General features: G+C 71.1%; 85 protein-coding genes (2 of these 85 cut by a window edge). 48 read left to right on the plus strand and 37 right to left on the minus strand.

Annotation, left to right across the window (positions count from 1 at the left end; all coding sequences use genetic code 11):
- A protein-coding gene (locus ACZ9QC_RS20050) for an alpha/beta fold hydrolase (RefSeq protein WP_472921377.1) crosses the window boundary here: on the plus strand, positions 1 to 279 show its end. It extends 711 nt beyond the left edge of the window; 279 of the gene's 990 nt are visible here — the last part of the coding sequence; its start codon lies off the left edge, out of view; the stop codon is at positions 277 to 279.
- 218 nt (positions 280 to 497) lie between these two features.
- Here ACZ9QC_RS20050 and ACZ9QC_RS20055 read toward each other — a convergent pair whose 3' ends face one another.
- A complete protein-coding gene (locus tag ACZ9QC_RS20055) occupies positions 498 to 1,376 on the minus strand; it encodes an alpha/beta fold hydrolase (RefSeq protein WP_472921378.1) in 879 nt (292 codons plus the stop codon).
- Positions 1,377 to 1,513: 137 nt separating this feature from the next.
- Here ACZ9QC_RS20055 and ACZ9QC_RS20060 point away from each other — a divergent pair, with 137 nt between their 5' ends.
- A complete protein-coding gene (locus tag ACZ9QC_RS20060; protein WP_472921379.1) occupies positions 1,514 to 3,451 on the plus strand; it encodes a BTAD domain-containing putative transcriptional regulator in 1,938 nt (645 codons plus the stop codon).
- 103 nt (positions 3,452 to 3,554) lie between these two features.
- Here ACZ9QC_RS20060 and ACZ9QC_RS20065 read toward each other — a convergent pair whose 3' ends face one another.
- The gene (locus ACZ9QC_RS20065; RefSeq protein WP_472921380.1) at positions 3,555 to 5,624 is read right to left on the minus strand and encodes an RICIN domain-containing protein; all 2,070 of its coding nucleotides are present in this window, start codon (positions 5,622 to 5,624) and stop codon (positions 3,555 to 3,557) included.
- 379 nt (positions 5,625 to 6,003) lie between these two features.
- Between ACZ9QC_RS20065 and ACZ9QC_RS20070 the strand changes: the two genes are divergently transcribed.
- Positions 6,004 to 7,038 (plus strand): LacI family DNA-binding transcriptional regulator, encoded by a 1,035-nt coding sequence (locus ACZ9QC_RS20070; protein ID WP_472921381.1) that lies wholly within the window; start codon positions 6,004 to 6,006, stop codon positions 7,036 to 7,038.
- 14 nt (positions 7,039 to 7,052) lie between these two features.
- Here the strand turns inward: ACZ9QC_RS20070 and ACZ9QC_RS20075 are convergent, their stop codons facing one another.
- Positions 7,053 to 7,289 (minus strand): hypothetical protein, encoded by a 237-nt coding sequence (locus ACZ9QC_RS20075; protein WP_472921382.1) that lies wholly within the window; start codon positions 7,287 to 7,289, stop codon positions 7,053 to 7,055.
- Positions 7,290 to 7,531: 242 nt separating this feature from the next.
- On the opposite strand from ACZ9QC_RS20075, the gene ACZ9QC_RS20080 reads away from it, so the two are divergent.
- The 6 genes from ACZ9QC_RS20080 (at position 7,532) to ACZ9QC_RS20105 (ending at position 15,291) form a co-directional block, all read left to right on the plus strand.
- Positions 7,532 to 8,701, plus strand: coding sequence for a sensor histidine kinase (locus ACZ9QC_RS20080; RefSeq protein ID WP_472921743.1), 1,170 nt, complete (start codon positions 7,532 to 7,534; stop codon positions 8,699 to 8,701).
- Positions 8,698 to 9,633, plus strand: coding sequence for a response regulator (locus ACZ9QC_RS20085; RefSeq protein ID WP_472921383.1), 936 nt, complete (start codon positions 8,698 to 8,700; stop codon positions 9,631 to 9,633). Before ACZ9QC_RS20080 ends, ACZ9QC_RS20085 begins: the two co-directional genes overlap by 4 nt.
- A gap of 99 nt (positions 9,634 to 9,732) precedes the next feature.
- Positions 9,733 to 10,953 carry a serine hydrolase domain-containing protein gene (locus ACZ9QC_RS20090; RefSeq protein WP_472921384.1) on the plus strand — a complete coding sequence of 407 codons (1,221 nt, stop codon included), beginning with the start codon at positions 9,733 to 9,735 and terminating at the stop codon, positions 10,951 to 10,953.
- Positions 10,954 to 11,038: 85 nt separating this feature from the next.
- The gene (locus tag ACZ9QC_RS20095) at positions 11,039 to 12,127 is read left to right on the plus strand and encodes a Rieske 2Fe-2S domain-containing protein (protein ID WP_472921385.1); all 1,089 of its coding nucleotides are present in this window, start codon (positions 11,039 to 11,041) and stop codon (positions 12,125 to 12,127) included.
- Between the two features lie 133 nt (positions 12,128 to 12,260).
- Positions 12,261 to 12,611 carry a hypothetical protein gene (locus tag ACZ9QC_RS20100; protein WP_472921386.1) on the plus strand — a complete coding sequence of 117 codons (351 nt, stop codon included), beginning with the start codon at positions 12,261 to 12,263 and terminating at the stop codon, positions 12,609 to 12,611.
- 244 nt (positions 12,612 to 12,855) lie between these two features.
- Positions 12,856 to 15,291 carry an endonuclease/exonuclease/phosphatase family protein gene (locus ACZ9QC_RS20105; protein WP_472921387.1) on the plus strand — a complete coding sequence of 812 codons (2,436 nt, stop codon included), beginning with the start codon at positions 12,856 to 12,858 and terminating at the stop codon, positions 15,289 to 15,291.
- Between the two features lie 66 nt (positions 15,292 to 15,357).
- Here the strand turns inward: ACZ9QC_RS20105 and ACZ9QC_RS20110 are convergent, their stop codons facing one another.
- From ACZ9QC_RS20110 to ACZ9QC_RS20125, 4 genes are all read right to left on the minus strand, one after another.
- Positions 15,358 to 15,831, minus strand: a complete 474-nt coding sequence (locus ACZ9QC_RS20110; RefSeq protein ID WP_467331026.1) for a carboxymuconolactone decarboxylase family protein — start codon at positions 15,829 to 15,831, stop codon at positions 15,358 to 15,360.
- 847 nt (positions 15,832 to 16,678) lie between these two features.
- Positions 16,679 to 18,265, minus strand: a complete 1,587-nt coding sequence (locus tag ACZ9QC_RS20115) for a serine/threonine-protein kinase (protein ID WP_472921388.1) — start codon at positions 18,263 to 18,265, stop codon at positions 16,679 to 16,681.
- Positions 18,266 to 18,385: 120 nt separating this feature from the next.
- On the minus strand, positions 18,386 to 19,237 hold the full coding sequence (locus ACZ9QC_RS20120; RefSeq protein WP_472921389.1) for a helix-turn-helix domain-containing protein: 852 nt from the start codon (positions 19,235 to 19,237) through the stop codon (positions 18,386 to 18,388).
- Between the two features lie 16 nt (positions 19,238 to 19,253).
- On the minus strand, positions 19,254 to 20,012 hold the full coding sequence (locus ACZ9QC_RS20125; RefSeq protein ID WP_472921390.1) for a DUF6879 family protein: 759 nt from the start codon (positions 20,010 to 20,012) through the stop codon (positions 19,254 to 19,256).
- A 376-nt stretch (positions 20,013 to 20,388) separates the two neighbouring features.
- On the opposite strand from ACZ9QC_RS20125, the gene ACZ9QC_RS20130 reads away from it, so the two are divergent.
- The 3 genes from ACZ9QC_RS20130 (at position 20,389) to ACZ9QC_RS20140 (ending at position 22,185) form a co-directional block, all read left to right on the plus strand.
- A complete protein-coding gene (locus tag ACZ9QC_RS20130; protein ID WP_472921391.1) occupies positions 20,389 to 20,604 on the plus strand; it encodes a hypothetical protein in 216 nt (71 codons plus the stop codon).
- A gap of 351 nt (positions 20,605 to 20,955) precedes the next feature.
- On the plus strand, positions 20,956 to 21,456 hold the full coding sequence (locus ACZ9QC_RS20135; RefSeq protein ID WP_472921392.1) for a hypothetical protein: 501 nt from the start codon (positions 20,956 to 20,958) through the stop codon (positions 21,454 to 21,456).
- A gap of 72 nt (positions 21,457 to 21,528) precedes the next feature.
- On the plus strand, positions 21,529 to 22,185 hold the full coding sequence (locus ACZ9QC_RS20140) for a class I SAM-dependent methyltransferase (protein WP_472921393.1): 657 nt from the start codon (positions 21,529 to 21,531) through the stop codon (positions 22,183 to 22,185).
- 183 nt (positions 22,186 to 22,368) lie between these two features.
- Here the strand turns inward: ACZ9QC_RS20140 and ACZ9QC_RS20145 are convergent, their stop codons facing one another.
- Together ACZ9QC_RS20145 and ACZ9QC_RS20150 are read right to left on the minus strand one after the other, a co-directional pair.
- The gene (locus ACZ9QC_RS20145; RefSeq protein ID WP_467291273.1) at positions 22,369 to 22,632 is read right to left on the minus strand and encodes a hypothetical protein; all 264 of its coding nucleotides are present in this window, start codon (positions 22,630 to 22,632) and stop codon (positions 22,369 to 22,371) included.
- Positions 22,629 to 22,946, minus strand: coding sequence for a hypothetical protein (locus ACZ9QC_RS20150; RefSeq protein WP_472921394.1), 318 nt, complete (start codon positions 22,944 to 22,946; stop codon positions 22,629 to 22,631). The genes ACZ9QC_RS20145 and ACZ9QC_RS20150 overlap by 4 nt, the downstream gene beginning before the upstream one ends.
- A 155-nt stretch (positions 22,947 to 23,101) precedes the next feature.
- Between ACZ9QC_RS20150 and ACZ9QC_RS20155 the strand changes: the two genes are divergently transcribed.
- Complete coding sequence (locus tag ACZ9QC_RS20155; protein ID WP_472921395.1) at positions 23,102 to 23,383, plus strand: GntR family transcriptional regulator; 282 nt, start codon at positions 23,102 to 23,104, stop codon at positions 23,381 to 23,383.
- 30 nt (positions 23,384 to 23,413) lie between these two features.
- Here ACZ9QC_RS20155 and ACZ9QC_RS20160 read toward each other — a convergent pair whose 3' ends face one another.
- The 5 genes from ACZ9QC_RS20160 to ACZ9QC_RS20180 all read right to left on the minus strand — a co-directional run bounded on the left by ACZ9QC_RS20160 (position 23,414) and on the right by ACZ9QC_RS20180 (position 32,993).
- Positions 23,414 to 24,082 carry a hypothetical protein gene (locus tag ACZ9QC_RS20160; protein WP_472921396.1) on the minus strand — a complete coding sequence of 223 codons (669 nt, stop codon included), beginning with the start codon at positions 24,080 to 24,082 and terminating at the stop codon, positions 23,414 to 23,416.
- Between the two features lie 111 nt (positions 24,083 to 24,193).
- On the minus strand, positions 24,194 to 27,391 hold the full coding sequence (locus tag ACZ9QC_RS20165) for a type I restriction endonuclease subunit R (RefSeq protein WP_472921397.1): 3,198 nt from the start codon (positions 27,389 to 27,391) through the stop codon (positions 24,194 to 24,196).
- 2 nt (positions 27,392 to 27,393) lie between these two features.
- On the minus strand, positions 27,394 to 28,614 hold the full coding sequence (locus ACZ9QC_RS20170; protein ID WP_472921398.1) for a restriction endonuclease subunit S: 1,221 nt from the start codon (positions 28,612 to 28,614) through the stop codon (positions 27,394 to 27,396).
- Positions 28,614 to 30,623: a type I restriction-modification system subunit M gene (locus ACZ9QC_RS20175; protein WP_472921399.1), complete on the minus strand. Its 2,010-nt coding sequence runs from the start codon at positions 30,621 to 30,623 to the stop codon at positions 28,614 to 28,616. The genes ACZ9QC_RS20170 and ACZ9QC_RS20175 overlap by 1 nt, the downstream gene beginning before the upstream one ends.
- Before the next feature lie 90 nt (positions 30,624 to 30,713).
- Positions 30,714 to 32,993 (minus strand): N-6 DNA methylase, encoded by a 2,280-nt coding sequence (locus ACZ9QC_RS20180; RefSeq protein ID WP_472921400.1) that lies wholly within the window; start codon positions 32,991 to 32,993, stop codon positions 30,714 to 30,716.
- 302 nt (positions 32,994 to 33,295) lie between these two features.
- Here ACZ9QC_RS20180 and ACZ9QC_RS20185 point away from each other — a divergent pair, with 302 nt between their 5' ends.
- The 3 genes from ACZ9QC_RS20185 to ACZ9QC_RS20195 all read left to right on the plus strand — a co-directional run bounded on the left by ACZ9QC_RS20185 (position 33,296) and on the right by ACZ9QC_RS20195 (position 39,618).
- Positions 33,296 to 35,764, plus strand: coding sequence for an AAA family ATPase (locus ACZ9QC_RS20185; protein WP_472921401.1), 2,469 nt, complete (start codon positions 33,296 to 33,298; stop codon positions 35,762 to 35,764).
- Positions 35,764 to 36,132: a hypothetical protein gene (locus ACZ9QC_RS20190; RefSeq protein WP_472921402.1), complete on the plus strand. Its 369-nt coding sequence runs from the start codon at positions 35,764 to 35,766 to the stop codon at positions 36,130 to 36,132. The genes ACZ9QC_RS20185 and ACZ9QC_RS20190 overlap by 1 nt, the downstream gene beginning before the upstream one ends.
- A gap of 99 nt (positions 36,133 to 36,231) precedes the next feature.
- Positions 36,232 to 39,618 (plus strand): HelD family protein, encoded by a 3,387-nt coding sequence (locus ACZ9QC_RS20195; RefSeq protein WP_472921403.1) that lies wholly within the window; start codon positions 36,232 to 36,234, stop codon positions 39,616 to 39,618.
- Between the two features lie 242 nt (positions 39,619 to 39,860).
- On the opposite strand, the gene ACZ9QC_RS20200 is transcribed toward ACZ9QC_RS20195, so the two are convergent.
- Positions 39,861 to 40,361 (minus strand): signal peptide protein, encoded by a 501-nt coding sequence (locus ACZ9QC_RS20200; protein ID WP_472921404.1) that lies wholly within the window; start codon positions 40,359 to 40,361, stop codon positions 39,861 to 39,863.
- A 252-nt stretch (positions 40,362 to 40,613) separates the two neighbouring features.
- On the opposite strand from ACZ9QC_RS20200, the gene ACZ9QC_RS20205 reads away from it, so the two are divergent.
- The 3 genes from ACZ9QC_RS20205 to ACZ9QC_RS20215 all read left to right on the plus strand — a co-directional run bounded on the left by ACZ9QC_RS20205 (position 40,614) and on the right by ACZ9QC_RS20215 (position 44,064).
- Positions 40,614 to 42,272, plus strand: a complete 1,659-nt coding sequence (locus ACZ9QC_RS20205) for an alpha/beta hydrolase (protein WP_472921405.1) — start codon at positions 40,614 to 40,616, stop codon at positions 42,270 to 42,272.
- A gap of 222 nt (positions 42,273 to 42,494) precedes the next feature.
- Positions 42,495 to 43,523, plus strand: a complete 1,029-nt coding sequence (locus tag ACZ9QC_RS20210) for an ArsR/SmtB family transcription factor (protein WP_472921406.1) — start codon at positions 42,495 to 42,497, stop codon at positions 43,521 to 43,523.
- 118 nt (positions 43,524 to 43,641) lie between these two features.
- Positions 43,642 to 44,064 carry a hypothetical protein gene (locus tag ACZ9QC_RS20215; protein WP_472921407.1) on the plus strand — a complete coding sequence of 141 codons (423 nt, stop codon included), beginning with the start codon at positions 43,642 to 43,644 and terminating at the stop codon, positions 44,062 to 44,064.
- A 41-nt stretch (positions 44,065 to 44,105) separates the two neighbouring features.
- Here the strand turns inward: ACZ9QC_RS20215 and ACZ9QC_RS20220 are convergent, their stop codons facing one another.
- Positions 44,106 to 47,114: a SpoIIE family protein phosphatase gene (locus tag ACZ9QC_RS20220; RefSeq protein ID WP_472921408.1), complete on the minus strand. Its 3,009-nt coding sequence runs from the start codon at positions 47,112 to 47,114 to the stop codon at positions 44,106 to 44,108.
- A 251-nt stretch (positions 47,115 to 47,365) separates the two neighbouring features.
- Between ACZ9QC_RS20220 and ACZ9QC_RS20225 the strand changes: the two genes are divergently transcribed.
- The 3 genes from ACZ9QC_RS20225 (at position 47,366) to ACZ9QC_RS20235 (ending at position 62,012) form a co-directional block, all read left to right on the plus strand.
- Positions 47,366 to 48,112, plus strand: a complete 747-nt coding sequence (locus tag ACZ9QC_RS20225; protein WP_472921409.1) for a hypothetical protein — start codon at positions 47,366 to 47,368, stop codon at positions 48,110 to 48,112.
- A gap of 172 nt (positions 48,113 to 48,284) precedes the next feature.
- Complete coding sequence (locus ACZ9QC_RS20230; RefSeq protein ID WP_472921410.1) at positions 48,285 to 48,857, plus strand: AMIN-like domain-containing (lipo)protein; 573 nt, start codon at positions 48,285 to 48,287, stop codon at positions 48,855 to 48,857.
- Between the two features lie 132 nt (positions 48,858 to 48,989).
- Positions 48,990 to 62,012: an amino acid adenylation domain-containing protein gene (locus tag ACZ9QC_RS20235; RefSeq protein ID WP_472921411.1), complete on the plus strand. Its 13,023-nt coding sequence runs from the start codon at positions 48,990 to 48,992 to the stop codon at positions 62,010 to 62,012.
- Here ACZ9QC_RS20235 and ACZ9QC_RS20240 read toward each other — a convergent pair.
- A complete protein-coding gene (locus ACZ9QC_RS20240) occupies positions 61,992 to 62,723 on the minus strand; it encodes an AAA family ATPase (protein ID WP_472921412.1) in 732 nt (243 codons plus the stop codon). The genes ACZ9QC_RS20235 and ACZ9QC_RS20240 overlap by 21 nt on opposite strands.
- 146 nt (positions 62,724 to 62,869) lie before the next feature.
- The gene (locus tag ACZ9QC_RS20245) at positions 62,870 to 64,693 is read right to left on the minus strand and encodes a lysyl oxidase family protein (protein ID WP_472921413.1); all 1,824 of its coding nucleotides are present in this window, start codon (positions 64,691 to 64,693) and stop codon (positions 62,870 to 62,872) included.
- A 420-nt stretch (positions 64,694 to 65,113) separates the two neighbouring features.
- On the opposite strand from ACZ9QC_RS20245, the gene ACZ9QC_RS20250 reads away from it, so the two are divergent.
- On the plus strand, positions 65,114 to 66,178 hold the full coding sequence (locus tag ACZ9QC_RS20250; RefSeq protein ID WP_472921414.1) for an SCO2400 family protein: 1,065 nt from the start codon (positions 65,114 to 65,116) through the stop codon (positions 66,176 to 66,178).
- 89 nt (positions 66,179 to 66,267) lie between these two features.
- On the opposite strand, the gene ACZ9QC_RS20255 is transcribed toward ACZ9QC_RS20250, so the two are convergent.
- The gene (locus ACZ9QC_RS20255) at positions 66,268 to 66,741 is read right to left on the minus strand and encodes a MarR family winged helix-turn-helix transcriptional regulator (protein ID WP_472921415.1); all 474 of its coding nucleotides are present in this window, start codon (positions 66,739 to 66,741) and stop codon (positions 66,268 to 66,270) included.
- Positions 66,742 to 66,910: 169 nt separating this feature from the next.
- On the opposite strand from ACZ9QC_RS20255, the gene ACZ9QC_RS20260 reads away from it, so the two are divergent.
- On the plus strand, positions 66,911 to 68,176 hold the full coding sequence (locus ACZ9QC_RS20260) for a cytochrome P450 (RefSeq protein WP_472921416.1): 1,266 nt from the start codon (positions 66,911 to 66,913) through the stop codon (positions 68,174 to 68,176).
- A 13-nt stretch (positions 68,177 to 68,189) separates the two neighbouring features.
- Positions 68,190 to 68,399 (plus strand): ferredoxin, encoded by a 210-nt coding sequence (locus ACZ9QC_RS20265; protein WP_472921417.1) that lies wholly within the window; start codon positions 68,190 to 68,192, stop codon positions 68,397 to 68,399.
- Between the two features lie 19 nt (positions 68,400 to 68,418).
- On the opposite strand, the gene ACZ9QC_RS20270 is transcribed toward ACZ9QC_RS20265, so the two are convergent.
- Positions 68,419 to 69,114: a TetR/AcrR family transcriptional regulator gene (locus ACZ9QC_RS20270; protein ID WP_472921418.1), complete on the minus strand. Its 696-nt coding sequence runs from the start codon at positions 69,112 to 69,114 to the stop codon at positions 68,419 to 68,421.
- A 385-nt stretch (positions 69,115 to 69,499) separates the two neighbouring features.
- A complete protein-coding gene (locus ACZ9QC_RS20275) occupies positions 69,500 to 70,111 on the minus strand; it encodes a hypothetical protein (RefSeq protein WP_472921419.1) in 612 nt (203 codons plus the stop codon).
- 258 nt (positions 70,112 to 70,369) lie between these two features.
- Between ACZ9QC_RS20275 and ACZ9QC_RS20280 the strand changes: the two genes are divergently transcribed.
- Positions 70,370 to 70,579, plus strand: a complete 210-nt coding sequence (locus ACZ9QC_RS20280; protein ID WP_472921420.1) for a hypothetical protein — start codon at positions 70,370 to 70,372, stop codon at positions 70,577 to 70,579.
- Between the two features lie 77 nt (positions 70,580 to 70,656).
- Positions 70,657 to 72,492 carry a HEAT repeat domain-containing protein gene (locus tag ACZ9QC_RS20285; RefSeq protein WP_472921421.1) on the plus strand — a complete coding sequence of 612 codons (1,836 nt, stop codon included), beginning with the start codon at positions 70,657 to 70,659 and terminating at the stop codon, positions 72,490 to 72,492.
- A 62-nt stretch (positions 72,493 to 72,554) separates the two neighbouring features.
- Here the strand turns inward: ACZ9QC_RS20285 and argG are convergent, their stop codons facing one another.
- From argG to ACZ9QC_RS20310, 5 genes are all read right to left on the minus strand, one after another.
- Positions 72,555 to 74,009 (minus strand): argininosuccinate synthase, encoded by a 1,455-nt coding sequence (gene argG, locus ACZ9QC_RS20290; RefSeq protein ID WP_472921422.1) that lies wholly within the window; start codon positions 74,007 to 74,009, stop codon positions 72,555 to 72,557.
- Between the two features lie 105 nt (positions 74,010 to 74,114).
- Positions 74,115 to 74,519: a VOC family protein gene (locus ACZ9QC_RS20295; protein WP_472921423.1), complete on the minus strand. Its 405-nt coding sequence runs from the start codon at positions 74,517 to 74,519 to the stop codon at positions 74,115 to 74,117.
- A 135-nt stretch (positions 74,520 to 74,654) separates the two neighbouring features.
- The gene (locus ACZ9QC_RS20300) at positions 74,655 to 75,281 is read right to left on the minus strand and encodes an exonuclease domain-containing protein (RefSeq protein WP_472921424.1); all 627 of its coding nucleotides are present in this window, start codon (positions 75,279 to 75,281) and stop codon (positions 74,655 to 74,657) included.
- A gap of 336 nt (positions 75,282 to 75,617) precedes the next feature.
- Positions 75,618 to 76,976 (minus strand): serine hydrolase domain-containing protein, encoded by a 1,359-nt coding sequence (locus tag ACZ9QC_RS20305; protein ID WP_472921425.1) that lies wholly within the window; start codon positions 76,974 to 76,976, stop codon positions 75,618 to 75,620.
- Between the two features lie 291 nt (positions 76,977 to 77,267).
- The gene (locus ACZ9QC_RS20310; protein ID WP_472921426.1) at positions 77,268 to 78,236 is read right to left on the minus strand and encodes a hypothetical protein; all 969 of its coding nucleotides are present in this window, start codon (positions 78,234 to 78,236) and stop codon (positions 77,268 to 77,270) included.
- Positions 78,237 to 78,450: 214 nt separating this feature from the next.
- On the opposite strand from ACZ9QC_RS20310, the gene ACZ9QC_RS20315 reads away from it, so the two are divergent.
- Positions 78,451 to 82,458 (plus strand): glycoside hydrolase family 2 TIM barrel-domain containing protein, encoded by a 4,008-nt coding sequence (locus ACZ9QC_RS20315; protein ID WP_472921427.1) that lies wholly within the window; start codon positions 78,451 to 78,453, stop codon positions 82,456 to 82,458.
- A 101-nt stretch (positions 82,459 to 82,559) separates the two neighbouring features.
- On the opposite strand, the gene ACZ9QC_RS20320 is transcribed toward ACZ9QC_RS20315, so the two are convergent.
- Positions 82,560 to 83,141, minus strand: coding sequence for an HD domain-containing protein (locus ACZ9QC_RS20320; protein ID WP_472921428.1), 582 nt, complete (start codon positions 83,139 to 83,141; stop codon positions 82,560 to 82,562).
- A 13-nt stretch (positions 83,142 to 83,154) separates the two neighbouring features.
- Positions 83,155 to 84,270 (minus strand): helix-turn-helix domain-containing protein, encoded by a 1,116-nt coding sequence (locus tag ACZ9QC_RS20325; protein WP_472921429.1) that lies wholly within the window; start codon positions 84,268 to 84,270, stop codon positions 83,155 to 83,157.
- A 558-nt stretch (positions 84,271 to 84,828) separates the two neighbouring features.
- On the opposite strand from ACZ9QC_RS20325, the gene ACZ9QC_RS20330 reads away from it, so the two are divergent.
- The 4 genes from ACZ9QC_RS20330 (at position 84,829) to ACZ9QC_RS20345 (ending at position 89,028) form a co-directional block, all read left to right on the plus strand.
- Positions 84,829 to 85,032 (plus strand): hypothetical protein, encoded by a 204-nt coding sequence (locus tag ACZ9QC_RS20330; protein ID WP_472921430.1) that lies wholly within the window; start codon positions 84,829 to 84,831, stop codon positions 85,030 to 85,032.
- On the plus strand, positions 85,029 to 85,289 hold the full coding sequence (locus ACZ9QC_RS20335; RefSeq protein WP_472921431.1) for a hypothetical protein: 261 nt from the start codon (positions 85,029 to 85,031) through the stop codon (positions 85,287 to 85,289). The genes ACZ9QC_RS20330 and ACZ9QC_RS20335 overlap by 4 nt, the downstream gene beginning before the upstream one ends.
- 314 nt (positions 85,290 to 85,603) lie before the next feature.
- A complete protein-coding gene (locus ACZ9QC_RS20340) occupies positions 85,604 to 87,625 on the plus strand; it encodes a ricin-type beta-trefoil lectin domain protein (RefSeq protein WP_472921432.1) in 2,022 nt (673 codons plus the stop codon).
- On the plus strand, positions 87,622 to 89,028 hold the full coding sequence (locus tag ACZ9QC_RS20345) for a glycoside hydrolase family 43 protein (RefSeq protein ID WP_472921433.1): 1,407 nt from the start codon (positions 87,622 to 87,624) through the stop codon (positions 89,026 to 89,028). Before ACZ9QC_RS20340 ends, ACZ9QC_RS20345 begins: the two co-directional genes overlap by 4 nt.
- 51 nt (positions 89,029 to 89,079) lie before the next feature.
- Here the strand turns inward: ACZ9QC_RS20345 and ACZ9QC_RS20350 are convergent, their stop codons facing one another.
- Entirely contained in the window at positions 89,080 to 89,637 is a 558-nt protein-coding gene (locus ACZ9QC_RS20350) for a DM13 domain-containing protein (RefSeq protein WP_472921434.1), read from the minus strand.
- A 174-nt stretch (positions 89,638 to 89,811) separates the two neighbouring features.
- Here ACZ9QC_RS20350 and ACZ9QC_RS20355 point away from each other — a divergent pair, with 174 nt between their 5' ends.
- The gene (locus ACZ9QC_RS20355; protein ID WP_472921435.1) at positions 89,812 to 90,477 is read left to right on the plus strand and encodes a hypothetical protein; all 666 of its coding nucleotides are present in this window, start codon (positions 89,812 to 89,814) and stop codon (positions 90,475 to 90,477) included.
- Positions 90,478 to 90,707: 230 nt separating this feature from the next.
- On the opposite strand, the gene ACZ9QC_RS20360 is transcribed toward ACZ9QC_RS20355, so the two are convergent.
- Positions 90,708 to 91,097 (minus strand): hypothetical protein, encoded by a 390-nt coding sequence (locus tag ACZ9QC_RS20360; RefSeq protein WP_472921436.1) that lies wholly within the window; start codon positions 91,095 to 91,097, stop codon positions 90,708 to 90,710.
- A gap of 184 nt (positions 91,098 to 91,281) precedes the next feature.
- Here ACZ9QC_RS20360 and ACZ9QC_RS20365 point away from each other — a divergent pair, with 184 nt between their 5' ends.
- Positions 91,282 to 91,749, plus strand: coding sequence for a DUF6174 domain-containing protein (locus tag ACZ9QC_RS20365; protein WP_472921437.1), 468 nt, complete (start codon positions 91,282 to 91,284; stop codon positions 91,747 to 91,749).
- On the opposite strand, the gene ACZ9QC_RS20370 is transcribed toward ACZ9QC_RS20365, so the two are convergent.
- Positions 91,731 to 92,168: a hypothetical protein gene (locus tag ACZ9QC_RS20370; RefSeq protein WP_472921438.1), complete on the minus strand. Its 438-nt coding sequence runs from the start codon at positions 92,166 to 92,168 to the stop codon at positions 91,731 to 91,733. The two genes, ACZ9QC_RS20365 and ACZ9QC_RS20370, sit on opposite strands and share 19 nt — an antisense overlap.
- Positions 92,169 to 92,399: 231 nt before the next feature.
- Between ACZ9QC_RS20370 and ACZ9QC_RS20375 the strand changes: the two genes are divergently transcribed.
- Positions 92,400 to 92,891: a hypothetical protein gene (locus ACZ9QC_RS20375; protein WP_472921439.1), complete on the plus strand. Its 492-nt coding sequence runs from the start codon at positions 92,400 to 92,402 to the stop codon at positions 92,889 to 92,891.
- 16 nt (positions 92,892 to 92,907) lie between these two features.
- Here ACZ9QC_RS20375 and ACZ9QC_RS20380 read toward each other — a convergent pair whose 3' ends face one another.
- Positions 92,908 to 93,180, minus strand: a complete 273-nt coding sequence (locus ACZ9QC_RS20380; RefSeq protein WP_472921440.1) for a GntR family transcriptional regulator — start codon at positions 93,178 to 93,180, stop codon at positions 92,908 to 92,910.
- Between the two features lie 167 nt (positions 93,181 to 93,347).
- Here ACZ9QC_RS20380 and ACZ9QC_RS20385 point away from each other — a divergent pair, with 167 nt between their 5' ends.
- Both ACZ9QC_RS20385 and ACZ9QC_RS20390 read left to right on the plus strand, forming a co-directional pair.
- Positions 93,348 to 93,662: a hypothetical protein gene (locus ACZ9QC_RS20385; RefSeq protein WP_472921441.1), complete on the plus strand. Its 315-nt coding sequence runs from the start codon at positions 93,348 to 93,350 to the stop codon at positions 93,660 to 93,662.
- Positions 93,659 to 93,928 carry a hypothetical protein gene (locus ACZ9QC_RS20390; protein ID WP_472921442.1) on the plus strand — a complete coding sequence of 90 codons (270 nt, stop codon included), beginning with the start codon at positions 93,659 to 93,661 and terminating at the stop codon, positions 93,926 to 93,928. Before ACZ9QC_RS20385 ends, ACZ9QC_RS20390 begins: the two co-directional genes overlap by 4 nt.
- A gap of 155 nt (positions 93,929 to 94,083) precedes the next feature.
- Here ACZ9QC_RS20390 and ACZ9QC_RS20395 read toward each other — a convergent pair whose 3' ends face one another.
- A complete protein-coding gene (locus ACZ9QC_RS20395; protein ID WP_472921443.1) occupies positions 94,084 to 96,282 on the minus strand; it encodes an MMPL family transporter in 2,199 nt (732 codons plus the stop codon).
- A gap of 375 nt (positions 96,283 to 96,657) precedes the next feature.
- Here ACZ9QC_RS20395 and ACZ9QC_RS20400 point away from each other — a divergent pair, with 375 nt between their 5' ends.
- The 3 genes from ACZ9QC_RS20400 (at position 96,658) to ACZ9QC_RS20410 (ending at position 99,322) form a co-directional block, all read left to right on the plus strand.
- A complete protein-coding gene (locus ACZ9QC_RS20400; protein WP_472921444.1) occupies positions 96,658 to 98,064 on the plus strand; it encodes a flavin monoamine oxidase family protein in 1,407 nt (468 codons plus the stop codon).
- A 42-nt stretch (positions 98,065 to 98,106) separates the two neighbouring features.
- Positions 98,107 to 98,592, plus strand: a complete 486-nt coding sequence (locus ACZ9QC_RS20405; protein ID WP_472921445.1) for an SRPBCC family protein — start codon at positions 98,107 to 98,109, stop codon at positions 98,590 to 98,592.
- 142 nt (positions 98,593 to 98,734) lie between these two features.
- Positions 98,735 to 99,322, plus strand: a complete 588-nt coding sequence (locus tag ACZ9QC_RS20410) for a TetR/AcrR family transcriptional regulator (protein ID WP_472921446.1) — start codon at positions 98,735 to 98,737, stop codon at positions 99,320 to 99,322.
- Between the two features lie 99 nt (positions 99,323 to 99,421).
- Here the strand turns inward: ACZ9QC_RS20410 and ACZ9QC_RS20415 are convergent, their stop codons facing one another.
- Complete coding sequence (locus ACZ9QC_RS20415; protein ID WP_472921447.1) at positions 99,422 to 99,775, minus strand: DUF4260 family protein; 354 nt, start codon at positions 99,773 to 99,775, stop codon at positions 99,422 to 99,424.
- A gap of 85 nt (positions 99,776 to 99,860) precedes the next feature.
- On the opposite strand from ACZ9QC_RS20415, the gene ACZ9QC_RS20420 reads away from it, so the two are divergent.
- On the plus strand, positions 99,861 to 100,172 hold the full coding sequence (locus tag ACZ9QC_RS20420; protein WP_472921448.1) for an NIPSNAP family protein: 312 nt from the start codon (positions 99,861 to 99,863) through the stop codon (positions 100,170 to 100,172).
- On the opposite strand, the gene ACZ9QC_RS20425 is transcribed toward ACZ9QC_RS20420, so the two are convergent.
- Positions 100,169 to 101,086, minus strand: coding sequence for a LysR substrate-binding domain-containing protein (locus ACZ9QC_RS20425; protein WP_472921449.1), 918 nt, complete (start codon positions 101,084 to 101,086; stop codon positions 100,169 to 100,171). The two genes, ACZ9QC_RS20420 and ACZ9QC_RS20425, sit on opposite strands and share 4 nt — an antisense overlap.
- Before the next feature lie 79 nt (positions 101,087 to 101,165).
- Here ACZ9QC_RS20425 and ACZ9QC_RS20430 point away from each other — a divergent pair, with 79 nt between their 5' ends.
- Together ACZ9QC_RS20430 and ACZ9QC_RS20435 are read left to right on the plus strand one after the other, a co-directional pair.
- Positions 101,166 to 101,912 carry an SCO6745 family protein gene (locus tag ACZ9QC_RS20430; protein WP_472921450.1) on the plus strand — a complete coding sequence of 249 codons (747 nt, stop codon included), beginning with the start codon at positions 101,166 to 101,168 and terminating at the stop codon, positions 101,910 to 101,912.
- 181 nt (positions 101,913 to 102,093) lie between these two features.
- On the plus strand, positions 102,094 to 103,914 hold the full coding sequence (locus tag ACZ9QC_RS20435) for an RICIN domain-containing protein (protein WP_472921451.1): 1,821 nt from the start codon (positions 102,094 to 102,096) through the stop codon (positions 103,912 to 103,914).
- A 121-nt stretch (positions 103,915 to 104,035) separates the two neighbouring features.
- Here ACZ9QC_RS20435 and ACZ9QC_RS20440 read toward each other — a convergent pair whose 3' ends face one another.
- Positions 104,036 to 105,124, minus strand: coding sequence for an SGNH/GDSL hydrolase family protein (locus ACZ9QC_RS20440; RefSeq protein ID WP_472921744.1), 1,089 nt, complete (start codon positions 105,122 to 105,124; stop codon positions 104,036 to 104,038).
- 1,445 nt (positions 105,125 to 106,569) lie between these two features.
- On the opposite strand from ACZ9QC_RS20440, the gene ACZ9QC_RS20445 reads away from it, so the two are divergent.
- Positions 106,570 to 107,136 carry a Uma2 family endonuclease gene (locus ACZ9QC_RS20445; protein ID WP_472921452.1) on the plus strand — a complete coding sequence of 189 codons (567 nt, stop codon included), beginning with the start codon at positions 106,570 to 106,572 and terminating at the stop codon, positions 107,134 to 107,136.
- 167 nt (positions 107,137 to 107,303) lie between these two features.
- Here ACZ9QC_RS20445 and ACZ9QC_RS20450 read toward each other — a convergent pair whose 3' ends face one another.
- Positions 107,304 to 108,257 (minus strand): LAETG motif-containing sortase-dependent surface protein, encoded by a 954-nt coding sequence (locus tag ACZ9QC_RS20450; protein ID WP_472921453.1) that lies wholly within the window; start codon positions 108,255 to 108,257, stop codon positions 107,304 to 107,306.
- Positions 108,258 to 108,782: 525 nt separating this feature from the next.
- On the opposite strand from ACZ9QC_RS20450, the gene ACZ9QC_RS20455 reads away from it, so the two are divergent.
- From ACZ9QC_RS20455 to ACZ9QC_RS20470, 4 genes are all read left to right on the plus strand, one after another.
- A complete protein-coding gene (locus ACZ9QC_RS20455; protein WP_472921454.1) occupies positions 108,783 to 109,766 on the plus strand; it encodes an ATP-binding protein in 984 nt (327 codons plus the stop codon).
- Positions 109,767 to 109,783: 17 nt separating this feature from the next.
- Positions 109,784 to 110,176 (plus strand): SCO5389 family protein, encoded by a 393-nt coding sequence (locus tag ACZ9QC_RS20460; protein ID WP_472921455.1) that lies wholly within the window; start codon positions 109,784 to 109,786, stop codon positions 110,174 to 110,176.
- A gap of 442 nt (positions 110,177 to 110,618) precedes the next feature.
- Complete coding sequence (locus tag ACZ9QC_RS20465; protein WP_472921456.1) at positions 110,619 to 113,663, plus strand: SpoIIE family protein phosphatase; 3,045 nt, start codon at positions 110,619 to 110,621, stop codon at positions 113,661 to 113,663.
- Positions 113,664 to 114,380: 717 nt separating this feature from the next.
- A protein-coding gene (locus ACZ9QC_RS20470; RefSeq protein WP_472921457.1) for an SdrD B-like domain-containing protein crosses the window boundary here: on the plus strand, positions 114,381 to 115,343 show its start. It continues 1,698 nt past the right edge of the window; the window shows 963 of its 2,661 coding nt (coding positions 1-963); its start codon is at positions 114,381 to 114,383; the stop codon falls past the right edge of the window.

Raw genomic sequence — 115,343 nt, forward strand, 5'->3', positions numbered from 1 at the left:
ATGACCGGCGCGCTCAACCGCTACCGCAACATGGACCGCGACTGGGAAGACCTCGCCCCGCACCGTGGAGCCCCGATCAAGCAGCCGTCCCTGTTCGTCGGCGGCGCGCTGGACGCCTCCACCACCTGGATGTCCGACGCCATCGACGCCTACCCCACCACCCTCCCCGGTCTGTCGGCCTCCCACCTCCTGGAGGGCTGCGGCCACTGGATCCAGCAGGAGCGTCCCGACGAGGTCAACCGCCTGCTGAGCGACTGGCTCGCCACCCTTCGCGGCTGAACCAGGCAATCCAGGCACAGCAGACCGCGCGGCGGCCCGGTGCGTACACCCGTGCGTGGGGCGTTGCCCCGCCCTGCCGAGCGTCCCTTGGTGTTCCCCGGGCCGCGGCGGCGGCCGTAGGGAGGGGGGCTGGTCGGCGTGGCCTGATGGCGGGGCCCGTCCAGCGCCGGGACGCGGGGGCTCACCCGCCGCCTCTCGCGGCCCGGCCCGGATGGAGCTCAGCGGAGCAGGAGGTCGCGGATCGCCTTCGTGATCTCGTCGGGCGCCTCCTCGGCCATGAAGTGCCCCGCCCCGGTCAGCCGGTGGTCCAGGTCCGGCGCCCACGCGTGCCAGACCGCGGCGGCGTCGTAGCCCAGTCGCGCGCCCCAGTCCTGCTGGACGACCGTCACGGGCATGGCCAGCTGGGAACCCGCGTCCTGGTCCGCCTGGTCGTGTGTGACGTCGATGCCCGCCGAGGCCCGGTAGTCCGCGACGATCGACGCCACGGCCGCGGCGCTCGCACGCAGATACGCGGACCGGACCGGTTCCGGCATGGCGGCCGGGTCATCGGACCAGGCGTCGAGGAAGGAGCCGAAGAAGGCGTCAGCACTGTTGGCGATCATCGTCTCCGGCAGGCCCGGCGGCTGCGCCATGAGGAACAAGTGGTAGCCGACCGCCGCCGGGACACCGTGCAGGACGTTCCACATGTCCAGGGTCGGCACGACGTCGAGGATGCCCAGGTGCGTGAGAGTCTCGGGATGGTCCAGTCCCGCCCGGAAGGCGACCAGGGCACCCCGGTCGTGGCCGACCAGGGCGAAGCGCTCATGGCCGAGTGCCGCCGCCAGGGCGACGACATCGGCGGCCATGGTGCGCTTGGAGTACACCTCAGGGCCGGTGGCCACCGGCTTGTCACTGGCGCCGTAGCCGCGCAGGTCGGGACAGATCACCGTGTGCTCGTCGGCGAGCCGCTCGGCGACGTGCCGCCACATCAGGTGGGTCTGGGGGAAGCCGTGCAGCAGCACGACCGGGCTGCCCTGGCCGCCGACAGCCGCAGCCAGCTCCACTCCGTCGGCGCCGGGCAGACGGAGGTGGTCGAAACCGGGGATGGTGAGCGTCATGAAAGGCCCCTTCCTGGGGTCGGGGGACCGGCAAAGGCCTTGGTCCAAGGACTGAGGGGGTCAGCGTGGGCGACGGCGATCAGCAGCCGATCAGTACGCTTCGCCGGCGCGGACCCGCGGCACGGAAGATGGACGCCATGCGAATCGACGTCCTCGGTGCCGTACGGGCCCTCCGCGACGACGGCACCACGGTCGACCTGGGCGGACCCCGCCACCGCGAGGTACTCGCCCGGCTTGTCGCCGCCGGGGGACGGATGGTGCCCACCGACACCCTCGTGGACGACCTGTGGGCCGAGCCTCCGGTGCGGGCCGTGGGTGCGTTGCGTACGTTCGTCGCCGCGCTGCGCCGCGCCATCGAACCCGACCGGCCGCCCCGCACCCCGCCGCGCGTCCTCGTCACGGAAGGACCCGGCTACGCGCTGCGCCTGCCACGCGACTCCGTGGACGTCCACCGGTTCGAGGACGCCCTGGCCCGCGCCCGGCGTACACCCGATGCGCTGACCGACCTCGACGCGGCCCTTGAAGCCTGGCGCGGCCCCGCCTACGCCGACGTGACCGGCTCAGCGTGGGCCCAGCGCGAACAAACCCGGCTGGAGGAGCTGAGGCTGGAAGGGACGGAACTGCGCGCCCGCCTTCTCCTCGACTCCGGTTCAGGAGCCGAGCTGGTCGCCGAACTGGGCACCCACGTCGCCGAACACCCCTGGCGTGAGCCGGCCTGGGGGCTGCTGGCCCGCGCACTGCACCGGGCGGGCCGTACGGCGGACGCATTGGCCGCCCTCCGCCGCGCCCGCACGATGCTCGTGGACCAGCTCGGGCTCGACCCCGGCGCCGACCTGCGGCGCCTGGAGATGGACATTCTCCAGGGGGCTACCTCGCTTCAGCCGCCGCGCACCGTGTGGACCGCCGGCGTACGACTCGGCCCGCGCACCACCGTCGAACTGGCCCGCACCCTGGCCCTGGCGGGTGGTGACGCTCTCGTCCATTCGCGGCGCGACCGCCTCGCCGCCGTCCAGGCGGCAGAGCGCACCGGAGACATCGACCTGACCGCCCGCGTCATCGGCGCCTACGACGTGCCCGCCCTGTGGAGCCGGGCCGACGACCCCGAGCAGTCCCGCGCCGTCGTCGCGGCGGCCGAGCGTACGCTCACGGCACTCGGCACCGACGGCCCCGCCGAACTGCGCGCCCGCCTGCTGGCCACCGTCGCGGTCGAGAGCCGCAGCGCCGAACTGTCCGCCATCGAACTGAGGCGCGCCGGGCAGGCGGCGCGCGAGGCCGAGGCGCTGGCCCGGGAGCTGGGCGATCCCGCCCTGCTGGTGTTCGCCCTCAACGGCGTCTTCCTCCAGTCCTTCACCCGGCCCGGGCTCGCGGCGGCACGGGACGTGATCGGCGCCGAGATCCTCGACCTGGCCACCCGGCACAAACTGGCGAACTTCGCCGTGCTGGGCCGGCTCATTTGTCTGCAATCCGCCTCCGCCCTCGGCGACCTCGACGCCGCGACCGCACACGCCGAGGCCGCCGAGCAGCTCGCCGTCAGCACCGAGGCCTCGGCCGTCCCCGTACTCACCAGCTGGTTCCGCGCCCGGGTCACAGCCGCACACAGCACCGCACCGGGCGGACCGACCGCCGCCACAGCCGCAGCGCACTACCGCGCCGCCGAAGACACCCTCGCCGAGACAGCGGGCATGCCGGGGCTGCACCGGGGCCTGTTCGCCCTCGCCCTCCTGGGCCTGCGCCTCCTGCACGGCCGTCCCGCGCCCACCGATCCCGCTCTCGACTGGGGCCCCTACCACCCCTGGACGCGCCCCTTGGCGCTGCTCGCCCACAACCGGACCGAAGAGGCCCGCACCGCGCTGACCACGGCGCCCGAACCGCCCCTTGATCACATGCAGGAAGCACTCTGGTGCCTGACCGCCCACGCCGCCGCCCGCCTCCACGAACGCCCGCTCGCCGCCCGCGCGGCGACGGCCCTGCACGCCGCCCGCCTCGAACACGCGGGCGGGGCGAGCGGGATGCTGACTCTGGGGCCGGTGGCGCGCTATCTGGCGGAAGCCGAGGCTTGCGCCAACACCAGATGACCGACACGGACGAGGGGAATGTCGAACGGCGCACGGCGTGAGAAAGCCCGAAAGCCCCAGGCCGATTTCACGACCTGGGGCTTCTCGGCGGGAGGGGGCAGGGCTACGGCGCCGCGGTCGGCGTCACGTCCGTCAGCGTCCAGCGCTGGTTCAGGCCCGAGTTCGGGGTCCAGACTCCCACGCTCGCGCCGTCGTTCGTCGACTGGCCGTGGACGTCCGGGAGTTGGCCCGTGGCCACGTTCACCAGGGTCCATGTGCCGTTGCCCGTCGAGGACAGGATCCACTGGGCGGCCTCGTCGCGCGTGGCCGTGTCACGTTCCGCCACCAGGGAGTCGAAGCGGATGGCCAGGCGCTTGCGCGAGGTCGGCTCCGTCAGGGCGTAGCGGGTGCGGTTGTCGGTCGCGCCCTTGCCGATGCGGTCCAGGGTCCACTGCTGGGCGTTGCCGGCCGCCGTGCTCGGGGTCTTGATGACCAGGCTCTTGCTGTCGGGGCCCACGGCCAGGTTCTTGCCGCTCTGGACGCCCGTCAGGGTGTAGCTGTGGTTGTCCTGGAGTTCGGCCTTGGCGGTCGCCACCCCCGAGACGCCGTTGACCAGGAAGGAGGTCACGGACTGGGCCGGGACCGTGATCGTCGCCTGCTTGCCGGTGACCTTGACCGCCTTCTTGCGGATCAGCTTGCCGGCGGCGTCCGTGACCACCGGGGTGATCGTCGCCTTCTTGGAGACCTTGCCGAACTTCGAGAGGTCGACCGTCACCGCGCGGGACTCGGTGGTGCTGTTGACGTGGACGACCGTCGCCTTGTCGCCCTTCTTCGCCACCGCGGCCGTGCTCGACTCGTCGTTGGTCTTGATCAGACGGTCGCCCGGCTTGATGTAGTGCGTGAAGTTGCGGGCCGTGTCGAACTTGGTGTTCGTATAGATGGGGCAGGTCTTCAGGGTGTCCGACTTCTTGCAGGCGAAGGAGAGCTGGATCGAGCCCCAGTTGCCGCCCTTCTCCGACTCGCCGCCCGGCTTCATGTTGTCGTAGTCCTCGACCGGCTGCCAGAAGACCCAGGCCTGGGGCTCCAGTTCGCGCAGGTCGTCGACGATGCGCTGGGCGAGGCCCAGGCCGGGGCGCATGTCGGTGAAGCTCTGGCCGTCGCCCCAGTCGCCCTCGACCTCGGACATCCACAGCGGCTTGTCTGCGGCCTTGGCGAGGTCGCGGACCGTGGTGCGCTGGCTGGTGCCGTAGGTGTGGACGTTCATCTGGTCGACCAGGTCACGGACCTCCTGCGGGTAGGAGTTCCAGTTCGTGGCGAACGTGCCGGGGTTCGTCTCGTCCATCGCGGAGATCTTCGCGCGGCTGCGGGAGTCCTCCAGGACCGGGCCGAGCGCCCTGAGGACCTTCTGCTGGAGCTCGGGGCCCATGTGGGCGCCCTCCTGGCGGCCGCCGGTCGGCTGGCCGTCGGCGCCGAGCTTGGTGCCCCAGTAGTTGGTGTTGGGCTCGTTGAACGGGTCGAGGGTGTCGACCTTGATGCCGTGCGCCTTCTCCAGGCGCTCGGTGGCGCCGACCAGGTACTCGGCGAAGTCCTCGACCGACTCCTCCTTCAGCTGGTCCTTCGAGGAGTCGAAGCCGCCGGAGACGTAGCCGCTCTCCGTCATGAACCACGGCGGGGAGTTGCTGAAGGTCTCCCAGTGCGTGATGTCCTTCTTGATGCGGTCGACCCACCAGCGCTGGGTGGCGTCGGCGTTCTTGTTCCAGTCCTTCTTGTCGTCAGCGCTCCACCAGTCGACGTCCTCGCGGGTGGTGCCCGCCGGGGCCTTCCACCAGCCCTCGACCGCACCCCCGGCCCGCAGGTAGTCCTTGACGTCGGGGGCGTTGCCGCCGCCGATGTTGTAGCGGGCGATGTTGAGGTTGAGGCCGTCCGCGCCGAAGAGGAGCTTGGCGAGCTTCTCGCGTATCGCGGGCGGGTAGTCGCCGGTCGCGTTGGCGAACCAGACCAGGCTGGTGCCCCAGCCCTCGAAGCTCTGGCCCTTGTAGGAGGGGTCGGGGCTGACCGTCACGGACGCGGCGGCGGGGGCCGACGTGTCGGCGTGCGCCATCGGCAGGGAGGTCGTGGCCATGGCGGTGCCGGTGGCCAGGGCCGTGATGCCGATGGCTCCGAGGAGCCGTCTCGTACGGGTGCGGTGTGCCATTCGAGTACTCCAACTCTTCCGTGTGCCGCGTCCCGGCGGTGCACGGAGATCGGGGCCGACGTTCAGCGTGGTGCGTGCGGTGCGAGGCGAGGCGGTGCCTGTGCCGCGGGTGTGTGCGTCGTGCTGCGTGCCGCGTGGTGCGTGGTGCGTGGTGCTGCGGCGATGCGGGGTGACGAGTGTGGTGCGGTTCGAGGTGTTCTCGTATGGTTTGTCTCAGTGGATGTTTACGTAAACATCCACTGAGGCGGATGTCTACACTGTCCGAATCTCGGTGGTCAAGGAGTCGTCAAGAGTCGATCTGAGGAGTCGGGGGAACAAGGTGGACACAACCGACGGACGCACGAGGAGACGTGGCGCCCGGCCCCGCCAAGGGCCCTCGATGGGAGACGTCGCGCGGGTCGCCGGGGTCTCCGCCCAGACCGTCTCCCGCGTCTCCAACGGCTTCGCCGGCGTCAACGAGGACACCCGCCGGCAGGTCCTCGACGCCATGCGGGAGCTGGGGTACCGGCCCAACAGCGCGGCGCGGGCCCTGCGGCGCGGGGAGTTCCGGACCCTCGGGGTGATCACCTTCTCCCTCTCCACCCTCGGGAACATCCGCACGCTCGACGCGATCGCCACGTCCGCCGCGCGGGAGGGGTACGCCGTCACGCTGCTGCCCGTCGCCGTGCCGACGCAGGACGAGGTGAACGGGGCGTTCTCCCGGCTCGGGGAGCTGGCCGTGGACGCCGTGATCGTGATCATGGAGGTGCATCTGCTGGACGCGGCGACCGTGTCCGTGCCGCCCGGGGTGCAGGTCGTGGTCGCCGACTCCGACGCCGGGGACCGGTACACCGTCGTCGACACCGACCAGGCGGGGGGCGCGCGGGACGCCGTACGGCATCTGCTGGAGCTGGGGCACGGGACCGTGTGGCACCTGGCCGGGCCCGAGGACTCGTTCGCGGCGCAGCGGCGGGCGAACGCGTGGCGCGCCACACTCACCGAGGCGGGCGTGGCGGACGCGCCGCCGTTGGTGCGCGGCGACTGGTCGGCCGAGTCCGGGTACCGGGCCGGGTTGCGAATCGCCGAGGAGGCGGACTGCACGGCCGTGTTCGTCGCGAACGATCAGATGGCGCTGGGGTTGTTGCGGGCGCTGAACGAGCGGGGACGGCGGGTGCCCGAGGACGTCAGTGTCGTCGGGTTCGACGACATTCCCGAGGCCGCGTCCTTCCTGCCGCCCCTGACCACCGTCCACCAGGACTTCGCGGAGGTGGGACGGCTGTGTGTGGAGGGGGTTCTCCGCAAGATGCGGGAGGGCGGGCGAGAGGAGGACGAGACGGAAGGGCACGGGACGACACTCGTGCCGACGCGGCTCGTACGGCGACGGAGCACGGCACCGCCGCCGGGGTCCGCCCCGCCGCCGGGGTCCGTTCGCTGAGGTCCGCTGAGCGTTCAGGGGGCGCTCGTCGTCGACTCCTCGGGCTGCTCGCGTCGCCGCTCGTCCCCGCGGCCGGTGACCTCGCCGTACGCCCGGTGGAGGCGGCCGAGCTCCCAGAGCAGGTAACCGCTGGCGCCGGCGAACGGGAACCATGTGCCCAGGTGGAAGACGAGGACCGGCATGTACAACAGGCCGACCAGAACGACGAACTTGAACAGGACGGCTGTGTACGGCTGACCGTGTTCGACCATGATGTGCCCTCCCCTGCCGTGGACCCACGCTGAGCGCGATCGCGTGCATGGCCCCCCTCGGCCCCTCGGCCTCTGCTTCGCCATGATGCCGCCGGGTCGGCGGCTCCGCGAGGGTCGGCGATTGCTGCGCCACGTATCTTCACAACCGCTCAGCTATACGGTGTGGACTCGTGAACGGCATACGGGGGGCTCGGGGTTGGTGGGCGCGGGGGCGAGGGCTCGCGGAGAGGTACCCGTGGGTGGTGGATGTCGGGGTCGCCCTGTTGGTGCAGGGGGCCATGACCATGCCGTTCGTGCTGCCTCGGGCGGTCGGGCTGGCGCCGGCGACTTGGGCCGCGTACGGGATGATGACGCTCACCGTGGTGCCGCTGGTGTGGCGGCGGCGGGCTCCGCTCGCCGTGCTGCTGGCGATTCTGGTGACCAGCATGGTCTACAAGCTGGCCGTCGACGGGCCCGGGCAGCCGCTGCCGTACAACGGGCTGGTGATCGTCTACACGGTCGCCGTCCTGTCGTCGCCCTGGAAGCGGCTCGTCAGCGGGGTGCTGGTGCTGATCGCCGTGCCTGTGGGGGTCTGGCTCAACACGCGGTCGGCGCGTGAACTGACCTTCTCCGCCTTCGTGTTCGCGGCCGCCTACGTCTTCGGGCGGCTCACCGACGCCCGTCAGCGCGCCCACCGGGTCGAGGCCGAGCGGGCCGCCGCGCGGGAACGGGCCCGCATCGCACGGGAGATGCACGACATCCTCTCCCACGCCGTCAGCCTGATGATCGTGCAGGCGGAGGCCGGGCCCGTGGCGGTGCGTACGGCGCCGGAGCGGGCCGAGGCCGCCTTCGACGCGATCTCCGAGACCGGGCGGGACGCCATGGTCCAGCTGCGGCGGATGCTCGGCCTCCTCCGGGACAGCGAGGAGGCCGGCGAGGAGGTCGGCGAGGACGGCGGTGAGGACGGCGGCGTGGGGGCCCGCTCGGGGTACGCGCCCGGGCTCGCGCCCCGTGCGCCTCAGCCCGGGGTCGGGGAGTTGCCCGCGCTGTTCGAGCGGGTGCGGGGCAGCGGGCTTCAGGTCCGGTACGAGGTCGTGGGGTCGGCGCATGTGCTGCCGCAGGCCGTCGGGGCGACCGTCTTCCGGGTCGTGCAGGAGGCACTGACGAACACGGTCAGGCATGCGGCGGCCCGTACCGCCACCGTCCAACTCACCTACGGCACAGACGAATTGGGGGTACGCGTGATCGATGACGGGCGAGGGGCTCGGGCGGGGTCCGGCGGCGGTGGGCACGGGCTCGTGGGGGTGCGGGAGCGGGCCGCCGCACTCGGGGGTACGGCGGAGGCCGGGGCCGGGCCCGGGGGACGCGGGTTCGAGGTGCGGGTGCGGATACCCGTGCAGGCCGTGGTCGCGACGGCGGAGGCGGGCCGGTGACCGGTGAGGCGATCCGGGTGGTCGTCGCCGACGACCAGGAGCTGGTGCGGAGCGGGTTCGCGTTGATCCTCGACGTGCAGCCCGACATCGAGGTCGTCGCGGAGGCCGGTGACGGGGCGGAGGCGGTCGAGGCGGTGCGGCGGCACCGCGCCGACGTGGCACTGCTCGACATCCGGATGCCCCGGATGAACGGCATCGAGGCGTGCCGGGCGATCAGTGAGACATGTGCGAGCGGGACGAGCATTACGAGCGGGACAAGCAGTACGAGCAGTACGAGGACTGCCGGCGGTGCGGGCGGTGCCGGCGGCGCGGGCGGCGGGTGTCGGGTGGTCATGCTGACGACCTTCGACTCCGACGAGTACGTGTACGAGGCGCTGCACGCGGGGGCCAGTGGGTTTCTGCTCAAGGACGTCCGGCGGGACGATCTCGTGCACGCGGTGCGGGTGGTGGCGCGGGGCGACTCGCTGCTCGCGCCGTCCGTGGCCCGGCGGCTCGTGGAGCAGTACACGCGGCCCACCGTGAACGCCGCCCGGGGCCGACGGCCCGATCCCCGGCTCGACGTGCTGACCGGCAGGGAGCGGGAGACCCTGTTGCTGCTGGCGCGGGGGCTGTCGAACGCCGAGATCGCCGCCGAACTGGTCGTCAGCGATCACACGGTCAAGACCCATGTCGGCAACGTGCTCGCCAAGCTCGGCCTGCGCGACCGTATCCAGGCGGTGATCTGCGCGTACGAGACGGGGCTGATCGCGGCGGGTGACGACTCGCTCTGGGCAGCCGGTTCATCGACTGCGGCGGGCGACGCGTCCCTCGGGGAGGCGGCCGGTTCACCTCCTGCCCGCCCCGGTACGCCGGGCGGGGCCGGGAGTCGCTCGCCCGGGGGAGCCGGCCGCGCCTGGTCCTCCCCCATGTCGGCGAGGAAACGGCGCCGCTAGCACGCTGCAGAACCGCTCGCTCGGGCGATCCGCTGGGAGCCGCCGGTCAGAAGGATGGGGCCACGACCTGAACACCGGCCCACATCCCAGGAGTTGACCATGAGGAGCACCACCCGTACGTTGCTCGCCGCCGCCCTCGTGCTGGGGGTGGCCGCCGGGCCGACGGTGCTGCCGGCCACGGCGGCCACCGACGCCGCACCAGCCCTCGCCCCCACCCTCGCCTCCGCCTCCTCACGGTCGCAGGCACCGTCGTCGGCTGACACCCGGCTCGCCGCCGCCATGGAGGCCGCCATCGCCGGGCTGCCCTCCGCCGACGCGACCGCCGCGCTCGTACGGGTCGGGGGGAGCGAGGGGGTGTGGCGCGGCAGTTCGGGTGTGCACGACCTCACCACCGGGCGGTCGGCCGACCCGAACGCCCGCTTCCGGGCCGGGTCGGTGACCAAGGTGTTCACGGCCGCCCTCGTGCTGCGGCTGGTCGCCGAGGGGAAGGTCGACCTCGGCCGGAGCGCGCGCTCGTACCTGCCCGAGCTGATCCCGGCGTCGTACGGCGATGTCACCGTCCGGCAGTTGCTCAACCACACGCACGGCATCCCCGCGCCCGACTTCCCGTGGACGACCGTCGAGGGGGCGTACGCGAACCGCTTCCGGATCCACGACCCCGAGGAGATGGTGCGGTCGGCGACGGCGAAGGAGCGGGAGTTCGCGCCGGGAGAGCGGCAGCACTACCTCAACATCGGCTACACGATCGCCGGACTCATCGTCGAGCGGGTGACGGGGGACTCGTACGAGGAGCAGGTCGCGCGGCAGGTGCTGAGGCCGCTCGGGCTGCGGGACACGTACTTCCCGGGGACCGATCCGCGCATCGTCGGCCCGCACAACCACGGGTACCAGCGGATGACCCTCGACGACGGGACGACCGGGCTGCGGGACGTGACCGTGTGGGGCGTCACGGACGGGTGGGCGGCCGGGGACATCGTCTCGACCACCGCCGATCTGGAGCGTTTCACGAAGGCGCTGTTCCGGGGGCGGGTCGTGCCGCGCGGGCCGGTGCTGGAGGAGATGTTCACGGTGCCGGGGGTGACGGACCACACGACAGGCAGCCCCGCCGAGTACGCCGTCGGCCTGGCGCGCAAGGTGCTCGGCGGGCGTGAGGTGTGGGGCAAGACGGGTGGCCGCTGGGGCTACAACAGCGTCATCGCCTCCACGCGCGACGGCTCGCGCACCCTCGTCTACAGCGTCAACTCCACGGACGCCAAGGGCAGCACCATGAACAAGGTGGCCATGAGCGTGATGGTGGCGGCCTACGGGATGCCGTCGTAGCGGGCACGATCCGATCAGGACAACTGACCTACAGATTTGGTTAGTTGAGGTGCTCGGATCACGTCGGCCCCCTAGCATCGGCGGCATGCGAATGCGTCGGAGCCATGACAACTGGGGCCGGGGTCAGGGTCGGGGTCAGGGGCCGGACCGTGATCCGCGTGCCGACGCGTATCCGATGCCGAGCGTGCCGTACGGGTGGTACGGGGTGCTGCGCAGCACGGAGTTGCCCGCGGGGAAGGTCGTCAGCCTGCACTACTTCGGGCGTGCGCTGATCGCGTTCCGTGGGGCGGACGGGCGGGCCACCGTGCGGGACGCGCACTGTCCGCACTACGGCGCGCACCTGGGCGTCGGCGGGAAGGTCGTGGACGGGACGGTGCAGTGCCCCTTCCACGGGTGGCGGTTCGGGGCGGACGGGCGGTGCGTGGAGGCGCCGTTCGCCGTGCGGACGCCCAAGGTGTCGATCGGCGGGTTCCCGGTGCGCGAGCACAGTGGGCTCGTCCTCGTGTACGTCGGTCCGGACGCGCCGGAAGCGCCGGAAGCGTTGGACGAATCGGGTGCGACGCCGGGTGCGACGCCGGCTGGAGTGGGCGAACCCGCCTGGGAGGTGCCGGAGATCGAGGAGGCGGGGTCACGGCGGTTCGCCTCGCCCATCGACGACACGTGCCGGGCGCGGATCCACGTCCAGGAGATGCGCGAGAACATCGTCGACGAGTCCCACTTCCACTTCATCCACGGGCAGAGCGAGCCGCCGGTCCAGGAGTGGCGGGAGGACGGGCCGTTCGCCGAGGCGCTCGGGACGATCAGCCGGCGCGTGTTCGGGTGGGACATCCACAACACCTTCGACGCGTTCATGTACGGGCCGGGTGTGATGGTCGTCCGGGTCCACGGCCCCGTTCTGTCGGTGACCGCCGTCGCGCTCAGCACACCTGTCGACGACCGCACGAGCGAGCTGCGGATGCTGTACTACCTGCGCAAACCACGCCGGTTCCCCTTCCTCACACCCCTGTTCAAGCTCGTCTTCCGGGCCGAGGCGCTGGGCGAGGTGCGCGAGGAGGTACGGATCTGGGACCACAAGATCCATCAGGCCCGGCCGGTACTGCTGCCCCACGAGAAGGGGATCAGGGCGCTGCGGCGGTGGTACGCGCAGTTCTATCCGGCACCCCGTGGAGGCTGAGCATCAGGCCCGGTGCGGCGGTCATCTCCAGGCCCTCGTAGGCGAGGGTGAGGTCGCCGACGGCGTTTGGTGGTGGAAGCGGCGGCTCGGGCTGAAGCCCTGGGCCCGGCCTGCGGGCCCTAAGCTCCCCCCCATGGAGCGATCCGAGATCATGCAGCGCGTCGTCGGGATTCTCACCGAGGCGGTCGAGGTACGGCGGCAGGCTCGCGAGAACCCCGGCGTCGAGGTGGCGTTGACGGGGGCCGTCTCCGCACTGCTCGTGGAGACCCTGCCCAAGATCGAGCTGCCCGCCGACGCCTCCGCGCAGGAGACCGCGCACATCATCACGGACGCCCTGGCACCGGCGATCGTGACCCTGGCCAACTGCTTCTCGTACGCCTTCGTCCACCTGGCCGAAGTACACGACGAGGGCCGGACCGACACGACGGCCGCGGACGTCCTGCGATCCATCTCCCTGCAGTTCGCACAGCGGGAGGGGGAGTAGGGAGGGGAAGCAGGAGAGGGGGAGGGAGAGGGAGAGGGGGAGCAGGGAAAGCTCCATCCCCCCGTTCGTTCCCGGGATTTAACCCGCCGCCCCTTGGCCACCAGCCCTCTACGCGCGTAACTTGAGCCGACTCCCCCCACACCATCGCTTCGGCGTGCCCGACGCCCGATGCCCGATGTACGAGGAGGCCCTCAGCGTGCCCATGTCCCCCAGGTCCGACAGACCCTCAGGAAGCGGCGCCCGTGTGCGTCGCGTCGCCCGTCCGCTGATATCCGTGGGCGCGGCCGGCGCGCTCGCGTTCGGCGTGCTGCCCGCCGCGTTCGCCGCGCCCTCGGCGAGCGCGGTCATCGGGGAGGTGTACGGCGGCGGAGGGAACTCGGGGGCGACCCTGGTCAGGGACTTCGTCGAGTTGGGGAACGCCGGGTCCGGGGCCTACGACCTGGCGGGCCACAGCGTGCAGTACCTGCCGGGGTCGCCGTCCGCGTCCTCGCAGTGGCAGGTGACCGCGCTGAGCGGCGCGATCGCGCCCGGCGGACGGTACCTGATAGCCGAGGCGGCCGGCACCGGCGGTACGACGGCCCTGCCGACCGCCGACGCCGCCGGGTCGATCGCGATGAGCGCCGGCAGCGGAACCATCGCCCTGGTCTCCGGGACCACCGCGCTGACCTGCAAGACCGCCGCCGAGTGCGCGGCGGACTCCCGCGTCGTCGATCTCGTCGGGTACGGCAGCGCAGTCGTCCGCGAGGGCTCCGGCCCGGCCGCCGGCGCCTCCAACACCGCCTCCGTCGCCCGTGCCGCCTCCCTCGCGGACACCGACGACAACGCCGCCGACCTCGCGGCCGGTACGCCCTCCCCCGTCAACTCGGCCGGTCAGACGCCGGGTTCGGGCGGCGGAGACGGGGGCGGAGAGGGCGAGGGCGGCGGCTCCACCGAACCCGGGCCCCTCCGCGTGCACGACATCCAGGGCACCACCCGGCTGTCGCCGCTCACCGGGCAGACGGTGACCCGGGTTCCCGGCATCGTCACCGGCGTACGGAAGTCGGGCTCGAAGGGGTACTGGATCCAGGACCCGCAGGCCGACAGCGACCCCCGTACCGGTGAAGGGGTGTTCGTCTACACCGGGTCGGCTGAGCCCGCCGTGGCGGTCGGGGACTCGGTCCTCGTCAGCGGCAAGGTCACCGAGTACTACCCGAGCAGCACCAGCCAGTCGGTCACCGAGATCACCGCGCCCACCGCCACCGTGCTGTCCGGCGGCAACGCGCTGCCGGCGGCCGTCACGCTGGACGCGTCGAGCGTGCCGGACGCGTACGTGCCCACGGCCGGCGGCGGCAGCATCGACGCGCTGCCGCTCGAACCGTCCGTGTACGCCCTCGACTTCTACGAGGCGCTGGAGGGCTCGCGGGTCCAGGCCGCCGACACCCGCGTGGTCGGCGCGACGACGGAGTACGACGAGGTGTGGGTGACGGTGAAGCCGCAGGAGAGCCCGACGCCGCGCGGCGGCACGCTCTACTCCTCCTACGACCAGCCGGGCACCGGCCGGCTGAAGGTGATGTCGCTCGACACCACCACCGCCTTCCCGCAGGCGGACGTCGGCGACGAGCTGTCCGGCACCACCAGCGGCCCGCTCGACTACTCCTCCTTCGGCGGCTACAACCTCCAGGCCACCCAGCTCGGCACGCTCGTCGACAACGGGCTGAAGGCGGAGCGGACCCGGCGGCAGAGGGGCGACGAGCTGGCGGTCGCCACGTACAACGTGGAGAACCTGGACGCGCTCGACGGGCAGGAGAAGTTCGACCGGCTCGCCGAGGGCGTCGCGGTCGGTCTCGCCTCGCCGGACATCGTCGCCCTGGAGGAGATCCAGGACGACAACGGGGCGACGAACGACGGGACGGTGACCTCCGAGGCCACGCTGACCCGGTTCACCGACGCCGTCCGCGCGGCCGGCGGCCCCCGCTACCAGTGGCGTTACGTCGCCCCCGAGAACAACCAGGACGGCGGCGAGCCCGGCGGCAACATCCGTCAGGTGTTCCTGTTCAACCCCAAGCGGGTCTCCTTCACCGACCGGACCGGCGACGCCTCCACGCCCGCCACGCCCACCACGGCCACGAGCGTGGTGAAGACCCGTAAGGGCGCCCGGCTCACCTACTCCCCCGGCCGGATCAACCCCACCAGCGACGCCTGGGGCAGCAGCCGCAAGCCGCTGGTCGGCGAGTTCGTCTTCCACGGCGAGCAGGTCTTCGTCATCGCCAACCACTTCGGCTCCAAGGGCGGCGACCAGCCCCTGCACGGCCGTTACCAGGAGCCGACCCGCAGCTCCGAGGCCAAGCGTCAGCAGCAGGCCGCCGAGGTCAACACCTTCGTCAAGGACCTGCTGAAGGCCGACCGGAACGCCAAGGCCGTCGTCCTCGGTGATCTCAACGACTTCGAGTTCTCCGGGACCATGACCGCGCTCACCGCAGGCGAGGTCCTGAACCCGCTGATCAGGACGCTTCCGGCCGCCGAGCGCTACACCTACGTCTACGAGGGCAACTCGCAGACCCTGGACCACATCCTGACCAGCCCGGCGGTCACCCGCTTCGACTACGACGTGGTGCACATCAACGCCGAGTTCGCGGACCAGGCGAGCGACCACGACCCGCAGATCGTGCGGATCGACGTGGGCAGGTGCCGCGGGAACTGACCGTTCCCCCGCCCACGACACACCACGACGTGGTGTGTCGTGGGCGGGGTGCGCGGCCCGCTCGTCTCAGCCGAGCATGCCCACCTGGTAGTCGCCGGCCGGCTGCCGCACCATGACGTTCAGCCGGTTGAAGGTGTTGATGAGGGCGATCAGCGCCACCAGGGCGAGGAGCTGGTCCTCGTCGTAGTGCTTGGCCGCGTTCTCCCAGACCTCGTCCGGGACGCCACCGGCCCCGTCGGCGATGCGGGTGCCCTGCTCGGCGAGCTCCAGCGCGGCGCGCTCGGCGTCCGTGAAGACCTTCGCCTCCCGCCAGCCCGCCACCATGTGCAGCCGCTGCGCGGTCTCCCCGGCGTGCTCGGCCTCCTTGGTGTGCATGTCGAGGCAGTACCCGCAGCCGTTGATCTGGCTGGCGCGGATCTTCACCAACTCCTGCGTGGCCTTGGGGAGTTCGGACGAGGCGATCACCTTGTCGGCGCCGACGAGGTGCTTGACGAGCTTGCCGGTGAGGGGGTTGGCGAACAGGTTCAGACGCGCTTCCATGGCGGGCTCCTTGTGCCGTCGTGTGCGGTGACAACACAAGGACGGGCCGGGTCCGCGCGGATGTGACACGGCCGCATGTGACGCCCGCCACGTCCTCCGAACACCCGTGGACAGGCGCACAGTCCCGTTCCGCGACGACAGCTTCTCGCTGTGATCGTGCGGGTCGTGCCGTCGGTGAAGGTGAGGGTGACCGTGCCGGGAGGAGACCGTAACGGTCGCCGCGGGGCCACCAGGCGGTCCAGCGGCCGTCCTGGACGGTCGCCGCGACGGTGTGGCCGCTGTCGCGGACCGTGACCTTCGTGACGTCCGCACCGACGAACGCGACGAGGCAGTTGAGCAGTCCGTCGCCCTCGCCCCGGGAGCCGTAGGTGTCCAGTTCGACGCCGTCGGCGGGGAGGTCGAGCACCGGGGAGACGGCCATCGTGGTCCGCCCGCCGTCCGAGCCGGACAGGCAGTAGACCGCATCGCCGCCCCGGCTGACGACCATCGAGGCCACGCTGCCCAGGATGTCCGCGTTGCTGACGACGACGGGCCAGGAACCGTAGTCCTCCGTCGCGTCCAGGCACTCCTTCTCGGCGCCCGAGCCCTCGGCGCCGGCCGCGTCCAGGCTGCGGGGCGTGCCGGTCCAGCTCGCCAACTCGGCGCTGGCTCCTTCCGTGGCTTCTGCCCGTATGTGTCCACGACGGCCACAGTTGCAACGGGAGAGTCTTCCCAGAGGATGTAGCCCCTCGGTCGTCGGACGGTCGCCCCGGACGCGCACACGAAGAGCCGGGCCCCGCTGCGGAGCGGAATTCCCTCGGCTACAGAGCGGCATGGTTGGGGCGATGCTGCTTGTGGAGGAAGCGGGTCAGGAAGCCGAACCGTCGAGGTCGAGGCGGATCACGGCGAGCGCCTCGGCGATCTCGACGGTCATCTCGTCCTCCGGGCCGAACACCATGCACATGTCCTGGTGGAGCGGTTCGAGGATGTGCCGGGCTTCGGCGGCCCGGCCCTGGGCGAGCAGCAGCATCCCGATGTTGTGCCGCAGCTCCACGGCTTCCTCGCTCACGTCGCTGTCGACGGCCCGCACGACGTTCAGCACGCCCTGGAGCGCGGCGAGCGCGTCGGTGACCTGGCCGAGTTCGGCGCGGCACCGGGCCGCCTGGGCGCGGCAGGCGCGGGCCTGCTCGCCGGTGGGTCCGGCGATGCGGGCGTACGCGTCGGCGAGGGCGTCGAACTCCGGCAGGGCGGCCCGGTAGTCGCCGCCGAGGAGGCGGATCGCCGCTCGCTGGCGGCGCAGCGCCAGGACCTGCCTGCTCTCGGAGCCGAGGGCGAGGGCGGCGGGCTCGATGACCTCGCCGAGCACCTCGGCGGCCTGCGCGAACCGCTCCTCCTCCAGCAGGGCGTCGGAGTGGGCGTACGCCTCCTTGATGTCCTCGCGCAGCCGGGCAGGGACGGGCGCCGGCGGGGCCCCCGGGAGGACGGCCGTCGGTGCCGGACCTCCGGGCGCCGGGGCTTGGGCGCGGGCGCGGGGCGCGAAGGGGTGACGAAACACGCCCGTGGGGTCGGGCGCGCCGGCCGGCCCGGCGTCCGCCGTGCCGGGTTCCTGGCCCGGCGGCGGGAGGAACGGCAGCAGCCGCGCGTACACCTCCTGCGTGTCGGCGGGCCGCGCCTCGGGCGCCTTGCGCAGCAGGTGCAGGACCAGCTCCTCCAGCGCCTCGGGGACGTCGGGCCGCAGCTGCCGAAGCGGGGTGGGGGCGGCGTTGACGTGCTGGTACATCAGCAGGTACTCGCTCTCCGCCTCGAACACGAGCCGCCCGCTGAGGAGTTCGTGCAGCACACAGCCGAGCGCGTACAGGTCGGTCTGCGGGGTGATGCGTCCGCCGCGGACCTGCTCGGGCGACATGTACTGGTGGGTGCCGATGGGGCTGCCGGTGGCGGTCAGCTTGGTGACGTCGGTCCGCAGCATCGCCGCGATGCCGAAGTCGAGGACCTTCACGGTGCCGTCGCGGGCGACGAGGATGTTGCCCGGCTTGAGGTCCCGGTGGATGACGGGCACGTCGTGTGCGTACGACAGCACGGTCGCGACCTGCGCGGCGACGGCGGCCGCCCAGCTGACCGGCAGTGGCCGGCCGGGGTCGAGGTAGGCGGACAGCGGTACGCCGTCGACGAGCTCCATCACCAGGAACAGCCGCTCGTACGACGCGTCGAGCACCGCGTCGTACACCTGCGGCACACCGGGGTGCTGGATGCGCGCGGTGATGCGGGCCTCGCGCCGGAAGCGCTTGGCGAACTCCTCGGCTAACTGCGGGGAGGTGACCGAAGCCTGCCGGATGAGCTTCACGGCGACGGGCCGGTCGAGGACGGCGTCGTAGCCGCGCCACACGTCGCCCATGCCGCCGTGGCTGAGCTCCTCCAGGAGTTCGTAACGGTCGGAGATCGCCTCCTGCGGCACCTTGCCCCCGGTGTGCGTGATGAACAGTCACGGTCAGGGGTCAAGTGTGACCGCTGCGTCAGGATGCCGTCCAGCGGTCGCGGTATGACGGGGGCAGGGCGCGTCGCTCACATGTCGGCGTCAGGGTGAGCGCAATGTTCGTCGTGCCGCGCTGACGAGGTTCTGGGCGTCAGCGCCGTACACGGCGGACTCCCGGAGCGTCTTCCAGGTCCGCAGGTACGTTTCCACGCTGGCTGCGTCGTCGATCCACAGCTCCGCGTGCCAGTTCTCGACGATCACCTGACGGTCGTCGTAGATCCAGAATGCGGTGGCCGGGGGGATCTTGAGCGAGGCGGACAGCGGGATGATCCCCAGCTCGACCGTGTCCAGACCGATGACTCCTGAGAGGCGGTCGAGCTGGGCCGCAAGCACCGACGGTGGACAGATCAAGGCGTGAAGGGCGGCTTCCCACAGGAGGAGGCGGAAGTGTTTCGAGGAGTCGTACAGCGCTTCTTGCCGCTTCATGCGGGACCGGACTGCTTCCTCGGTGTCCCGTGGCGATCGCTGTAGCTCCGCGTATCTCGTGAAGATCGACCGTGCGTAGTCCGGAGTCTGGAGAATTCCGAAGATCATGGAGGACTCCCAGCCGCGGAACACCGAGGCGTCGGCATGAGCGCTCAGGTGGGTGTCCTGGACCGCCTTGTGCCCCGAGGCCAGCTGACGCCGCCATGACCTGATGTGGGACTCGAAGCCCCTCAGGCGGGCCAGCAACTCGTCGTACGCCTCGGGCCGACCGGTCGCCTCGGCCCACTTGCGCAGGTCGTCGGGTGTTGGAGTCTGCCTGCCGTTCTCCAGCCTGCTGACCTTGGACTTGTTCCACCCGTACTGCTCGGCGAGTTTCGTACCGGTGAGCGCGCGTCCAGGGGCGGAGAGCCGGAGTTCGCGCAGTCGTACCCCGAGAGCTTCTCGTGCCTGCTGATAGTCAGTGCTCACCGGTACGCACCTGTTTTCAGTCCTCCTTCGCTGTCAGCCGTGCCGCGAACTTCTCGTACGGGATGGCGTGGTGCATCGCCGCGTCACGCGTCATGGCGTACCGCAGGACCGCCACGGGCTCCGTGACCAGTTCGACGTTGACCAGGTTGTCCGCGTCGTCGAAATTGAGCAGTGCGACCAGTCGGGAGTCGAAGATCCAGAAATCTTCGGTGGGCAGGCTGAGTTGGTTGGCGTCCACACGCCGGAGATTGAAGATCTTCTCGCCGACGGCGCTGTTGCGGCGTGCGTTGTCGAGCAGATAGAGCTGCCCGGTCGTCGGTGGGTTGTCGACGATGCGGACACGTTCGAACCGCTTGCCGAGCCCGGTCTGCTCGCGGCGCTCGGCACACCACTCGGCATCGACGCCCGCCCAGTTGACGGGCTCGCCACGGGTGAACTGCGCGTATGTGTCAGTGAGTTCGTCGGACGCGTACCGGCGGCGGCTCTCCAGGCGCCAAGCCGTGTGCTCGAACTGGGTGAAGAGCCGGTCGAACTCATCCAGCCCGATGATGTTCGGCACGCGAGTGACCTCCTTGGGCGCGAAGTCGACGAGCAGTTCCCGTGGCACCACGATCGGCACCTCCCCCTCGTTGAGGTGCTTGAGCTGGGCCACGTCGTCAGCCTCGGTGAGGGGCGGGCCGTGCACGATGAACTCGCCCGTGTCGAGGTCTTCGTGAAGGGACGGACACCCGTTGACGCCGCTGCCCGTGCCGTTGAATCGCAGTCGTCGGGCCATGATCACGTCCTTCTGCTGGGGGAACTGGTCTCCCAAGCCTTCCCGAGGTCAGCGCCTTCTGGTGGGGGTTCCGTCCACCTGAATCAGCAACCTTGCGCAACCTTGCCGGGTAGTCAAGCAACTTCGCGCAACTTCCCTGGCGGCCATCAACAGCACCTCCCTAGCGTCCTGTTCATGCCTACGACGGAACTGCGGGATGTCGACCCGCACGCGGCAGTGGAGTCTCTGCGAGCGGCGCTCACCGAGGTCGGGATCGTCTGCCCTCCCTTGGCGTCGACTTCGCGAACCCCGACCTGAAACTCGTCGAGCTGAGGCGCGTCCGCGCCGACGTGGCTGAACGACTGACGGAAGCACTTCGGCGAGGAGGCCGTGAGTGATGGCGAGGCGGGAAGGGAGTGGTGCCCTTGTCGTCGACACGACGACAGACAAGATCGGCTACGTGATGGGGCACGCCGGCCCCTATGTCCAGCTCCGGCCTCCCGGCGGCGGACGCGAGTGGGACGCGGACCCCGACGCCATCCGGCAGGCCACGGACACCGAAGTGCTGCGCGCTCGTGTGACCGAGATGAACCGGGCAGAGCGCCTCGGATGACCCCGTGCCCGCCACCGAGACCTTGCCCCTGTCGGTCGAGTACGCGCTCGCCACCACCCAACTACGCGGAACCCTCACCGCGGGTGCCGCCGGACCGAGGACATCTCGCTGCCCCACCACGCACATGACCGTCAGCAACCCACGCCCGCCGGTACGCCCGGGGCAGCTCCTCCAGGTCCTCGCTGACAGGGCCCCTCGACATCAGCCCACCCCCGACACCCGTTCCGTCGAAGGACCACACACCTCCGGCGGGGTGGGTCTCCAGCCCCCGCCCCAGGTACCCACCCTGCACAGGCTGAGCCGGGGGCGGGTTACCGGCACGGCACGACACCTCCCAGAAAGGGAACGTCCATGACCGTCCTGCTCGACAGCCTTTCCCACACCCGCACCAGGGAGCCCAAGGATCTCCTCAACGCCGTCCAGCCCCACGTCAAGCACCTGACGATCAACGTGCTGGACTGCGGCATGACCATCTGGGACCGCGAGGTCGCCCTGCTGCTGCGCGACCACACCATGGTCCGCGACATGGCTGAGCGCATCCTCGGCAACGCCGTCATGTACACCATCGGCTGCATGGAGCACCCCGAGGTCCACCTGGGCGTCGGCAAGCTCGTCGACATCGGCGTTCACCAGCTCATCCTCGACACGCCGGTGTGGTGGGCCCTCTGCGAGGTGTACAACGAGGGCCGTTACAAGCACCACGCCCCGTTCATCGAGCGTCGGCGCGACGGCCTGTGCCTGCGCACGGCGGACTTCCTGAAGTCCATCGGATTCAAAGTCGACGAGGAACTGTGGGCGATCGACGGCACGGACTGCTCGCCATGTGACAACAAGGTCCCCGACAGCCACTGAACGGTCCTACGCTGGCCCCTGTCCTCGGTCCCCCGGGAGGACAGGGGCCAGCCCTTTCGAAGAGGAATCGCCTTGCCCGCACAACACGACATCGCCGCCGAGACGGAGCTGTGGGACACTTTCGCCGCTTCCGCCTTCAAGGACGATGTGGAGCCGAGCTTCTGCTGGACCCAGTACGCCGGTCACGGACCCGGTCCGGAACTACTCGGCGACCCATGCTCCGTTCTGGAAATCGGCTGTGGCACCGGCCGCGCCCTCGCCTACCTCGCTGAACGCGGCATCACCGCCCGGGGAGTTGACCTCTCTCCCGTCATGGTCAAGAAGATCACCACGAAGTGGGCCAGTACCGGGGCGGAGTTCGTGTGCTCCGAGGTCCTGGAGTACCTGAAGGAGCACGAGGACGCATACGACGCCGTCTACTCGATCTTCGGGGCCGCTTGGTTCACCGACCCGGGCCGTCTGTTCCCCCTTGTCCGTCAGCGGCTCAACCCCGGCGGCGTCTTCGTCTTCTCGCAGCCGCCGGCCATCCCCGGCGCGTACGGGCCGCAGGGCATGTACAAGGGAGGTTTCGCAGGCAAAGCGATGTTCACCTACCGCTACAGCTACCGCCCGGCGGTATGGGAGCGCCTGCTCTCTCGGGCTGGGTTCCACACAGCCGACGCCCGGATACTCGATGCCCCGCATCCCGGGCACATCGGAACGCTCCTCGTACGAGCAGTCGCACCGTGACCCTGGGCGGTGCATCACGGTCTCATCCGGGAGCGAGGCGGACAGCCGAGCGCCGCGCGTGCGAGAAGGGGGCCGACCGGATGCGGACCTGAGGTCAAGGAGCAGCGGGGGATGTGGGCCGGTGGCGCCCAGGGACTAGCCCTCCGGGCGCCACCGGCCTCAAGGTGAAATACCTCTACGTCGTCACTCCAGGTCGGTCGCGATGATGCCGACGCATTCTTCGAGCGCGGCGTGCAACGGCGTGACGAAGGCGGCGAGTTCGGCGTCCGACGCCTTCCCTACCTCCAGCACGGCGCCGACTACCGTCACCAGGACGGCGGCGGCCTTCAGAGCGTGCGCGTCGGCCAACTCCTCAAGACGGCCGCCGGGGCGCGTGACCGCCAGGGCCTCCTTGCCGGTGGCCGGGTCGAGGCCGAGACTGCGCAGACGCGGCGCACTCGTGCTCATACGGCGACCTCCCACGGAACCGGAACGTAGTCCTGCCCCAGCGTCGCCAGGACCGCCGCCCGGCGCCGCTCGCGCTGAAGGCGGCGCCAGTCATGTTCGTCCCGCTCGCGTTCCCATTCGACGACGTACGGCCGGACCAGGGGCATGCCGTCGGCGGTGATGACGTCCGCGGGGTGCGGACACGTGATCACGGGCGGGGGTTCCGGAGCGGGCGGACAGGGGGTGAGGGGCAGTGGTGGTGGGGGTGCCGCGGAGCGGTGGGTACCGCGGGCGGGCAGGAAGAGGGTCAGAATCGCGGCCAGTAGGCTGCGCATAGGTCGACTCCCAATCAGTCGGCTCAGCCCCGGCATGGAAGCTCTCACCCTTCCAGCCGGGGCGTTTCTTTGGGCCATGGTATCGCCTTGTATCGATTCGTCGCGAGACGTATCTCAAAGAGCGTGAATCAGTCGGCTTGCCTAGCGTCGAGTCCATGAACCCTGATGCTGAGATCGACCATGGCGCGCCGCTGACCCCGTACCGGCAACTGGCCGAGATCCTGCGTGGGCAGATTCAGCGCGGTGACTGGCAGCCCGGGCGGATGCTGCCGAGTGAGGCTCAGCTTGTGCAGCGCTACGGGATCGCGCGTACGACCGTGCGGCGGGGGCTCGGCCTGCTGGCCGACGAAGGCTGGGTGTACGCCGTGCCCCAGCGGGGGTGGTTCGTCACCGACCCCCTGCCGCCCTCCGCCGAAACCCCCGCCCCCTCCGCATAGCCAAGCTTGGTCGGGCCTGATGCGGCGCTGCTACTTCACATCTTTGGCCAGGACTGCGACGGCAACCCTGCCCACCACCCTCGTCAGTACGTAGTTGGTCGAGCTGCTGAAGGCGACACCCACGCCGACCGGAATCGCCTTGGCCATCGCCTTCTGGGTGAAGGTGATGGACACCCGCTTGAACAACTGCTTGATCGTGACCAGGGCGGGCCCCGTGAGGTACTGGTAGACCAGCTTCTCGGCGATCTTCTGTACCGCCGCCTTGCCCCCCTTCGACGCCAACTGTTCCGCCGAACCCGCCAAGGCGAGGGTGAAGGCGAGGTGTTTCTTGTCCTCGGCGCTCAGCTCGGTCTCGAACACCTCGACCAGGCACATGCACATGTCGACCTGGAGCTTGAGCGCCACGGCAACGTCGGTGGCACCACCGCCGAGGACCGCGACCGCGGTTCCGACCCCCGGAATCACACTCGGGGCGGCGGTGGCAGCCCCAGCGGCTGCCGACATCTTGGAGTACCGGCCTATGATCTTGGCCGCGATCCGGCGCTTGTCCTCCAGGCTCTCGGGCTTCCGCTCGTTCTTGTCCTCGAAGGACACGCGGTAACCGTCCACGACCTTGGCGGCCGCCGCCGGTGTCATGACGATGGTCTCGACGGCCTTCTGGAGCCGAGACCCTGCGGGCTCGTCCGACGTGTTGCTCATGTACCCCTCCCCATTTGTTGCACCTCATGGCGAGGGCAACCCGTACTTCCGGCTGTACTGGCGACGTACTCGAAGGACGCCCCGGTCGGCCACCCGGCCGGGGCGAACACGTCAGATGTCGTCGTCCAGGCCCTCCTCGCGGCGGATCATCCGCCAGGCCGCCTTGCGGGCGCTGCGGTCCAGGCTGGACTTGAAGCCCTTGTCGGGGCCGAAGTACTGGCGGCCCATGCCCGCGATGGTGTCGATGTGGTCGGCCATCTTGTCCGCGAAGACGTTGTCGAAGACGAGGCCGAAGTTCTCCTCGTCGTTGACGACGGCCGCCGCCCGCACCTTCGGGTCGGCCTTGGCCTCCTCGAACGGCCGGATGACGTCCTGCTCGGTGAACTCGGTGCCGAACCGTTCGTTGAACTTCTCGATCAACTCGGAGAGCAGCGACTTCTCCGCCTCCTTCGCGCCGCCCGAGCCGTCGCCGAAGCCCGGCATCGTCGCCGGCCCCTCGGGGGTGAGGGAGACGTCGTACTCGCCGGTCTTCTCCACCCGCAGATGGCTGAGGTCGACCTCGCCTATGTCCACGCCGCCGTCCGCGCGGCGCGGCAGCCGGTTGAGGAGGTAGCGGCCGTAGAGGTGTAGCCGCTCCAGCTCGGCATCCTGGTAGGGGACGATCTGGGCGAGGAAGCCGTACTTCCTGACGTAGTCGTTGAGGTCGGCGCGGAAGCCCTCCGCCGTCTCCTGGTCGTCTTCGTCCTCGCTTTCGAGCAGGTGCGTGAAGCGGGCGACCGCTGGGGACAGCAGCCGGTACAGCTCGGCGTGCAGCTTCTCCCACTTGGACTGTGAGCCCGCCGCCTTCTCCTTGGCGGCGAAGTACGCGGCGGCGAACTCGTCCATCTCCTGCCCGGACAGGATCGGCGCCTGCATGACCCGGCTCTGCGCGGTGTAGAGCAGGTTGGGGTCGGAGGGGAGGGTCATCGCCTCCTCGAAGTACGGGCGGAAGGAGTCCTGTATGTCGTTGGCGTCGTTGACGAAATCCAGGACCGCCAGGTCGGCCTGGGTCTTGCGCTCGGCGGTCCGGTTCAGCCGGGACAGGGTCTGGACGGCGGAGATGCCGGTCAGCGTCTTGTTGACGTACATCGTCGTGAGGAGCGGCTGGTCGAAGCCGGTCTGGTACTTCTCCGCCACGACCAGGATCTTGTACTCGTGCTGGCCCGGACCGCCGGCTCGGGCGGCCTTGTCGTCGGCACGCGTGTACGCGAACGCCTTCGGCAGCGCGCTCTCCGACAGCCCGCCGTTCTCCTTCGGCTCGGTGGTCTCCTCGCCGTCGATGGTGAGCGAGCCGGAGAAGGCGACGAGGACGCCCAGGTCCGGGTACTTGGTGTCGTAGTCCCGGTCCTTGATGTAGCTCTTGATCGCGCGCGCCATCTGCACGGCGGACTGCCGCGAGGCGGTCACCACCATCGACTTGGCCCGCCCGCCGAGACGGCCCCGGCTGTGCGCCACGAAGTGCTCGACGATCACCTGGGCGTGCTGGGCGACCGTCGAGTCATGGGTCAGCGCGTACCGGGCGAGCAGGCCGTTCGCCTTCGACGGGTCGACCTCCCGCTCGTCCGGATTCTGGTTCACCAGCTTCCAGTACGTGTTGTACGTGACGTAGTTGCGCAGCGGGTCGAGGATGAAGCCCTCCTCGATCGCCTGGCGCATGGAGTACGTGTGGAAGGGCCGGTAGGTCGCCTTGCCGCCGATGTCCTGGAGCGTGCCGAAGAGTTCGAGGGTCTTGGCCTTCGGCGTGGCGGTGAACGCGAAGTAGGAGAGGTTCGCGGCGCGGGAACGCTGCTCGGCCCGCTTCTTGAGTTGCTCGTCCAGAGTGGCGTCCTCTGCCTTGACCGTGGTCGCGCCCGCGTCGTCCGAGTCGGAGTCCAGGCCGAGGTCGCGCAGGGCGGACCGTACGGCGGTGGCGGCGTCGCCGGACTGCGAGGAGTGCGCCTCGTCCACGATGATCGCGAAGTGACTGCCCCGGATCTCCGTGGGGTTGCGCTGGAGGTAGTCGAGCAGGGCCGGGAACGAGTGCAGGGTGACCGTGACGATCTTCCCGGTGTCGCGGGAGAGGGCCTTGGCGAGTTGCTCGCCCTTCGCCCCGTGCTTCTCGTCGATCTTCACGACGAGACCAGCGGTCTGCACGAAACTGCCGACCGTTTCCCGGAGTTGTGCGTCCAGGTTGCGGCGGTCGGTGATGACGATGACCTTGTCGAAGACCGGCACGCCCGGCTTGAGGCCCTTGGCGACGGCCTCGGGGTCGAGTTCGCGGGGGTCGGTGGGGGTGTGCAGGTCGCTGAGGCGGTGGGCGAGCCAGCCGATGGTGTTCGACTTGCCCGAGCCAGCCGACGCCATGACCAGGTAGTCGTGGCCGGCGCCATGGGTGGAGGCATGCGTGGTGAGCTTCTTGACCACGTCCCACTGGTGGAACCTGGGGAAGATCATCGTCTTGGTGGTGCCGCCGCCGGGCGACTTGCTCTTGTGCAGGTGAACGAACCGCTGGAGCAGGTCCAGCCAGTTGTCCGGCTGCCAGACCTGCTCCCAGAGGTAGGAGGTCGCGTACGTGCCGAAGGCGGTGGGGGCCGGGTTGCCTGCGCCGCCCGGCTGACCGGGGCCGTTGGAGCCGGTGTTGAAGGGGAGGAAGCGGGTGTTCTTGCCCTTGAGCTGGGTGGCGACGAAGACCAGGTCCGGGTCGACGGCGAAGTTCGCGACGACGCGACGCGTGAAGATCAGCTCGGTGGGGTCGCGGTCGGTGCGGTACTGCTCCTTGGCCTGCTCCACCCCTTGCTTGGTCAGCGGATTCTTCAACTCGGCCGTGGCGACCGGGATTCCATTGAGGAAGAGGGCGAGGTCGAGCCGGTTGCCCCAGTCGGCCTGCTTCGTCGCGTATTCGAGTTCGCGGACGACGGTGAGGCGGTTGGCCCGGTAGCCGTCCAACACGGAGTCGTGGGCGACGAGGTTCGGTTTGAAGTACGCGATGCGGAGGTGTACGCCCCGGTCCTTGACGCCGTTGCGGAGGACATCGAGGAGCCCGTTGGTGGCGATGGCCTGGTCGAGGCGACTGGCGAACCCACGCTGCGCCTCGTTCGGGTCGCCGCCGTAGACGGTGAGCAGCTCGTTCCACTCGTCGGGCTGGGTCGCCCCGATGAAGGTGAACAACTCGTTGGTGTCCAGGCCGAGATCGGCCTCATAGTCCTGCGGACGGGCCTCGCGCCAGCCGCGCTCGACCATGGCGGCGACGATCGCGTCACCGAAGGCGGACTCCGTGTGGATGGGGCTCATGGCTACGCGCTCACTCCGTCCGTTACGTTGCGCCCGCTGGCGGTGGAGACGTCGAACTGGCCGGTTACGGCGGCGGTGATGAGGGCTTGGCGGCGCTCAGTGAGGAGAGCAAGCTGTCGCTTTGCGAGCTTGGCGAGGTGGAGACTCTTTGCCCTTCCAGCCTCAATTTCTGCCACGAGCCCATCTTGCTGTGTACGAGGCGGACAGCAGATGCGCAACTTCAAGCAATCCCCAACACGCATGTGCTCGTGCAATGAACCAGCGCCGAGGAGCCGAATTTGCCTGTCCATGTGTGATCCCAGGAAGTTGTAGAGCAGCAACTCCTTCTTGATTGCATTCTCATTTGCCCGATAGAGCATGATGCGCTGTCCGAGGAAGACGGAGGTATCCGTGCGCAGCATGCCTACTTGCCCGAGTGGAGCTTCACGCGTGAAGAGGATGTCTCCGTTTCGGGGGGCGCCACGACGATTCCATTCGATGAACACCCGACGCTCCACGGAGAAAGTCTCCGATAGATCCACGTCTCCATTTCGAATATTGGACGTTCGGATCATCTTGTATGGCGTGGCCTTCGCCGATGTTGGGGCTGTCTTATTCACGCAGTCCACGATGGCGATGCAGACAGCAGATGCAGGGGCGAAAAATTCTGGGGAGAACTCAGTGAAAACCTTGTCGATCACTGCCCGGGTTCGCTCAACTGCCAAATCTGACAGCTTTTGGTAACGATCAGCCAAGCGGTCGATGCGAGCGGTCTCGACGTCGAGGAAGTCGGCGATGCGGCGCTGCTCCTCCACGGGAGGAAGGGACACCTCTACCTTCGCCAAATCTTCCCAATAAAGACGCCACTGCGCTGGGCGAATTCCCTTTGATCGCGACTTGAACTCGCCAATCAGAAAACGAGACCTGAGCAAGTGATGAAGGTACCGTGAGTGAACTTTGGGACTCACCTCGCAGACCAGATAATCTGGGCTAACGATTCCTTCGTATGCGGAGACGCCGAGCGACCCCTGCCATGCCTTCATCTTGTTGACTACGAGATCGCCAGCCTGTACGAGTTGGTAGCGAGAGAGGTCCAAGGGGGTCTTGTTGTAGTTGTCAGTGCGTGATCCCTTCAGAATGACACCGTGATCGCGATAGACGGACAACACATCTGCCGATGGAAAGCCCGTCCGCTCCACAGGACGAAGTAGATACCGGAGCGGTGATACTGAGTACTCGATCACTAGTCCGTCACCTCACCCAACAGCGCCTGAATCTCCGCCTCCAGAGCCTTCAACTCCGCGTCGATCTCCGCCAGCGGCCTCGGCGGCTTGTACACGTAGAAGTGCCGCGTGAACGGGATCTCGTAGCCGATCTTCGTCTTCGTGTGGTCGATCCACGCGTCCGGCACATGCGGCAGCACCTCGCGCTTGAGGTACTCCTCGACGTCCTCGCCGAGCGGAACGTTCTCGTAGTCCCGCAGGTCAGCGTCCGGCTCCGCCGCACCCTTGACCATCTGGACCTCGCCCTCCGGGTCCCGGACGCCGATCGTCTCCCGTACCGCCTTCGCGAACGGCGCTCCCGACGGCCACGTCAGCCCGGCCGCGACCACCGCGTCCTTGAGCGCGATGAAAGCGTCGGACTTCGTCGTCCAGGACGAGCCGAGCAACGTACGCACCGCCGCCACGAACTCCTCGCTCCGCTCCAGCCTCGCCACCGGCTTGGCCTCCGCCAGTGCCGCCAGCGTCTCCTCCGTCACCTCGAAGCGGAGCTTCAGCGGCCGCTCCACCGTGATGCGCTGGCAGCCGAAGTCCTCGTTCGAGAAGACCTTGACCTTGCCGTGCAGCGGGTGCTCCGTGTCACCCGCGATCTGCAGCGCCTCCGCGTACAGCCGCGTGATGTCGCCGATGTGGTCGGGGCGGCCGTTCGTCCCGTCACCCAGCTCCTTGCGCTTGTCGCCGAGTGACTTGCGCATCTTCACCCACTGGTCGCGCGCGTCGAGCAGGACGACCTTGCCCCTGTGGTCCTTGTCCTTGCGGTTCGTCAGGATCCAGAAGTACGTCGAGATGCCCGTGTTGTAGAAGAGCTGGTCCGGGAGCGCGACGATCGCCTCAAGCCAGTCGTTCTCCAGGATCCAGCGGCGGATGTTGGACTCGCCGGACTCGGCCGCGCCCGTGAACAGCGGGGAGCCGTTGAAGACGATGGCGATGCGGGAGCCGCCCCCGCCGTTGACGTCCACCGGCTTCATCTTCGAGATCATGTGCTGGAGGAAGAGCAGCGAGCCGTCGTTGATGCGCGGCAGGCCCGCGCCGAAGCGGCCGGCGTCGCCGAGCGACTTGTGCTCGTACTCGACCTCCTCCTTGACCTTCTTCCACTCCACGCCGAACGGCGGGTTGGCGAGGATGTAGTCGAACTTCCGGCGGGCGTGGCCGTCGTCGGAGAAGGAGTTGCCGAAGCGGATGTTCTCCGGGTCCTGGCCCTTGATCATGAGGTCGGACCGGCAGATCGCCCAGGACTCGGGGTTGAGCTCCTGCCCGTACACCTCCACCGTCGCGTCAGGGTTGAGGGCCTTGATGCGGTCGTCGGCGGCGCTGAGCATGCCGCCCGTGCCGCAGGCGGGGTCCATGACCGTGCGGACGACACCCGGCACGGTGAGGGCGTCCGCGTCGGGTGCCACCAGCAGGTTGACCATCAGCTTGATGACCTCGCGCGGGGTGAAGTGCTCACCCGCGGTCTCGTTCGACTGCTCGGCGAAGCGGCGGATCAACTCCTCGAAGATGTAGCCCATGTTGTGGTTGGGCACGACGTCGGGGTGCAGGTCGAGGTCGGTGAACCTGCCGATCACCTGGTAGAGCAGGTTCGCCCCGTCGAGCTTCCTGACCTGCTGGTTGAACTCGTACTTGTCGAGGACCTCGCGGGCGTTCTCGGAGAACGCGCCGACGTAGATCTGCAGGTTCTTCGCCGCGTTCTGCGGGTCGGCCGCGATCTTCCGCAGCGTGAGGTCGCTCTTGTTGTAGAAGGAGTGGCCCGAGGCCCTGCGCAGGAAGTGGCCGGTGTCGATGTCCTGGCCCGCGAACCTGGCGACGGTCTCGACGACCTTGTCGCGCGTCGGCTCCAGGACGCACTCCAGGCGGCGCAGCACGGTGAACGGCAGGATGACCTTGCCGTAGTCGGACTGCTTGTAGTCGCCGCGCAGGAGATCGGCGACGGACCAGGCGTGGTTCGCCAACTCCGTGTGCTTGCTGCTGTTCAAGAGGTCCCGGCTTCCTTCCGAAGAGCGCCGTCCGGGCGGGGGACGGCAGGGATCCAGTGTGGTCGTATGCGATGGGACGCGTGGGGCGTTTCAGACAGAACGGCTGTCCGGGGTGCCCGACGCATCCGGGCTGCCCGGGGTGTCCGGTGGCAGGAGTACGCCGGCGGTGAGGCCGGTGGTCAGGGTGGCCGCGGTGTCGGCGGCGAGGTCGGCGGTTCGGCGGACGGCCGCGCGCAGCTCGTGCACGCGGCGGAAGGCCTCCCCGTAGCGCCGCTGTTCCTCCAGCGGCAGCAGCGGTACGCGCAGGCGGCCCGGTGTGACGTGCACGAGGGTGGAGCCGGTGGACGCGGAGGCGATGTTGTCGTCGGCGCCGAGGAACCCGGCGAGGAACCACGGGTCGAGGCGGGCCGGATCGGGGCGCAGGAGGTGGATGTGCTGACCGAGCAGGGCTCCGGCGTCCCGGTCGTCCGCGACCCGGGTCATCGCGGACTCGTTGCCGCTGCCCGCGACGGCGCGTACCAGGACGTCCCCGGCGGCGACGGGCTGCGCGGCGTCGGAGTGGAGGTCCATGGCCCCGCCGGACGGGGGGTTTCCGGTGGAGACGTCCTGGGCGGTGAGGACCGGCCGGTCCACGGTGGGGGCGGCGGAGCCCTTGGAGCCGCGGGTGCCGGGCGGCGCCGCCCGCAGCACGGTCAGGGCCCCGCCGCGCGCCAGGTCGGAGACGGTTGCCGTACGCCACTCGCGGGCCGAGTCCCCGGAGGGCTGCCAGCCGCCGGACGCGGAGGCGGATGCCAGGGCGGCGACCTGCTCGGCCAGTTGCTCGTGCAGGTCGTGCACGCGCCGGGCCAGGGCTGCCGGGTCGATGTCGGCCGCGGTCGCCCGGACATGGCGGGCCGGGGTGACGTCGACGACGTCGTCGAGAAGGTCGACGACCGGCACCGCGCGGGCTACGCCGGGCTCGTCTGCGTAGGTGTCGGGGGCGGTGGTGAACGCGGCCCACTGGCCGAGGACCCGCTCCGACAGCCCCGCCCAGTCGAAGGTGGCGGCGGAGGCCGAAGAGGCGGGGGCGGAGGCCGCGGAGGCGGAAGAGCCGGACCGGCGGGAGCGCGAGCCGCCGCGGGAGCCGGCACCCGCCGTCGCCGTACCGGTGGCGGACGACGTGCCCGTGGCGCCGTCCCGCTGCTCGCCCTCCCCGTCGACGAACAGCACCGTCGTACGGTCCGTGCCGCCCGGCTCGGGGCGTTGGAGCACCCAGATCTGCAGTCCGATGTGGAGCGGATACGCGGCACGCGCCGGAAGGGAGACGACGGCGCGCAGGGCCCCGCCGCGGATGAGTTCCGCGCGGACGCGGCGGCCGGAGGAGCGGAAAGCCAGCGCGGGCGGCAACAGCATGACCGCGTGGCCGCCGGGCTCCAGGTGGGCGAGGGCGTGCTGTACCCACGCCAGTTCGGACTCGAAGCGCGGCGGGACCCCGTACGCCCACCTCGGGTCGTAGGCCAGCTCGTCGTGACCCCAGTCGCGGTCGGCGAACGGTGGGTTGCACAGGACGGCGTCCACGGTGACGTCGGGGAAGGCGTCGGCCCGCAGGCTGTCGCCGACGCGGATCGCCGTCTCGGCCTCGGGCGCGGCGATCAGCAGCCGGACCGCGGTGCGTTGGCCCTGGACGGGGAGTGAGTCCTGCCCGAACAGCTCCCGCGCGCCCAGCCGTGCGGCGGCGGCGAGGAGCGTTCCGCTGCCGCAGGCGGGGTCGAGGGCGCGGGACACGTCGGCGGGCAGGAGCCGTGCCATGAGCCGGGCCAGGCCCTCCGGGGTCTGGTAGACGCCGCTGGCGGCGCTCTCGTCCAGTTCGCGTTCGGCGAGGACGTCGAGGGCGGCCTGGGCCCCCGCGTCACGGACACAGCCCAGCAGGGCGCGGACCGCGCCCGCGTCGTCCGGGCCGTACTGGACCGGCTCGGCCTCGGGCACGGTGGCCGGGAGCTCGCCTGCGGCCTTCTCCGCTCGGGCGAGCAGTTGGTCGTCGGGCAGGGCGGCGAGTTCGGCCAGTTCCTCCGGCGTGCGGCGGGACGTGGCAGCCACCAGCGGGAAGAGTCGCGCGGCCACACCCGAGCCGGGTCCCAGTAGCCGTAGTGCCGTACGCAGTTCCTCGGACGGCGAGGCGGCGGAGGTGTGCCCGCGACCACGCAGCCAGGCCTGGACGGCCGACAGGTCGTAGAGCGGGCTGGCCTCCGTGCCTGCGCTGGGGCTCGGGAAGTCGTCGTGGCGGCGGCGCCAGTTGCTGACCGTGGCCCGCGTGACCCCGGCGATGCGGGAGATCTCGGCGGCCGTGACGTGCGCTGAGGGCGCCGGGGGGGCTGAGGGCTGCTGGGACATGGCGTCGGGTTCCGCACCTCTCGGGCCTGTCGAGTAGGGACGGTTAACACGTTACAACAGCCGTCAAGTCTGCCAATGTGTTTGACAGTGTTTTCACGGGCATGCTTATCTGGGCATGCTTCCGGATGGGAGTATGCGCCCTCACTCCGCAACCGCACCGTGAAACGTCCTGGCGCCGTAACGCGCCACGCATCCCGCCTCTCCCGGCCCCTTCTCGTCGCAACGCCGTACCTCGGGGCCGTCCACTCCGCGTCCATTCCGCACCGCAGTCGCCACCCACCGCACCCACGGGAGGAACCCGCATGACCGTGACGGAACAGCCCCGGCAGAACGCACACCACCCCACCGACCACGCCCGTCCGGCGGCGTCGTCAGACCAGCCCGTTCCCGTGGCCGCTCTGGTGGAGGCCCGCCTGGCGGAGGAGGCGCTCAGCGAGCCCGTGAAGGTGCTCCTGAAGGAGGCCCTGGGCGACGGCGAGCCCCGGGGGACCTCCCCTGCCGGCCGGATCTACCTCGAATCCGTCGCCGTCGCCCGGTTCCGTGGCATCGGACCGCGCGCCTGGCTCAAGCTCAGCCCCAGACCCGGCGTGAACCTGGTCGTGGGTCGCAACGGCTCCGGCAAGTCCAGCATCGCTGAGGGCATCGAGACAGCCTTCACCGGCGTGAACATGCGCTGGCAGGGGCAGCACGCGATGCGCAGCAGCAACTGGCGCAACCTCCACGACACCGACGGCAGGCCGGAGATCGAGGTCAAGCTCGCCATCGAGGGCGACACCGGCCGCAGCACCCTCACCCGCACCTGGGAGGGCGACGACTTCGACGCCTCCCGGGCCGAGCTCAAGCGACCCGGGCACGGCCGCGCCCCCCTCGACCAGGCGGACTGGAAGCAGGCCCTGCGGGACTTCCGGCCCTTCCTGTCGTACGTCGACCTCGACCGCATGATCAGTGGCAAGCCCTCCGAGATGTACGACGCCATCGCCACCATCCTCGGCCTGGGGCAGCTCAGCGCTGCCGACGGCCGGCTCCGCCAGGAAGCCAAGGCGCTCGAAGACGCGGAGAAGGCGGCGAAGGCGGAGCTGCCGGGCCTCAAGGAAGCGCTGTACGAGTTGGAGGACGACGAGCGCGCGGTGCAGGCACTCGTCGCCGTCGACATGGCGGGAACCCCCGACTTCGCGACCGTCGAAGCCCTGGTCGCCGGTCTGCCCACCGACGCGGACGATGGCCTGCTCGCCCGACTGCGCGCCGAGGCCGACGTGCAGGGACCCGAGATGGCGCAGGTCCACGCGGCCCTGGACCGCCTGCGCAATGCCCTCGCCGATGCCGAGGACCTGCGCGGCACCGGCACCGAGGACGCCCTGCGGCGTGCGGAACTCCTCGAACGGGCTGTGGCGCACCACGACCGTCACCCCGACACGGCCGTCTGCCCCGTGTGCGGGACCGACGGGATGCTGGACGCGGCATGGGCCGCGGACGCCGTCGCCCAGATCGCCGCATTGCGGCAGGAGGCGGAGGCAGCGGCGGGCGCGCGCAGCGAACTCCGGTCGGCCGCGCGGGCCGTGCAGGATCTCGTCCACACGCCCAGGCAGATCCCCGCCGCACTGGCCGACCCGTGGCGCACCTGGGCCGCCTGCCGGACGATCAGTGATCCCGGCGAGCTCGCCCAGCGCGCTCACAAGGCCGCCGCGACCCTGGCCGATGCCTGCGCCGCGGTCAAGGAGAACGCCGTCAGGGAACTGGAGAAGCGGGACGAACGCTGGCGCGGGCTCGTCACCCGCCTGGCGGGCTGGGCGGAGAGGGCCCGTTCGGTGGAGGCGAACAAGCCCCGGCTGAGGGACATCAGGAAGGCGAGAGCCTGGATCAAGGCGCTGGCCGCCGAGTTGCGGGAACAGCGGATGGAAGGCTTCGCCGACCAGTCGCAGCGCATCTGGGAGCGGCTCCGCCAGGAGAGCAACATCGATCTCACGGACGTGAGCCTGAAGGGCAGCGAGAAGGCCGCCGTCCGCAAGCTCGTCATGGACGTCACCGTCGACGGCCATGAGGCCTCGGCTCTCGGCGTCATGAGCCAGGGCGAGCAGCACTCCCTCGCGCTGTCCCTGTTCCTGCCCCGGGCCGCCACCGCCGACAGCCCGTTCGGCTTCATCGTCATCGACGACCCCGTGCAGTCCATGGACCCCGCCAAGGTCAACGGACTCGCCCAGGTCCTGCACGAGCTCGGCGAGCACCGGCAGGTCGTCGTGTTCACCCACGACACCCGGCTCCAGCGAGCGTTCACCAGCCAGGGTCTGCCCGTGACGGTGTTCGAGGTCGAGCGGGCCACGTCGTCCCGGGTGAAGGTCAGGCCGGTGACCGACCCGGTACGGCAGGCACTCGACGACGCGCGGGCCCTCGCCAGTACCGGTGACCTGCCGTCGGCGGCACGGACCCATGTGCTCCCCAGCCTGTGCCGTATCGCCCTGGAGAACGCCTTCCTCGAAGCCGCCTGGATCCGGCATCACCGCTCCGGCGCACCCGAGGATGACCTGCAGGCCGCCGTCGGCAGCGCCGACAAGCTCATGAAGGTCGCGGCACTGGCCCTGTTCGGCGACGCCGGCCGGACCGGCGACGTCTACCGGGAACTGCTCACCCTGTGCGGACCGCGTGCGGTGGACCTCCTCAAGGAGTGCCAGAAGGGCGCCCACGCCACGGGAGCGCAGATCGCCGACCCCCACCGCTTCGTGGACGACATCGAGACCATGGCGCAGAAGGTGCGCAAGGCGGGGGTGACCGCGTGATGAGCACTCCCACCACCTCGGTCGAGGAGCTCCTGCTGACGGCCGATCAGCTGCTTGCCGCCCGTACGGGCGCCACGGCCGCCGGCCGGCACCGCGGAGCCTCCCTCGCTCTGCGGACCGCCCTGGAGCTCTCCATCGACCGCATGCTCGACGCCGCGGTGCCAGGGCTCGCCGACACCACGATGCGGGCCAAGATGCTGTGCCTCCACTGCTACACCGCGGCGGAGACCGCTCGCCGCACCAACGCCGTCTGGTCGCACCTCTGCCTGGGATGCCACTACCACCAGTACGAGATCGGCCCCACGCACGACCAGGTTCGCGCCTGGCGGACGGAGGTCCGTGAGCTGGTCGGGACGTTGGCCCTCTGACTGTTTGTTACCAGCAGGTCTCTGATAGTTATTTCAACCGTGTACGGGCACATGCCCGCCGCAGCACTCTTCGGGGCGCTGCATGGGAGGGGGATACACATGGGCACCACCACGCGCAACGAGATCATCGCCGTCGAGCAGAAGGCGGTGGACCGCGCCTACGACTGCTATGCCGCGCGGCTGGCAGAAATGACCGGGGGCTCGGTGGCCTCGGCCTCCGCGAGCGGCAAGGACAGCGTCGCCAACCGTCTCGCGGCCGAGGAGCGAGCCGCGGCGTACGGAGGTCTCGGCAACGCTTCGCTGGTCATCAGCCGCGTGGACGTGCAGGACGGCCCAGCTGGGGAGCCCGAGACCTGGTACGTCGGCCGGCGTGCCGTTTCCGACGTGCGGACCCGCGATACCGTCGTCGTGGAGTGGACCAACGAGCTTGCGAAGAAGTGGCTCGACGCGCTGCCGGACGCTCCGGGGGAGGTGCTCCTGCGGCGGCGGCTGCACTGCACGCAGCGCGTCGTCGAAGGCTATGCCGACGACATCTCCGTCACCGTCCCCGCCCCGCGGCCGACCGCGGACGACGCCGATCCGCAGTCCGCCGCGGCAGACTCCACCACCAACGCACAGCGGCCTGAGAAGGCGCGGCCGCCCGTCCTCACCCCCGGAGACGTCGCCCGTCTTCATCGCCAAGGGCCCCAGCAGCCCGACGACTTCCTCCTCCGCGAGCTTCAGCGCTCTCGCCGCGGCAGCATGCGGGACATCGTCGAGACCATCCGCCGCGACCAGATGGCCCTGGTCACCGGCTCGCCCTCCGACATCCTCGTCATCCAGGGCGGCCCGGGTACCGGCAAGTCGGCGGTCGGCCTGCACCGCGTGACCTGGCTCGTCAGCAACGGACACTTCAAAGCCCAGGACGTCCTCGTCATCGGCCCCCATCAGCGGTTCCTGGACTACGTGAGCCAGGTGCTGCCCACGCTCGGCACCCGGAACGTCAACGCCGTGCAGGTGAACCGTCTGTGGGACGGCGAGGTCCTCGGCACCGACACCCCCGCGGCGCGGATGGTGAAGTCCGATGAACGCATGGCGGCCGTCCTGCGGCGGCGCGTCGAGATCGAGTGCCGTCCCGAGGCCGTCGACGAGTTCACCACCACTGCCTCCTACGAGGGGGCCAAGCCTGAGCTCACCGTCACCGTCGGCAGCACGACCCTGCGCGTCCCGCGCTCCGAGATGCTTTCGCTCCTCGCGGACGTGCGCCAAGGCGACGGCTCCTACCGTGAGCGCCGCGACCGCTTTCGCGGACTGCTCGTCGACCGTCTGCTACAGGAACTCGTCGCCGTCGCCCCTCGCCGCAGCCGCGACGACACGATCCGCCGCGACCTGGAACGCAACCGTCAGGTCGAGCGCCTCATCGAACGTGTCTGGCCTTCGCCCGGCGCCAGGGAAGCCCTCCGCACCCTCTACGACTCCGAAGACCTCCTGCGCACCTGCGCCGAGGGCATTCTCGACGCCGCGGAGCAGGCCGCTGTGCGGCGCCCTCGGGCCGACACGGCCGACGCCGATCCCTGGACGCTCGACGACCGGGTCTGCCTCGAAGAACTGCGGTATCTCATCACCGGGGAGACACCGCAGCGGTACGGGCACATCGTGGTCGACGAGGCACAGGACCTGACACCCATGCAGGCCCGCTCCCTCCGCAGGCGCTCAGCGGCGCAGGGCTCCATGACCATCCTCGGCGACCTCGCCCAGGCCACCGGCCCCCACACCCACACCGACTGGGACCGCCTGGGCACCCTTCTGTCCGACCACGGCGACTGGCGCGTGGCCGAGCTGAACACCAGCTACCGCGTGCCCGCCGAAATCATGGAGTTCGTCGCCCCCTTGGCCCGTACCGTCGCCCCCACGCTGCCCTACCCGCAGGCCGTGCGCGCGGCGGGCGAGGACGCCGTACGGACGGTCACGACGGAACCGTGGAAGCTCCTCGACGACACCGTGGCGGAAGCCACCCGCCTCATCGGCACCAGCGACGGACGGACCCTGCGCTCCGTGGCGGTCATCGTCCCCGACGACTCCGGCTGGCTCGACGAGATCAGCCGCCAGCTGGACCTGGCGGAGGGCATCACCGAGCAGGGACGCGAGGCGGTGTCCGTGCTGGCCGCCGCCCAGGCCAAGGGCATGGAGTACGACCACGTCCTCGTCGTCGAACCCGCAACCATCGCCGACCGAGGCCCGGCCGGCCTGCGCCAGCTGTACGTCGCGCTCACCCGCAGCACCCAGAGCCTGACCGTCCTGCACACGTCCCCGCTCCCGGAGGCCCTCACGAACCCCGACGGCAGCAGTACCGAACCAGCACCTGCCGAAGGCGAACCAGGCATGGCAGACGCTGACGTCCCCGACATCGGTACGGACGTCAGAGTCCGCGTGACCGGCCGGGCACCCGGTGGCCGGTACAAGGTCAAGGCCCTGTCGCCCGCGATCGACGTCCCTCTGGTCCTGACCGTCCGCCACGGCTCGGTGCCCCCGCGTCCCGGCTCGGTACTGGACTGCTGGGTGTTCGCCCACGAGACGAACCACTGCCTGCTCACCGCGGACCAGCGTGGCCGCCAGCCCATCTCCCCCACCATGGCGGAACGCTATGTGGCGGCGCTCGGCGTCTTCGACGACCTGACCAACGGTGACGGAACCGTTCCCGAGAACGCCCGTGACCGTCTGTCCGAGCTCAAGGGCATGGCCAACCGCGTCCTCCGCCGTGACCAGGCGGACTGGGTGGACGTGCGTCGTGTGCTCGGATCCCCGGACAAACACCGCCTCAGCCTCCTGCGCGACCTGGCGGCGCACACCAACCGCATGCTCAAGGACAACAACCTGGACCTGAACCGACTCCAGGCGGACCTGGCACGCGCCGACTGGGCCCAGGCCCTGAACGAGGCCCGGGAGACGCTCCAGCACCGCCGGGCCGCCCTGGGTGAACCGGAAACCGAGAGTGCGCCCGCCTCCGTCGAGCAGCCGTCCGAGAAGAAGGAAGCAGAGCCCGTGACCTCCGAAGGCATGCCCGCCACGCCAGCGCCCGCCACGCCCGCCAAGGGACTTCTGCACTCGCTGGAGACCACGGCGGCCGCCGACCGCACATGCAAGAAGCACGAGGCGGTGCGCCATGCTCTCAAGGCGGCTCTGCTCTGGGCGGACCTGCAGCCGACCGACTCCCCGGTCATCGATGTCAGCCGCACCGCGGAAGACGGCCACTTCCTCTACGAGGTACTCGGTGCCGGCCGCTCCACCTACGCCGACCTCCGCTCGGGAGCCACCCGCCTCCTGGAGATCAACCACACCCTGCCCGCTCCTGCCGACCGCCTCTACCTGGTGCTCTCCGAACCGCCCGCCGAGGACTGGTCGGCCGACACCGTGTTCGGTGTCTTCGGGGTTCAGGTCCTGTGGCGCACCCCCGACAGTTGGGGCGGCCACGACGCGGAAACCGCCCTGGGCTCCGGAGAGGCGTAACCCCTTTCGACAGAAGCGCGAGTCTTCCGTGCGCGCTCGTGCGCTTCTTGGGTGCCTGAAGCGGAGCCAGAGCCCGATAGCGGCCCCGGACTGGGAGTCCGAGGCCGATCAGGAGCCCTACCTGAGGGAGGATCCCCAGGTCAGAGCGGTAACGCGCTGTGCCTCAGGCAGGATTGGAACCTGCGACACCCGCTTTGGGAGAGCAGGGCCCGGCCCTTGTCGATGGGCGGTACGGCCCGCGGTCAGTAGAGGGCGATCCTCGGGTGGACCGTGCCCTGGGCCGCCGGGTCGGGGACGGTGACCCGGTAGACCTCGGTGAGGGTCGCGCCGGCCCCGAGCGTGCGCCGGGCGGTGGTCAGGTCGGTGAAGAGGGTGCCGGTCTGGCTGCCGAGGTCGACGGCCTGCCAGCAGCCGCCGGCGGTGCGGCGCTCGACCTCGACGTCCGTCGGGTCGAGGAAGGGGCCGGCGTCCGGCGACTCCACCAGGAGCTGCGGGGCGACGGTCCGGGCCGCCCCCGAGTCATTGCGGTAGGTGACGGTGACCTCGTGGCTCTGGCCGTCCGCCGTGAGCGGGCTGATGGCGAGGTCGACGAAGTCGACGGGTATGGACGACGGCTGTGAGGCCGTGGACACGGTGGTGGTGTGCGGCGTGGCCGCCGCGGCGGGCCCCGCGAGGGCGAGACCGGCGGCCGCGGCCGCCACGGCGAGGAAAGCGACCCTGAGACGAGTGTTCTTGACTGACACGTGCGCGGTTCCTTCGTGATCGTGGGGGGTCCGGCCGGGACCGTCTCCGGATCACCGGCCAGGGACGACTCCAAGATTACGAAGCGAAGGCCGGCGGCGGTAACTACCGGCAGGTAGTGGAGAAATTGCGTGGAAGGTCGGCCACGGCGGCACCTCTCTGGCGTTTTTGGCCTCTCCTCAGTTAGACATGCTCCGGCCCCACCTTGACCAGTGGGTTGCCGTAGACACGGATTCCCAGGGGGGAACACACGCATGACCACGTATCGGTATGCGCCCAGACGTATCTCTCGGCTCAGACTCGTCGGTGCGGCCGTGACCGCACTCGTCCTCGCCGCGACGGGGACGGCGACCCAGGCCATGGCCGCGCAGGACACGACGCGGCAGCCGCAGTCGGCCAAGACCCCGCCGCCGCCCGTGCCGACGCTCGCCTGGACCGACTGCCAGGGCGGGTACGAGTGCGCCAACGCCGACGTCCCGCTGGACTACCGGGAGCCGGAGGGCCGCAAGATCACGCTCGCGGTGGTCCGCAAGAAGGCCGCCGACCCCTCGAAGCGCAAGGGCACGCTCTTCATGCAGCCCGGCGGACCGGGCAACTCCGGCGTGGACTTCGTCCGCAACAACTACGACGACCTCCCGGCCGCCCTGCGCGAGTCGTTCGACGTCTTCGGCTACGACGTCCGCGGTGTCGGCCGCAGTTCGGCGCTCACCTGCTTCGACGACGCCCGCTACACCAAGGCCGTCACCGACGCCAAGGGCGTCCCCGGCCCGGACGCCTTCGGCCCGGCGGTGCGCGAGGCCGCCGAGTTCAACCAGGCGTGCCTCGACAACTCGGGCGGCCTGCTGCCGTACGTCGGCACGGAGTACGTCGCCCGTGACATCGACCTGCTGCGTCAGGCCCTCGGCGAGGAGCAACTGACGTACTACGGGCGGTCGTTCGGCGCGTACATCGGCACCGTCTACGCGTCGATGTTCCCCAAGCGGGTGCGGGCGCTGACGCTCGACGGGGCGTACGACCCGTACAAGTACGCCTACCGCCCCTACGAATACGACCGGGCCCAGTACCTGGCGCTGGACGGTTCGATGAGCCGCTTCCTCGACTGGTGTGCCGCCGACCAGGCGGTCTGCGGCTTCGGTGACGGCGACCCGCGCGGGGCGTTCGAGCAGCTGAAGAAGGACCTCGACGCCAACCCGGTCACCACGGCGAACGGCGGGAAGGCCAACGGCTACACCCTCGTCTACCGGCTGATGTTCAACATCAACGAGGGCAAGGTCATCTGGCCCTCCCTCGGCGCGGCCCTGAAGAAGGCGCAGGCACGGGACAACACCTCGTTCCTGCTGCGGCCGCCGTCCCCGGCGAGCTACGACTTCCTCGGCCCGAACGTGGTCGTGGAGTGCGTCGACAAGGACTACCCGAAGAGCCTGCGCAAGCTCCAGCGGAACGTCACGGCCAACGCGAAGGACGCGCCGCTGCTGGGTCCGGCCATGGCGTTCGGTCCGCCGACCTACGACCACCAGCACGCCACCGCGTGCGTCCAGTGGCCCGCCGAGACGCCCAGCCGCTACGACGGCTCCTTCCGGGCCAGGGGTTCGGCGCCGATCCTGGTCCTCGGCACCACCGGTGACCCGGACACCCCGTACCAGGACGCGGTCGCGCTGTCCCGGCAGCTGGACAACGCCTCGCTGCTGACGTTCGACGCCGAGGGCCACACGGCGTTCGGCCGCAGCGCCTGTGCGACGGACGCGGTCGTGAACTACCTCGTCGACCAGGTGGTCCCGGCCTCCGGCACCACCTGCGCGGACGAGACCCAGCCGCCGTCCTCGACGCCGAAGACGGCGCCGCCCGGCACGACCCTGAGCGAGCTGCGCAACGGCGTCAACGAGCGCGTCGAGCGCATCGGCGACGCAAGCTGACCTACTCGCACCCGCACCACGAGCCGATCGGCTCGCTTCGGCGCCGCGAGCCGACCTACTCGCGGCGCTGCTCGACCCCTGGGGCCACGGCCCCATGGGCTGACCGACCGAACGAACGCCGGGGCGCCCGCCCCTCCACTCCACGGCGAGCGCCCCGGGGTTCCGTATGTCTGCGACACGTCCGCGGCATGTCGCGCCGCACGGATCTGGGGGAGCAGGACGATGGGACTGCGGATCCACTTCACGTACGACGACCTGGCCAGGGTGGTGCTGGCCGAGGAACCCGACCCGCTGTGGGAGGGGCTGCTCAGCCTGCACCTGCTGCAGAACCGGGACGGCGCCCTGGTCTTCGGCCGCTGGCGCCGTGCCTCGCGCGGCCTCTTCGACCCGGAGCTGCCGAGACTGCGCCATCTCGCGCCGCCGCGCGGCTACTCGGCGGACTTCCTGACCCCGGCCGGGGCGGTCGGCGGCTTCGAGGCGGGCCTCGACGCGATGCTCGCCACCCCCCGCGCCCGGCTGCGGACCGACCTGACGGAGCTGTCCCTCGCCCGCCCCCTGCCGGGCTGGGCCAGGCCGCTCGCCGACGGCGACCCCCAGGCCCTGCGGGGGCTCGCCGGCCTGGTCCGCAGACATCACGAGCGGTTCGTCGCCCCGTACTGGACCCATGTCCGGGCCCGCTTCGACGATGCCAGGTCGGTCGCGGCCAGGGCCCTGCTGCGGTCCGGCTTCGCCGGTCTGGCGGCCGGACTTCACCCCAGCCTGCGCTGGTCGGCGCCGGTGCTGCACGTCGCGGGCGCGCACCTCCAGGGCGACCTGCACCTGGAGGGCAGGGGCCTGCGGATCATCCCGTCGTTCTTCTGCTGGCCCGGCCCGATCGTGCTCAAGGACGGCGCCCTGCCGCCGGTGCTCGTGTACCCGGTGACCCACGACCCCCGCTGGCTGGCCCCGCCGCCCGACGCGCCCGGCACGCACCAGGCGCTCGCCGCGCTGCTCGGCCGGGCCCGGGCCGCCGTGCTGGAGGAGGTGGCCGACGGCCGCACCACGAGCGAGGTGGCAGCCCGGGTGGGGCTCAGCCCGGCGACCGTCAGCCACCATGTGGCCGTGCTCCGGGAGTCGGGGCTCCTGACCAGCCGGCGGATCGGCGGTGCCGTGCTGCACACCGTCACGCCGCTGGGCATCGACCTCCTCGAAGGCGGCACGACCTGCGGCATTCGACCACGCTCGAAAGCCATGGCACCGGCCGAGCGGTGACGGTGACGATGAGGCGCGGCCCCGGGCCCCACGACCCGGCGTGCCCGCATCCGGCCGGCGAACGGCGGCCGCAGACCCCACACCCACCGCTCGACACCCGTAAGGGGATCCCGAACCCATGCGTACGAAGCGCTCGTTCCTCGGCACCGTCGGCACCGTGACCCTGGTGCTGGCCTCCGCCCTCACCTCCGGAACGGCCCAGGCCGCGTCCTCCGCCACGTCCGCCGCGTCGCCGACGACCTCACCGGCCGTCCGCTCCGAGCTCCTTCCCGCGGGCTCCGGCATCGTGTGCAGCTCGGGGAACTTCTGTGCCTCGGTCTGGGACCCGAACGCGGGCCGGTTCCGCGTCTTCTACTTCTACAACTGCGCCCGCTACTCGCTGTCCAACTGGAACGAGTGGGGCGAGGCCAAGAACAGCCAGACGGGCAGCGCGGTCGCCCGCATCTACGGTTCGAGCGGCAACGAGCGGGCCTCCTACCCGGCCAACGGCGACGTCTACGCCGTCGACTGGGGTCCCGTCTACTCCATCCGCAACTGCTGAACGCACCTGCGGTACGGGGCGGCGGCAACCGGGGCTGACAGTCACCGGCGGCCGCCGCCCCGCCGCTTTTCCCTGCCGGTGCCGGTGCCGGTGCTGGTGTCGACGTCGATGTTGTTGTCAATGCCGATGTCGATGTCGATGTCGATGTCGTCGAAAGGCAGCGCGTCCAGGTCGCCGTCGAAGTCGGCCGGGACCAGGAGCGTGTGCTCCTGCGGGCCGGACTGCGCTGTGGGCCGGGGGTCGGGGTCGGTGAGGGACTGTTCGGTCCAGATGCACTTGCCGTTGGCGGTGTAGCGGGTGCCCCAGCGCTGGGAGAGCGCGGTGATCAGCTGCAGGCCCCGGCCGCCCTCGTCGGTGTCGCCGGCCCTGCGTATGCGGGGCATGGTGAGGCTGCCGTCGAAGACCTCGCAGACCAGCGCGGAGCCGTGCAGGAGCCGCAGCCGGACCGGGCCCTTGGCGTGGCGTACGACGTTGCCGACGAGTTCGCTGGCGAGCAGTTCGGTGGTGGGGGCCAGGGCGTCCAGGCCCCAGGCGGCGAGTTGTTCGCGGACATGGCGGCGGGCCTGCCCGGCGGCCCTCGGGTCGTCCAGGAGGGGCCAGGAGGCCATCCGGTCGCCGGTGAGCGCGTGCAGCCGGGCGACGAGGAAGGCCGCGTCGTCGGCCGCCGCGTGCTCGGCGGGCAGCAGGCCCTGGGTGAGGGTGTCGCAGAGGCGTTCCAGGTCGGCGGCGGTGCCGTCCTCGTGGGCGGTGCGCAGCAGCCGGGCCAGGTCGGCCATGCCCTCGTCGATGCCGCGTTTCGCCGACTCGACCAGCCCGTCGGTGTAGAGCACCAGCAGACTGCCGTCGGGCACGCTCAGCTCCAGCGTCTCGAACGGCGGCTCGGCCGCGCCGAGCGGCGGGTCGGCGGTCCACTCGGGAAAGCGCACGGTGCCGTCGGGGAGGACCACGGCCGGTGGCGGATGCCCGGCCCGGGCGAGGGAACAGACCTCGGTGGTGGAGTCGTACAGGGCGTACAGGCAGGTGACGTACGAGTCCTCGCCCATGGAGCCGACGATGTCGTTGAGGTGGCCCATGATCTCGTCGGGGGGCAGTTCGAGGTCGGCGAGGGTGTGCACGGCCGTGCGCAGCCGGCCCATGGTGGCGGCCTCCGACAGACCGTGGCCCATGACGTCGCCGACGACCAGGGCGACCTGTCCGCTGGAGAGCGGGATGACGTCGTACCAGTCGCCGCCGACGTCCATGCCCTGGCCGGCGGGCAGGTAGCGGGCGGCCGACTCGCAGGCGGTGAGGACCGGCAGGTCCTGGGGGAGCAGGGCACGCTGGAGTTCCCGGGACCGGGTGTGTTCGAGGTCGTAGAGCCGGGCACGTTCCAGGGACTGCGCGAGGAGGGCGCTGATCGCGGTCAGCAGGGTGCGCTCCTCGTCGGTGAGGCGGCGCGGCCGGTCGAAGGAGACGACGCACACGCCGAAGGTGTGGTCGGACACGGTCAGCGGCAGGAACGCCCAGGACGCCTTGCCCCCGCGGGCGGGCAGGTCGGCGTGCTGGGGGACGTAGGCGGCGTACTCCTGCGGCGAGGAGATGAACACCGGGACGCCGGTGTTGATGGCGTCCCAGGCCGGGCCGTACTGCGTGCGGGGCTGGTTGCCGACGAGGTCGATGAACTCGGGCGAGTAGCCGACGCCGCCGACGTTGTGGAGCCGGCCCTTCTCGACGGCCTGGACGAGGAGACCGCTGGCGGCGAACGGCTGCAGCACCCGCAGCGCGACCGCGTCGACGACGTCCTGCGAGGTGGTCGCCTTGGCGAGCGCGGTGGTCAACGCGGCGATGCGGTGGGCCCGTTCGGAGGCGGCGCGCTCGGCCTCGCGGCGCTCCTCCTCGTGTCGCCGCCGCTCGGTGACGTCGGTGAAGTAGATGGTGCGGCCGTCGGGGCCGGGGACCAGCCGCAGGTGGTAGACGCGGTCGTGGTCCGGCACCTGGACGTCGAACCCGGCGGGCTTCTCCTCGGCGGCGGCCTCCCGGCAGCGGGTCTCCAGGCAGGGCGACTCGCGCACGGACGGCAGCTCCCACAGCTGCCGCCCGAACAGTTCCTCCTCGGTGAGGCCGAGGGTGCGTTCCGCCACCAGGTTGGCGAAGGTGATCCGCCAGTCGTTGTCGACGGCGAGGAACCCGTCGCTCATGTGCCGCAGGGCCCGGCCGACCGCGTCCCGGGCGGAGCGCGCCTCGTCGCTCTCCCAGCCGACGCCGATCATCCGGTCGGGTGCGCCGTGCTCGTCGTAGGTGGCCCGGCCGCGGGCCCGGGTCCAGCCCCAGGTGCCGTCGAGGCGGCGTACGCGGTACTCCGCCTCGTACACGGTGTGGTCGCGGATCGCCCGCTCGGCGGCGGCCAGGGTGGGCGGGAGGTCGTCGGGGTGGACGATGCGCATCCAGCTCTCGATCCTGCCGGTGAACTCGGCCGGCCGGGTGCCGTAGAGCTGCAGGGCGGCCTCGTCCCAGATCAGGTCGCCGCTCTGGATGTCCCAGTCCCAGGAGCCGACGCTGGCATCCTTCAGCACCTGCCGCAGCCGCTCGGCGTCCGGTTCGGCCGGTGCGGGGCCGGACGGCGGGGGTGCCTGGGCCATGCGGTCCTGGGTCCAGTCGACGACGGACCGCAGGAAGTCCCACTGCAGGCCGGTGGGTTCGCCCCGGTCGCCGGTGAGGACGGTGAGCGCGCCGACCGTGCGGTCACGGCCGGAGACGGGTAACGCGGCGAGCCCGGTGCCGGGCCAGGCGAGGGCCATGGAACCGAGCGGGGACCACACCCCGCTGCCCTGGTGCAGGGCGCGGGCCGGGGGCAGCGGGCCCTCCTGGTCGATGATCTCCCAGGGGCGGGTCAGGGCGGGCGGGAGGCCGCTGACCGACACCAGACGCAGGGCCGACATGGGGCCTCTGAGATGCATCATCGCCCCGAGCGCGCCGAGTTCGCCGACCGCGTGCTGGAGCGCCAGCCGGAAGACCTCGCTCTCCGCGACACCGGGCTCCACCGTGCCGAGCAGGGCCAGCCGTGCGTTCATACGGCAGACCCTAACGTTCTACTCACACGTACGGCAGTCCGCCACAGTAATTCCACAGTCACTCCCGCTGCCGTCTCCGGCGTCGGCCGGGGAGGTCAACAGCGCGCCACACAAACACATTTGACGTCCATTCAGAATCCGTACGGGGCACGGGCGCCGCCGCGCGCGCCGTGACCAAGATCTGATGAACGTCGTTGGGCCGCTGCAACCCCAGGATGTCCGGCCCGACCCCAGCAGGCGCCATGTTCGAGATGTTCCAGGCAGTCAAGACGTTGATCAAGACGTTCGTCGAGCAGTACGCGCGCAACCAGCAGCTCAAACGGGATCTGCTGGCGCAGCGTGGTGAGCAGGAGCGGCGCTGGCGGGAGGAGGACCGGGTGGTGCTGCGGGCCGCCCTCGCCGCGAACCGGGTGGCCCTCGAAGAGCACAACGACACCCTCCGCCGGGCGGCCGGCGTCTCGTACCTCACCCTGCGCTGCCACGAGGACACCTGGACGTTCCTGGCCCGCACGGCGTTCGGTGTCTGGGAGCCCGCCTGGACGCAGAGCACCCGCGACCCCTACGACCGCGTCGGCCCGACCGCGACCAGGGCGGCCCACTTCACCGCGAACCCCAACCTGCCGCCGGGCCGCATCACCAAGGCGGACGGCGGCATGCAGGACGTCCAGCTGTCCGGGCACAACCTGGTCCACGTCCTCGACGCGCTCCACGACGCGACCACCTCGGAGCTGACCGCGACCGGAGCGCGCGCCCGGACCCTGTACGACCGGCTGGCCTCCTTCACCGCCAAACTCGACCCGGCGGCCCCCACCGGCCGCACCACCGGCATCCTCTGGCGGATCGACGACAGTCTGCACAGCCAGTACGTGAGCCGCCCGTCCGGCCCGGGCCCCGGCCGCCCGACCGCCGCGCCCCTCCTCCACAAGGTCCCCTCCCCCACCCCGGCGGCCCGCCGCCGCCACCCGGAGCGCAGCGGTTCGCCCGTGGCGCAGAAGTAGGGCCGGGAGAGACGGGAGAGAGCTGGGCGCGGGCCCGGAGGGGGAGCGGAGCTCGCCGCGGTCGCGGTCCCGGGAACGCTTCCGTGGGATCGGAGTACAACCTTCCGGCATATCCGGTCGTCTCATCAGATAACAGCGCTACCGCAGCGTTGTGCGAACAAGGGGGGACGACATGCGACGAATCGGAGCCGCGATTCTGGCGCTCGCGCTCGCGGGGACGGCGATCGGGACGGCGGCGGCCACCGCGAGTGCCGCGCCCGGGGGTGCCGCGCGAGCCGCCGCGGCCTGCCCGACGGGCTGGGGCAGTGGCGTCAAGGGCAGCCCCGACAGCGGTGCCGTGCCGCTGACGGACATCAGGACCGGCCGGCACGACTGCTTCGACCGCATCGTGTTCGACGTGCCCGACGGCGGTGACCGCGTCGGCTACTGGGTCCACTACGTCGACCGGCTCCACCAGGTCGGCTCCGGCGACCCGATCCCGGTGACCGGCGGAGCCATCCTGGAGATACGGGTCGCCGCGCCGAGCTACGACCCCGAGACGGGCGGGGTCGTCTACCCGGGCAAGGTCGCCAAGCCCCTTCCCGGGGTGAACCTGACCGGCTACCGCACCTTCCGTGACACCCGCTTCGCCGGCAGCTTCGAGGGCGAGACCCAGATCGGCGTCGGCGTCCGCGCCCGGCTGCCGTTCCGGGTGCTCCAACTCCCCGACCGCCTCGTGGTGGACGTGGCCCACAGCTGGACGTAGGGGCAGAGCGGAGGACGACCTCGGGGTCGGCGGTCCCGGCGTGCCGGGACGCCGGCCCCGACCGGCCGCCGCTCCCCGCCACCGGCCCGGACGGCTTGTAGTGTCCGCACGGTGGAGAGATCGAAAGAACGTGTGAACGACGGTGCGAACCCGACGCTGCTGGACGTGTTGCTCCAAGCGGCGCGGGAGACCCCCGAGCAGACCGTCGTGCACGTCCGGGGGGACGGCGGCGAGCACACGGTCACCTTCGCCGAACTCCGCGACGACGCCTTGCGCGTGGCCGGCGGCCTGCTCGCGGCGGGCGTGACCCCGGGCACCCCCCTGCCGCTGGTCGCCGACCGGGGCGACACCTTCCAGCCCCTGTTCTGGGGCGCGGTGGCGGCGGGGGCCGTTCCCGTCCCCCTCGCGGCGGAGCCCCGCCGGATCGGCCCGGTGTGGGAACTCCTCGACAGACCTCCCGTGCTGACGGACGACACAACGACGGCCACGGTTCGCCAACTCGACTCTTCCATACGGGTGTTGCGGCTGGACGAGCTGCGGCAGGGCCACCCTCCCCGGGACCTCCCGCGCCCCGCCCCCGACGACATCGCCTTCCTCCAGTTCTCCTCCGGCAGCACGGGCACCCCCAAGGGCGTGCGGCTGACCCACGCCGGGGTCCTCGCCAACCTCCGCCAGATCCGCGCCGCGATGGCGATCACCTCGGACGACGTGATCGCGACCTGGATGCCGTACTTCCACGACATGGGGCTCATCGGCACGCACCTGGTCCCCATGGCCGCGCGCGTGCAGCAGATCCGGATCGAACCGCTGTCCTTCGCGAAGCGACCCGCCCTGTGGTTCGAGGCGGTCGACCGCCACCGCGCGACCCTCCTGTCGGCCGCGAACTTCGCCCTCGCCCTCGCCGTCCGCCGCGTCCCGGCCGCCGCGCTCGCCCGGTTCGACCTCAGCTGCGTACGCCTGCTGCTCGTCGGCGCCGAACCCATCGCCCCCCGCGTCTGGCGGGAGTTCACGGCCCTCACGGTCCCCGCCGGGCTCGACCCGCGCGCCCCGCTCCCGGTGTACGGCCTGGCCGAGGCGACCCTCGCGGTGACCGTACCGCCGCTGGGCGAGACCGCGACGCCGCTGGTGCTGGACCGGGCCGCGCTGAGTGCCGGGCGGGTGGTGGACACCCGACCCGGGGAGCACGCGGTGGAGTTGATGGACCTCGGTCGGCCCGTGGCCGCGTGCGAGGTCCGGATCACCGACGACAGCGGGGCCCCGGCGGGCGAGAAGCGGGTCGGACATGTGGAGGTACGGGGCCCGCAGGTGGGCCGCGGATACCACCGGGCGCCCGAGGCGAGCGCGGCGGCGTTCGGGGACGACGGCTGGCTGCGCACCGGCGACCTCGGGTTCCTGCGGGACGGGCGGTTGTGCGTCACCGGGCGCCACAAGGACGTCGTGTTCGCCAACGGCCGGACGTTCCACGCGGCCGACCTGGAGGAGACGGTCGCCGCGACGCCGGGACTGCCGCCCGGGGCCGTGGCCGTCGTGGGGTCCACCGACCCGGACGGCGGGGGTGAGCGGGTCGTCGCGTTCGTGCAGTGGGCCCGGCCCGAGCGGTCCACCGCCGCCCGGGTGCTCCGCGCCGCGGCCGGCCGGCTGCGGGAGGCCCTCGGGCACGACGACGTACGGGTGCTGCCGCTGCCGCCGGGGGCGTTCGCGCGGACGACCAGCGGGAAGCTGCGGCGGGGAGTGCTGCGGGAGAGGTTCGAGGCCGGGGAGTACGCGGCGGTCGAGGGACAGTGGGTCGGCACGACGGCGGTCGAGGGGCAGTGCGTCGGCACGGCGGCGGTCGAGGGACAGTGCGTCGGCACGACGGCGGTCGAGGGGCAGTGCGTCGGCACGGCGGCGGTGGTGGACAGCTCCGCGGAGGAAGGGGGCGGAGGTGCTCCCCGTTCACTGCGTGAGGTCCAGGAGGCCGTACGAGCGCTGTGGGCGCGGGTGTTGGACCTGCCCGTGGCCGAAGTCGGACTGCGGGAACGGTTCTTCGACCTCGGGGGGTCCTCGCTCAAGGCGATGGCCGTGCTCGCCGGGTTGGAGGACGAGTTCGCGGTGACGGTGGAGCCGGGTGCTCTGCGGGACCACGACACGGTGGGGGCGTTGGCCGGGCTTGTGCTGGGGTTGTCGGGGGAGCGGGACGGGGCGGGACGAGGGCGCCCAGGAGCTCGGGGGGAAGCGTCCGTCGGGGGCGAGTGCGGGCACGTTGTGGCTGGTCGCGCCCACGCGGCGGAGCCGCATGTGTCACGGCACCGCGCCCCTGACGGGCCTGCGGCCCGTTCGGAGCGCGGTGCCCTCGCCGTTCTCTCCGTCGCCTGCCGGTTTCCCGGGGGTGGGACGCCCGAGGAATTCTGGGAGTTGCTCGCGACCGGCGGGGACACCGTCGGCGGGGACACGGGCGGCCGGCTGAGCGATCCCGGGGCCTTCGACGCCCGTTTCTTCGGGATGGACGACGCGGAGGCGCGGGCGACCGACCCGCAGGCGCGGATCTTCCTGGAGCTGGCGCACGAGGCGCTGGAGCGTGCCGGGTACGCGGGGCCCCGGCGGGCCGGCCGCAGGGTCGGTGTCTTCGCGGCGACCGGCGACAGCGGGTACCGCGAGATCCTCGCCGAGGCCGCCGACGGGGACCTCGCCCGCCACCCGTCCGCCCTCACCGGCAACCTGCCCAACCTGATCGCCGCCCGTGTCTCCCAGGTGCTGGACCTCGACGGCCCCGCACTGGCCGTCGACACGGCCTGCTCCTCCGCCCTCGTCGCCCTGCACCTGGCCCGGCGCAGCCTGCTGTCCGGCGAGTGCGACCTCGCGGTGGTCGGCGGCGTCAACCTGGGCCTGACCCCGACCGGCCACCGCCTCCTCGCGGCGACGGGCGCGGTCTCACCGACGGGCCGGTGCCGCGCGTTCGGCGCCGACGCGGACGGATTCGTCCCGGGGGAGGGCGGCGCGGCGCTGGTCCTCGCCCGCCTCGACGACGCCCGCACCGCCGACGACCCGGTTCTCGCGCTCGTACGCGGCACGGCCGTGAACAACGACGGCCGCTCGCTGGGCCTGCTCGCGCCGACCCCGCGCGGGCAGCGCGAGGTGATCGGCCGGGCGTACGAGGAGTGCGGTGTCGATCCGGCCGACGTGTCGTACGTGGAGGCGCACGGCACGGGAACGCCGATCGGCGACCCGGTCGAGGCGCGGTCGCTCGGGCAGGTGTTCCCGCCCCGCGCCGACGGGGTCCCGCGACGGCTCGGCTCGGTGAAGACGAACGTCGGTCACCTGCTCAACGCGGCCGGGATGCCCGCGCTGGTCAAGGTCGCCCTCGCGCTCGCGCACCGCCGGCTCCCGCCGTCCCTGCATGTCACCACCCCCGCCCCGTTCCTCGCCGACACCGCCCCCGGGTTCCGCCTCGTCACCGAAGAGGAGGAGTGGACCGGCGCGGACGGCCGTCCCCTGATCGCCGGCGTCAACAGCTTCGGCTTCGGCGGCACCAACGCCCACGCGATCCTGGAGGAGGCGCCCCGGAACCGGCGCGGGGGCGGGGCGACCCCGGCCGCCGAAGGCCCGCACCTGCTGACCCTGTCCGCCCGGACCGACGGGGCCCTGCGCGCCGCCGCGGCCGAGCTGGCCGCGCATCTGCGGGCCCACCCCGCACTGGACGAGGGCGACGTGTGCGCCACCGTCAACACCGCCCGCGACGAGGGACCGCACCGGCTGGCCCTGGTGGCGGAGGGCAACCTCGCGCAACGGCTCGAAGAGGCCGGGCGGTCGTGGGGGAAGGGCCCGGAAGGCGTCGCGGACCGTCCGGGTCGCGCAGTGACGGGGCTCGTTCGGGGACGGCCCCGGACCGTGTTCGTCCTGCCCGGGCAGGGGGCCCAACAGCCCGGGCTCGGGCGGGAGTTGTGGCGCTCGGCGCCCGTGTTCCGGGACCTTCTGGAGGAAGCCTCCTCACTCACCGGGCCGGTGTCCGGGCGCAGCCTGGCCGCCTGGTGTCTGGACGAGGACGCCGACCCCGAGACCCTGGCCCGGACGGAGGTGGCGCAGCCGCTGCTCGTCGCGTTCGGGGTGGCCCTGGCCGGGCAGTTGGCCGCGTGGGGTGTGGCGCCGGACGCGGTCGTGGGGCACAGCGTCGGCGAGATCACCGCCGCGTGCGTCGCCGGCGCCCTGCCGCCGGCCGAGGCGGTCGGTTTCGCCGCCGAACGCGGCCGCCTGATGGGCGGACTCACCACGACGCCGGGAGCCATGGCGGCCGTCAGGGGAGACGAGGAGACCGTCGCCGCCCTGGTCGCCGACTCCGACGGCACCCTCACCGTGGCCGCCGTCAACTCACCCACGCAGATCGTGCTGTCGGGTGCGTCCGAGGCCGTCGACCGTGCGGTGGCGACGCTCACCGCACGGGGCGTGGCCGCCCGGCGGCTCCGCGTCTCCCACGCCTTCCACTCCCCCTTGCTCAGCCCCGTGCTCGACCCCCTCCACAGCGCGGCGAAGGCCATGACCGTGCACCCGGCCACCGTTCCGATGCTGAGCACGGTCACCGGTCACTGGGCCCCCGACCTGACCCCCGACTCCGGCTACTGGCGCGACCACGCGATCCGCCCCGTCCGCTTCGGCCCCGCCGTCGCCCGGCTCCTCGACGAGGGCTACGACACGTTCGTCGAACTCGGCCCCGGCGCCACGCTCTCCGCCCCGATCCACGCGGTCACCGCCGCCCGCCCGGCCACCGCACGAGCCGAGGTGACGGTCCTGCCCGCCCTGGCCACCGGCGAAGGGCCGACGAGGACGACGAGGACGAGGGGAGCGGGTGCCCTGCTCGAAACGGTCGGCCGGCTCTGGACCCTGGGAACCCCGCTCTCCCCGACGTCCCCGGCCCGGGACACGACACGACGACGGGTCCCCGTGCCCCCGTATCCCTTCCAGCGCGAGCACCATTGGGCGCGACGACTCGACAGCGCGCCCGGAGCCGCGCCGCCGTCCGCGCCCGCGTCCGGAGCCGCGTCCGCATCCGGAGCGGCGTCCGCATCCGGGTTGGCGAGCGCAACCGGGTCGGCGCCCGCACCCGCACCCGCGAAGTCGGCCGCCCGGTCAGGCAGCCGGTCCGGCGGCGCGTCTGCCGCCGAGTCGGGCGCGGTGTCCTCCGGCGTGCGCGGTGCCTCCGCACCCCACGCGCACCTCCCCCTCCCCGACTCCCCGCCCACCCCACAGCCCCTCCTCTGGCGGGACGCCCCGCTGACCGCCGCCCCCGGCCCCCGAGCCGTACGCCTCGTCGGCGCCGACACCCCGCTGCGCCGTTCCCTCACCGACCGGCTCACCGGGCGCGGGGTGACGGTGCTGAGCCCGACGCCGACACCAGGACCGTACGAAGGCCCGGCGGAAGGCCAGACGGAAGGCGAGTCGGAAGGCCAGGCGGAAGGCCCGGAGGCGGTGCTGTGGTTCGCCGGTGAGTCCCCGAGCCCGGGGGCGGAGACCGACACGGCCGTCTCGGCCCTGCGCGAGGTGCTGGCGACGCTCGACACCCCCCTCACCAGGCCCACCCGTCTGCTGCTCGTCACCGAGAACGCGTACCGCACGGAGGTCGGCACGAGCACGAGCACGGGCACGGGCACGAGTTCGGGCACGGGCACCGACGCCTCCCCCCGCTCCCGTCCTCGCCCTCGCCCCCTCCCTCGCCCCGAACAGGCCCTCCTGCACGGCTTCGCCCTGGCCCTCGCGCAGGAACATCCGAACCTCACCTCGCTGAGCGTCGACGTGTCGGCCGAGGACGAGCTGGACGTCCAACTCTCCGCATTGGAGGCGGAGTTGCACGCCGACGCGGGCACAGCCGGCACCATCGCCTGGCGAACCGGCCGCCGCCTCACCCGCACGACAGCGACCCCCGCCCCCGCCCACTCTCCCCTCCCCACCACCACACCTCTCCCCGCGAACGGCACCTACCTGATCACCGGTGGCGCGGGCGGCCTCGGCTCCGCGCTCGCCCGCGACCTCGCGGAACGCGGCACGCCCACGCTCGTGCTGACCGGCCGTACCGTCACCCCGCCCCGCGCCCTGCTGGGCGAACTCCGCGCGCTCGGCGCCCTCGCCCGCTACCAGGCGGCCGACGTCACCGACGCCGACGCGGTCGACGACCTCGTGGCCGGTCTGCCGCCCCTGGACGCCGTGTTCCACGCGGCGGGCACGGCTCGCCCCGGCAGCCTGCGGGGCAAGCCGGACGACGAGATCGAGGCCGTACTCGCCGCGAAGGTGAGCGGGACGAGGCTGCTCGCCGAGGCGCTGCGGCGACACGGTCAGGAGGACGCCGTGTGCGTCGCCTTCTCGTCCGTCTCAGCCGTACTGCCCGGCCTGGCCGGCGCCCTCGGTGACTACGCCGCCGCGAACTCCTTCCTGGACGCCTTCGCCACCGCCGAACGCGCCGCCGGCCGCCCCTGGCAGAGCATCGCGTTCGGCCCGGTCGCCGACGCGGGAATGGCGAGCGGCACGCATTCGGCGCTCGCGCCACTGACCACCCGGGCAGCCCTGGCGGCCCTCCACAAGGCCCTCACCCTCGACACGCCCCACGTCCTGATAACAGCAACGAACACCCTGCTCCCGGCGCCCACGCCCCCGGCGAGTCCCGCAGGCGGTATGGAGGCCGCAGGCCCCATAGGGGCGCGGGGAACCACGCGACCAGCCACAATCCACCCGCAGCCGCCAACAACCAGCTCTCCCCGAGCTCTCAGGCGCCCACCCACCCCCACGCCCACGCCCACGCCCACGCCCACGCCCACGCCCACTGAAGTAACCACCGTCATACGCGGCCTCCTCGCCGACGCCCTGCACCGCCCCCCACAGGACATCGGCGACGACGAACCGTTCCTCACCCTCGGCCTCGATTCCCTCAGCGCCGTAGACCTCGCCCGCCGCCTCGAACGCGAACTCGACCGCCCCCTCCCCGCCACCCTCCTCTTCGAGCATCGCACCATCGCCGAACTGGCCACCCACCTGGCCACCACCCCGCCGACCCCCGCCCCGACCCCGACCCCCCAGCCGGCGCCCCGCCCCGCACCCCCGACCAACACGCCCCTCACCCCCCTCACGCCCCTCCCCCTCACCCCCCTCCAACTCGCCTTCCACACCACCGAAACCCTCCACGAGGGCATCACCGCCTACGGCTACGTACGGCAACGCATCAGCGGCCCTCTCGACACCACGCTCCTCGGCCGGGCCCTGGCCCACCTCTCCGCCCGCCACCCCATGCTGCGACTGCGGATCACCGACGACGGAGCCGCACGCCCGAGCCAGTACGCCGCCCCCGCAGGCCCCACCGACACGGCACCGCGCTGGTACGAGATCCAGGGCGCCCACCCGCACGGCCGCCCCCACGACCTACGACAGCTCGAACACGCCCTCTGCAACCGCCCGTTCGACCTGAGGACGGAGGACCCGGTACGAGCCGTCCTCGTCCACGACGGTGACAGGAACGGGGACAGGAACGGGGACGGGGACGGCGCACACCTCGCCCACCTGCTCCTGGTCGTCCACCACGCCGCGGCCGACGGCTTCAGCCTCAAGCTCATGGCCGAGGAACTCTGGTCGCTCTACACGGCGTTGACGCGCGGAGAACAGACGCCCCAACTCCCTTCACCCCAGGCCGAGTTCACCGACTACGCCGCCGCCCTGACCGCCGAACGCCAGTCCCCGGCGCACGAGGAGGACCTCGCCCACTGGCGCGCGCGCCTGGCGGAACACACGACCTCCTTCGCCTCCCCCTTCTCCCTCCCCTACGACGGAGACCCCGAGGCACCCCCGACCCCGCCCCTCACCCACCACCGCACCGACATCGACGAGGAGTTGACCGCCGCGCTCCGGGAGACGGCCGCGCGGCACGACGTGTCGCTGTTCCACCTGATGCTGGCGGTGTACGGCCGTTGTCTGGCCCGGTGGAGCGGACGCCGAACCGTCGCCGTCAACGTGGCACGGGCGCGACGGGAGGCGCCGATCGCCGGCATCGACCGTCTGGTGGGGCCGCTGGCCGACACCCTCCCGGTGTTCGTGGACATCGATCCCGCCGAGCCGGTCACCGCGCTCGCCGACCGGCTGCGCCGGGGCTGGCGGGAGGCCGAGGCCCACGCGACCCTGAGCAGCACGGACTTCGCCCGACTGCTGTCCGAGGTGCGCCCCACCACGGGCCCGGCCCCGCGCACCGCGGCCGAGGCGGGCTTCAGCTTCGCCCGCTTCCCGGTGGTCCACGGCCCCGACTGGCCCGTCACCGTCACCCCCACGGCCGCGGCCACCGCCTCCGCCGCCACCCGCCTCGGCCTCCTGTGCTGGGAGGCCGACGCCGCGCTGCGCCTGTCGTGGAACCACCCGGCCCACCTGTTCAGCCCCGAGACCGTACGACGCCTCGCCGACGACTACCTCACAGAACTACGGGCCGCCACCACGGCACTCCCCACCCCAGCGCTCCCCGCCCCGGCACTCCCGGACGCGGCCGACACAGGTGGCGGTGGCGGCATCGTGAACCGTCTCCGCGCCCAGTTCCGCGCCACCCCTCGGTCCGTGGCCGTGAGCGCCGCCGACGGCGGGATCACCCTCACCTACGCCGCCCTTGACGCCGCCTCCGCCGCCCTCGCCGCCCGCCTGCGCGCGCAGGGCGTACGCCCCGGCGACCTGGTCGGACTCCTCACGGAACCGGGTGGCACGTCCACGGTCACCGGAGTCGTCGGCATCCTGCGGGCGGGCGCCGGCTGGGTACCACTGGACGCCACCCACCCCGCCGCACGACACCGGGACCAGCTCTCCCGTACGGGAGTCCGCGTACTGGTCTGCGACCCGGCGACGCACGGCACGGCCACCACCCTGGACGACGTCACCCTCGTCCCCGTACCCACCCCCGCAGCCGAACCCGAAACCGAACCCGGCCCCGACCCCGCTTCCGACGCCACCTCCTCGCCCTCGCCCTCGCCCTCGCCCTCTCCCTCCCCCGACGCCATCGCCTACGTCATCTTCACCTCAGGCTCGACGGGCCGCCCCAAGGCCGTGCCCATCACCCACCGGTCGATGACGAACTACCTCGACTGGTCGCTGACGACCTTCGGCTACGGCCCCGGCGACCGGCTCGCCCAGACCGCGTCGGCCTGTTTCGACGCCTCCGTACGGCAGTTGCTGGCACCCCTGCTGGTCGGTGCCACCGTGCACACCCTCTCCCGCGACCTGCTGCGCGACCCCGAGGCGCTGCTCGACCGTGTCGTGGCGGACCGGATCACGGTGTGGAGCTCGGTCCCCACCCTGTGGGAACGCCTGCTCACCGCCGCCGAGGAACACGCCCGCCGGAACGGCGGCACAGCCCCGGACCTCTCCGCCCTGCGCTGGGTCCACGTAGGAGGCGAGGCCCTGCCCGCCGCCCACGTACGCCGCTGGTTCGACCTCCTGAACACCGCCGGCACCACCACCGACATCACCACCGTCGGAACCACCGACGACGGAACCCGCCCCCACCCCCGACCCCACCGGATCGCCAACCTCTACGGCCCCACCGAAACCACCATCAACGCCACCTGCCACATCATCGACACCCGCCCTGCGGACGACGTCCGCCACCTCCCCATCGGCCGCCCCATCGCCGGTACGGAACTGACCGTCGTCGGTGAGGACGGCCACGCGTGCGCCACCGGCGAACCCGGTGAACTCCTCATCGCCGGAACCGGCCTCACCCCCGGCTACCTGGGCGACCCCCACCTCACCGCCGCCGCCTTCACCGAACGGGACGGCCGCCGCTGGTACCGCAGCGGCGACCGCGTCCGCCGTACGGCCGACGGGGTACTGGAGTTCCTGGGACGGCTCGACGACCAGGTCAAGGTCCGGGGCCACCGCGTGGAACTCGGCGAGATCGAGGCCGCCCTGCTCACGCACCCCGGCCTCTCCCGCGCGGCCGTACTGCTGCGCGACGGTCGCCTGGAGGCTTATGTGGAGCCGAGGACCACCGCCACCCTCGACCCCCGCGAGGTGCGCGGCTTCCTCGCCCGCACCCTCCCCCCGTACATGCTCCCCGCCCGCGTCCACTCCCTCCCGGCGCTCCCGCTGACCGGCACGGGCAAGATCGACCGCAACCGCCTGGCTCCCCGTGGCGAGAGCACGCTCCCCGACCCTCGGCGCACACCGCCCGCGACGCCCACCGAGCGGCTGCTGGCGCGCATCTGGTCCGAGCTGCTGGAGACACCGGCGTCCGAGATCAGCCGCGAGGACGACTTCTTCACCCTCGGCGGCGACTCCATCACCGTGCTGGAACTGTTCTCGCGCCTCCGCCGCGAACGCCCCGCACTGCCACGCCCGACCGCCCTCTACACCCACCGCACGCTTTCGGCCCTGGCCACAGCCATCGACACCACCGAGATCACCGAGATCACCGAGACCACCGAGACCACCGAGACCACCGAGACCACCACATCGCCCGAGGCCCCCACCCCCTCCATCCCCACCCCCTCACCCCTCACGCCCTACCCCCTCACCCCCTCCCAACAGGGCTTCCTCCTCGCCGACGCGCTCGCGTCCGGCTCAGGAGCCGGCACCGGCGCGGGCGCCGCCCCCGGCCCCAACCCCGCCTGGCTGGCCCGCTTCCGTATCCACGGCGCCCTGGACCCCGACCTGTTCCAACGGGCCGTCGACGTCCTCATGGCCCGGCACCCCATGCTCCGCACCGTGTTCCCGGCCGGTGCGCGCCCACCCGTGCAGCAGGAACTCCCCGCCTCGCTACGGCTTCCCGTCGAGACGGAGACCCTGGCCCACCCCGGCCTGCTGGAGGAACGGACGGCGGAGGAGGCGAGCCGCCGCTTCGAACCATGGGCCTGGCCCCTGTTGCGGCTGCGCCTCTTCACGGTCGCGCCGGACGAACACGTCCTCCTCGTCCACGCCCACCACCTCATCGGCGACGGCTACAGCGCGGCTCTCCTCACCCGCGAACTCCTCACCGTGTACGGCCGTTTCGAGCGCGGTCTCCCCCACGGTCTGGAGCCCCTCGCCTCCACCTTCCGCGACCACGTCCTCCGCCGAACCGCACCGGAACCGGCACCCACCCCGGACCCTGCACCGGCACCGGCACCGGCGGAGGACCCGGCGTCCGAGGACTACCGCGCCCGCCACCACGCCCCGTACACCCCACCCGTACTGCGTGCCCACCCCGACGGGAGCACCCCCGCCTTCCACACCACCACCGTCACCCTCGACGCCGACCGCACCCGGGCCCTGCGCCACCTCGCCCGGACGGCGGGCACCACGCTCCACGCCCCCGTCCTCACCGCGTACTACCGCGCCCTCACCACCCTCACCGGCCGCCGCGACCTGGTCCTCGGCCTGGCCGTCACCGGCCGGGACGGGACCACCGACGACGCCCACCGCGTCTTCGGCCCGTTCGCGGAGGCCGTGGCGCTGCGCCCGGTGTCACCGTCCGACGACGCCCGCCCCGTCCCGGGCTTCGACGAGGACCTCCGCCGTGTCACCGCCGAGACGATCGCGGCCCGCGCCACCGGCCCCCTGGACCTCCGTACGCCCCAAGGGCTGCCCCGTACCGCCCAGTTCTTCTTCACGTTCCTGGACTTCAGCTCCCTCGGCACACCGGCCGACACCACGCTGTCGCTCCGGGCCGACGACAGCGACACCGAACTCGCGCCGCCGCCGGTGGGCACCGATGTCTTCCTGGCCGTACGCCCCTCCCCGGACGGCGAGGGTCTGAGCATCACGGCGCGCGCGTCGTCGAAGGCCGTGACCGCCGATGAACTCGCCTGTTTCACAAGGGAGTTGAGGGGAGAACTGGAAGGACCCGGCCACCGCGACAACGCCCTGGACGCGGCCCTCATCGGCTACCTCCCTCCCCCTCATCAGCTGGCCGCCTTCGCCGGGCTCCCGGCGCACGCGGTCCCCGGCCGTGAACAGCTCCGCGCCCTCCTCTTCCCGGACGGCAGCCCCCGAGTCCTGGAGAGCGTCACCACCCCCCTCGGCAGATCAGGCTTCGTCTCCCTCCCCCTCTTCGCGGACGAACTGACCGCCCCGACCATGCCCACCGCCCCGACCACCCCGACCGCCCCGACTACCCCGACCGCCCCGAGCACCCTGGCCGCCCTGACCGCCCGCGCCGTGGACCACGCCGCGTCCCTCGGCGCGCGCTGCGTCTCCCTGGCCGGCATGATCCCGTCCCTCACCGGCTACGGCTACGACGTCCTCCGCGAACTCTCGGCCACGCCCACATCCACACCCACGCCCCCGACCACACCGACCGCCCCGCCACCCACCGCCCCGACCACCCTCACCACCGGCCACGCGGCGACCACCGTCGCCGTGGTGAAGACCGTCCACGCCGCCCTCCGGGCGACCGACCGCGACCTGGCCGACCTGACCCTCGCCGTCGTCGGCCTCGGTTCCATCGGCACGTCGTCCCTGCGTCTGCTGCTCTCCCTCAGCCCCCACCCACCGGCCCGCGTCCTGCTCTGCGACGTCCCCGGCAGCGCCCCCCGCCTCCACCACCTGGCGGCGGAGCTGTCGGCGGACCACCCCGCGACGGCCGTACGGGTCGTCGAGTCGACCGACCCCCGGGCCCTGCCCGTCGAGGTCTACGAGACGTCCGACCTGATCGTCACGGCGGTCAGCGGCGGCCCGACGGCCCTGCTGGACGTGGACCGGCTGCGCCCCGGCACCATCGTCGTGGACGACTCCTTCCCGCACTGCTTCGACACCGCGCGGGCCCTGGAGCGGATGAGACGCGACCAGGACGTACTGATCGTGGGAGGCGGCCTGCTGGCCCTGGACTCCACCGAGACCCACCTGTCACCGGATCTCCCGGCCGCCGCCCTCACCGGCCACGCCGCCGCCCGCACCCAGCACCACCTGACGGTCCACCTCCCCGGCACCCTCGCCTCCTGCCGGCTGGAGTCCCTCCTGCACGCCCATCTCACCCGCCCCGGACCCGGCGCCGCCCCGGGCACCCGTACGGAGCTCCCCTTGATCCACGGGCTGGTCGACCTCCCCCGCGCCCTCGCCCACTGGCACGCCGCCGAGGCCGCCGGAGTCCGGGCGGCGCCCCTCCACCTCCTCGACCACACGATCCCGCCGGAGACCCTGAACGCCCTGAGCTCCCTCGGCGCCCTGCGCCGATCAGCCGAGGACGTGCCGTAGATAGGCCGTCGGGTCGGCGAGATAGCGGCGCCAGTGGTCGACCAGGGCCAGTTCGTCCCAGGGGACGCGGCGCATGCCGTGGTCGCCGACCTCGATGATGTCCGCGCCGGGGAGCGCGGTCAGCAGCGGCGAGTGGGTGGCGCAGATGACCTGCCCGCCGTTCTTCACCACCTGGTCGATGTGGCCGAGGAGTTCGAGGCATGAGGTGAACGACAGCGCCGCCTCGGGCTCGTCCATCACATACAGGCCGGGCTGGAGGAACTTCCCCCGGAACGCCGCGAGGAAGCCCTCGCCGTGGCTGACCGAGTCGGGGGCGAAGCCTTCCCGGTCCAGCGCGTCGAGCGCCGTCTCCGCGCGCAGGAAGAAGCCCTTGCGCGCGCTCCAGCTGCCGAGCATGCGGCGGCCGCGCGGGGCTGCGTCGAAGCGGACGCGTTCGCCGAGCACCGACTTGGGGCGGTGGGAGGCGTAGCGCCAGTCGTGCGAGCCGCCCCAGGAGTCCAGGCCGAAGCCCTCGGCGAGGGCCTCGACGAGGGTCGACTTCCCCGAGCCGTTCTCCCCGACCAGGAAGGTCACCGGCGCGGTGAAGCGCAGACCGTCCGCCAGGAGTCCGCGCACACAGGGCACCGACCAGGGCCATTCCCCGTGGTCCGCCGCTGCCCCACCCCGCTCGTCGCTCGACTCCAGATGCGCGTACGCACGTTCGATAATCACCGTCCGAGTCTCCCACGCGGGGCGCGGAACATCCCGGAAGACGGCCGCCGCGCACGACGAAACCCCCAGGCCCGGGTGGGCCTGGGGGTTCGTGCCGCCGTGGGCGGCGCGGCCGCTGTTACTTGGTGTCGATTACTTGGCGTCGATCACTTGGCGTCGATCAGGCCGAGCGGCGGGACCTGGACCGTGCGGGCGCCCTCGGTGCCGCCGAGGATCACCTTGCGCAGGGCGATGTTGTTCTTGTGGTTGGCCTCCTGGAGACGGTTCTCCGGGTTGGCGATGACCTGGATGTAGTACGTGCCGTTCGGCAGGTCCGTGATGTCGAAGGACTGGCCGGGACGGTACTGGGTGTACGTGTCGCCGGAGCCGACGTCCAGGACCTCACGGACGTTGATGGCGTCCTCGGAACCGCACGCGGTGGACAGGTCGGTGTTCTCCGGGTGCCAGTTGGCGTTCTTCACCGTGTAGTCGATGGCGTCGGTGTTGGCCAGGCAGAACGCCTCCTTGCCGGAGCGCACCTCCTTGGTCTGGTCCTCGCTGAGCAGGCGGTAGCTGGCGAAGTCCGTGAAGTGCCAGTGCTCGTGGCCCTCGCGCGGGTCCCACTCCATGGTGCCGGCGGGCGCGTAGCCGACCTGCTTGCCCTTGGCGTCGTAGAAGTACTGGTACGAGTCCATCAGGTCCGCGCCCGGCTTACGGAAGCCGTCGACGACGAGGGGCGCGGGGCCGGCGTTCCAGACGTTGGCGCTGAAGGCCAGGTATTCCTTGCCGGGAGCGTCGCCGTCCTCGCCGTCGGTGATGGCGATGTCCCAGGCGGGCAGCGACCGCAGGTCGGGCTTGGGGATGTTCGCCGGGGCGCCCGCCTTGCCGGTGGGACGCTTGGGCGCGGCCTGCAGCGCGGGGGCGATGCGGGAGCCGTCGGTGTGGCCCTTGCCGTCGCCCAGATGCTTCGCCAGGCCCCGGTCGACAAGGGCGTAGGGGAGCTCGGGCGGCGTCGGCGCGTCGGCGCCGCGCGGGCCGTAGTGGTGGTTGTCCGGGGCGGGCTGTCCGGCCGGGGCGGACCCCGTGTCGTGGCCGGAGCCGTGACCCGATCCGTGACCGCCGTGGTGGGCGGAGGACGACGAGGACTTCGACGGGGCCATGCCGGCGCCGCCGCCCTCGCCGCCTTCCTCGGAGCGCTCCTCGCGCACCGTCACCTTGATGGTCGGCCGGTCATCGGGGATGCCGAACGCGTCGCGGTACTTCTTCGCGACCCCGACCTGGGCGGTGTACTCACCGGCCGGCAGGTCCACCGTTCTGTCGTAGTTCCAGCTGGTGGTGTTGGTGGCCCAGCCCTTCTCGACGCCCCACACCGAGCCCAGTGTCCACGGGTTGGTGGAACAGCTCTGCGGATAGTGGTTGGTGGAGGGGGCGTCCGGACGGATCCGGCCCGAGGCGTTGTTCGGGCAGAAGGTGCCCTCGGTCTTCACGACCTCCTCCCCGGCCGCGTTCTTGACCGACATCTCCAGGAAGCCCGTCAGCCCGGAGAAGTCGTCGACGAGCCCCTTCGGGAGCGTCTTCGTCGTGGTCTTCTTGCCGTCGCGCAGGATCTGCTTGGCGACGATCGGGTCCTTGTACGACTTCCGCGTCACCTGGAACTCCAGGGGCGCGTTGTCGACCGAGACGTACGTCCCGAGCTGCAGTTGGACGCCGTTGTCCCACTCGTAGCGGGTCAGCGTCACGGATTTCGACGCGGCGATCAGCTTGAGCTGCGGCTTCCCGGACTTCGCGGCGGGCGCGGCACCGGCGCCGGGGGCCGCCCCGGCCACGGCGGCGACGACGGTGAGCGACGCCAGGGCGGCGAGGGCCGGGCGCTTCAGGCGACGGCGGCGGCCCTGACCGCCGGTCGGGCCGGTCGAGTCCGCCGCAGCGGTCGCACCGGCCGCGTCGGTCGGGTCGGTCGGACTGGAGGGGCTGGTCATCTGGCTGGTCATCGATTCCTCGTCTGCGAGTGCCCTGGTCAGGGGCATCGGACTGGACAGCCCACGGTCGACGGCCGATCCGCGGCCCGCCGTGCGGATGCGCCCCCACGCACCCCGGGCCGACCACGCTCGATCCGCTCTTCCTGTGAGCAATCTGAGAGATTGGTAAATGCGGTGCCAGGGTTGCCTGTTGGGAGGGAATTTCACGGAAGGTGTGGTGAGCACGGCTCAAACACACGCCCGCATATCCCTGCGGAACCGGCCCCAAGTCATCCGGGAATCCACGCAGGAGCATCACACAGCCTGCACACAGCTCTGAGAATGCCTCGTTAGCGTTGCTCACCGCTCGATCCGTTCGATCCCACGTGCGAACGTGAGGTGACCGGGCCGCGGCCCTGCGGGTCGACGGCATGCCAACACAGGAAGAGCTCGATGGACTACTGCTCCTCATGCCGCCGACATCTCAACGGCGCCCTCGTGTGCCCGGGTTGCGGCGCCTACGCGCCCGACATAGCCCCGGCCACGATCGACAGCCGTGTCGACCCGTCCCGCCCCACCGGGACGACGACCGCGCCGCTGATGATCCCGCTGCCGCCGACGACACCGGCGGCAGCGGTGCTTCCGGCGCCGACGTGGGAGTACGGCGGATACGCGGGGGACGGATTCGCCGACGACGGCGATGCCGGTGACCTGAATGGTGTGGACAGCGCGCACGGTGTCAACGGCGTCGACGGTGCGGACGGTGTCGACGATGTGGACGATGTGGACGTCGAGGGTGTTCCCGTGGCGCCGCGAGGGCGGGCCGCGCGGCGGCGTCAGTTGGCGCGGTGGAAGAAGAACCAGCGCCGGGCCGTCGTCGCGACCGCCGTCGCGCTGGTCGGCGGCGGTCTGACCGTCATGAGCATGGACCGGCAGTCCACCGACCGCACCCAGGCGGCCACCGCCCCGGACGCCGAGGGCCTCGGCTCCGTCGAGGAACAGGGCTCGCAGCGCGGCCGTACGTCGGCGACGGAGACCGACGACGCCAGGCGCACCCCGGACGCCTCCACCCCGTGGACCCCGTCCGGCGACACCGCGCGCGACCGCTCCACCGCCAGCCGGTCGAGCTCCCGCGCCGAGCAGCCGAATTCCGCCCGTACGGACTCGGGCACGCCGTCGGCCCAGGGGGCGCGGACCGGCACCTCCGGCGCAGGCAGGTCCGCCGCGGACGACGCCACCCCGTCGGACGGGACGACCACACCGCCCTCCACCGGCGACTCCGGCTCCTCGGAAGCGGGCACGGGCACGGGCGCGGGGTCGGGGTCGGGTTCCGGCTCGGACACGGGCAACGGCACCGGAGGCGGCACCGGCACCGGTTCGGAAGCCGGAAGCGGCTCGGACACGGGCTCGGACGCGGGCTCCGGTTCGGGCACGGGCGGGTCGGACGGTTCGAACTCCGACACGGCGACCACGTCCCCTTCGGGCCTCTGCCTGCTCGGGATCGTCTGCGTGAACTGAACCCCGCGCGCACCCACCCACACCCTTACACGCACGTCCGACGGCCGAGGCCGAGGGCCGGAGCCGGGGGCCGACCGCTACCGAGCGGTTCAGCCCTCGGCCATCGGACGTGGCCAAGAACGCCCGCTGACACGTTCGATGTCGGTGTTGAACTGCTCCAGGTCGGCGACGAAGCGCCGGAGGCGTTCGGCCGGCCAGTCGGCGATGACGCCGGTGAGACCGGTGACGAACTCCTCCCGTTGCGCGGCGAGGCGCTCCGACCCCTTGTCGGTGATCCGGAACTTGCGGGCCACTCCCCCGTCGGGGTCGAGGGTCCGCTCCACCAGCCCCTCCCGCAGGAGCGCCGAGGTCTGCCGGGTGAACGTGGACGCGTTGAACCCGAACGCCTCCACGAAGTCCGGGATGGACATGGGCCCTTGGGCCTCAAGCCTGGTGAGCAGGACGTAGGCGCTGCGGTCCAGCGCACCGCCGTCGCGGACGCCGCGGGGCGTCGACGTCTCGCGGTTGCGCGTCAGGATCAGCAGCTCCCGCTCGATACGCTCCCCCGCCTCTCGGGCATCCACCGGTCGTCTCCTCCTGGCTGTCCGGCCTCCATGGGCCCCTCACCCTACGTCGAAATTGCGCCATGCATAGACAGTGCATGATGCACCATTGATGCACGATGCACTATCCGTGTAGCGTGCATGCGCAAGAGCACGTCCATCTCCCCCTCCCCCACCAGGAGATGCCGACATGAGCAAGGTCGAAACGAGCGAAGCCACAACAGACCCCGGCCGTGACGAGGTGATCCGGCTGCCGATGCGCAGCGACGGCCCGCTGGACCCGCCCGCCACCTGGGAGCGGCTGCGCGCCCGTTGCCCCGTGGCCACGGTCGAGCTGCCGAGCGGCGACCGGGCGAAGTTCCTGAGCCGCTACGAGGACGTCCGCGCCCTCCTCTCCGACCCCCGCTTCTCGCGCCCGCGCGCCGGCGACGACACCGCGCGGCTCTCCGCCGACGGCTCCGGTGGCGTCGCGGCCGACGCGGCCCCGGAGTACACGCTGGCGATCCCCGAGAACGGCGAGCAACACCTGCGCTGGCGGCGCCAGGTGGGCCGGTACTTCACCGCGAAACGCATGGCGGCCCTGCGCCCGGGCATGGCGCGGATCGCCGAGTCCCTGCTCGACGAGATGATCGGGCGCGGGCAGCCGGCCGACCTGAAGGCGGCCCTGGGCTTCCCGCTCCCGGTCTACATCATCTGCGACCTGCTCGGTGCGCCGGCCGAGGACCGCGACCGCTTCTCGCACTGGTCGGACGCGTTCCTGAACGTCAGCCGCTTCTCGAAGGAGGAGACCCGGGCGGCGTTCACGGAGTTCGCGGACTACATGTCCACCCTGGTCGCGGCGAAGCGTGCCGCACCGGGCGAGGATCTGCTCAGCACGCTGATCGTGGAGAGCGCCGCGCTGCCGGAGGAGGAACGGCTCACGGAGGCCGAACTCCTGGCCACCGGGATGGGGTTGCTGGTGGCCGGGCACGAGACCACCGCGAACATGATCGGCAAGATGGTCGCACTGCTGCTGGCGGACCGGAGCCGCTGGGAGCAGTTGCTCGCCGACCCCTCCCTCGTGCGTACGGCGGTGGAGGAGGTACTGCGCTTCGACGCCAACCTCGGCGCGTTCGGGATGCGACGCTATCTGAGCGAGGACGTGGACCTCGGCGGGGAGTCGCTGCCGGGCGGCACCACGGTGTTCTGCGGGATGTCCTCCGCCAACCGGGACGACCGGGTCTTCGCCTCGCCCGACGAGATGGACCTGACCCGCAGCCCCAACCCCCACCTCACGTTCGGCGCGGGCCCCCACTCCTGCCTCGGCCAGGCCCTGGCACGCACGGAACTGCAGGTGGTCCTCGAAGTCCTCCTCCGCACCCTCCCGACCCTCGAACTGGCCGTCCCCGCAGCCGAGTTGCACAGGGTCGAGGGCCTCCTGGTCGGCGGCCTGCGCGAGGTCCCGGTCCGCTGGTGACGGAGGCATCCCCATGAAGGTCCACGTCGACGAGACGAAATGCTGCGGCGCCGGCCAGTGCGTCCTCATCGCCCCCGGGGTCTTCGACCAACGCGACGAGGACGGCGTCGTCGTACTCCTCGATCCGACACCCGCCGCACCCCACCACCCGCCCGTCCGCGAGGCGGCGGCGGTCTGCCCGGCGGCGGCGATCACCCTCGAAGAGGAGGAACGTGAGGAGTAGATCCAGGGCCTGGTCCCCTCTACCCCTTGGGCGCCCGATGGGGCCCCAACTCGGCCAGCACGTCGGCGAGTTGAGCGGCGTCCAAGGCTGGCTCGGGCAGGGTCGGCGATGACCGGGGGTCCGTGGGCCCCGGTGGGCGCAGGCCGTCGAGGAGGAGGGTGAGAGGGCGGCGCCAGGCGTCGGGGGTCGTGACGGCGGTGAGGGCGGGGACGGCGCGGCCGAGGGCGGCGAGGGCGAAGAGGACGTCCTCGGTGGTGACATCGGCCCGGACCGTGCCCTCCTCACGGCCGCGCCGCAGCAGGGACTCGATGGTTCGCCGATTGTGCTCGTGGACGTCCTCCAGGGTGTCCACGCCCGGTACGCGCGTGGTCATGAGGTCGTTCGTGCCCCGGTCGGCGGCGAGTGTGCCGAAGACCGCGCCGAGGTACTCGGTCAGCCCGGTCCAGGCGTCCGGCGCGTCGCGGACCCGGTCCCCGACGGCCATCGTGCCCGTGAGCTGGTCGTGGAAGACGGCGTCGATGAGGGCGGCGCGGCTGGGGAAGTGCCGGTACAGCGTCGCGTTCCCGACGCCGGCCCTGCGGGCGATCACATCGAGCGGCGCTTCGAGCCCCTGCTCGGTGAACACCTCGTGAGCCGCGGCCACCAGCAACTCCCGGTTCCGCCGCGCATCCCGCCGCCGCACCGGCGACGCCTCACGTCTTACCCCACCGCCCATCCCACTCCCACTCCCGCTCCTCCACACCACCCGACCACGCCCCCGCGAGACGGATCCTCGGCGCCGGAGCCCCGGCACCACATTCCCGGCACCGAATCCACGATGCTATCGCCGAGCCGACGGGCAGGGACCAGGTCCTCGCTACGCGGCGGCGGAGGACGGGGCCCGGCGGGGTGCGGGGCGGTCCAGGTGGACCACGACGGAGGCGTAGAAGTAGAAGCGGTGCACGGCGTCGTCGACGCTGCGGATGAAGCCGGACTCTGCGTTGCCACGGGTGCGTACGACGGCGCCCTCGACCTGGTCGCCCTCCTGGCCGAGGCCTTCGCGACGCCGGCGCCGTGGCCGACGCAGTGGCCGACGCCGAAACCGGGACCGTGTCCGGAACTCAGGAGTAGACGATCGGGCAGCCCCGGCGGATCGAGTGTTGGGCGGCGCGTAGGTAGACGGCCACGTAGAAGGCCATGTCGAGGTCCTCGGCCCACGGCCCCGGCCGGGTCGCTGCCAGCGTCTTCGCCTGTCCGTCCAGGAACCACATGGTCAGGTCCAGGTTGTCGCACATCTCCGGTGTCTCGGGCGGTAGCTGGACGGCCGCCGCGAGCCGCTCCGCGAGCGCCAGGACCTGCGGGGCGCCGGCGACCATGGTCGACTCCGCGAAGCTGGACTCGACATCGTCCAGCCAGACGTCCTCCTCCAGCGAGAGCGGCACGAGCACCGTCCAGCCGCACAGGGTCTCCACCTCCTCGCGCGTGAGGTGGCCCTCGCAGAGCCGCATGAACCCGTCCATCGGCGGGACGAGCTTCTCCTCGAAGTCGAGCCCCGCGCCACGGACGAACGGCGCGCGCACGGGCCTCGCCGCAGGTACGGACTCATAGGCCGGCAGCCCCCGCCGCCCCAGCTCCTCGTTCAACGCCGCGGCGACCCGCCCCAGCCCCTCCTCCTCGTACTCACCCTCCCCGAACCATGCCGCCGCGTCGACACTCACCAGATAGATGCCCATGGCCGGAACCTAGCGGGCACCACTGACACCGCGCCTCGCCGTCGCCGCGGCGCAGATCGTCGTCGACGGCTCCCACGACCAGGACCAAGCCCGACGGCAGCGCGCCCGAGCGGCCCGGCCCACGGCACGTGGCCCCGCGCGACGCAACCAATCCCCGTGCACACGCGTCCCCTTCGTCGCGTTCGCGTTCCCCGCGTTCACGTTCGTCGCGCGGAAACCGCCGTCCTCGGCCTCCAGCACAGAGAGCGAGCAACGACCATGCTCATACTCATCCTGTCCGTCGTCCTCCTCCTCGCCCTCGGTGGCATCGTCTGCGTCTACTGGACGGCACGCGGCGACGCCCCACGCTGGGCACGCGGTGTGGCCAGGACGACCGACGTCGCGAGCGACGTGCTGCTCCGCGCGAACAAGTCCAACTCCCAGAACAACCAGAACAACCAGAACAACCAGAACACGGACAACGGCTGAGGCGCCTCGAGCCGGCCGCGCAACTCCCGAGCCGTTCTGCGAGTCGTTCTCCCCAGAGGGATGCGAAGGGGGAGCGCGTGGCCGGTGTGCGGGGTGGTCGGGGTGTACGGGGTGGCGGGGCCACCGGTGCGGGGCATCAGGTCGCCTTTTTCCTGCGGGAGTTGACGGCGGAGGAGCCCGCGCCGAGGGCCGCCGCCGTGAAGGGGCTCGGGCGGGTGGGCCGGTGGGCCGCCGAGTACGGGGACGTCGTCGCCGGGGTCGGTGCGGCCGTCATCAACATGGCCGGGGACACGGACGCCCCGGTGCGGGCCGCGGTAGCGGACGCGCTCGGGTGGCTGGGGCCGCTCGGCGGTGACGACGCCGGCGCCGTGGTCGTCGCGTTGATGGGGGACGCGGACACACGTGTACGGCGGCGGGCGTCACTCGCGGCCGAACGGCTGGCGCTGACCGGGCCGGACGTCACGGAGGCTTTCCGACGGCTCCTGGACGACGACGACCGGCATCTGCGGCTCAACGGGCTGCTCGGGCTGCGCAGTCGGGGCGGGGACGCCGAACCGGCCGTACTCGTCCGGCTGTTGGGGGACACCGACTCCTACGTCTGGGGCCTCGCGCGGGCGGCCCTGTACACCTCCCTGAGCCGGCGCCCCGTCTTGGACGAGGTGGAACGCACCGCCCGGCACGGTCATGGTCTCGCCCGCGCACGCGCGCTGGAGATGCTGCCCGAGCGGCACGTCCGCGGTCTGCGCGACTCGCTCCTCGACGGGCTGCGCGACGAGTGCCCCCAGGTGCGCGAGGTGGCGGCCGGGCTCCTCGCCACCGATCTGCGCGGACCGGCCGACGCGCTGCTGTCACGGCTGGGCCTGTCCGGGGCGGTCGACTCGCTCTTCTCCGCGATGCGGCGGTACGGCGCGGCGGAGTTGCTCCTGCCGGTCCTGCGACCTTCCGCGACGGCCGACGCGCTCCTCGCGGCGCTGGAGGCCGAGACCGACGCGGACGTCGCCGCCCGGCTCCTCGGCGTGCTCGGGCGGTGGGGGGACGTTCGTGCCGTACCCGCGGCCGTACGGTGGCTCGACCACCCGGACGCGGCCGCCGGCGCCGTCCTCGCGCTCGCCGGCATCGGGACACCGACGGCGGTCCGGTCGGTCAGGGCCGTGGTCGTCTCCGCCGCCGGCCCCGACCTGGGGCCGGGTCTCGCTCGCCCGTACGTCCGGGCGACCGCCGCCACCGCGTACGGCAGGCTGGCGCCCCCGGACGCCACCGAGACGCTGCTGCCGCTGCTGCGCGACCCCGACCAGCGGGTACGGGCCGGGGCCGTGGACGGGTTGAGGCTGTTGGGCGAGCACGCACTGCCGAGCCGGGAGCGGGACGCCGCGGGCGCGGCCCTGCTGGAGCTCCTCACCACCGACGAGCCGACCCTCTGGCACACCGGCAACGCGCTCTCCGAGTACCCCGAGACCCTCCCCGACGTACGCCGCCGGATCGACCACCCGTCGGGCGAGGTCAGGGCGACCGTCCTGAGGCTCCTGGACGAGGACGACGACGCCGACGTGGCCCTCCTCCTCGCCCACCTCCACGATCCGTACGAGCCCGCCCGCTACCAGGCCCTCTGGGGAATCGACCGCTACGTCGCCACGTACGGGAAGCTCCCCGAAGCCGCCGCCACAACCCATGTCCCCGACGCGACCGACGTGCCCGACGTGCCCGACGTGACCGACGTGCCCGACGTGACCGACGTGCCCGACACAGTCCACCGGCCCGACACAGTCCACCGGCCCGACACAGTCCACCGGCCCGACGTGCCCGACACAGCCCACCGGACCGACCCGCTCGCCGTGATCACCGCGCTCGCGCGGCCGCCCTCTTCCCAGCGTCTCCAGTACGCGGCGAACCGCGTCCTCGACCGACTGACGTGAGGCCGGCTCGACATCCCTCGTCGAGCCGGCCTCCACCTCATGTCGTCGCCGTCCGCCGGCGGTCAGTCCGTGCCGGACTCCATCGCGGCGCGGTCCAGCAGCGCGTCCTCCTCCGAGACCTCACCGCGGGAGGCGATGGCCTCGGCGCCGCCCTGCGGCAGCTCCGGCATGGTGCCGATCAGCCCGGTCGCGGCGGCCTGGGAGGCGCCGACGGTGGGGCTGCCGGTGCCGATCAGGCCGAGGCCCGCGTACTGCTCCAGCTTGGCGCGCGAGTCGGCGATGTCGAGGTTGCGCATGGTGAGCTGGCCGATCCGGTCGACCGGGCCGAAGGCCGAGTCCTCGGTGCGCTCCATGGACAGCTTGTCCGGGTGGTACGAGAACGCCGGGCCCGTGGTGTCGAGGATCGAGTAGTCCTCGCCGCGCCGCAGGCGGAGGGTGACCTCGCCGGTGACCGCCGCGCCGACCCAGCGCTGCAGCGACTCCCGGATCATCAGCGCCTGCGGGTCCAGCCAGCGGCCCTCGTACATGAGGCGGCCGAGGCGACGGCCCTCGGAGTGGTACTGGGCGAGGGTGTCCTCGTTGTGGATGGCGTTGACGAGGCGCTCGTACGCGGCGTGCAGGAGGGCCATGCCGGGGGCCTCGTAGATGCCGCGGCTCTTGGCCTCGATGATGCGGTTCTCGATCTGGTCGGACATGCCGAGGCCGTGGCGGCCGCCGATGGCGTTGGCCTCCATCACCAGGTCGACGGCGGAGGCGAACTCCTTGCCGTTGATGGTGACCGGGCGGCCCTGGTCGAAACCGATCGTCACGTCCTCGGTGGCGATCTCGACCTCGGGGTCCCAGAACCGGACGCCCATGATCGGCTGCACGGTCTCGACGCCGGTGTCCAGGTGCTCCAGGGTCTTGGCCTCGTGGGTGGCACCCCAGATGTTGGCGTCGGTGGAGTACGCCTTCTCCGTCGAGTCCCGGTACGGCAGCTGGTGCGCGACCAGCCACTCGGACATCTCCTTGCGGCCACCGAGCTCGGTGACGAAGCGGGCGTCCAGCCAGGGCTTGTAGATCCTGAGGTGCGGGTTGGCGAGCAGGCCGTAGCGGTAGAACCGCTCGATGTCGTTGCCCTTGAAGGTCGAGCCGTCGCCCCAGATCTGGACGTCGTCCTCCAGCATCGCCCGGACCAGCAGCGTGCCGGTGACGGCACGGCCGAGGGGGGTCGTGTTGAAGTACGCCCGCCCGCCGGAGCGGATGTGGAACGCGCCGCAGGTCAGCGCGGCCAGGCCCTCCTCGACCAGCGCGGCGCGGCAGTCGACCAGGCGCGCGATCTGGGCACCGTAGGTCTTCGCGCGGCCGGGCACCGAGGCGATGTCGGGCTCGTCGTACTGGCCGATGTCAGCCGTGTAGGTGCAGGGGACGGCACCCTTGTCACGCATCCACGCGACGGCGACCGAGGTGTCGAGCCCGCCCGAGAAGGCGATGCCGACGCGCTCGCCGGCCGGAAGAGAGGTGAGGACCTTGGACATAGAAATTATTATGCATGGCAATGCATGATCATGCAAAGTGCCGTCCGGTGACGGCCCTCACGTCCGACGACTCCCGCGCCCCACGGCTCTCACGTCCCACGGCTCTCACGTCCCGAGTTCGGTGAAGAGGGTCAGCTGGAGGGCACCGGGGGCTTCGAGGCGGGAGTTCAGCGAGTTCCAGGGAGTGCGGGTCGGCTCGGCGATCACCTCGGCGCCGGCCGCCGCCAGCTTCGCCGTGGTCGCGGTCGAGTCGTCCACCTCGAAGGCGACCCGGATGTGGCCGGCCACGCGGCGGCCGACCTCCACCTCGTCGATGAACTCCGCGTGGTTCGGGTCGGTGATCTCCAGCGTCGCCCGGCCCGCTTCGAGGATCGACACCCGCCCGCCGTCGGACGAGAACGCCGCCCGCTCCGGCAGCCCGAGCACATCTCGGTAGAAGTGCAGCGCGGCGTCGTAGTCGGCGGCGGTGACGACCAGCCGGAGTTCGCGGACTGCGGGTTCTTCGGACATGACGGCTCCCTGGCAGGGTTCGGGTCGCATCAGGACGTATCAGGATGTATCGGGTCGGAGGGAAGGGTCCGTCGGCAGGCCGACGGACCCCGGCCTCAATTCACTGCGGTTCAGGTCAAGTCAAGTCAGGTCAGGTCAGGTCAGCCAGGTGCCGCCCCCAGTGCCCCAGAGAAGACCGTCCGGCAGCGCGACCCCCGTGCCCGACAGGTGCCGCAGGGCCGTCGCGATGGAGTGACAGTCGAAGAGGGCCGAGTGTTCGGCGCCCGGGGCGGCGGGCCGGGGCAGCCCCAGGGTCTGCCACAGGCGCCCCGAGTTCACGCCCGCCGTCGCCGGGGCGACGGCGTTCAGCCACGGCCGGACGTTGAGGAAGCCCGGGACGAGCGCGCTGTGCTCGATCTTCTCGCCCCGGGCCCGGGCCCAGCCGATGTTCTCGCCGAGGACGAGCATGTCGTTGCCGTAGGAGAGGACCGCCCCGCCCCGGCAGAAAGCGAGGAAGTCGCTCAGGGCCCGGTCCGGCGGGAGGCCGTCCCGGTCCACGCTCCGCTGGTCGATGCCGGTGAGGGTGGTGAAGAAGGGCGAGAGCCGGGGGTTCACCACCGGGCGGAGCAGCGTCTCGTACTCCTCGACGACGGAGTACTCCTCATCCACACGCAACGCGCCGATCTGCACGATCTCCCGCAGCTGGCCGGGCGCCGACCAGTCCTGCTCCATGGCCCCCGGCCAGGTCGTGAACTCCAGGTCGAAGACGACGAAGGTGGGCAAGACGCGCGCTCCTTGGGATGCGAGGACGGTTGAGGACGGCTACAAGGATGCATGCGCGGTGGTCCGGCCTTCGGGTCGAACGCGCCCACGCCAAGGTTGCCGACGCGCACCGTGAGTTCCTCCCCCACGCTCGGCTGCGCTCGCGCGGGGGACCCCCATCCAGCTCTCCACGAGGCTGATCTCCGAGAACCAAGGGACCGCCGTGGAGGACCTGTCCGTGGCGGGACCGGAGAAGAGACAGAAAGCCACGGATTCCCGACCGGAAACCGTGCCGCGTAGCGGCACGGCAACCAGTCGAGAAGGCCAGAATCCTCGGGCTGCAGCCCGAGGTGCAAGTCAGGACAGCGTCCTACCCAGCAGACCCTCCGGCAGAATCCGCCCCGCGTCCCCGGCCGCGAGCCGCGACTTCAGCCCGGCCCCGGAACCCGAACCGTCCCTCGCACCGGCCCCCGTTCCCTCGTCCTCCAGCATCGGGCAGAGCGCCTTGGTGACGTGGGCGCCCATCGCCTCGTCGATCGGGCTCGGCTCCAGCGCCGTACCGTCCGCGTTGAGGCGCTGGTACTTCATCAGGTTCCAGCCCATGGACAGCTGACGCTTGCCGTCCGCGCTGGTCAGGCTGATCGTGCCCGCGCCGAAGACCCCGCCGTCGTGGCCCCAGAACCGGGCGCAGCCGGGCACGTCGAAGGTGTAGATGCCGAGGCCGTAGTCGATCGCGGCGCCCGGGCCGATCTCCACCGGAACCGTGCGCCGCATCTCGGCGAGGGACGACCGGCGGAGCAGATCACCGGTGAGCAGCTCGCGGTAGAAGCGGTTGAGGTCGTCGGTCGTGGAGACGATCGCGCCGGCCGTGTACGCCCAGGACATGTCGTAGACGCTGTAGTCGCGGGGCGGGTCGATGAGACCGTAGAACGACTCGTACATCTTGGGGTGCGGGCCCTTGATGTACGCGGTGCGCGGGTACGAGGTGTGGCGCAGGCCGGCGCGGTCGATGACGTTGCGGGTGATGTACGTCGAGGCCTTCTGACCGGTGACCTTCTCCAGGATCAGGCCGGCCACGACGTAGTTGGTGTTGGAGTAGCTGCCCGGCTGCGCGCCGGGGGTGCCGGTGGCGGGGGCCGCGAGGCCCAGCCGTACGAGCTCGCGGGGACCGATCTCGCGGAAGCGGTGCTCGTCGAGGCTGGCGGTGGAGTTCTGGGCGAGGGAGGGGAAGGCGCCGAGGACGTAGTCGCCTATGTGGCTGGTGTGGTTGAGGAGCATCCGCACGGTGATGGCGTCCCCGCGCTCCCGCCCGTCCCCGTCGCTTCCGCTGCCCCCGAACAGCTCGGGCACATAGTCCGTGACCGGCGCGTCGAGACGGATCCGGCCCCGCTCCACCTGCTGCAGGAGCGCCACGGCCGTGAACGTCTTGCTGATGCTGCCGACGCGGTGCCGCATGGTCGGGGTGACCTTCCGCCCCGTGTCCACGTCGGCCAGCCCGGCCGCGCCGGCCCAGCGCTCCCGGCCGTCCCGCACCGCCGAGTACGTGCCGTACATCCCGGCCTCGCGGACCGCGTCGAGCGTCTCGCGCAGCTCGGCCCGGTCCAGCTTGCCCGACGGCGCCGACGACGCCGGGGCGGCGGCCTCGGCGCCGGGCACCGCCGCGACCAGCAGAAGTGTGGTGCCCAGCGCGGTCCCGGCGAGCTGTTTGATACGCACGAGTGTCCCCCTCGATCCTGACGTTCCGACGACCCGGGACGGTCAACTCCCGGGCCCTGTCAGGCGATTGTCACGAACAACCCGTGCGCCCTACATCCATCCCGCGGACGATCGGTCTCACAGCGGGGCCATGACATCTGTCATGGCCCCGCAGAACGTCGTCGGACCAGAGGTGTCAGAGACCGTAACGGGACTTCATGTGGCGCCAGAAGTCACGGAGCAGTCTCGCGATGCGGATGCCGTGGGTGTACATGGTGAACTCTCTCGGCAGGCGCGGGATTTCACGTGCCCTCACTTCCCCTCCGGGTCACCACCGACCGCCCGCGAGGTTGCTTCCCCGGCACCCCCCGCCCGTCCCGTCACCCCGGCCTGCCCGGCACCCCCCATCCGTCCCGTCCCCCCGGTCTGCCCGGCGCCCCCGCCCTCCCCCGCCTCCCCGAACCGCGCCAGCGCCACCCCGCCCGCCACACAGCACACGAAGCCGAGCACCGCCGACCACGCGTACCCGTCGCGGGTCGAGTCGCCGAGCCACGCCACCCCGAAGACGCCCGGCCACACGGTCTCGCAGATGACCATCGCCGCCGTGGCCGCCGTCACCGAGCCGGACTGGAGGGCCTGGACGAGCAGGAGGTACCCGCCGAGGCCGGAGACGACGACGGCGTACGCCGACGGCTGGGCCAGGACCCCGAGGACCGTGGTGTCCGGCAGCAGGCGTACGGCGATCGCGGTGAGCCCGAAGCTCAGGCCGGCCGCCGCGCCGAGGACGACGGCCCGGCCCCGCCGCAGCCGGCCGCCCACGACCCAGCCGCCCGCCACCACCAGCACCGACGCGACCAGCACCGCCACCCGCAGCGCGGTGTCACCGTCCCCGTCGCCCGCGCGCCCGGCGGACACCGCCAGTGTCGCCAGCCCCAGGACCACGACGGCCACGGCGGCCCACTCCGCCCGTCGTGGCCGCAGCCCCAGGACGACCGTGCCGGCCACCGCCGTGACCGCCAACGACGCGGCCACCGCCGCCTCCACCAGGAACACCGGTGCCAGGCGCAACGCCACCACCTGCGCCGCGAAGCCGAGCGTGTCCAGTCCCGCACCCGCGAGGAAGGGCCAGCCGCGCAGCACCTCCACCACGGCCCGCCCCCGCTCGCGCGCACCCCCCTCGCCGCGCGCGGCCGCCACCCTTCGCGCGCCCAGCGCCTGGAACACGGTCGCCGTTCCCATGCACACCGCCGCGCACAACGCCCACACCACTCCCGCCACCATGGGGGCACCGTAAGCGGCCGAGGGGGCGGCGGCGGTGCGACACCAGGGCGGGGCACCCACGACCGCACAAAGTCCGACAGAGTCATTGATTCGGTTCTGTTCGAAGTCCTAGGGTGGGCGCGGTTTTTCAACAACATCAGACAGCAACCGATGCTCCTCGTCCCACACGTCTCTCCGTACGTGCACCCCCGTCATCGCGAGGAAGGCCCCGGCAATGCACCCCCCGCACCCGCACCCGCAAGCGCCCACCGGCACCCCCGCAGCCCGCACCCCCGCAACCCGCCCCGTCGTCAGCCGCCGCCGGCTGCTGGAGGGCGGCGCCGCCCTCCTCGGCGCGCTGGCCCTCTCCGGCAGCGCCGCGCACGCCGTGCCCCGCACCGGCCCGGGGGCCCCCGGCAGCCCCGAGTGGTCCGGCAACATGGCGCTCTTCCAGGTCGGCGCGGAACCGCCGCACACCACCCTCATGCCGTACGCCGACGTCAGACAGGCCCTCGTCGCCGACCGCACCCGTTCCCCGTACCGGCTGAGCCTCGACGGCCGGTGGAAGTTCGCGTACGTGGACCGGCCGGGCGACCGGGACGAGGACTTCTACCGGACGGACGTCGACGACAGCGGCTGGGACACGATCCCGGTCCCCTCCAACTGGCAGCTGCACGGCTACGACTTCCCCATCTACGTCAACATCACCTACCCGTGGTGGGGCCCCAACGGCCTCGGCGAGGAGGCCCAGCCGCCGACCGCGCCGACCCGCTACAACCCCGTCGGCCAGTACCGGCGCACCTTCCGCCTCCCCAAGGACTGGACGGCCGGCGACCGCCGCACCTTCCTCCACTTCGAGGGCGTCAAGTCCGCCCACTACGTGTGGATCAACGGCGAACTCGTCGGCTACCACGAGGACTCGTTCGACCCGGCCGAGTACGACATCACCCGGCACCTGAAGCCGGGCACCAACCAGATAGCCGTCGAGGTCTACCGCTACTCGGACGGCGACTGGCTGGAGGACCAGGACATGATCCGGCTGAGCGGCATCTTCCGCTCGGTCTACCTGTACTCCACACCCGCCGTGCACCTGCGCGACTTCAAGCTGGACACCCCGCTCGGCGACGGCTACCGGACCGCCGAACTGTCCGTCACCGCGAGCGTGCGCGCGTACGCGGCCGGGCACGAGGGGACGTACTCCGTCGAGACGCAGCTCTACGACGACCGGGGCCACGCCGTCTGGTCGCGGCCCCTCGTGCAGTCTGTGGTCGTCGGCGGGGAAGGCGGCGAGAAGGGCGGCGGGGTCGGCGAGGACGTGACCGTCCGGGCGAAGAAGTCCGTCCCCTCGCCCGAGCTGTGGTCCGCCGAGCACCCCACCCTCTACACGGCCGTGCTCCGGCTGCGCGACCCGCGCGGCAAGGTCGTCGAGACCCTCTCCCACCGCGTCGGCCTGCGCGAGTTCGCGCTCAAGGACGGGCTGATGCGGATCAACGGGCAGCCGGTCTCCCTGCGGGGCACCAACCGCCACGAGATCCACCCCGACCGGGGCATGGCGCTCACCCGCGCCGACCTGGTCGAGGACATGCGGATCATCAAACGGCTCAACATGAACACCGTCCGTACCTCGCACTACCCCAACAACCCGCTCTGGTACGAGCTCGCGGACGAGTACGGCCTCTACCTCGTCGACGAGACGAACCTGGAGACCCACGGCATCCGGGACCGCTACCCCGGGAACGACGCCGAGTGGACGACCGCCTGTGTGGCCCGGGCGAAGGCCATGGTCCACCGCGACAAGAACCACGCCTCCGTCGTCATCTGGTCCCTCGGCAACGAGGCCGGCGGCGGCTCCACCTTCGTCGCCATGCGCGACTGGATCGAGTCGTACGACAAGACCCGTGTCATCCAGTACGAGGGCGACGACCGGCCGACGATCAGCCAGATCCGCTCGGAGATGTACGACAGCCCGCAGCGGGTCGAGCAGCGGGCGAAGGACACCTCGGACACCCGGCCGTACGTGATGATCGAGTACTCGCACGCGATGGGGAACTCGAACGGCAACTTCAAGAAGTACTGGGACCTCATCCGGCGCTACCCGGTCCTCCAGGGCGGCTGGATCTGGGACTTCGTCGACCAGTCGCTGACCTGGCCGGTGCCGAAGCTGAGGGTCTTCACGGACGCGGGCCCGAGCGCTCTGCAGGGCCAACTGCTCACCGCCGCAGGAACGTTCAGCCGGAGCAAGGGGCTGTCCGGCGCCACGGGCTTCACCCGCGACCCCGCCCTCGACCTCACCGGTTCGCTGACCCTGGAGGCGTGGGTCACCCCGCACGTCACCGGCGGCCACCAGCCGCTCGTCGCCAAGGGCGACACGCAGTACGCGCTGAAGCAGAGCGACAAGAGCGTGGAGTTCTTCATCTACGGCGGCGGCCAGTGGGTCAGCGTCAGCTGGGGCCTCCCGGCGGACGGCTGGACCGGCCGCGAACACCATGTCGCCGGGGTCTTCGACGCCGAGGCCGGGTCCCTCACCCTCTACGTCGACGGCGAGGTGAAGGCGACCCGCACCACGACCCGGCGGCCCAGCGTCAACACCGCTCCCCTCTCCCTCGGCACCGACACGGACAACCCGACGCGCGAGTTCAGCGGGACGATCCGGCGCGCCGGTGTGTACGCGCGCGCCCTGAGCGGGGCCGAGCTGGCGTCCGGGGGGCGTGGGCCCGGGGACGAGGGCGTGCGGTTCTGGTTCGACGCGGCGACGGTGAAGGTGGGGGAGCGGAAGCGGGAGGGCTTCGCGAAGGAACGTTCGTTTTTCGCGTACGGCGGTGACTGGGGCGACAACCCCAACGACGGAGCCTTCGTCGCGGACGGCATCGTCAAGGCCGACCGGGGCCACACCGGCAAGGCCGCCGAGATCAAGCGCGTCTACCAGGCGATCCACGCGACCCCGGCCACCGGCACCGAGACCGACGCCCTGACCTCGAAGAAGATCACCCTCACCAACGAGTACCTCTTCACCAACCTCCGCGAGTTCGACGGCAGTTGGACCCTGGTGGCGGACGGCAGGAAGATCCAGCAGGGCCGCCTCACCCGGACCCAGCTGGACGTGGATCCTCTCTCCACCAAGGACATCACCGTCCCCTTCCGCCTCCCCTCCTCCCCCGCACCCGGCACCGAGTACTTCCTCGAACTCTCCTTCACCACCCGGGAACGCACCCCCTGGGCGAAGTCCGGCTTCGAGGTGGCCCGGCAGCAACTGCCGGTGGACGCGGGCAGCCCGGCGGTGACCCCGGTCCCCCTGGCGAGCGTCCCGAAGCTGACGTACAAGGACGGACCGGACGAGATCACGGTCACCGGCAAGGGCGTGAAAGGCGGCCCCGCCTTCTCCGTCACCATCGACCGGAAGAGCGGCACCCTCACCTCCTACAAGGCGGCCGGCACCCGCCTGCTCACCTCCGGTCCGACCCCCAACTTCTGGCGGGCGCCCACCGACAACGACCACGGCAACGGGCAGCACACCCGCAACCAGACCTGGCGGGACGCGGGCGCCAACCGCAAGGTGACGGACGTGACCGTCCGCCCCCTGGCCGCGGGCCGGGCGGTGGAGATCAAGGTAACCGGCACCCTCCCCACCACGGTGGAATCCACCTACACCACCACCTACACGGTCTTCGGCAACGGCGAGATCAAGGTCGACAACACCCTGCGCCCGGGCGCGGCCTCCCTCCCGTACATCCCGGAGGTGGGCACGCTCCTCCACCTCCCCCGCCGCCTCGACCGGCTGCACTACTACGGCCGCGGCCCCGAGGAGAACCACTGGGACCGCAACAACGGCACCGACGTGGGCCTCTATTCGGGCAGCGTCGCCGAACAGTGGTCCGGCTACATCCGCCCCCAGGAGAACGGCAACAAGACCGACGTCCGCTGGGCCGCCCTGACCGACCGCGACGGCGAGGGCCTCCTCATCGCGGGCGACTCCCTGCTCGAAGTCAACGCCTCCCACTTCACCCCGGAGGACCTCTCCACCGGCCTCCGCCACGACTACCACCTCACCCCGCGCGACGCCGTCGTCGTACGCGTCAACCACCGCCAGATGGGCGTCGGCGGCGACAACAGCTGGGGCGCCCACACCCACGACGAGTACAAGCTCTTCGCCAACCGCGACTACGCGTACACGTACCGCCTGCGCCCGCTGACGGACGTGGACCTCGCGACCAGGCTGTCGAGGAGGCCGACGGCCTCGCAGTAGCCCCAGGGCGGCGGCAGCCGCCACAACGACAACGACACGACGCTCGGCCGGATCCTCTGGCCGAGCGTCGTGTCACTGGCTCCCCGCCGACAGTCCGAAGATCAACTCCGCTTCTCGCCAAGCGCCGTGCGCAGCCAATCCATAGATCCCGTCGCCAATACCGCGTCGGCGAGTTCGCCGGCTGACTTGGTGGTGAGCCGTCTGCGGCTGTTGTCGATCCAGCGCTGGGCGTTCTCGTAGCCCTGGGCCTTGTACTCGATGCCCTGGATCATGCATTCCAGCTTGTCGGCGTCTCGGGCGCAGATCGCCTCGGCTGATTCCTTCGCCTCGTACTCGGCGACGACCTCCCGCACGGCCGAGGCCAGGATTTCGGGCATACCGGCAACCTGATCGGCGGTGACGGCTTGCGGGTCCGCAGAGGTGGCGTACTTCTTGCCGAGGTGGTTCACGTCACCGGTCCGCGTCTCCTGCGAGTCGTGCCACACCGCCAGGTAGGCGGCGCGTGCGGGATCGGCTCCTTCAAGCTTCGCGATGATCGTCGCGAGGAGAGCCGTACGCCAGGAGTGCTCCGCCACCGACTCGGGATCGCGTACACCGGCCATCCACCAGCCGGTGCGCTTGGTCTGCTTCAGCGTGCCCGCCTCGTACAGGAAGCGCGCCACCGCCGACAGGTCTTCAGCCACCGTCCGGCTCCTCTCACGCCTCGGCGAGGCGGATCGCGTATCGGATGCTCTCCAACTCCCGGCGCCCGCGCACCGACAGCTCGCAGCTATCCAACATCACGGGCAACCGGTCGCGCAGGGCCCGGCTCGCCGCACCGGATCGCAGCAGGTGGGGCCTCGCCTGGAGCAGGGACCACACGGAGTGGATGTTGAGGTCGACGTAACCGTGCTGCGGGGTGAATCCTTGAGCAAGGTGAGCGAGCAGCCGGTCACCCGGCCATGCTCCGGGAGTGCGGGTGGCGATGAAGTCGTCGGCCAACTCGACATGAGCGGTCTCACCGATCCAGTACGCCCAGTAGTTCAGGTTCGCCGCCTCACCGGCGTCATCGTCGATCAGGGCTGTGTCGATGAAGCGCATCATGCCGTCCCGGTCTCCTTGACGAGCCGATACAGCCGCCACAGAACGGGAGTTGAGCCATCTGGTGAGCCAGTCGCCAGGGCGCTCGGTGGTTTGTTGGTGGATAAGCCACTCCGAGGTGTCGGGCTGATCGTCATACCCGGAGAGATACAGGGCCTGACGGCGAAGAAGGAACTGATCCTCGCCACGGGCCTGCTCGGCGGTTCGCCGCATCTGTGCGAAGAAGCGGGCTCGGTCGGATGCCGACAGCTCCGGCCCGTCCGGCGCGGGTCCTCTACGCCTGCGGGGCGCGGCGGGGAGGTCACGCACTGATGTGGGTGGTACGCGGTTGAGGGGCCAGGCAAGCACCTCGACGAGGTCGCGCCGCATGACACAGGCCCCGAGCGGGCTGTCCTTGATCCCAGCCGTGTCGTCGAGAGCCTCCGCGAGGAAGACATCCGCTTCCAAAGCACGGTCGAGGGCCCGGAGAAGGGCGGGTACCGTGCCCATCTGCATGAGCCGGTGACGATGCACCAGCATCTGCCCGACCGGCACAGCCGTCAGAGGGCGACGGCCGGACTCCCAACCCGCGATCGTGTCTGCCGACACGCGTAACCGCTCGGCCACCTCCTCCTGGGTGAGCCCTGCCTGCTCTCGTATGACCCGGAAGACGTGGCCGGAAATGACGCCCGTACGTGGGCGGGCGGTCGATCCCTGACTGCCGGTCAGGGTTGGTCGCGAACTCGACTGCATGGAACAGCCCCATTCCCGTGTGCACGGCAAAGCACTTGTACTCGCGGTCACTTCAACCAGTGATCACGGACCTCTACCTTCGTATGCGTCACCGGACGAGCCTAGTGCGACGACAGCCTCGATGGCCGGTGACGAGACCAGCCACGGCCTCGCCGACAAGGTGAGAACCCCCGCGACGGGTGCAACCGTCCGGGGGCGTGGCCACCAGCCGAACTCACAGGAGCTGATGGCAGTGAGCATTATCCCCGTGTTGACGCGCTGGGCGCTGTCCGTGATGACGCCCGGCACCGGCAGGCGACGAGCGGGCACGCGGACGTCGGTCTCTGTCCGCAAGCGATCGCACGAGCCTTCCGACGCGATGGCCGCCTCTCTTCCCACTCACCGATCTCCTTACGGGCTGGAAACGCTCCTCGACGGCGCGGCGACCGTCATGGTCCGGCCATACGTGGACGCCGACGTGCGGAAGCGGGAATGCACCTGTGGGCCCAGCGCTCGCGGCCGTACGCCGAGCCGCCCGGCAGCATCGAGCCGTACCCGGCAGTTCGCGGAGGTGAACCGATGACGGAGGGACAGATGCGAGCCGTCTCCCGGCCCGCCGAGATTCCCATGCTCCGCGCGTACCGGCTGTGGTTCGACCACACCCGCAAGTGCGACGGCGGCTGCAAGGGCGTCCCCAAGGCGCAGGACGGGTGCGAGAGCGGGCGGGAACTGTGGGGTGCGTACCGCCTCGCGAGGATCGGCAGAGGCGGGGCGGCGTCATGAACTGGACGATCGAGCGCGCACCCGGGCGCCCCGTGCGACGCACCGCCGACGACCGTCTGTCCGTGCCCCTCCGCGTCACCGGTAGCGGCGGCCACCCGACCGACAGCGAACTGACCCTCACCCTCGTCGAAGCCGAACACCTCCACGCCGCCCTCTGCCGAGCCCTCGACGGCCGGCCCTCACCCCCAGGCTCCCCGGACTGTCGGCAACCAGTACAGACATCGCCCGGCACGGCCCACATCGCGGGCCGGGTCTAGCGGGACGCTTTCACGCCCCCCGCACGCCCCGTCTCTCTCCCCCCGCACACCCCGTCTCCCGCCGCAGGACCCCACGACCGAAGTGCGACGCCGAACCCCTCTCCGGGCTCGGCGTCGTCGCGTTGCGGAGCGCTACGGGCGGGCTCTCCCCACCCCCCGCCGACAAAATGTGACCGGTTCAAAAACCGCCCCTGCCACACCCGTTGACTTCCGCCCCCACCGGTTCTACCTTCGGCCAGCCGATACGTTCGGCGAGCCGATCCTTGTTCGAGATATCGACCCCCGCACCCTCAGATATCCTTCGAAGGAGCCGCATGCACCCCCCGCCCCACGCCAACTCCCCTATTGTCAGGCGCCGTTGCAGAGACGCCGCCGTACGCGCCCTCGCCCTGGCGACGACCGCGACGGCCGCCCTGCTCTTCGTCCAGCCGACGGCCGGAACGACCGCGACAGACACCGACACCCCGGTCACTCAACTCGACGCGACACCCGTCGCTGTGACGAACCGTCAAATACCCGTACCCGAAGCCCCGATGGGCTGGGCCTCCTGGAACGCCTTCGCCGCGAAGGTCGACCACAACGTGATCAAGCAGCAGGTCGACGCGTTCGTCGCGGCCGGGCTCCCCGAGGCCGGCTACGAGTACATCAACATCGACGAGGGCTGGTGGCAGGGCACCCGCGACAGCGCGGGCAACATCACCATCGACGAGGCCGAGTGGCCCGGCGGCATGAAGGCCATCGCCGACTACATCCACAGCAAGGGCCTGAAGGCGGGCATCTACACCGACGCCGGCAAGGACGGTTGCGGCTACTACTTCCCCACCGGCCGCCCGGCCGCGCCCGGCAGCGGCAGCGAGGGCCACTACGTCCAGGACATGACGCAGTTCTCCCGGTGGGGCTTCGACTTCGTGAAGGTCGACTGGTGCGGCGGCGACGCCGAGGGCCTCGACCCGAGGACGACCTACCAGGCCATCAGCGACGCCGTCGCCACCGCGTCCGCCACCACCGGCCGCCCCCTCGCCCTCTCGCTGTGCAACTGGGGCTACTCCAACACCTGGAACTGGGCCCCGGGCATGGGCCCGATGTGGCGCACCAACACGGACATCTACTTCCACGGCAACACCCCGTCGTACGGCAACGTGCTGACCGCCTTCGACCGCAACATCCACCCCACGGCCCAGCACACCGGCTACTACAACGACGCCGACATGATGGTCGCCGGGATGCCCGGTCTGAACGCAGCCCAGAACCGCTCCCACATGAACCTGTGGGCGATCTCCGGCGCCCCGCTGCTCACCGGCCTCGACCTCACCACGCTGACCACCGAGACGAAGAACATCCTCACCAACCCCGAGGTCATCGCCGTCGACCAGGACCCCCGCGGCCTCCAGGGCGTCAAGGTCGCCGAGGACACCACCGGCCTCCAGGTGTACGGCAAGGTGCTCTCCGGCACCGGCAACCGCGCGGTCGTCCTGCTCAACCGCACCTCGACCACCCAGAACATGACCGTCCGCTGGTCCGACCTCGGCCTGACGAACGCCGCGGCGACGGTCCGTGACCTGTGGACCCGTGCCAACGTCGGTACGCCCGGCACCAGTTACACCACCAGCGTCCCGGCGGGCAGCTCGGTCCTGCTCACCGTCAAGGGCGGCACCGAGCAGTCGGCCGCCTCCTACGACGGCTCGTCGAGCTTCTCCGGTGTGGTCGCCGGGAACACCGGTCTGAAGACGGTCGACGTCTCCTACACCAACAACACCTCTACCGCCCGGGTCGCCACCCTCACGGTCAACGACCAGACCCCCACCAAGGTCTCCTTCCCGCCGACCGGCGCCACCCCCGGCAACGTCTCGGTGCAGGTGGGCCTCACCAAGGGCTCCGCCAACACGATCTCCTTCTCCGGCGCGCCCACCCTGGAAGGCATCGTCGTACGGCCGCTGCCCGGCACCGACGCCACGCTCGTCACCGGGACGCAGTCCGGCCGGTGCGCCGACATCGACGACAACTCCATCGCCAACGGCACCGACGCCCAGCTGTGGGCCTGCGGCGGCGGACCGAACCAGCAGTGGGCGTACAACTCCACCCGCAAGGAGCTGGTGGTGTACGGCAACAAGTGCCTCGACGCCTGGGACCGCGGCACGGCCAACGGCACCCGCGTCGTCATCTGGGACTGCCACGGTGGCACCAACCAGAAGTGGGACATCAACAGCGACGGCACCATCACCAACGTCAACGCCGGACTGTGCCTCGACGCCTACGGAGCGGCCACCGCCAACGGCACGAAGCTCGTGCTGTGGGCCTGCAACGGTCAGAACAACCAGAAGTGGAGCCTGACATGAGCGGCATCAGCGGCACGACCAACGGACCCGGCCTGTCCCGCCGTATGTTCCTGGGCACCGCGGCGACCGTACCGCTGGCCGCGACGGGCGTGCTCACCCTCGGCGCCGGCACCGCCCACGCCGCCGACTCCGCGTACGCGATGGTCTACTTCACCGAGTCCACCACCATGCTGGAGGCCGACTACGGTCTCCACCTGGCCGTCAGCCAGGACGGCCTGAACTGGACCCCGCTGAACCAGAACGCCCCCCTGGTCACCCCGACCCAGGGCGCGGGCGGCCTGCGCGACCCGTTCCTGATGCGCAAGCAGGACGGTACGTTCGTCGTCCTCGCGACCGACCTCAAGGGCACGGACTGGAACTACAACAGCACGTACATCCACGTCTGGGACTCCACCGACCTGCGGACCCTCACCGGCTACCGGCGGCTGAAACTCCATGACATGACCAACACCCACAGCTGGGCGCCGGAGGCCTACTGGGACGCCTCGCGCGGCCAGTACGGCATCCTCTACTCCTCGGTGAACAGCAGCGGCCACAACGTGATCATGGTCAGCTACACCACGGACTTCGTCACGTCGACGAACCCCCAGGTCTTCTTCGACCCCGGCTACGACATCATCGACGGCAACCTCACCATCGGCGTCAACGGCGTCAACTACCTCTACTACAAGCGCAACCAGCAACTGGTCGGCGCGCGGTCGACGTCCCTCGCCCCGGGCAGCTTCACGCCGTTCAGCACGCCTGTCGCCCACGGCGGCACCGAGGCCCCCACAGTGGTGAAGTCCCTGACGTCCTCGGCCTGGTACCTGTGGGGCGACACCTACACCCCCAACGGCGTCTTCTACGTCTGGCAGTCCAACGACCTCGCCTCCGGCACCTGGACCGCCCTCGACCAGAAGCTCTACACCCAGCCGCTCAACTCCAAGCACTGCGGCATCCACCCGATCACGTCGACGGAGTACTCCAACCTGCTGGCCAGGTGGGGCGCCCCGACGTGGAACCGCCTCAAGTCGTACAACTACCCGGCCCGCTACGTCCGCCACAGCGATTACGTGGGCCGGATCGACGAGTACCCCTTCGACCCGTTCCCCGACTCCCAGTGGAGGCTGGTCCCCGGCCTGGCGGACTCCTCGGCGGTCTCCTTCCAGTCGGTGAACCACCCGACCCGCTACCTCCGCCACTACAACTACGCCCTCCGCCTGGACGCGAACGACGGCACGTCGACGTTCGCGGCGGACGCCACGTTCACCCGCGTCGCCGGCCTCGCCGACTCGACGTGGTCCTCGTTCCGCTCGTACAACAACCCGACCCGCTACCTCCGCCACTACAACTACGTGCTCCGCATCGACCCGGTCTCGACGGCGACGGAGCGGGCGGACGCGACGTTCCGGGTGGGCTACTGACACCCGGGCCATGTGCGTCCGGCACCGGTGATCCCGAGCTGGTCCGGAGCCTCATCCGCCCCGGACCAGCTCGGCCGCCCCGAACGACACGTTGAAGCGGTCGCACCAGATGCTGACGCTGCCGAAGTCGCCCGGATCGACGTCCCCGGGCACCGGGTAGTTCTGATCCCCCTTGTTGCCCTTCAGCCTGCCGAGGCTGACGTGCTCGTACACGTCGTCGTCGAAGAGACGCCAGCCGTCCTCCCCCTCCTTCACCGGCGCGTCGCTCAGCCACACCCGCAGATCGGGCCCGTTGCTGGTGTCGAAGTCCTCCAGCCGTACGACGTACGACCCGTCCGCCAGCCGCAGCAGCCGGACGTCCCCGGAGGTCGAGTGCTCGTGGCTGACGAACTCCCCACGGGCGACGGTCTCGGTCTCCCCGACGGGCCGCTCGGCTGTCGCCGACGGCGTGGCCGTGGCCGTGGCCGACGGCAGCGTCTCTCGCACGGTCTCGTCGGTCCACAGCTTCCACGGCTGGAACCAGTACAGCCCGAAGCCGGCCAGCGCGACCCCCACCAGCAGGATCACGATCACCACCGGCCTGGTCAGCACCCCGAGCAGTCGCCCCATCGCCCGCCCCTCCTCGTCCGTCGTACGGCTTATGTGCTTGAAATCCGATTCAACCGCAGGCCGCGCGAGAGTCGACGCCCGCGAATCGATCCGGATGGGGCGAACGTTTGGGCGGCCCCGCGCGTCGAAGTACCGATCGTGCGGTCGCAGGGGCAGAGGACGCGGAGGGGTCACATGGGCGAGCCGAACACAAGCAGGTGGACCTGGACGCGGCGACCCTGGACCCGCTCAGGCACCCGCACCCGCACCCGAGCCGGGGCCGCGGTGGCCGCCCTGGGCGCGGTCGTCGTCCTCGGCGGCGTCCAGGGATCGGCGGCCGACGCCCAGACCGTGGAGGTCGTGTCGTCCGCGACGAGGACCTGCCACGGCACCCAGCCGAAGGGCAGCCTCGCCGGCCACGCCAGGGACGGCTACCCGGAGGACACCCCACTCGACCGCACCCTGAGCTACGTGGACGAACTGGTCACCGGCCGCCACGCCCCCATCTACACGGGCATGGTCCTGGACGAGGACGAGGTCTCCCTGGACGTGTACCGCATCCCCTCCGCCCCCTTCGACGAAGCCGTCTGCGAGGCCGCCGAGAAGGGCGTGACCGTACGCCTCCACGACCGCGACATCAACGAGAAGGACCTCAACGCCCTCCTCGACCGCGTCAGCGAGGACATGCGCCGCTGGGACGGCACCTTCTCCCTGCGCGAGGTCGGCCTGGACGGCACGGGCTTCGTCCACGTCGGCGTGGACGACCCCGACATCGCCGAGCCGATCCTCCGCAAGTTCGTCGGCGAACGGAACGCCAAGTACCTCCGCGTCGAGTACGCCCCCCAGGCGCACTTGCTCTGACCCGCCAGGGCGGGAGATGCAACGCCCCCCAAGATCCGCTATAGTTGATCTCGAGCCGCTCACCGGAAAAGGAACTCCCGGTAGCACTCGATGCGTTGGTGGTCCAAGGAAAGACGCCCCGCTTCCTGCGGGGAAATGCAGGTGCAAGGCCTGCCCGGCGCTCCAGAGAATGAGCCCCGCTTCACTCCACGTGAAGCGGGGCTCATCGCGTTTCACCCCGGAGGACCTGCTCAGCGCCTGGCGCAGGACCTGAGCAACAGGGCTCCTCCGGCCGCCAACCCCACCACCCCTGCCCCCACCGCTCCCGCAGCCAGGAAGCCCCCGTTGGAGCGCCACGACAGCACCGACCACCGGGACTGCGCGGAGAACAGGGAGCCCGTGCTCAGCCAGGACCCGGTCGAGATCAGCGACAGGGACGAGCCGATCGAGCCGACGGACAGGGCGCTCCCGATGGAACCGATCGACAGGGCCGAACCGACGGACCCCACGGAGAGCACGGACCCGACGGACCCGATCGACAGCACGGAGTCCTGCGACCACAGGGACAGCACCGAACCGGAGGAGGAGCAGGAGGAGGAGCAGGAGGAACGTCGGGCGGACTGTACGGACGACTTCGTCATGGGGCCATCCTGCCCGTGGGGCGCTCCCGGGCGGAGCCTCCTGGCAACGACGACCGGAAAACGTGTCGGCCCGGCTCACTCGACTCGGCGCCGACGCCTGTCCTCTCGCTGCCCCCGAACGTTGTCACCCCGTCCGGCGTCCGAGTGGTGACCGTCTTCAGCCGCGCTCCGAGGGGACCCCACCATGCCACCGACCACCGCCGTACGACCGCGTGCCCGCGCTCTGTCCACCCTGGCGGCGGCGGGAACGCTGATGTGGGCGATCTCCGGGTGCGAGCAGGAGCCCGCCCTCCCGAAGGCTTCGGCACCCACCTGGAAAGAACCGGCCTCGTACACCTACACGCTCAAGTCGACGCAGGGCGAGCGGCCGCTGATCGGGACGTTCACGGTGACGGTCCGGGACGGCAGGGTCGTGAAGGCCGTAGGTCTCGACGACAGCGGCCGACACGTGGTCGACCGGTCACCGCAGCACATCCCCACCATCGGTCGCCTGTTGCGGGAGGTGGAATCGGCACGCGAGGACGGCGCCGACACCGTCGACGTCTCGTACGCGGCGGACGGCCGTCCCGTCTCCATCGCCATCGACTGGGAGGAGAACGCGATCGACGACGAGGCGGCGTACGACCTCAGTGGCTACGAGGCACTCGGCTGACTCAGGTCCCGGATCGTGCCGCCCACCTTGATCTTCAGCTTCTTGAGCACGTCCGGCTTCGCGGAGACGGCCCAGCGCGGCCCGACCAGATACTTGCCGCCGTACATGGAGGCGGACTCCAGCCACACTTCCTTCAACTCGTCCTTGGGAAAGGTGGTGATGAGGTAGTCTCCGTCCCCGGTCTGACACACCCCCTCGCGCAGCTCCTCCGCCTCGGTCCGGATCTTCACCTCACACCCCGTGAGTTCGGCGATCACCTCGACCTTGGCCGGCGCGACGACCGCGGCGACCGGGCTGGACCCGTCACTCGCCTTGCCCGATGCCTTGTCGTCGTCACCGCCCCCACTGCACGCCGCCACCAGGGGCAGGACAGCCAGAGTCACAGCCAGCGCGGCACCTCGCGGCAGCTTCCTCACCATGCCCTGATCTCCGTTCGCGTTCTCCGTACCGAGTGCATTCGTCAGGGGATACGTAGAGACGCAGCCGGTTGCTCATTCGCCGGCACGGCGAAGCCGCTCCCGAGCGCATGCAACACTCAATGGCCGGGACCAAGAATCCATGCCCGGCAACACATTGGGGAAAAAATGGTCCCGGACAGACCGAGCGCGGCGTCTTCCACTGCCAGGAGAGTCGCCCTCGCAGCGGCGACCGTGCTCCTCTTCTCGGTATGTTCCGCGCCGGAGCAACAGCTTCATCAAGGTAACGCGTTGGAGGGTGGCGCCCAGGAGAACGGGATCGTCGGAAGCGAGAACGCCAAGGTCGGGGAGACATGGTGGTTCGCGCTCCCCGTACCCACCAACAGGTCCGCCGAGCCGATCGACATCACCGAGGTATCCCTCGTGCAGGTGTCCGAGGGGATAGAGGTCCTGCAATACGGTGCCTACAGCCTTGAGGACACCGAAGGGCTGGCTCTGCTGGTGAAAGAGGGCGAGAGATTGACTCCACGGTTCGCTGCGCTGCGCGACCACTCCGGCAAGCCCGTGAAGGTGGCTCCACACACGTCGAGCGACATCTACTACCTGGCAAGACTGAAGATCACCGCCCTTCCCGACCAGGGCGCCCGCTACTGCGGGTTCGTCTATCGGCAGGGCGGTCGCGAGTTCACACAGACGCTGGACTGCGAAGTGGAACTGACAGGCTGAACGCGAGCGAGCTTGGCTATGCGGAGGGGGCGGGAGTTTCGGGGGAGGGCGGCAGGGGGTCGGCCACGAACGAACCCCGGGCGCGCACGGTCACCACCAGCCCCCGGTCCCGAAGGATGTCCAGAGCACGGCGGACGGTACCCGGACCGACTTTGTAGTCGTGCGTCATCGTCAGTTCTCCCGGCAGCCGGGTGCCGGGCGCGTACTCACCGGAACGGATCTTCCGCTCAATGATCGCGGCCAGCTGCTCATACACGTACTGCGGCGAGTCAGGGCTGATCGTGTCCACGTTTTGACCGTAGACCGCCACCCTCTACCACGCATTACCGTGCACCACTACCAACCACTACCCACCACTACCGTTATCGCGCTAAGGTCGCAGCACACACAAACGCCCCGGCCGGAAGGGTGAGAGCTTCCATGCCGGGGCTGAGCCGACTGATGAGGAGTCGACCTATGCGCAGCCTAGTGGCCGCGTTCCTGAGCCTCTTCCTGCCCGGCCGCGGAACACACCGCGCTGCGGCGCCGCCGTCGGCGGCCCTCGCCACCTGTCCCTCCGCCCCCGTAACCCCGCCCGTGATCACGTGCCCGCACGCGGCGGACGTCATCACCGTCGACGCCATGCCCCTGGTCCGCCCGTACGTCGTCGAATGGGAACGCGAGCGGGACGAACATGACCGGCGCCGCCTTCAGCGCGAGCGGCGCCGGGCCGCGGTCCTGGCGACGCTGGGGCAGGACTACGTTCCGGTTCCGTGGGAGGTCGCCGTATGAGCACGAGTACGCCGCGTCTGCGCAGCCTCGGCCTCGACCCGGCCACCGGCAAGCAGGCCCTGGCGGTCACGCACCCCGGCGGCCGTCTTGAGGAACTGGCCGACACGCACGCCCTGAAGGCCGCCGCCGTCCTGGTGACGGTCGTCGGCGCCGTACTGGAGGTGGGGAAGGCATCGGACGCCGAACTCGCCGCCTTCGTCACGCCGTTGCACGCCGCGCTCGAAGAATGCGTCGACATCATGGCAACCGGCGGGGACAGGGAGTGACGGCGTAGAGGCGTTGGCTGTAAGGCCGGTGGGCCGGCGGTGCCGAGGTTCGCCCTGGGCGCCGCCGGCACAGGGCGAGGCCCTGGCCCGGAGGTGGTGCTCCCTCCGGGCCAGGGCCCCCTGCCGACGGCGGATCCGCCGGGTGCGCGGCCGGTTCAGGAGACTCGCTCGGGCTCCTTGTGCTGTGCCTGCGGGGCCTTCTGGAGACGTGTGCCTTCCACGTCGAGGTCGGGCAGGACGCGGTCGAGCCAGGCGGGGAGCCACCAGGCGTGCCGTCCGGCGAGGGCGAGGACTGCCGGGACGAGGGTCAGGCGGACGGCGAAGGCGTCGATGGCGACGCCGACGGCGAGCGCGAAGGCGATGGGCTTGATCAGGGCGTCGTCGAGCGGGAAGAACCCGGCGAAGACGGTGAACATGATCAGGGCGGCCGCGGTGACGACCCGGACGCTGTGCCGCGCGCCGTCGATCACCGACCCGCGGGCCACGCCGGTGTGGACCCACTCCTCCCGCATCCCGGAGACGAGGAACACCTCGTAGTCCATGGCGAGTCCGAAGAGCACGCCGATCAGGATGATCGGCAGGAAGCTGACGACGGGACCGGTGTGGGCGAGGCCGAGGGTGTCCGCCAGCCAGCCCCACTGGAACAGGGCGACGACCAGGCCGAGCGAGGCCGCCACCGACAGCAGGAATCCGACGGCGGCCTTGAGCGGGACGACCAGCGAGCGGAACACCACGGTCAGCAGGATCAGGCTCAGCCCGACGACGATCGCCATGAACGGCAGCAGGGAGTCGCTGAGGCGGGTGGAGACGTCGATGTTGACGGCGGTGGTGCCGGTGACCGCGACCGTCGCTCCGGTTGTCGCGCGGATGTCCGGGGCGGCGGCACGGATGTCGCGGACGAGCCGGTCGGTGCGGGCGCTGTCGGGACCGGTCTCCGGGATGACCTGGATGACGGTCTGCGCCGCATCGCGTGTGGGCACCGGGGGCAGGACCGCCTTGACCCCCTTGAGGTCCCGCAGTTGCTGCGCGGCCTCGGCACCCGCGTGCGCACCCGACCCCTTGTCGGTCTCGGTCAGCACCAGGAGTGGGCCGTTGAAGCCGGGGCCGAACTTGTCGTCGACCGTGTCGTACGCCTTGCGTTCGGTGGAGGTGACCGGGGCCGAGGCGTTGTCCGGCAGGGCAAGGCGCAGGTCCGCCACGGGGAGCGCCAGTGCGACGAGGATGCCGGCGACGGCCAGGACGGTGAGCAGGGGCTTGGCGACGACGGTCCTCACCCAGCGGGCGCCCAGGGTCGCCCGGCCGGCGGATCCGTCGGGATCGGTGGCCCGCCGGGCCTCCTTGCTGCCGGGCTTCGGGGTCAACCGGGTGCCGGCGAATCCGGCGAGGGCCGGGAGCAGGGTGATCGCCGCCAGGACCGCGACGAGAACGGCTCCGGCGGCACCGAGACCCATCACGGTCAGGAACGGGATGCCGATGACGCTGAGCGCGGCCAGGGCGGTGATCACGGTGCTGCCGGCGAAGACGACCGCGCTGCCGGCCGTGCCGTTGGCCAGCGCGACGGACTCCTGCGGGTCGGTTCCACGGGCGAGCTGCTGGCGGTGCCGGGTCAGGATGAACAGGATGTAGTCGATGCCCACGGCCAGCCCCAGCATCAGCGCGAGCGTGACGGCGGTGGAGGAGATGCTGACCGCCGGAGTGAGGGCGAACAGCCCGGCCAGTCCCACGGCCACCCCGAGCAGGGCGGGCAGCAGCGACATGCCCGCGGCGAGCAGGGAGCCGAAGGTGACGACGAGGACGAGCACGGCGACAGCGACACCGATGATCTCGGACGGGCCTATGTGCACGCCGTTGCTGCCGTAGGCACTGCCGCCCACCGAGGTCCTGAGCCCGCTCTTCTCGGCCGCCTCGGCCGCCCGTTCGATCACGTCCAGGGACGAAGGGCGTACTTCGGCCCGCTGCACCGAGTACTGCACCTGCACGATCGCCGTGCTCCGGTCGGCGGAGACAGCACCGGACCGGCTTGGGCCTATGACGGCTTTGACCTGGGGTGCTTTCGCGGCCGCCGCCTCGGTTCCGGCGATGGTCGCGGTGTACCGGGCCTCGGTGATGCGGTGGCCCTCGGGTGCGGTGAGGACGATCTGGGCGCCCGCTCCGGAGGCTTCGGGCAGCGTCCTGCCGAGCGTGTCCAGCGCGCGCTGCGACTCGGTGCCCGGCACGGTGAAGCGGTCGTCGAGCTTGCCGCCGAAGACGCCGGCGCACGTGATGAGCGCGGCCAGGACCACGAGCCAGATACCGAGCACCAGCTTGCGATGGCGGTAGGCACTGCGGCCCAGCCGATGGAGCAGGACTGCCATGGCGAACTCCCAAGGTCGGTCAGGGATGTCCCGGACGTCTCGGACGTCTCGTCGCGGACGCGGGACGAACGGCGGAGCGGGTCGGTCCGCGCCGCGGAGCGGGTCGGCCCGCGCCGTCGAGCGGCAACGGGCATGAGGCATGCCGGTGCCGTGGACGGCATCCGGCCGTGCTTCGTCACCGACTTTATCACTCGCTCAAGTCATGCGATCGAATCATCTAACTTGAACTGCCGACATTGTCAGCCGACCATGTCGCCTGTATGGTGATGGCCACCGGAGCGCACCGCCCCCGGGAAGAGCCAGGTCATGGGCCTGCGCCGCTCTCCCGCGGAGCACGTCCGCAGCGCCGGGACCACCGCAGGACAAGGAGTGATCATGAGCAGCACGCAGGAGAAGGACGTCACGGCTCACCACGCCCGCAAGGCGGATGTGGTGGTGATCGGTGCGGGGCTGGCCGGTCTGACCGCGGCGCGGGAGCTCGTCGCGGCGGGCAAGTCGGTGGCTGTGCTGGAGGCCCGGGACCGGGTGGGTGGCCGGCTGCTCAACCACGATCTCGGCGACGGTCAGGTGACCGAGATCGGCGGGCAGTACGTGGGTCCGACCCAGGACCACATCCTGGCGCTGGCCAAGGAGGTCGGCGTGGACACCTTCCAGGCCGCCATTCCCGGCGAGGCCGTCTACGTCAACGAGGGCAGGGCCAAGCGGTTCACGGGGCACACCCCGCCGGACCTGCTCGCGCTGCCGGACATGGGTATCGCCCTGGCCCGGGTCGGCCAGGCGGCGGCCAAGGTGGACCCGGCCGCCCCGTGGAAGGCGCCGAACGCCCGTGAGCTGGACGGCATGACCTACGAGACATGGCTGCGCAAGGCCGAGATCACCGGCGACGCCGTCGACATGATCAACCTGTTTCTGAACTCCGCCTACGGCGGCGAGGCCCGTGACGCCTCCGCCCTGTTCAGCCTCTGGTACGTCTCCACCTTCGGCAACGAGACCAACCCCGGCACCATGGAGCGCGGCACCGGCACCACCGGCGGCGCGCAGGACAGCCGGTTCGTCGGCGGGTCACAGCTCGTCGCCCAGCGCCTCGCCGAGGAACTCGACGGCCGGGTCCACCTGTCGGCCCCGGTGCGGCGCGTCAGCCAGGACTCCACCGGTGTCACCGTGGTCTCCGACGCCGGTGACTGGCAAGCCGAGCGGGTCATCGTCGCCGTACCGCCGCTCGTGGCCTCGCGGATCATGTGGGACCCGCTGCTGCCGGCCCAGCAGGACCAGCTCTTCCAGCGGCTGCCGTTCGGCACCCTGATGAAGTGCGTCGCCGTCTACGACAAGCCGTTCTGGCGCGAGGACGGACTGTCCGGCATGGGCCTGCTGCGCGGCGGCTCGCCCATCCGCGAGATGTTCGACAACACCCCGCCCGACGGCGGACCGGGCGTGCTGATGGGCTTCCTCGGCGGCCGGGAATGGCGCAAGTGGGCCCACCGCCCGGCCGCCGAGCGCCGCGGCGCCGTCCTGCGCTGCTTCGCCCAGGTCGTCGGGGACCGCGCCTTCGACACCGTCGACTACGTCGAGCAGGACTGGACCGCCGAGCAGTGGACCCAGGGCGGCCCCACCTCCGTCGCCGCCCCCGGCGTGCTCACCGAATTCGGCCAGTGGATGGGCCGCCCCCACCACCGCGTGCACTGGGCGGGCGCCGAGTTCTCCCCCTACTGGAACGGCTACATGGACGGCGCCGTCCGCTCCGGCCGCCACACCGCCACCGAAGTCCTCCTCCACCAGAGCTGAACGCACGAAGCACCGAGCACCGACAAGCAAGGGAACCCTGCCATGAACCGTTTCGTCGTCGCCGAGACCGCAGTCATCGACGCCCCCCTCGGGCGGGTCTGGGACGTCATCTCCCGCACCGACCGGTACGCCGAGTGGGTCGCCGGAGCCATCGAGGTCACCGACCACCACGGCGTCGCCACCGTCGGCAAGACCTACTCCGAGCGCAACCGCACCCTCGGCCCGCTCAGGACCGACTCGGTCTGGACCGTCGTGGAGATCGTGCCCCTGCAGCGCCGCGTCGACACCGGCGTCGGATTCGCCCCACTCCAGGACGTCACCAACATCTTCGAGTTCCGCCCGGTCCAGAGCGCCGACGGCCGGGAGGCGACGGAGATGCTCTACCAGGTCGAGTACACCATTGGCCTCGGCCCCCTGGGCCTGCTCCTCGACTCCATACAGCAGCCCGCGATGCGCGCCGGTATGCGCACCTCCATGGCCAACCTCAACACCCTGCTCCGCTCCGAGGCGTCGAGGACCGCTCGCTGACAGGCGGCGAACGCTCCTGGGCCGGCGGCCGGTCCGCCCCTCCGACCGGCCGACCGGCCACCGGCCCAGGAGCGGCCGTCATCATGTATCGCTGATTTGTCGAGCGACCTGTTCGACAGACTTAGTCGGATAGGATCGCGTCATGGCTCATGTATCCGCGGCGGAGCGCCGCCCGCAACTGATCAAGGCGGCCATCGTCCTCATGGCCCGGGAGGGCGTCGCCGCCGGCAGCACCCGCGCCATCGCCGCCGAGCTCGGCGTGGCACAGGCGACCGTGCACTACACCTTCGGCACGAAGGAGGAGCTGTACCGGGCCGTCATGGAACAGCTCACGCACGACCTGATCAACCAGGTGACAGAGGCCGCGCCCACGGACGCGAGCTTCGAGGAAACCATCGTCAAGCTCGCCGAAGCACTCTGGCGTACCGTGCTCGAACAGCCCGCCGCGCACCAGCTGCTCACCGAGCTGAGCATGTTCGCCATGCGTACGCCCTACCTGAAGGAGGCTCTTCAGAGCCACTACAGCGAGGTCCTGGCGGTGACGACGAAGCTGGTCGAGCAGACCGCCGAACGCACCGGTCACCCGCTCGGCCAGCCCGCCGAGACGATCGCGAGGTTCTTCCTGGCCGGCTTCGACGGACTGACGATGCAGCACCTCGCCCTGCCGAACGAGGAAGCCGAGCGCGTCTGCCTGCGGTCCTTGGTCTCGGCCGTCCTGGCCATGACCTGAGGCCGCTCGGCGATCACGACGCCACCGCGGCCTCCGTCCCCGGCGGAGCGATCACGGCCGGCGCGGCGGCCGGCATTTCCCGGGAGCCGTCGCGTCGGATCAGGATCCGGCGGGAAGTCCTTTGCCGAGCGTTCTGTCGATGGCGATCCGCGTGAGCCAGCCGAGGCCCGCGGTGAAAAGTGGTGGCCATACGACCGGCCCGAGGGAGTAGCCGACCAGTACCACCAGCGGGATCCATACGCGGTGCACCGACTGGTAGACGAGACCTGGTGGGCGGACCCCCGCCAGCCGGGCCAGGTCGGGCAGCGCGAAGAACACCAGCGCGGCAGCTGTCGTCGGAAGGCCGTACTTGACGCTCTCGAAACCCGCGAAGGCGATCAGGAACAGTGCCAGAGCACCCCAACCTGCTTTCCTCACCCACCCCTTGCTGCTTCGAGCGCCTTCGCTTGTCATGTCCCCAGCGTAGTCGCGAAGCCCTGACGATCCCGGTCTCAGCCGCCCCTCATCGCGCTAAACCGTCACACGGCATCATGCAGGCGTGATCACCATTCATCTGAAGTACGAGATCGACGCCGACAAGCTCGAGGAGTTCGAGGAATACGGCCGCCGCTGGGTCCGGCTCGTCAACCGTTTCGGCGGGACGCACCACGGCTACTTCCTGCCGAGTGAGGGCGACAGCGACATCGCCTACGCCCTGTTCTCGTTTCCCAGCCTGGCCGTGTACGAGCAGTACCGCACGGACAGCATGTCCGACCCGGAGTGCCGGGAAGCGTTCCAACTGGCCCGTGACACCCGCTGCATCAGACGGTACGAGCGCCGATTCCTGCGACCGCTCGACGGCGTGTCCTAGACCGGGGGAAGGCGCGGGGTGCGGTTCTCCCGCGCGGCCACGCGCAGCGCTGCGACGACGGCCGTGGTCGTCGGGTTCGCGGTCTCGGTGCGACGTGTCGCGGCGAACAGCAGGCGCCGGACAGGGCGGTCCTCGATGGGCGCCGTGCGGATTCCGGGTGTGGCCGGGTCGATGGCCGTCCGGGGGACGAGCGCGGTGGCGAGGCCGGCCCGTGCGAGGGTGAGTTGGGCGGCGATGTCGGCGGTGACGTAGCGCGCCGTGGGGGTGAAGCCGGCCTGGTGGCAGGCGTGCAGGATGGCCTGTCCGCAGGCCGTGGTCGGCGGCGGCACGGCGAGGCTGTGCACGGCCAGTTCCCGCAGGGCGACGGGCCGCTCGTCGCCCTGGCCGGCCGCGGTGACGACGAGCAGCGGATCGTCGAGCAGCGGGGAGACCTCGATGCCCCGGGGTGTGGCATCGGGCAGGTGGTGGTACCGCTGTCCCAGCACCACGTCGACGGTGCCGAGGGTGAGTTCCCGCAGTTGCGCCTGGTCGGTGACGAGACAGGTCACGGTGAGCTGCGGGTGGTCCGATCCCAGCGCGGTCAGTGCGGGGGCCACGATCCGGGCGACGGTCGAGGGCAACGCGGCGAGCGTGGCCGTGGTGCCGACCGTGCCCTTGACCGCCGCTACGGCACTCTCGGCCTCCTGCACGGCGGCGAGGATCCGGTCGGCGTGTTCGAGCAGCACCCGGCCCGCCTCCGTCAGCGCCACGGTCCGCCCGTCGGGGCGCAGCAGATCGACTCCCACATCGCGCCGCAGCGCGGACAACTGCTGGGACACGGCACCGGCGGACAGCGCCAGAGACTGGGCGGCCGCGGCGATGGAGCCGCGGGCGGCGACGGTCTTGAGCATGTGCAGTCGGCGAACATCCAGCATGATTCGATAGATTACCTAAAGGGTTCCATCAGAAATACACCCCTTGACCTATTGATTCATGGTGAGCGACCTTCAGCTCATGGAGATCTTCGACTGCATCGCCGCGGTTGCCCGGCCCATCCACGATTTCGGTGACGAGTTCATGTCCGACGAGGCGACTGCCGCCGTCGGTCTGCGCGCCGGCTTTCCCGCGGGGCGCGGCTTCTACTGCCGCGGCCGGTTCGGGGTGCTCGGCGAGGCATCGGTCGACGTGGTCCAAGCGGTGCAGGGCTTCCTCGGCCCCGGCCTGGTCGCCGCGGGCTGGCTGGCGGGACGGCCCGTAATGCCGGCGGAGGAAGCCGCCGACCGGTATGCGCAGGCCGTCCGGACGTGGGGGCACGCCCACATCCCCGCAGACGTCGACGTGGAACACTTCAATCGCCTGGCGCAGCGGTTGATCGACGCCGCCGACGCCGACGCGCTGCCTCTGTTCGCCGGCTGGCGCGCACAGCCCTGCCCCACCGACGACCCGGTCGGTGCGGCCATGCAGCGCATACACGTACTGCGCGAACACCGTGGCGCCTGCCATCTGGCGGCGGTGCGCCTGAGCGGGCTGAGCGCCCGAGAGGCAATGGTCATCAACCTCGGCGTCGAGCAGGCGACCCACTACGGCTGGCAGGACCCCCAGCCCGTTGCCGAAGAGCTGGTCCCGCGACGGCGGCGGGCCGAGCACCTCACCGACCAGCTGCAGGCGCCGCTCTACGCCACGCTGGGCGACCGGCAACGTACCGAATTCGTCGAGCTCGTCAGCGCGTTGACGGCCATCCCGGGCGCCGGTCCTCGATAGCGAACGGAAAACGATCAAGGCGAAAAAATCCGTGGATCTTCGCGGCAACCTTTTCGGCCTCTCGGACCACTAAGCGTTGTCCGGCCAAGCGGCCCGGTCAGATGCAACGGCTGAAAGCGAGAGCACAGACATGTCCCTGGAACCAGAGCACAGACATGTCCCAGGCCCAACCACGTCACCGGTGGCGTCCCGCGTCGGCGGCCACCGTGCCGACGGCGGCGCGCGCGGTGACCGCCCGAAGCATCGTGGCCGTCGGCTGCTCGCGCGTCGGGGTCTCTGGGCGGGTCTCGCCATGGTGGTCGTGGCCGGCTCGGCCGTTGTGGTCAACCAGGCTTCGGCGGAGCAGAAAGGCCTGGATCTGAAGAAGTGGTACGTGCTGGTCAACCGCAACAGCGGCAAGGTGCTGGACAACCGCGCCGTGGCCACGAAGGACGGCGCGCAGGTGGAGCAGTGGAGCCGTAAAGGCGGGGCCAACCAGCAGTGGCGGTTCATCGAATCGGGTGACGGGTACTACCGGCTGCAGAACCGGAACTCCGGCAAGGTGCTGGACGACCTCGGCTGGTCGAAGACCGCCGGCTCCGCCATCGTGCAGTGGAAGGACCTGAACGGCGCCAACCAGCAGTTCAAGCTGGCCAAGTCGCCGGACGGCTACGTGCGTCTGGTCAATCGCTTCAGCGGCATGGTTGTGGGTGTCGAGAACGCCACCAAGGCCAACGGGGGCGACATCGTCCAGAAGCGCGACCGGGGCCGCGCCAACCAGCAGTGGAAGCTCGTCGCGGCCGGTAGCGTCGCCGGCGGTACCGGGAACCCGGGGAACGCCGGCAGCACGCCCACGCCCGGCGGCAACGCTCCGGCGAGCCCGGCTCCGAGCGGCAGCACTCCGGCGTCGTCGCCGGCGTCTCCGACCCCCGCCAACGGCAGCTCGACGACACGTTTCATGGGCAGCGACAAGGTGTTCATCGGCGGTTCGATGACTGACGCCTCCGCGAACGCCGCGCCGTTCGACGTGCGATACGCCTACATACACAGCCAGCCCGCGCCCTCGTCGGCCGCCTATACGGCATCGCGTTGCAAGGAAGAGTGGTCGGCCTGGTGGGGCTGCTGGGGCGGCACCAGCACGGCGCCCGGAAACCAGGTGACCTGGCAGGACAGCGTGGCGGCCAAGGCAACGTACGAGGGCAAGTCGCGACCGCAGAAGTATCTTTGGACCTGGTACTCGTTGCGCGACCTCGGGGACATGGCAGGCGAGGGTGACGGCCCGGGCGAGGTCAAGGCCATCAACAGGCGTGACCTGCTCACCATGTACCTGAACGACTACCGGTTCTTCCTCCAGAAGATCGGCAAGTCCCACGACATGATCGACCTGGAGCCCGACTTCTGGGGCTTCGCCCGGTCGCTCGGCAATCTGCACCAGGTTCCCGCGCAGGTCACGGGCGCCAACCCGACGGACTGCGGATCGCAGGAGAACAGCGCCTCCGGACTCGCCCAGTGCCTGATCTCGATGGCGCACAAGTACGCGCCGAACGCCGCCGTGGGTCTGCACCTCTCCTGCTTCGACTGGGAGACCGACGTCCAGAAGTGCGTCAAGGACTACGCGGACCTCGGGGCGAAGAAAGCCGACTTCCTGGTCACCGATGTGTCGGACCGCGACGCGGGCTGGTACGCACTGCCGGCCCACGGCAGCCGTGACACCTTCTGGACCGACAAGAAGGCCGCCGCCTCGCTGAAGTTCTGGAAGACGATGGCCGAGTCCGTGGGCAAGCCGGTGGTCCTGTGGCAGATCCCCGTGGGCAACATGGCGGGGAACAACACGCCCGGCCACTTCAAGGACGACAAGGTGGACTGGCTCTTCGGGCACATGGACCAGGTGGCTGACGCCCACATCGCCGGCCTGCTGTTCGGTGCGGGGTGGACGGAGCAGACGACGCCCGAGACCGACGGCGGAAACCTGATCCGCAAGACGATCGCGTATCACAACTCGGGTCGTACAGCGCTCAAGTAGGCGAAGTTGACGAATGCGCCCCCATCTCTTCGATGTTCGATGGGGGCGCATTTCGTCGTCTTCGTCGGGCTGAGGACCTCTCCCGGCCTGCTCTGCCCGAGTGGGATCTACTGACTGATCATCAGCTGTTCTCGCTCGTACGGCGCCTGCGCGCGAAGTAGACCGCGGCGGCACCGACCGCCGCGACCGCCAGACCGGCACCCGCGAGGACGGGGGTGGAGCTCGACGCGCCGGTCTCGGCGAGATCACCGTTCGGGGCCGGGGTGTTCGCCCCCGTGTCCGTGCCCGCACTGGGCGTGGGCGACTCGCTGGGGGCCGGGGAGTCGCTCGCGCCGGGCGTGGCCGGCGAGCTGGGGGTCGGGGATGCGTCCCCACCGGGCGCGTCGTTCTTGGCGAGTACGGCCGCGAAGGCGGCTGCCATCACCTTGTGGCCCTCGGCGTTGGGGTGGGGGTCCTTCTTCGTGCAGGCCCAGGTCAGCTGGCAGATCTTGGCCACGTTCGCCGGCACCTCGCCGACGCCGGGCACGTTCACCTGGGTGGTGAAGTCGTCCGAGGAGAAGGCCCCGGCCACGTCCGCCACCTTGAAACCGGTGGACTTGTACACCTGGGTGATCCCCGCGTTGGCGGCCGAGACCAGGGGTGCCGACTCCTTGGCGGCCTGCTGCCCCGCGGCGCCCTGCAGCCAGGCCCCCAGGAACGGGTTGTGGTACGTCGAGCCCACGAACTGGGTGTCCTTCGCACCCGCCTGGCGGAGCGCGCCCGCGATCTGGGCGAGGTTCTTCGCCATGGCCTGGCTCTTGCTGTTCAGGCACGCCGCGTCGAGAGTGCCGGCCGGGCTGACACAGTTGAGCAGGATGTCGTTCGCGCCCACGCTGAGGGTCACATAGGCGACCTTGCCGGGGTGCTGGGCCATGGCCTTCAGGGCGGCGTCCAGTTGGGACTTGGCGTTCGGGTAGTCGCACTTTCCGCCGTTGATCAGAGACTCGGTGGTCTCAGCGGTGCAGCCGAGGCGTATGTGCTCCAGTCCGGGGGTGCGCTGCTTGAGCTGCGCGTAGAGCTGGTCGGTGTAGGCGACGCCGGTGTCCTTGTCGACGTCCGGCTGGTAGCCGGTGGTCAGGGAGTCGCCGAGCGAGATGTAGTAGGTGGTGTCCTTGCCGTTGGTCGCCTCGTCGGCAGTGGCCGGACCGGGCGTGCTCAGCACGATCGTCATGGCGGAGATGGCCAGCGGGGGGACGAAACGCTGAAGGGATCTCATCACTTACTTGTGCTTTCCAGTGTTGGGGGGGTGGATGCCGAGAACATGGGCGTGAGCCGTGGTTGGCGGGCAGCGAAACTCATCCGCCGCAGTTTCCGGGCACCCGAAGAAGGCCTTGGTGAAGGCACGGGGGGAATGCCGTCTCCGTGAGGCTGCGGGATCTGTCCGGCTTCACTTCGGAGACGCGGGCGTCAATCTAGCAGGATGGAAAACGGATTGGATATGGGAGGCCCACAAAACGACGGTCATAACGACACGTGTAACCCTCAGAAAGGTTCGATCGGCTGGAAATTGGTGACCGGACCCGTTGGTAGCCATTCGCTGAGTGATCAACGGGCGGTGAATACACCTCGCGTGCAGGCCGCTCACCTGCACGAGCTGGGGTCCGACTGCTGGTTGGGGCTGGTGTTTGAGCGTAGTGGACCGAATGACACCGGGCTTCATGTTCGGCGGGCCGAATGGCACCGATCGCAGAATTCACCTCGAACACCTTTTGACGATCGCGTTCACCACAAGAACTACACACTTACGGACGCCCGCTCCTGCACCTGGGCATATACGTACGCCGTCCGTTCGGCAACCAACCGCCACTTCGAGAATAGGGAATTCAGGTTGACTCTCGTTCCAATGGAAGGCGTGTCGGTGGCCGCCTCGGCCTCGTGCCCAGACCGTCCCGTGTGCCCGTACCTCGCCGCTCATGAACAGCGGCTCCGGCGGCGGGAGTTGGCGATATGGGGCCGTTTCGCGGTTGCCCCGCGCCCCTATGAGGCCCGCAGGAACGCGTCACGCGTTGCCGAGAGTCGGGGGCGGCGGCTCGGCCGAACGTCGGCGGTCGTCGGCGCACGGCACCGCCGGGCAGACTGCGTGCATGCAGCTCCCCGCACCGGCCGTCGCCGTCACCGCGCTGATCGAGGTCGTACGGATCTCCGGGCTTCCGGGCAGGAAGGGGGGCCCGTACCCCGGAGAGGTGGTCGCTCACTGGGCCGGGGACGAGATCGATGGCCTGTTCGCCCTGGTCGGGGCCCTGCCCGGGAGCGTGCGGCATCGGTGCGGGTTCTCGCCCGGGTGGGGAATCCGGGCGTACGGCGATGACCTCGACCTGGTGTTGTTCGAGGCGGCGTTCTGCTTCTCCTGCGACGAGGTGCGGATGCGGGGGGGACACGGTGCCGGTCGCGCTGTCCACGCAGTTCTTCGACGCGGGTACCGAGGAGGCTCAGGCCCTCCTCGCCCGGTTTCGCGGGGCCGTCGGCCTGTAGCCGACACCGGGCCTTCGCCGGTGACAGCACCACCTCGACGTCCAGGGCGACCGTCCGCCACGACGAGCGGTGCACCACTTACGGCAGACAGTACGCTGAGCCCATCGGGAACGGGCCCGCAGCGCAGTGACCGGGAGGTGCTTCATGACGGCCGAGATGGTGGCCCCGGCGTGGATGCATGAGCAGATCACGGCGCAGGAGTACGACTCCTGGTCCGAGGAACAGTGCGCCGGTATTGAGATCGTGGACGGGATGGTCGTCGTGAGTCCGAGTGCCTCCAAGCGGCACAACCGGCTGGCCCGGATTCTGGCGAACGCCCTGGACGCCGCCGCGGGCCCGGAATGGAATGCCGACACCGGCTTCGACGTCCGGCTTCAGGACGTCCCTCTCACCAACCGCCGCCCGGACGTCGTCGTGTACCGCGCGGACACGATCGACGTCACCCCCACCCGCCCTGAGCACGTGCTGCTGGTCGCGGAGGTGGTGTCGCCGGGCTCGGAGACCACCGACAGGATCGTGAAGGTCGATCAGTACGCCAAGGCGGGCATCGCCTTCTACTGGCGGATCGAGCAGGCCGCGACAGGCGTGCCTCTCGTCTACACCTATGTTCTCGACCCCGCGACAAGGACCTACCGGGACGGAGACGTATTCACCGGCGTCATCAAAGTAGCGGCCCCCTTCCCTGGAGAGATCGACCTGGGCCAGGTCTGACCCATGTGCTGCCCAGCGGTCGGCAACAGCACGTGAGCGCTCCCTGAGCGGACGGCCCGATAGGTCGACGTGCGCCGCCCGCGCCCGCATGTCCGAAGCGGCGCCCGGACCTCGCAGGAGGCCGGGCGCCGCTTCTTCGGGCAGGTGGGACAAGGGCTACGGGGCGGTCACGCGCCCGTGCGGCCCGCACCCCTGCGGCGGGTCACGACGAAGATCGCGCCGCCCGCGGCCACCAGAGCCGCCGCTCCGACGGCGATCGGGATGGCGTTGCCGCCGCCCGTCTCGGCGAGGTCGCCGGGCTCACCGCCGTTCGGGGAGGGGGCGGCCGGGGTGGACTCGGAGGGGGACGGGGACTCCGTCTTCGGGGTGTCGTCGGCCGGCGGCTTCTCGTCCGCGGGCGGGGTCTCGGCCGGCGGCTGCTCCTCGGTCGGCGGGTTCTCCTCGGCCGGCGGCTGCTCCTCGGTCGGGGGCTGCTCCTCCGCCGGCGGGTTCTCCTCGGCCGGCGGCTGCTCGGTGGTGCAGTCCTTCGTGCCGCCGTTCCAGGCCGCGATCAGCTTGTCCTTGATGACGGGGCGGTCAGGGCCCTTGGGCACGTCGCCGTGCTCGAAGCCGTCCTTCGCGTCGAGCTTGCCGTCGAACTTCACGGCACCCCGGTAGAGGTCGATCTGGGCGTAGCAACCCGCGTCGGGGACGGCGATGTCGAGGGAGTCCGTCGCGCCGCGCTTGACCGTGACCGTGTCGAAGTCGACGAAGACCTGCTCGCCGGAGGTGGCGAAGGTCGGGCCGTGGGCGAGGTAGGACGCGAGGGAGACCGTGCAGGTCGTGGCGTCGGAGGCGGCGCGGACCTTGATGTGGACCTTGCCGTCGTCGCTGGGCTTGAGGTTCTGGTCGTCGAGCTTGACCCAGCCGGCGAACGTCACGCCGTCCAGCGAGAACTCGCAGCGGTCGGTCTCGGTGGCCGTGCCCGCGCCCTGGCCGGGGGCGTAGCTCTTCTTGCCCCAACCGTCGCCGCCGGGTGTGTCGGTGGCGAAGGCCGGAGCCGAGACCGCCGCGCTCAGCGCAAGAGCGGCGATGCCCGTCCCCACCAGGCGGCTCACGATGACACGTCTCGCTATGGACATGCAGATCCCATTCTCGAACTCGGAACGTCGATACGTACGAGACCCCTGGGCGCGGCGGCAGCACGGCGGCACGAGGGCAGCCGGAGGCCGCGCCGGGGGGTGAGTGGTCGGAGAAAACACCGGGCTCAGGGGTCACTTGAGCCACGGGGTGGGGACATCGTTTACCAAGGGGTAGGGGCTGTCAACCTCGGAAAACGCCAACCGGAGCACGGACTTGGACGGTTCGTCAGGCACGTCCGCACCCTGCGTGGGCACATATGGGACACAAGGGGAATCAGTTCCTCCGGGAAACCATCGGGAAACCATCGGGAAGTCATGGGGAAACCACCGGACCCCCATGAGGCCCCCTACGGGACCCCAGGACCGGGCCCACCGCAAAAGGTTCGCCAACTCGCTTACGTGCACAAGGGAGTTGATCGGGGGCGGATTTGACAAGCCGACCGTCGCTCCCGAATCTACGTTCATGACATCCATTTTCATTATCGGCGTCAAGGGTGCCGCCGAGGGCGAGCGAGGTGACGGTCCATGCGTGTGGCGTTCGTAGGCAAGGGCGGCAGCGGCAAGACGACGCTCTCCGCGCTCTTCGCCCGGCACCTCGCCCGGACGGGCGCCCCGCTGGTGGCGATCGACGGTGACATCAACCAGCACCTCGCGCACGCGCTGGGCCTGGACGAGGACGCTGAGTTCGGTGCCCCACCGCTGAGTTCGCGCACCGGCGAGATCAAGGACCTGCTGCGCGGCACCAACCCGCGGATCGTCTCCCGGGAGGCGATGGTCAAGACGACACCGCCGGGTCGCGGCTCACGCCTGCTGCGGCTCCTCGGCGACGACGACCTGCACACCCGGCACGTCGAGCGCGTGGGCGAGGTGCCGCTCATGGTCACCGGCGCCTTCGACGAGAGCGACCTCGGAGTGGCCTGCTACCACTCCAAGCTCGGCGCGGTGGAGCTGTATCTCAACCACCTCGTCGACGGGCCGGGCGAGTACGTCGTCGTCGACATGACCGCCGGCGCCGACGCGTTCGCCTCCGGGCTCTTCACCCGGTTCGACATGACCTTCCTGGTCGCGGAGCCGACACGGAAGAGCGTCTCCGTGTACCGGCAGTACCGGGAGCACGCCGCCGAGTTCGGCATCCCGATCGCGGTCGTCGGCAACAAGGTCACCGGCGAGGACGACCTGCTCTTCCTCAAGGAGCACGTGGGCGAGGACCTGTTGGCGTACTGCGTGCAGTCGTCGTACGTCCGCGCCCAGGAACAGGGCCGTGAGCAGGGCGAGTTGGAGGCGCACAACCTGCACGCGCTGACCCTGCTGAAGGACGCCGTCGACGCCCGCACGAAGGACTGGGTCACCTTCCAGCGCCACGCCGTCGAGTTCCACCTCCGCAACGCCGCCGCCTGGGCCAACGACGCCACCGGGCACGACCTGGCCGCCCAGGTGGACCCCGATTTCCAGCACGGACCCGAGGCGCCGACCGCCGCCGGGGCCGCCCCCTCCGTAGTCTCCTTCTGATCAGAACAGGAACACCCATGTCGCTCGACGTCTCCCCGCAGCTGCTCGCCGATGCCGAGAAGGGCGAGGTGCGGGAGGAGGAGTTCGTGGAAACGGTGCGCACGTCGCTGCCGTACGCCTACGAGCTCATCGCCTCGCTCGTCGGTGAACTGCGAGCCGGCTCCGCGCCGTTCGCCGACAACCGGACGCCGCCGCCGTCGGAGAAGGAGCGGGGCCAGCTGCTGCGGGCGCTGTCCAGCGACGCGATCCGGGGGAGCCTGGAGCGGCACTTCGGGGTGGCGCTCGCCTTCCAGAACTGCCACCGGGTGGCGGTCTTCCCGACGGAGGCGCGCGGCGGCGAGACGTACACCCGCTTCACGTCGCTGCGGTCGCAGATCCTCAACCAGTCGCCGGAGTTCCGCGACTGCTGACACCCGAGTTGGCTTGAATCGGCCGTCGACCGCCCCCTCCGCACCCCTCTCGCGGAGGGGGCGGTCGTTTCTGTACGGGGGAGCTCAGAGGGCGTACGGGGGCGCGTTACCGGCGTACGACTGCACCGGGGGGGGGCGGGGGCGGGGGCGGTAGTGCGGGCGACTCCGGGCCGCTCGGGTGCGCGACTTCGTCCCCATAGCGCACGATAGTGACCGATCCCGCACGGCCGTGAAGCGGGCCCCGGGGGGACTGCGGCGGGCTCGGGCGGGGCGGTCGGGTGCCCGCTGGGGGCTCGGCGGGGCCGCGCGGGGGCTGGTGCGTGCCGGTCCGTGCGCCGTGGCGTGCGATCGTGCGATATGCGCCGTCACAAGTTGGCCTGCCTGCGATCACACAAGGTGAATAATGGGGCCTGAGGACGTCTCAGCGACAGAGAGGGTCGCCGTGGGGACCGACTGGGGCAGTGCCGTTTCCCGTCAGCGCTTCGACGTGGCCGACGCCGCGCCGTTGCTGATCGACGCGGACGGGTTCGTGACGAGCTGGACCCGGGACGCCGAGCGCCTCTTCGGGTATCCCGCGGCCGAGATCCTGGGCCGCAGTGTCCGTACGCTCCTGGTCGACGAGGACGGCGAACGCATCGGCGCGCTGGCCGAAACCCATCGCGCGCTCGGCGGCTGGTCCGGCATCCTCACCGCCCGCCACCGCGACGGCCACACCGTCAAGGTGATGGTCCGCGTCGTCCCCACCCGTGAGGCGCGGCCACCTGTGCCGGGTGAGGCGGTGAGCGGGGGTCCCACGGCGGCCGGAGGCCCGCCCCGGCGGAACCCGCACCCGCACCCACCCAAGCCCGCTCCACCCAAGCCCGCTCCGCCCCGGACCGCGGCGCCGGCGGCGGCGCAGGGCGCGCCCCGGCCGAACGCGGCCCCCACCGGGCGGGCCCCGGCCCGGGAGGGCACGGGCGGCGTGGCCGCCGGTCCACGGCCCGCCGCGCAGCACTCCGGCGGCCCGGCCGCCCGGCAGAACGTCCCCGTCCCCGTGGCCGCCCCCGATTCCCCTCCGCAGCCGCCGTCGCCGTCGTCCTCGCCGTCGCCCTCACCGTCACCATCGCCGTCCGGACGTCTGCCCTTCTCCTCGTCGCCGGCCTCTCCGCCGCGCCTCGCCCCTCCCCCCGCCTCTGCCTCTGCCTCTGCCCCTTCCCCCGCGGCAGCACGGTCCGCCCCCACGCCACCACCCGCTCCCCCTCCCTCCACCGACCCCCTCAGGCCCGCCCACTGGGTCGCTCTCGTGTCCGATGCCACGCAGGCGCCCGGCTGGGACATGAGCCGGACCGTGCTGGAGCGGATGACCGCGTGGTCGCCGGTCGGGATAGCGATCGTGGACACGGAGCTGCGGTTCGTGTGGTCGAACGCGGCGCTGGAGAGGTTCGGTGGCGGCCTGGCGCACGAGAGGGTGGGGCTGCGGCTCGCCGAGGTGCAGCCGGGGCTCGACGCCGAGCGCATCGAGACGCAGATGCGGAAGGTGCTGGAGACGGGCGTCCCGGTGCTGGACTACGAGCACGTGGGCCGGGTGCGGTCCGCACCGCACCGCGAGACCGCGCACGCGATGTCCTTCACCCGACTGGAGGACGACCACGGCCGGCCCATCGGCGTGTACTACACGGTGGTCGACGTCTCGGAGCGGCACCGCGCCCGCACCCGGCTCGCCCTGCTGGACCGTGCCGGTGAGCACATCGGCCGCACCCTCGACGTACGGCGGACCGCGCAGGAGCTGGCGGACGTGGTCGTGCCGGCGCTCGCCGACTTCGTGACCGTCGACCTGCTGGACTCGGTGCTGCGCGGCGCCGAGCCGGGTCCCCTCGGCGACGGTTCCGTGCCGCTGCGGCGGATCGCCCAGCAGTCCGTGCACGACGGGGTGCCGGAGGCCGTCCTGGAGGTCGGCGCGGTCGCCTCCTACGCCGCCGGATCGCCCCCGGTGCGGGTCCTGCTCGACGGCCGTTCGTGGTCCGAGCCGCGGCTGGACCCTTTGTCGGCGGAGTGGGCGAGGGCGCTCCCGGGCTGCCGGACGATGCCCGTGGAGGCGCTCGGGCTGCACAGTGTGATGATCGTTCCGGTGCGGGCGCGTGGGATCACGCTCGGCATCACCACGTTCTTCCGGCGCGACCGGCTGGACCCCTTCGACGCGGTCGACCTGGGCCTCGCCGAGGAACTGGTCGGCCGGGCCGCCGTCTGTGTCGACAACGCCCGCCGGTACACGCGCGAGCGGGACGCCGCCCTCGTGCTCCAGCGCAGCCTGCTGCCGCGCCGGCTGCCCGAGCAGGACGCGGCCGAGGTCGCCGTCCGCTACCGGCCCGCCGACGAACTGACCGGCCTCGGCGGCGACTGGTACGACGTCATCCCGCTCTCCGGCGCGCGGGTCGCCCTCGTCGTCGGCGAGGTCGCCGGCCACGGCATCGACGGCGCCGCCGCCATGGGCCGCCTCCGTACGGCCGTACGCACCCTCGCCGACCTCGACCTGCCGCCGGACGAGGTGCTCGCCCATCTCGACGACATGGTGGCGAAGTCGGCGCGGCAGGAGGGGGCCGAGCCGGGCGGGGGCAGCGGTCAGACGGTCGGGGCGCGCTGTCTGTACGTCGTCCACGACCCGGTGTCCGGCAGGTGCGCCATGGCCGCCGCCGGGCCGTTCGCCCCGGCCCTGGTCGCCCCGGACGGCACGGTCACCTTCCCCGCGCTTCCCGAGGGGCCCGCGCTCGGCGTCGACCAGCAGCCCTTCGAGGCGCTGGAGCTGGACCTCCCCGAGGGCACGGTCATCGCCCTGCACACCGACGGGTTGCTCGCCGGGGCCTCCCGGGAGGCGCTGTGCCGTGCCCTGGCCCGGCCGGAGCCCTCCCTCGAACGGCACGCCCAGCGCGTCCTGGACACTCTGGCGCCGGCCCGCCCGACCGACGACGTCGCCCTCCTCCTGGCCCGCACCCGGCGGCTGCCCGCGCACCGGGTGGCGTCGTGGGAGCTGCCGGCCGACCCGGCGCTGGTCGCGGAGGCCCGCAAGACCACCTCGCGGCAGCTCGGGGTGTGGGGGCTGGAGGAGCTGGCGTTCACCACCGAACTGATCGTCAGCGAGCTGGTCACCAACGCGATCCGGCACGCCGCCGGGCCCATCCGGCTGCGGCTCATCCTCGAACGCACCCTGACCTGCGAGGTGTTCGACGGCGGCGCCACCGCGCCCCACCTACGCCACCCGCGCACCACCGACGAGGGCGGCCGCGGCCTGTTCCTCATCTCCCAGTTCACCCAACGCTGGGGCACCCGCTTCCTCCCCGAGGGCAAGGTCATCTGGGCGGAACAGCCCCTGCCCAACCAGCCGACCGACGCCCCGACGGCAGGGGACCCGACGGCAGGGGACCCGACAGCAGGGGACCCGACAGCAGGGGACCCGACAGCCGCGAAGCCATCGGTCACGGAACCGACGGTCACGGAACCGGCCGGGGAATAGCCGGCGGAGAAACGACCGGAGGCGCATCCGTCCGCCCCTCACGGGACAGCCGACCGGGTCGCTGCCGGCCGCAGACCGACCGGCGGCGGATCCATCGAGGGCCCACCCCTCGTCCGTCCACGGGCGGGGCACCCGTCCCTCCACAGCGGGCCCGGGTCCCTACACGGCGGGAGAGTCGGCCGCGGAACGGTCGGCGCCAGGAGAGTCGACAGCGACCGGCGCGCGGGTCGGCCGGCGGTCGCCACGCAGGCAGGGCAGTACGCGGCGACAGCCGGCGGCGGCTGCGCCGCGACGGGAGAGCCGACGACCGGGGCGGCAGGCAGGGCGGCGGCCGACAGCAGTGGCCCGCGGCGGCCGAGCGGTCGGCCACCGGAGCACCGGCGACGGCCGCCCCACAGACAGAGCGGCACCAGCCCCCAGCGGAGTGCGGCAGCGTCTAGCGGTAATTCGGTGAGTACGCCATGTGGGGACCCCTCGGCGGTGCCGTTCGGGTGAACCCTATGGGCGGGAGGCGGTCGCGCGGGCTGTCAGAGGTCCCCTCCCTCGCCCCCTCCACCTCCCCCGAATCTCCACATTTCCGGCATCGTGGCCGACGGCCCCACCCGCTCCCGTGCCCCGTTCAGCCTGATTAGTGACGGTTGGCACTTCATATGAATGCAGGCGTCGGCTTCGGGCACCGGGCTCCGTCGCCTCGGCAGGACTTCAGGGAGAAGAGACGTGGTGAAGCGAAGAACACCGGGGGGTGTGGGTCTGGCCCTGGCCGTCACGGCCGCGCTGGTGGTCGGGCTGGCCGGTGAGGCGGCCCCCGCCGCCCCCGGCACCAGTGGCACCGCGGACGGCAGAGCCCCCGGCGACGGCAACGTGACCGTACGGGTCGTCAACGAGCTGGACGCCGACGGGAAGTACGACCACGGTCAGGAGAAGGGCCGGGCCGGTGTGCGGGTCACGCTCACCGACGACCACGGCACCGTGGAGACCCGCACCACCAACGCGTACGGCATCGCCTGGTTCCAGCCGTCGGCCACCCCGCTGCGCGGCGGCAAGTACCGCGTCCAGGCCTACAACCCCGACCCCCGCACCCTCCAGCCGGCGATCGCGGGCCTCGGCGACGGACCGGGCGTCATGCGCAGCAGCGTCGGTTTCGTGGATGTCTCCGGGGGCCGGCACACGACGTACACGACCGGCTTCTGGGAGCCGGGGGTCTACTGCCAGGAGAACCCGGACCTGGTGACCTGCAACCTGACGAAGGGCGACGCCCCCGACACCCACACGGGCCTGGTGCGGTTCGCGGGGAACTTCTCCGACACCCACCCCGGCGGCACGGTCACCCGGCTCACCAACAACCAGCAGCAGGGCGCCGTGTTCGGCATCGGCAACGACCGGACCGGCAACACGTACATGGGCACGCTGGTCAAGCGGCACGCCGCGTACGGACCGGCGGGCGCGACCAACACCATCTACCGCCGCAACAGCGCCTCCGGGGTGAGCACCTTCGTCACCCTGCCGGGCCTGCTGACCGAGCACGACGAGGCCGACGACTGGCTGCGCGACAACCCGGTCTACAGCAGGGTCGGCCGCGAGGGCATCGGCGACGTCGACGTCTCCGGTGACGGCCGGACCCTCTACGCGGTCAGCCTCAACGACTCCCGGCTGTACGCGGTGCCGATCCGCGGCACCGGC

It is taken from the genome of Streptomyces sp. HUAS MS02, assembly GCF_055702265.1.

What these genes read in the sequence shown, in the direction of transcription:
- ACZ9QC_RS20055 (WP_472921378.1), bottom strand. Translation starts at nt 1,376, where the DNA reads ATGACGCTCACCATCCCCGGTTTCGACCACCTCCGTCTGCCCGGCGCC.
- ACZ9QC_RS20060 (WP_472921379.1), top strand. Translation starts at nt 1,514, where the DNA reads ATGCGAATCGACGTCCTCGGTGCCGTACGGGCCCTCCGCGACGACGGC.
- ACZ9QC_RS20065 (WP_472921380.1), bottom strand. Translation starts at nt 5,624, where the DNA reads ATGGCACACCGCACCCGTACGAGACGGCTCCTCGGAGCCATCGGCATC.
- ACZ9QC_RS20070 (WP_472921381.1), top strand. Translation starts at nt 6,004, where the DNA reads ATGGGAGACGTCGCGCGGGTCGCCGGGGTCTCCGCCCAGACCGTCTCC.
- ACZ9QC_RS20075 (WP_472921382.1), bottom strand. Translation starts at nt 7,289, where the DNA reads ATGGTCGAACACGGTCAGCCGTACACAGCCGTCCTGTTCAAGTTCGTC.
- ACZ9QC_RS20090 (WP_472921384.1), top strand. Translation starts at nt 9,733, where the DNA reads ATGAGGAGCACCACCCGTACGTTGCTCGCCGCCGCCCTCGTGCTGGGG.
- ACZ9QC_RS20095 (WP_472921385.1), top strand. Translation starts at nt 11,039, where the DNA reads ATGCGAATGCGTCGGAGCCATGACAACTGGGGCCGGGGTCAGGGTCGG.
- ACZ9QC_RS20100 (WP_472921386.1), top strand. Translation starts at nt 12,261, where the DNA reads ATGGAGCGATCCGAGATCATGCAGCGCGTCGTCGGGATTCTCACCGAG.
- ACZ9QC_RS20110 (WP_467331026.1), bottom strand. Translation starts at nt 15,831, where the DNA reads ATGGAAGCGCGTCTGAACCTGTTCGCCAACCCCCTCACCGGCAAGCTC.
- ACZ9QC_RS20125 (WP_472921390.1), bottom strand. Translation starts at nt 20,012, where the DNA reads ATGGCCCGACGACTGCGATTCAACGGCACGGGCAGCGGCGTCAACGGG.
- ACZ9QC_RS20130 (WP_472921391.1), top strand. Translation starts at nt 20,389, where the DNA reads ATGGCGAGGCGGGAAGGGAGTGGTGCCCTTGTCGTCGACACGACGACA.
- ACZ9QC_RS20135 (WP_472921392.1), top strand. Translation starts at nt 20,956, where the DNA reads ATGACCGTCCTGCTCGACAGCCTTTCCCACACCCGCACCAGGGAGCCC.
- ACZ9QC_RS20145 (WP_467291273.1), bottom strand. Translation starts at nt 22,632, where the DNA reads ATGAGCACGAGTGCGCCGCGTCTGCGCAGTCTCGGCCTCGACCCGGCC.
- ACZ9QC_RS20150 (WP_472921394.1), bottom strand. Translation starts at nt 22,946, where the DNA reads ATGCGCAGCCTACTGGCCGCGATTCTGACCCTCTTCCTGCCCGCCCGC.
- ACZ9QC_RS20155 (WP_472921395.1), top strand. Translation starts at nt 23,102, where the DNA reads ATGAACCCTGATGCTGAGATCGACCATGGCGCGCCGCTGACCCCGTAC.
- ACZ9QC_RS20160 (WP_472921396.1), bottom strand. Translation starts at nt 24,082, where the DNA reads ATGAGCAACACGTCGGACGAGCCCGCAGGGTCTCGGCTCCAGAAGGCC.
- ACZ9QC_RS20165 (WP_472921397.1), bottom strand. Translation starts at nt 27,391, where the DNA reads ATGAGCCCCATCCACACGGAGTCCGCCTTCGGTGACGCGATCGTCGCC.
- ACZ9QC_RS20180 (WP_472921400.1), bottom strand. Translation starts at nt 32,993, where the DNA reads ATGTCCCAGCAGCCCTCAGCCCCCCCGGCGCCCTCAGCGCACGTCACG.
- ACZ9QC_RS20185 (WP_472921401.1), top strand. Translation starts at nt 33,296, where the DNA reads ATGACCGTGACGGAACAGCCCCGGCAGAACGCACACCACCCCACCGAC.
- ACZ9QC_RS20190 (WP_472921402.1), top strand. Translation starts at nt 35,764, where the DNA reads ATGAGCACTCCCACCACCTCGGTCGAGGAGCTCCTGCTGACGGCCGAT.
- ACZ9QC_RS20195 (WP_472921403.1), top strand. Translation starts at nt 36,232, where the DNA reads ATGGGCACCACCACGCGCAACGAGATCATCGCCGTCGAGCAGAAGGCG.
- ACZ9QC_RS20205 (WP_472921405.1), top strand. Translation starts at nt 40,614, where the DNA reads ATGACCACGTATCGGTATGCGCCCAGACGTATCTCTCGGCTCAGACTC.
- ACZ9QC_RS20210 (WP_472921406.1), top strand. Translation starts at nt 42,495, where the DNA reads ATGGGACTGCGGATCCACTTCACGTACGACGACCTGGCCAGGGTGGTG.
- ACZ9QC_RS20215 (WP_472921407.1), top strand. Translation starts at nt 43,642, where the DNA reads ATGCGTACGAAGCGCTCGTTCCTCGGCACCGTCGGCACCGTGACCCTG.
- ACZ9QC_RS20220 (WP_472921408.1), bottom strand. Translation starts at nt 47,114, where the DNA reads ATGAACGCACGGCTGGCCCTGCTCGGCACGGTGGAGCCCGGTGTCGCG.
- ACZ9QC_RS20225 (WP_472921409.1), top strand. Translation starts at nt 47,366, where the DNA reads ATGTTCCAGGCAGTCAAGACGTTGATCAAGACGTTCGTCGAGCAGTAC.
- ACZ9QC_RS20230 (WP_472921410.1), top strand. Translation starts at nt 48,285, where the DNA reads ATGCGACGAATCGGAGCCGCGATTCTGGCGCTCGCGCTCGCGGGGACG.
- ACZ9QC_RS20245 (WP_472921413.1), bottom strand. Translation starts at nt 64,693, where the DNA reads ATGACCAGCCAGATGACCAGCCCCTCCAGTCCGACCGACCCGACCGAC.
- ACZ9QC_RS20250 (WP_472921414.1), top strand. Translation starts at nt 65,114, where the DNA reads ATGGACTACTGCTCCTCATGCCGCCGACATCTCAACGGCGCCCTCGTG.
- ACZ9QC_RS20260 (WP_472921416.1), top strand. Translation starts at nt 66,911, where the DNA reads ATGAGCAAGGTCGAAACGAGCGAAGCCACAACAGACCCCGGCCGTGAC.
- ACZ9QC_RS20265 (WP_472921417.1), top strand. Translation starts at nt 68,190, where the DNA reads ATGAAGGTCCACGTCGACGAGACGAAATGCTGCGGCGCCGGCCAGTGC.
- ACZ9QC_RS20270 (WP_472921418.1), bottom strand. Translation starts at nt 69,114, where the DNA reads ATGGGCGGTGGGGTAAGACGTGAGGCGTCGCCGGTGCGGCGGCGGGAT.
- ACZ9QC_RS20275 (WP_472921419.1), bottom strand. Translation starts at nt 70,111, where the DNA reads ATGGGCATCTATCTGGTGAGTGTCGACGCGGCGGCATGGTTCGGGGAG.
- ACZ9QC_RS20280 (WP_472921420.1), top strand. Translation starts at nt 70,370, where the DNA reads ATGCTCATACTCATCCTGTCCGTCGTCCTCCTCCTCGCCCTCGGTGGC.
- argG (WP_472921422.1), bottom strand. Translation starts at nt 74,009, where the DNA reads ATGTCCAAGGTCCTCACCTCTCTTCCGGCCGGCGAGCGCGTCGGCATC.
- ACZ9QC_RS20295 (WP_472921423.1), bottom strand. Translation starts at nt 74,519, where the DNA reads ATGTCCGAAGAACCCGCAGTCCGCGAACTCCGGCTGGTCGTCACCGCC.
- ACZ9QC_RS20310 (WP_472921426.1), bottom strand. Translation starts at nt 78,236, where the DNA reads ATGGTGGCGGGAGTGGTGTGGGCGTTGTGCGCGGCGGTGTGCATGGGA.
- ACZ9QC_RS20315 (WP_472921427.1), top strand. Translation starts at nt 78,451, where the DNA reads ATGCACCCCCCGCACCCGCACCCGCAAGCGCCCACCGGCACCCCCGCA.
- ACZ9QC_RS20325 (WP_472921429.1), bottom strand. Translation starts at nt 84,270, where the DNA reads ATGCAGTCGAGTTCGCGACCAACCCTGACCGGCAGTCAGGGATCGACC.
- ACZ9QC_RS20330 (WP_472921430.1), top strand. Translation starts at nt 84,829, where the DNA reads ATGACGGAGGGACAGATGCGAGCCGTCTCCCGGCCCGCCGAGATTCCC.
- ACZ9QC_RS20335 (WP_472921431.1), top strand. Translation starts at nt 85,029, where the DNA reads ATGAACTGGACGATCGAGCGCGCACCCGGGCGCCCCGTGCGACGCACC.
- ACZ9QC_RS20340 (WP_472921432.1), top strand. Translation starts at nt 85,604, where the DNA reads ATGCACCCCCCGCCCCACGCCAACTCCCCTATTGTCAGGCGCCGTTGC.
- ACZ9QC_RS20345 (WP_472921433.1), top strand. Translation starts at nt 87,622, where the DNA reads ATGAGCGGCATCAGCGGCACGACCAACGGACCCGGCCTGTCCCGCCGT.
- ACZ9QC_RS20350 (WP_472921434.1), bottom strand. Translation starts at nt 89,637, where the DNA reads ATGGGGCGACTGCTCGGGGTGCTGACCAGGCCGGTGGTGATCGTGATC.
- ACZ9QC_RS20355 (WP_472921435.1), top strand. Translation starts at nt 89,812, where the DNA reads ATGGGCGAGCCGAACACAAGCAGGTGGACCTGGACGCGGCGACCCTGG.
- ACZ9QC_RS20360 (WP_472921436.1), bottom strand. Translation starts at nt 91,097, where the DNA reads ATGACGAAGTCGTCCGTACAGTCCGCCCGACGTTCCTCCTGCTCCTCC.
- ACZ9QC_RS20365 (WP_472921437.1), top strand. Translation starts at nt 91,282, where the DNA reads ATGCCACCGACCACCGCCGTACGACCGCGTGCCCGCGCTCTGTCCACC.
- ACZ9QC_RS20370 (WP_472921438.1), bottom strand. Translation starts at nt 92,168, where the DNA reads ATGGTGAGGAAGCTGCCGCGAGGTGCCGCGCTGGCTGTGACTCTGGCT.
- ACZ9QC_RS20385 (WP_472921441.1), top strand. Translation starts at nt 93,348, where the DNA reads ATGCGCAGCCTAGTGGCCGCGTTCCTGAGCCTCTTCCTGCCCGGCCGC.
- ACZ9QC_RS20390 (WP_472921442.1), top strand. Translation starts at nt 93,659, where the DNA reads ATGAGCACGAGTACGCCGCGTCTGCGCAGCCTCGGCCTCGACCCGGCC.
- ACZ9QC_RS20395 (WP_472921443.1), bottom strand. Translation starts at nt 96,282, where the DNA reads ATGGCAGTCCTGCTCCATCGGCTGGGCCGCAGTGCCTACCGCCATCGC.
- ACZ9QC_RS20400 (WP_472921444.1), top strand. Translation starts at nt 96,658, where the DNA reads ATGAGCAGCACGCAGGAGAAGGACGTCACGGCTCACCACGCCCGCAAG.
- ACZ9QC_RS20405 (WP_472921445.1), top strand. Translation starts at nt 98,107, where the DNA reads ATGAACCGTTTCGTCGTCGCCGAGACCGCAGTCATCGACGCCCCCCTC.
- ACZ9QC_RS20410 (WP_472921446.1), top strand. Translation starts at nt 98,735, where the DNA reads ATGGCTCATGTATCCGCGGCGGAGCGCCGCCCGCAACTGATCAAGGCG.
- ACZ9QC_RS20415 (WP_472921447.1), bottom strand. Translation starts at nt 99,775, where the DNA reads ATGACAAGCGAAGGCGCTCGAAGCAGCAAGGGGTGGGTGAGGAAAGCA.
- ACZ9QC_RS20425 (WP_472921449.1), bottom strand. Translation starts at nt 101,086, where the DNA reads ATGCTGGATGTTCGCCGACTGCACATGCTCAAGACCGTCGCCGCCCGC.
- ACZ9QC_RS20430 (WP_472921450.1), top strand. Translation starts at nt 101,166, where the DNA reads ATGGAGATCTTCGACTGCATCGCCGCGGTTGCCCGGCCCATCCACGAT.
- ACZ9QC_RS20440 (WP_472921744.1), bottom strand. Translation starts at nt 105,124, where the DNA reads ATGACGATCGTGCTGAGCACGCCCGGTCCGGCCACTGCCGACGAGGCG.
- ACZ9QC_RS20445 (WP_472921452.1), top strand. Translation starts at nt 106,570, where the DNA reads ATGACGGCCGAGATGGTGGCCCCGGCGTGGATGCATGAGCAGATCACG.
- ACZ9QC_RS20450 (WP_472921453.1), bottom strand. Translation starts at nt 108,257, where the DNA reads ATGTCCATAGCGAGACGTGTCATCGTGAGCCGCCTGGTGGGGACGGGC.
- ACZ9QC_RS20455 (WP_472921454.1), top strand. Translation starts at nt 108,783, where the DNA reads ATGCGTGTGGCGTTCGTAGGCAAGGGCGGCAGCGGCAAGACGACGCTC.
- ACZ9QC_RS20460 (WP_472921455.1), top strand. Translation starts at nt 109,784, where the DNA reads ATGTCGCTCGACGTCTCCCCGCAGCTGCTCGCCGATGCCGAGAAGGGC.